The organism is Flagellimonas hadalis (assembly GCF_007785775.2).
GTDB classification, from domain to species: domain Bacteria; phylum Bacteroidota; class Bacteroidia; order Flavobacteriales; family Flavobacteriaceae; genus Flagellimonas; species Flagellimonas hadalis.
Genome location: NZ_VNIK02000004.1, coordinates 1 through 115,343 on the forward strand (window position 1 = coordinate 1; position 115,343 = coordinate 115,343).

General features: G+C 45.8%; 94 protein-coding genes, 1 tRNA gene and 1 pseudogene (1 of these 96 running past the window's edge). 39 read left to right on the top strand and 57 right to left on the bottom strand.

Annotated features, from left to right (window positions below):
• Together FOT42_RS07830 and FOT42_RS07835 are read right to left on the bottom strand one after the other, a co-directional pair.
• Positions 1-438, bottom strand: a pseudogene (locus FOT42_RS07830) (hypothetical protein); the annotation flags it as partial.
• Positions 439-493: 55 nt separating this feature from the next.
• The gene (locus tag FOT42_RS07835; protein ID WP_151890021.1) at positions 494-3,343 is read right to left on the bottom strand and encodes a TonB-dependent receptor; all 2,850 of its coding nucleotides are present in this window, start codon (positions 3,341-3,343) and stop codon (positions 494-496) included.
• Positions 3,344-3,521: 178 nt separating this feature from the next.
• Between FOT42_RS07835 and FOT42_RS07840 the strand changes: the two genes are divergently transcribed.
• Complete coding sequence (locus FOT42_RS07840) at positions 3,522-4,208, top strand: response regulator transcription factor (protein ID WP_151890022.1); 687 nt, start codon at positions 3,522-3,524, stop codon at positions 4,206-4,208.
• Positions 4,208-5,266, top strand: a complete 1,059-nt coding sequence (locus FOT42_RS07845) for a sensor histidine kinase (protein WP_151890023.1) — start codon at positions 4,208-4,210, stop codon at positions 5,264-5,266. Before FOT42_RS07840 ends, FOT42_RS07845 begins: the two co-directional genes overlap by 1 nt.
• Here the strand turns inward: FOT42_RS07845 and FOT42_RS07850 are convergent.
• Positions 5,191-6,303 (bottom strand): glycosyltransferase, encoded by a 1,113-nt coding sequence (locus FOT42_RS07850; RefSeq protein WP_151890024.1) that lies wholly within the window; start codon positions 6,301-6,303, stop codon positions 5,191-5,193. The two genes, FOT42_RS07845 and FOT42_RS07850, sit on opposite strands and share 76 nt — an antisense overlap.
• Positions 6,304-6,388: 85 nt before the next feature.
• On the opposite strand from FOT42_RS07850, the gene trmB reads away from it, so the two are divergent.
• From trmB to FOT42_RS07865, 3 genes are read left to right on the top strand one after another with little or no spacing between them, the layout of a single operon-like run.
• A complete protein-coding gene (gene trmB, locus FOT42_RS07855; protein ID WP_151890025.1) occupies positions 6,389-7,069 on the top strand; it encodes a tRNA (guanosine(46)-N7)-methyltransferase TrmB in 681 nt (226 codons plus the stop codon).
• On the top strand, positions 7,066-7,695 hold the full coding sequence (locus tag FOT42_RS07860; protein ID WP_151890026.1) for a LysE family transporter: 630 nt from the start codon (positions 7,066-7,068) through the stop codon (positions 7,693-7,695). Before trmB ends, FOT42_RS07860 begins: the two co-directional genes overlap by 4 nt.
• 1 nt (position 7,696) lies before the next feature.
• Positions 7,697-8,020: an MGMT family protein gene (locus FOT42_RS07865; protein ID WP_151890027.1), complete on the top strand. Its 324-nt coding sequence runs from the start codon at positions 7,697-7,699 to the stop codon at positions 8,018-8,020.
• Here the strand turns inward: FOT42_RS07865 and FOT42_RS07870 are convergent.
• Positions 8,017-9,675: an amidase gene (locus FOT42_RS07870; RefSeq protein ID WP_151890028.1), complete on the bottom strand. Its 1,659-nt coding sequence runs from the start codon at positions 9,673-9,675 to the stop codon at positions 8,017-8,019. The genes FOT42_RS07865 and FOT42_RS07870 overlap by 4 nt on opposite strands.
• A 279-nt stretch (positions 9,676-9,954) precedes the next feature.
• Between FOT42_RS07870 and FOT42_RS07875 the strand changes: the two genes are divergently transcribed.
• From FOT42_RS07875 to FOT42_RS07900, 6 genes are all read left to right on the top strand, one after another.
• A complete protein-coding gene (locus FOT42_RS07875) occupies positions 9,955-11,094 on the top strand; it encodes an Mrp/NBP35 family ATP-binding protein (RefSeq protein WP_108422613.1) in 1,140 nt (379 codons plus the stop codon).
• A gap of 2 nt (positions 11,095-11,096) precedes the next feature.
• Positions 11,097-11,336, top strand: a complete 240-nt coding sequence (locus tag FOT42_RS07880) for a NifU family protein (protein WP_072876825.1) — start codon at positions 11,097-11,099, stop codon at positions 11,334-11,336.
• Between the two features lie 65 nt (positions 11,337-11,401).
• Positions 11,402-12,460 (top strand): NAD(P)/FAD-dependent oxidoreductase, encoded by a 1,059-nt coding sequence (locus FOT42_RS07885; RefSeq protein WP_151890029.1) that lies wholly within the window; start codon positions 11,402-11,404, stop codon positions 12,458-12,460.
• 31 nt (positions 12,461-12,491) lie between these two features.
• Positions 12,492-12,824: a 2Fe-2S iron-sulfur cluster-binding family protein gene (locus FOT42_RS07890; protein ID WP_151890030.1), complete on the top strand. Its 333-nt coding sequence runs from the start codon at positions 12,492-12,494 to the stop codon at positions 12,822-12,824.
• Between the two features lie 80 nt (positions 12,825-12,904).
• Positions 12,905-13,942: a TPM domain-containing protein gene (locus FOT42_RS07895; RefSeq protein WP_151890031.1), complete on the top strand. Its 1,038-nt coding sequence runs from the start codon at positions 12,905-12,907 to the stop codon at positions 13,940-13,942.
• Positions 13,943-13,993: 51 nt separating this feature from the next.
• Positions 13,994-16,156 (top strand): acylase, encoded by a 2,163-nt coding sequence (locus FOT42_RS07900; protein WP_151890032.1) that lies wholly within the window; start codon positions 13,994-13,996, stop codon positions 16,154-16,156.
• On the opposite strand, the gene FOT42_RS07905 is transcribed toward FOT42_RS07900, so the two are convergent.
• From FOT42_RS07905 to FOT42_RS07920, 4 genes are all read right to left on the bottom strand, one after another.
• A complete protein-coding gene (locus tag FOT42_RS07905; protein ID WP_151890033.1) occupies positions 16,157-16,798 on the bottom strand; it encodes a hypothetical protein in 642 nt (213 codons plus the stop codon). It lies immediately after the preceding gene.
• Positions 16,799-16,874: 76 nt separating this feature from the next.
• Positions 16,875-18,017 (bottom strand): acyltransferase family protein, encoded by a 1,143-nt coding sequence (locus FOT42_RS07910; RefSeq protein ID WP_192938344.1) that lies wholly within the window; start codon positions 18,015-18,017, stop codon positions 16,875-16,877.
• Between the two features lie 92 nt (positions 18,018-18,109).
• On the bottom strand, positions 18,110-19,285 hold the full coding sequence (locus FOT42_RS07915; RefSeq protein ID WP_151890034.1) for a helix-turn-helix domain-containing protein: 1,176 nt from the start codon (positions 19,283-19,285) through the stop codon (positions 18,110-18,112).
• A 1-nt stretch (position 19,286) separates the two neighbouring features.
• Positions 19,287-20,183: a metallophosphoesterase family protein gene (locus FOT42_RS07920; RefSeq protein ID WP_151890035.1), complete on the bottom strand. Its 897-nt coding sequence runs from the start codon at positions 20,181-20,183 to the stop codon at positions 19,287-19,289.
• A gap of 117 nt (positions 20,184-20,300) precedes the next feature.
• Here FOT42_RS07920 and FOT42_RS07925 point away from each other — a divergent pair, with 117 nt between their 5' ends.
• On the top strand, positions 20,301-22,676 hold the full coding sequence (locus FOT42_RS07925; protein ID WP_151890036.1) for a GAF domain-containing protein: 2,376 nt from the start codon (positions 20,301-20,303) through the stop codon (positions 22,674-22,676).
• Positions 22,677-22,679: 3 nt separating this feature from the next.
• On the opposite strand, the gene FOT42_RS07930 is transcribed toward FOT42_RS07925, so the two are convergent.
• Positions 22,680-23,873, bottom strand: a complete 1,194-nt coding sequence (locus FOT42_RS07930) for a Pycsar system effector family protein (RefSeq protein WP_151890037.1) — start codon at positions 23,871-23,873, stop codon at positions 22,680-22,682.
• Positions 23,874-23,929: 56 nt separating this feature from the next.
• On the opposite strand from FOT42_RS07930, the gene FOT42_RS07935 reads away from it, so the two are divergent.
• Positions 23,930-27,643 (top strand): metallophosphoesterase, encoded by a 3,714-nt coding sequence (locus FOT42_RS07935; RefSeq protein ID WP_151890038.1) that lies wholly within the window; start codon positions 23,930-23,932, stop codon positions 27,641-27,643.
• Here FOT42_RS07935 and FOT42_RS07940 read toward each other — a convergent pair.
• The 8 genes from FOT42_RS07940 to FOT42_RS07975 all read right to left on the bottom strand — a co-directional run bounded on the left by FOT42_RS07940 (position 27,640) and on the right by FOT42_RS07975 (position 45,451).
• Positions 27,640-28,497, bottom strand: coding sequence for an NHL repeat-containing protein (locus FOT42_RS07940; RefSeq protein WP_151890039.1), 858 nt, complete (start codon positions 28,495-28,497; stop codon positions 27,640-27,642). The two genes, FOT42_RS07935 and FOT42_RS07940, sit on opposite strands and share 4 nt — an antisense overlap.
• Positions 28,494-29,390 carry a GyrI-like domain-containing protein gene (locus FOT42_RS07945; protein WP_151890040.1) on the bottom strand — a complete coding sequence of 299 codons (897 nt, stop codon included), beginning with the start codon at positions 29,388-29,390 and terminating at the stop codon, positions 28,494-28,496. The genes FOT42_RS07940 and FOT42_RS07945 overlap by 4 nt, the downstream gene beginning before the upstream one ends.
• Positions 29,391-29,413: 23 nt before the next feature.
• Complete coding sequence (locus tag FOT42_RS07950; RefSeq protein WP_151890041.1) at positions 29,414-30,745, bottom strand: vanadium-dependent haloperoxidase; 1,332 nt, start codon at positions 30,743-30,745, stop codon at positions 29,414-29,416.
• 10 nt (positions 30,746-30,755) lie between these two features.
• Positions 30,756-33,995: a VCBS repeat-containing protein gene (locus FOT42_RS07955; protein WP_151890042.1), complete on the bottom strand. Its 3,240-nt coding sequence runs from the start codon at positions 33,993-33,995 to the stop codon at positions 30,756-30,758.
• The gene (locus FOT42_RS07960) at positions 33,988-37,335 is read right to left on the bottom strand and encodes a CRTAC1 family protein (RefSeq protein WP_151890043.1); all 3,348 of its coding nucleotides are present in this window, start codon (positions 37,333-37,335) and stop codon (positions 33,988-33,990) included. Before FOT42_RS07960 ends, FOT42_RS07955 begins: the two co-directional genes overlap by 8 nt.
• A complete protein-coding gene (locus tag FOT42_RS07965) occupies positions 37,332-40,640 on the bottom strand; it encodes a VCBS repeat-containing protein (RefSeq protein WP_151890044.1) in 3,309 nt (1,102 codons plus the stop codon). Before FOT42_RS07965 ends, FOT42_RS07960 begins: the two co-directional genes overlap by 4 nt.
• A gap of 194 nt (positions 40,641-40,834) precedes the next feature.
• The gene (locus FOT42_RS07970) at positions 40,835-42,355 is read right to left on the bottom strand and encodes a RagB/SusD family nutrient uptake outer membrane protein (protein WP_151890045.1); all 1,521 of its coding nucleotides are present in this window, start codon (positions 42,353-42,355) and stop codon (positions 40,835-40,837) included.
• Positions 42,356-42,364: 9 nt separating this feature from the next.
• Positions 42,365-45,451 carry a SusC/RagA family TonB-linked outer membrane protein gene (locus tag FOT42_RS07975; RefSeq protein WP_151890046.1) on the bottom strand — a complete coding sequence of 1,029 codons (3,087 nt, stop codon included), beginning with the start codon at positions 45,449-45,451 and terminating at the stop codon, positions 42,365-42,367.
• A gap of 371 nt (positions 45,452-45,822) precedes the next feature.
• Here FOT42_RS07975 and FOT42_RS07980 point away from each other — a divergent pair, with 371 nt between their 5' ends.
• From FOT42_RS07980 to FOT42_RS07990, 3 genes are read left to right on the top strand one after another with little or no spacing between them, the layout of a single operon-like run.
• Positions 45,823-46,842, top strand: a complete 1,020-nt coding sequence (locus FOT42_RS07980) for a LacI family DNA-binding transcriptional regulator (RefSeq protein WP_151890047.1) — start codon at positions 45,823-45,825, stop codon at positions 46,840-46,842.
• A 53-nt stretch (positions 46,843-46,895) separates the two neighbouring features.
• Positions 46,896-49,202: a glycoside hydrolase family 65 protein gene (locus FOT42_RS07985; protein ID WP_151890048.1), complete on the top strand. Its 2,307-nt coding sequence runs from the start codon at positions 46,896-46,898 to the stop codon at positions 49,200-49,202.
• Complete coding sequence (locus tag FOT42_RS07990; RefSeq protein WP_151890049.1) at positions 49,199-51,070, top strand: alpha-amylase family protein; 1,872 nt, start codon at positions 49,199-49,201, stop codon at positions 51,068-51,070. Before FOT42_RS07985 ends, FOT42_RS07990 begins: the two co-directional genes overlap by 4 nt.
• A gap of 175 nt (positions 51,071-51,245) precedes the next feature.
• Here the strand turns inward: FOT42_RS07990 and FOT42_RS07995 are convergent, their stop codons facing one another.
• On the bottom strand, positions 51,246-51,665 hold the full coding sequence (locus FOT42_RS07995; RefSeq protein WP_151890050.1) for a hypothetical protein: 420 nt from the start codon (positions 51,663-51,665) through the stop codon (positions 51,246-51,248).
• A 242-nt stretch (positions 51,666-51,907) separates the two neighbouring features.
• Between FOT42_RS07995 and FOT42_RS08000 the strand changes: the two genes are divergently transcribed.
• Positions 51,908-52,603, top strand: a complete 696-nt coding sequence (locus tag FOT42_RS08000) for a glycerophosphodiester phosphodiesterase (RefSeq protein ID WP_151890051.1) — start codon at positions 51,908-51,910, stop codon at positions 52,601-52,603.
• The gene (locus tag FOT42_RS08005) at positions 52,603-53,874 is read left to right on the top strand and encodes a BaiN/RdsA family NAD(P)/FAD-dependent oxidoreductase (RefSeq protein ID WP_151890052.1); all 1,272 of its coding nucleotides are present in this window, start codon (positions 52,603-52,605) and stop codon (positions 53,872-53,874) included. Before FOT42_RS08000 ends, FOT42_RS08005 begins: the two co-directional genes overlap by 1 nt.
• A gap of 1 nt (position 53,875) precedes the next feature.
• Here the strand turns inward: FOT42_RS08005 and FOT42_RS08010 are convergent, their stop codons facing one another.
• From FOT42_RS08010 to FOT42_RS08020, 3 genes are all read right to left on the bottom strand, one after another.
• Positions 53,876-54,604, bottom strand: a complete 729-nt coding sequence (locus tag FOT42_RS08010; RefSeq protein ID WP_151890053.1) for an MIP/aquaporin family protein — start codon at positions 54,602-54,604, stop codon at positions 53,876-53,878.
• 30 nt (positions 54,605-54,634) lie between these two features.
• A complete protein-coding gene (gene glpK / locus FOT42_RS08015; RefSeq protein WP_151890054.1) occupies positions 54,635-56,128 on the bottom strand; it encodes a glycerol kinase GlpK in 1,494 nt (497 codons plus the stop codon).
• 117 nt (positions 56,129-56,245) lie between these two features.
• On the bottom strand, positions 56,246-56,722 hold the full coding sequence (locus FOT42_RS08020; protein ID WP_151890055.1) for a TspO/MBR family protein: 477 nt from the start codon (positions 56,720-56,722) through the stop codon (positions 56,246-56,248).
• A gap of 92 nt (positions 56,723-56,814) precedes the next feature.
• Between FOT42_RS08020 and FOT42_RS08025 the strand changes: the two genes are divergently transcribed.
• From FOT42_RS08025 to FOT42_RS08045, 5 genes are all read left to right on the top strand, one after another.
• Entirely contained in the window at positions 56,815-57,900 is a 1,086-nt protein-coding gene (locus tag FOT42_RS08025) for a diphosphomevalonate decarboxylase (protein WP_151890056.1), read from the top strand.
• 137 nt (positions 57,901-58,037) lie between these two features.
• Positions 58,038-58,967 carry a mevalonate kinase family protein gene (locus FOT42_RS08030; RefSeq protein WP_151890057.1) on the top strand — a complete coding sequence of 310 codons (930 nt, stop codon included), beginning with the start codon at positions 58,038-58,040 and terminating at the stop codon, positions 58,965-58,967.
• Positions 58,968-58,977: 10 nt separating this feature from the next.
• On the top strand, positions 58,978-59,883 hold the full coding sequence (locus FOT42_RS08035; protein WP_151890058.1) for a geranylgeranylglycerol-phosphate geranylgeranyltransferase: 906 nt from the start codon (positions 58,978-58,980) through the stop codon (positions 59,881-59,883).
• A 62-nt stretch (positions 59,884-59,945) separates the two neighbouring features.
• Positions 59,946-60,794 carry a pseudouridine synthase gene (locus tag FOT42_RS08040; protein WP_151890059.1) on the top strand — a complete coding sequence of 283 codons (849 nt, stop codon included), beginning with the start codon at positions 59,946-59,948 and terminating at the stop codon, positions 60,792-60,794.
• A gap of 37 nt (positions 60,795-60,831) precedes the next feature.
• Entirely contained in the window at positions 60,832-61,242 is a 411-nt protein-coding gene (locus tag FOT42_RS08045; RefSeq protein WP_151890060.1) for an LTA synthase family protein, read from the top strand.
• Positions 61,243-61,305: 63 nt separating this feature from the next.
• Here the strand turns inward: FOT42_RS08045 and FOT42_RS08050 are convergent, their stop codons facing one another.
• The 18 genes from FOT42_RS08050 to FOT42_RS08135 form a co-directional block, all read right to left on the bottom strand.
• Positions 61,306-63,495 carry a DUF5916 domain-containing protein gene (locus tag FOT42_RS08050; RefSeq protein WP_151890061.1) on the bottom strand — a complete coding sequence of 730 codons (2,190 nt, stop codon included), beginning with the start codon at positions 63,493-63,495 and terminating at the stop codon, positions 61,306-61,308.
• A 125-nt stretch (positions 63,496-63,620) separates the two neighbouring features.
• Entirely contained in the window at positions 63,621-65,216 is a 1,596-nt protein-coding gene (locus tag FOT42_RS08055) for a M1 family metallopeptidase (protein ID WP_151890062.1), read from the bottom strand.
• A gap of 101 nt (positions 65,217-65,317) precedes the next feature.
• A complete protein-coding gene (locus FOT42_RS08060) occupies positions 65,318-65,842 on the bottom strand; it encodes a class I SAM-dependent methyltransferase (protein ID WP_192938345.1) in 525 nt (174 codons plus the stop codon).
• A 634-nt stretch (positions 65,843-66,476) separates the two neighbouring features.
• The gene (locus FOT42_RS08065; protein ID WP_151890064.1) at positions 66,477-67,229 is read right to left on the bottom strand and encodes a hypothetical protein; all 753 of its coding nucleotides are present in this window, start codon (positions 67,227-67,229) and stop codon (positions 66,477-66,479) included.
• A gap of 86 nt (positions 67,230-67,315) precedes the next feature.
• Positions 67,316-68,602, bottom strand: coding sequence for an argininosuccinate lyase (gene argH / locus FOT42_RS08070; RefSeq protein WP_151890065.1), 1,287 nt, complete (start codon positions 68,600-68,602; stop codon positions 67,316-67,318).
• Positions 68,603-68,672: 70 nt separating this feature from the next.
• Positions 68,673-69,746, bottom strand: coding sequence for a M20 family metallo-hydrolase (locus FOT42_RS08075; protein WP_151890066.1), 1,074 nt, complete (start codon positions 69,744-69,746; stop codon positions 68,673-68,675).
• Entirely contained in the window at positions 69,743-70,522 is a 780-nt protein-coding gene (gene argB / locus FOT42_RS08080) for an acetylglutamate kinase (RefSeq protein WP_151890067.1), read from the bottom strand. The genes FOT42_RS08075 and argB overlap by 4 nt, the downstream gene beginning before the upstream one ends.
• A 100-nt stretch (positions 70,523-70,622) precedes the next feature.
• Positions 70,623-71,561 carry a Rossmann-fold NAD(P)-binding domain-containing protein gene (locus tag FOT42_RS08085; protein ID WP_151890068.1) on the bottom strand — a complete coding sequence of 313 codons (939 nt, stop codon included), beginning with the start codon at positions 71,559-71,561 and terminating at the stop codon, positions 70,623-70,625.
• Entirely contained in the window at positions 71,558-72,685 is a 1,128-nt protein-coding gene (locus FOT42_RS08090; RefSeq protein ID WP_151890216.1) for an aspartate aminotransferase family protein, read from the bottom strand. The genes FOT42_RS08085 and FOT42_RS08090 overlap by 4 nt, the downstream gene beginning before the upstream one ends.
• A gap of 39 nt (positions 72,686-72,724) precedes the next feature.
• Entirely contained in the window at positions 72,725-73,519 is a 795-nt protein-coding gene (gene proC, locus FOT42_RS08095) for a pyrroline-5-carboxylate reductase (protein WP_151890069.1), read from the bottom strand.
• A 106-nt stretch (positions 73,520-73,625) separates the two neighbouring features.
• Positions 73,626-74,600 (bottom strand): N-acetyl-gamma-glutamyl-phosphate reductase, encoded by a 975-nt coding sequence (gene argC / locus FOT42_RS08100; RefSeq protein WP_151890070.1) that lies wholly within the window; start codon positions 74,598-74,600, stop codon positions 73,626-73,628.
• Complete coding sequence (locus FOT42_RS08105; RefSeq protein WP_151890071.1) at positions 74,593-75,783, bottom strand: argininosuccinate synthase; 1,191 nt, start codon at positions 75,781-75,783, stop codon at positions 74,593-74,595. Before FOT42_RS08105 ends, argC begins: the two co-directional genes overlap by 8 nt.
• A 79-nt stretch (positions 75,784-75,862) precedes the next feature.
• Complete coding sequence (locus tag FOT42_RS08110) at positions 75,863-76,480, bottom strand: GNAT family N-acetyltransferase (RefSeq protein WP_151890072.1); 618 nt, start codon at positions 76,478-76,480, stop codon at positions 75,863-75,865.
• Between the two features lie 219 nt (positions 76,481-76,699).
• A complete protein-coding gene (locus FOT42_RS08115; RefSeq protein WP_151890073.1) occupies positions 76,700-78,052 on the bottom strand; it encodes an MptA/MptB family glycosyltransferase in 1,353 nt (450 codons plus the stop codon).
• Between the two features lie 3 nt (positions 78,053-78,055).
• On the bottom strand, positions 78,056-79,540 hold the full coding sequence (locus FOT42_RS08120; protein ID WP_151890074.1) for a cellulose synthase family protein: 1,485 nt from the start codon (positions 79,538-79,540) through the stop codon (positions 78,056-78,058).
• 1 nt (position 79,541) lies between these two features.
• Complete coding sequence (locus FOT42_RS08125; protein ID WP_151890075.1) at positions 79,542-80,231, bottom strand: glycosyltransferase family 2 protein; 690 nt, start codon at positions 80,229-80,231, stop codon at positions 79,542-79,544.
• Positions 80,232-80,331: 100 nt separating this feature from the next.
• Positions 80,332-81,942: a 4Fe-4S binding protein gene (locus tag FOT42_RS08130; protein ID WP_151890076.1), complete on the bottom strand. Its 1,611-nt coding sequence runs from the start codon at positions 81,940-81,942 to the stop codon at positions 80,332-80,334.
• Positions 81,943-81,954: 12 nt separating this feature from the next.
• Positions 81,955-83,346, bottom strand: a complete 1,392-nt coding sequence (locus tag FOT42_RS08135) for an NAD(P)/FAD-dependent oxidoreductase (protein ID WP_151890077.1) — start codon at positions 83,344-83,346, stop codon at positions 81,955-81,957.
• Between the two features lie 304 nt (positions 83,347-83,650).
• Here FOT42_RS08135 and FOT42_RS08140 point away from each other — a divergent pair, with 304 nt between their 5' ends.
• The 4 genes from FOT42_RS08140 to FOT42_RS08155 all read left to right on the top strand — a co-directional run bounded on the left by FOT42_RS08140 (position 83,651) and on the right by FOT42_RS08155 (position 88,013).
• Entirely contained in the window at positions 83,651-84,778 is a 1,128-nt protein-coding gene (locus FOT42_RS08140; RefSeq protein ID WP_151890078.1) for a putative phage abortive infection protein, read from the top strand.
• A gap of 173 nt (positions 84,779-84,951) precedes the next feature.
• Positions 84,952-85,965 (top strand): glycoside hydrolase family 113, encoded by a 1,014-nt coding sequence (locus FOT42_RS08145; protein WP_151890079.1) that lies wholly within the window; start codon positions 84,952-84,954, stop codon positions 85,963-85,965.
• A 98-nt stretch (positions 85,966-86,063) separates the two neighbouring features.
• Complete coding sequence (locus tag FOT42_RS08150) at positions 86,064-86,996, top strand: N-acetylmuramoyl-L-alanine amidase (protein WP_151890080.1); 933 nt, start codon at positions 86,064-86,066, stop codon at positions 86,994-86,996.
• Positions 86,997-88,013 carry an N-acetylmuramoyl-L-alanine amidase family protein gene (locus FOT42_RS08155; RefSeq protein ID WP_151890081.1) on the top strand — a complete coding sequence of 339 codons (1,017 nt, stop codon included), beginning with the start codon at positions 86,997-86,999 and terminating at the stop codon, positions 88,011-88,013. It abuts the gene before it with no gap.
• A 10-nt stretch (positions 88,014-88,023) separates the two neighbouring features.
• Here the strand turns inward: FOT42_RS08155 and arsM are convergent, their stop codons facing one another.
• The 8 genes from arsM to FOT42_RS08195 all read right to left on the bottom strand — a co-directional run bounded on the left by arsM (position 88,024) and on the right by FOT42_RS08195 (position 94,300).
• Complete coding sequence (arsM, locus tag FOT42_RS08160; protein WP_151890082.1) at positions 88,024-88,989, bottom strand: arsenosugar biosynthesis arsenite methyltransferase ArsM; 966 nt, start codon at positions 88,987-88,989, stop codon at positions 88,024-88,026.
• Positions 88,986-89,801: a purine-nucleoside phosphorylase gene (locus FOT42_RS08165; protein ID WP_151890083.1), complete on the bottom strand. Its 816-nt coding sequence runs from the start codon at positions 89,799-89,801 to the stop codon at positions 88,986-88,988. Before FOT42_RS08165 ends, arsM begins: the two co-directional genes overlap by 4 nt.
• Positions 89,798-90,412, bottom strand: a complete 615-nt coding sequence (locus tag FOT42_RS08170) for a TIGR04282 family arsenosugar biosynthesis glycosyltransferase (RefSeq protein WP_151890084.1) — start codon at positions 90,410-90,412, stop codon at positions 89,798-89,800. Before FOT42_RS08170 ends, FOT42_RS08165 begins: the two co-directional genes overlap by 4 nt.
• Positions 90,413-90,985: 573 nt before the next feature.
• A complete protein-coding gene (locus FOT42_RS08175) occupies positions 90,986-91,213 on the bottom strand; it encodes a hypothetical protein (RefSeq protein WP_151890085.1) in 228 nt (75 codons plus the stop codon).
• A gap of 201 nt (positions 91,214-91,414) precedes the next feature.
• Positions 91,415-92,872, bottom strand: a complete 1,458-nt coding sequence (gene cls / locus FOT42_RS08180) for a cardiolipin synthase (RefSeq protein ID WP_226789827.1) — start codon at positions 92,870-92,872, stop codon at positions 91,415-91,417.
• A gap of 128 nt (positions 92,873-93,000) precedes the next feature.
• On the bottom strand, positions 93,001-93,207 hold the full coding sequence (locus tag FOT42_RS08185) for a YtxH domain-containing protein (RefSeq protein ID WP_151890087.1): 207 nt from the start codon (positions 93,205-93,207) through the stop codon (positions 93,001-93,003).
• A gap of 59 nt (positions 93,208-93,266) precedes the next feature.
• Complete coding sequence (locus FOT42_RS08190) at positions 93,267-93,428, bottom strand: DUF1328 family protein (protein WP_151890088.1); 162 nt, start codon at positions 93,426-93,428, stop codon at positions 93,267-93,269.
• Between the two features lie 182 nt (positions 93,429-93,610).
• Positions 93,611-94,300, bottom strand: coding sequence for an SOS response-associated peptidase family protein (locus FOT42_RS08195; RefSeq protein ID WP_151890089.1), 690 nt, complete (start codon positions 94,298-94,300; stop codon positions 93,611-93,613).
• 193 nt (positions 94,301-94,493) lie between these two features.
• On the opposite strand from FOT42_RS08195, the gene FOT42_RS08200 reads away from it, so the two are divergent.
• A complete protein-coding gene (locus tag FOT42_RS08200; protein WP_151890090.1) occupies positions 94,494-95,531 on the top strand; it encodes a helix-turn-helix domain-containing protein in 1,038 nt (345 codons plus the stop codon).
• Between the two features lie 12 nt (positions 95,532-95,543).
• Here FOT42_RS08200 and FOT42_RS08205 read toward each other — a convergent pair whose 3' ends face one another.
• Complete coding sequence (locus FOT42_RS08205) at positions 95,544-95,987, bottom strand: hypothetical protein (RefSeq protein WP_151890091.1); 444 nt, start codon at positions 95,985-95,987, stop codon at positions 95,544-95,546.
• A gap of 110 nt (positions 95,988-96,097) precedes the next feature.
• On the opposite strand from FOT42_RS08205, the gene FOT42_RS08210 reads away from it, so the two are divergent.
• Positions 96,098-96,340: a helix-turn-helix domain-containing protein gene (locus FOT42_RS08210; RefSeq protein WP_151890092.1), complete on the top strand. Its 243-nt coding sequence runs from the start codon at positions 96,098-96,100 to the stop codon at positions 96,338-96,340.
• 47 nt (positions 96,341-96,387) lie between these two features.
• On the opposite strand, the gene FOT42_RS08215 is transcribed toward FOT42_RS08210, so the two are convergent.
• Positions 96,388-97,140: a hypothetical protein gene (locus tag FOT42_RS08215; protein ID WP_151890093.1), complete on the bottom strand. Its 753-nt coding sequence runs from the start codon at positions 97,138-97,140 to the stop codon at positions 96,388-96,390.
• A 288-nt stretch (positions 97,141-97,428) separates the two neighbouring features.
• On the opposite strand from FOT42_RS08215, the gene FOT42_RS08220 reads away from it, so the two are divergent.
• The gene (locus tag FOT42_RS08220; protein WP_151890094.1) at positions 97,429-98,364 is read left to right on the top strand and encodes a hypothetical protein; all 936 of its coding nucleotides are present in this window, start codon (positions 97,429-97,431) and stop codon (positions 98,362-98,364) included.
• Between the two features lie 168 nt (positions 98,365-98,532).
• On the opposite strand, the gene FOT42_RS08225 is transcribed toward FOT42_RS08220, so the two are convergent.
• The 4 genes from FOT42_RS08225 to FOT42_RS08240 all read right to left on the bottom strand — a co-directional run bounded on the left by FOT42_RS08225 (position 98,533) and on the right by FOT42_RS08240 (position 100,931).
• On the bottom strand, positions 98,533-99,399 hold the full coding sequence (locus tag FOT42_RS08225) for a sigma-70 family RNA polymerase sigma factor (protein WP_151890095.1): 867 nt from the start codon (positions 99,397-99,399) through the stop codon (positions 98,533-98,535).
• An 11-nt stretch (positions 99,400-99,410) separates the two neighbouring features.
• Positions 99,411-100,145 carry an NYN domain-containing protein gene (locus FOT42_RS08230; protein ID WP_151890096.1) on the bottom strand — a complete coding sequence of 245 codons (735 nt, stop codon included), beginning with the start codon at positions 100,143-100,145 and terminating at the stop codon, positions 99,411-99,413.
• 3 nt (positions 100,146-100,148) lie between these two features.
• On the bottom strand, positions 100,149-100,343 hold the full coding sequence (locus FOT42_RS08235) for a small ribosomal subunit protein bS21 (protein WP_151890097.1): 195 nt from the start codon (positions 100,341-100,343) through the stop codon (positions 100,149-100,151).
• Between the two features lie 515 nt (positions 100,344-100,858).
• A tRNA-Phe gene (locus FOT42_RS08240) sits at positions 100,859-100,931 on the bottom strand.
• Positions 100,932-101,031: 100 nt separating this feature from the next.
• Between FOT42_RS08240 and FOT42_RS08245 the strand changes: the two genes are divergently transcribed.
• The 7 genes from FOT42_RS08245 (at position 101,032) to FOT42_RS08275 (ending at position 108,822) form a co-directional block, all read left to right on the top strand.
• Positions 101,032-101,760, top strand: a complete 729-nt coding sequence (locus FOT42_RS08245) for a type III pantothenate kinase (RefSeq protein ID WP_151890098.1) — start codon at positions 101,032-101,034, stop codon at positions 101,758-101,760.
• Positions 101,761-103,041, top strand: a complete 1,281-nt coding sequence (locus FOT42_RS08250) for a BamG family beta-barrel-assembly machinery protein (protein ID WP_151890099.1) — start codon at positions 101,761-101,763, stop codon at positions 103,039-103,041. It begins immediately after the preceding gene.
• Positions 103,042-103,144: 103 nt separating this feature from the next.
• On the top strand, positions 103,145-104,515 hold the full coding sequence (locus FOT42_RS08255; RefSeq protein WP_151890100.1) for a tetratricopeptide repeat protein: 1,371 nt from the start codon (positions 103,145-103,147) through the stop codon (positions 104,513-104,515).
• Between the two features lies 1 nt (position 104,516).
• Positions 104,517-105,122: an LPS export ABC transporter periplasmic protein LptC gene (lptC, locus tag FOT42_RS08260; RefSeq protein ID WP_151890101.1), complete on the top strand. Its 606-nt coding sequence runs from the start codon at positions 104,517-104,519 to the stop codon at positions 105,120-105,122.
• Positions 105,119-105,322 (top strand): hypothetical protein, encoded by a 204-nt coding sequence (locus FOT42_RS08265; RefSeq protein ID WP_119619894.1) that lies wholly within the window; start codon positions 105,119-105,121, stop codon positions 105,320-105,322. The genes lptC and FOT42_RS08265 overlap by 4 nt, the downstream gene beginning before the upstream one ends.
• 2 nt (positions 105,323-105,324) lie before the next feature.
• Positions 105,325-106,614 carry a hemolysin family protein gene (locus FOT42_RS08270; protein ID WP_151890102.1) on the top strand — a complete coding sequence of 430 codons (1,290 nt, stop codon included), beginning with the start codon at positions 105,325-105,327 and terminating at the stop codon, positions 106,612-106,614.
• An 84-nt stretch (positions 106,615-106,698) separates the two neighbouring features.
• Positions 106,699-108,822 (top strand): peptidylprolyl isomerase, encoded by a 2,124-nt coding sequence (locus FOT42_RS08275; protein ID WP_151890103.1) that lies wholly within the window; start codon positions 106,699-106,701, stop codon positions 108,820-108,822.
• Positions 108,823-108,888: 66 nt separating this feature from the next.
• On the opposite strand, the gene FOT42_RS08280 is transcribed toward FOT42_RS08275, so the two are convergent.
• The 4 genes from FOT42_RS08280 to FOT42_RS08295 form a co-directional block, all read right to left on the bottom strand.
• Positions 108,889-109,470 carry a hypothetical protein gene (locus tag FOT42_RS08280; RefSeq protein WP_151890104.1) on the bottom strand — a complete coding sequence of 194 codons (582 nt, stop codon included), beginning with the start codon at positions 109,468-109,470 and terminating at the stop codon, positions 108,889-108,891.
• Between the two features lie 125 nt (positions 109,471-109,595).
• Positions 109,596-110,324: a subclass B1 metallo-beta-lactamase gene (gene bla / locus FOT42_RS08285; protein ID WP_151890105.1), complete on the bottom strand. Its 729-nt coding sequence runs from the start codon at positions 110,322-110,324 to the stop codon at positions 109,596-109,598.
• Positions 110,321-111,232, bottom strand: a complete 912-nt coding sequence (locus FOT42_RS08290; RefSeq protein WP_151890106.1) for a GYDIA family GHMP kinase — start codon at positions 111,230-111,232, stop codon at positions 110,321-110,323. Before FOT42_RS08290 ends, bla begins: the two co-directional genes overlap by 4 nt.
• On the bottom strand, positions 111,229-112,548 hold the full coding sequence (locus tag FOT42_RS08295) for a hydroxymethylglutaryl-CoA reductase, degradative (RefSeq protein ID WP_151890107.1): 1,320 nt from the start codon (positions 112,546-112,548) through the stop codon (positions 111,229-111,231). The genes FOT42_RS08290 and FOT42_RS08295 overlap by 4 nt, the downstream gene beginning before the upstream one ends.
• Positions 112,549-112,738: 190 nt before the next feature.
• Between FOT42_RS08295 and FOT42_RS08300 the strand changes: the two genes are divergently transcribed.
• Together FOT42_RS08300 and FOT42_RS08305 are read left to right on the top strand one after the other, a co-directional pair.
• Positions 112,739-114,898, top strand: a complete 2,160-nt coding sequence (locus FOT42_RS08300) for a S9 family peptidase (protein ID WP_151890108.1) — start codon at positions 112,739-112,741, stop codon at positions 114,896-114,898.
• 19 nt (positions 114,899-114,917) lie between these two features.
• Positions 114,918-115,343: the beginning of a peptide MFS transporter gene (locus tag FOT42_RS08305; RefSeq protein ID WP_151890109.1), read on the top strand. 1,077 nt of this gene lie beyond the right edge of the window; the window shows 426 of its 1,503 coding nt (coding positions 1-426); its start codon is at positions 114,918-114,920; its stop codon lies beyond the right edge, outside the window.

Consider the following 115,343-nt stretch of genomic DNA (forward strand, 5'->3'; position numbering starts at 1 on the left):
GATGACCAATCCACCCCAATCGCCTGGAGCAGGAGTCTCGCTGGAAGAAGTCATGACAACGGGAGCTTCAGCAGTACCATTGATAAAGATCTGGGCACCTCTTTCAACACCGATGAAAGCGGCAGTACCCCCAGAGGCCTTGATCACGGTCCCGGCAGGAATGGTCAATGATGCACCAGCTTTCACAATATAAGCTGCGGTAAGACTATATTCTTTTGAAGCATCCAAGTCAGTATCTTCAGTAACATCGCCAGAAAGTTCCACGACCGCATCGGCACAGGGGGTACATGAGCCTCCACAATCAACTCCGGTCTCATCGCCATTCTGGATACCATCCGAACAGGTGCTGCCACCGCCGCCATTGTCGTCACCGCTACACGATACCACAAAGGCCGTTACAGCGAAACTTAACATAATTTTGAAAAATGATTTTTTCATAAGTATAGTTTTAGATTAAAGAAATTCAGATTAAACATTTATTGTTTGACAGTTTTTAAAACTTATAGGTTAGGGAGAGGCTCAAATCAACCCCTTTTTTATAGGATAATGCGGTCACAGGTCCATCTTCCAAGAAACCGGGGATTGCCGGGTTGGTGGTGTCCAAATCACCTTCTGCATTTTCGTTGACACGTTCCACCAACGGATTGAGCAGGTTCCTGACGTTCAGCCCTAGACCAAAATGGTCGCCAAGTTGGGCTGCCGTAATAAAATCAAGGGAGACAAAGCCTTTGTCCACCAAATGTCCCCTACCGGTACTGCCCAAGGCAAAAATGCGGTCGGAAAAATAGTTCCCGGCAAGTGTGGTCCTCAGGTTTTTGTTGTTGGCAAACTCGGTATAGTAACTGATGTCGGCATTGAAAATGAAGTCCGAGGCTCCTTGCAGGGGTGCTTCCGTATTGGTAAAAGCAGCTGCAAAATTGGTTTCTTCGGATACTTTTAGATAATCCAGCTCCTGATTGGTGTTCAGGTAAGAAATATTCCCTCCAACGGACAAGCGTTCAACCAACATGCTTTCTGCACTTTCTTTTTCATTTTCAAGTACATCCACTTTTACCTCAAGTTCGGCCCCAAAGGCAGTGGCGCTATCACCTGTGTTGGCATAACTTAAGTTGTTGGCCGCGGATACGATCAAGAAGGTGTTTATCGGGTTTTCGATATATTTCCCAAATACAGCAAGGGAAACCAGTTCACTTGATGATGGGAAAAGCTCCCATCTCAAATCAAAGTTGTAGTTCGTTGAATTTTCCAATGCCGGATTGCCCTGTGTATCCTGATTGATCTCTTCTTGGAACAGGAAGGGGGCACGCTCCTTGAATTGGGGCAATGTGTAGGTCTTGCTGGCAGCAAACCTTAGGTTTTGCTTTTCATTGAGCTCATATTTAAGGGCCAGGGACGGTAGGAATTCAAAGGTTTCCAACTCGTTGTTGCCTATACCTTGGATCACTGTGCTCCAATCGATCCGTTGAACTATTTGTTCCCCCCTTACACCTGCAAACAGGGTGAACTTTGGGGTAAACTTGTATTCCAAGGTCAAGAATCCCGCATTGATCTGTTGTTCGCCGCCATAGGTCTGTGGATCCAATGAACCTGCGGTAGAGGCGGTTCCCCTAAAGGTTCGGATCTGCCAATATCCAGTGCCAGGACCATATTCATCGAAATAGGCATCGATATTGTATGGGTCCACGTTGGGTTGGTTGGCAATATTCAATATTTGATAATTAAATTGGGTTGCTTCAAAGGAAACGTCCTTGAACCTGCCATTGTACCCAAGGGTCAATTTGCCATCAAAAGCATCGTCATCATTTTTCTTGAACTTGAAGGAAGTGGAAATGTTGGCGGCAAGCTCATCTTCTGTGAGCTCTTGAAAAAATCTGTGGTTGGCTGATGCATCCGATACCAATCGGAAAGATTTTGGACCTTGTGGATCATTGTTGGTATAGGGCAACAGTGTGTTCTGTCTTCTATCTGGGACTAGATTCTGCACATTGTTGTACCCTACACCCCAGTTCAATTCAAGATTTTCGTTCAAATCGTGGTTTCCCAACAATTGATTGATCATCAGTGTGGTTCTCTCAAAAGTGTTCCTTTGGATGAAACCCCCTCCGTTGGGAGCATCGTCTTCCCTGTCCAGGATACCATCAAATTCCTCATGCTTTTGCTCCGAATTGTTGAGCATCACGAAGTTGTACTTGATATCATTGGCCGAGCCCAATCGAAGTCCAACGTTCCCCATAAGGGTAGTAGCGGTTTCGTAGCTATACCTTTGATAGTCAAAATCAGAGTTTGGCAGTCCCGTTCCCAAGTTGGGAGCACCCCTGTTGACCCCTTCCCGGTATGAATTTTTATTGCTAAAGGACCCAACGGCAAAAAAGTTCAATGTGGAATTTTCACCGATATTGAATGAATCCCCGCCTTTAAGGGAAAGGCTTGAATTGATGGGAGTACTTCTTGTTTCGCGGTCCCAACTGGTATCAAAGGTATTGTTGAAAGGATTGTCGGGGATTTCCTTATTATAAAATCCAGAAAAGTCAGGTCCTTCATAAAGGTAGAAATCCTCAACACCAATGGCCTCAGAGTTGGCTCCTGAACTTACACCTAGCTCCAAAAAGCCAGCCCCCGTATAGTTGCGCGAAACTATATTGATGTTGGCTCCGGCAAAGTCGCCATAGTTTTTGGCATTGTACGTCTTGTCAATTCCGATGGATTCAATAATAGATGTACCGAAAAGACCCAAATCGATGTTCTTCTTCGCGGTATTGTTCGAAGGTAGAGGAAGTCCGTTCAAGGTTGTAATGTTGTAACGGTCCCCCAGACCACGCACATACACGTTCCCCGTACCTTCTTCCCTAGCGATTCCGGTCACTTTGGTCACTGCGGTGGCGGCATCACTGGCCCCTTTTCTGGCCAGTTCCTGTGCGCCAATGGAGGTTTCCAGCGTAATGGTTCTTTTTTGGTCCAATAGCAAGGCAACTTCAGAATCTTTTCTGGCAACCGTGGTGACAACGACCTCGTCCAGAGCAACACCTTGCGAAGCGCTCATAGGTACGTCAATACTGGTCACTTTGCCTGCAACCACTTCAATATTGGGAATTTCGACAGTTTCGTAACCCAAGAAACTAAATGATAAAGTGTAGGTTCCGGGCTCCACATTGGGAATTTCGTAGAGACCATCAAAATCTGATGTCGTACCCAAAGTGGTCCCTTTAATAAGGATGTTGGCAAATGCTAGAGGCTCATCGTTCTGCTCTCTGTCCGTGAGTTTACCAACGATGCCCCCGGTGGTTTGCTGTGCATAAGTATAGGTTGCAAAGGCAAACACAAAAATCAATAAAAAGTATTTCATTCTCAGCTAAGTATTTGGCGCAAAGAACGCCACATGCTGTAAAAGCGATGTTAGCTCGCTGTTAAGTGTTCTTTTGCTTATCGTTACAATAAGGTTACCAGATTAAATCAACGTTAAGCATTTATGCCGTTATAGTATTATCTTTACATTTGGGCGTTTAACATAGAAATACCATCCCATGAAAACGAAGGACATTAAGATTCTACTTGTTGACGATGAACCTGATATTCTGGAAATTGTAAGCTACAACCTGGCCTCTGAAGGTTATGAAGTCTTTACCGCCAAAAATGGTGTGGAAGGTGTGGCCAAGGCCAAGAAAAAGGCTCCCCATTTGATCATCATGGACGTGATGATGCCCGAAATGGACGGTATCGAAGCCTGTGAGGTGATACGCAATACGCCCGGGCTTGAAAATACCATCATAACTTTCCTTACAGCACGTGGTGAGGACTATTCCCAAGTGGCCGGTTTTGACGCCGGGGCCGATGACTACATTACCAAGCCTATAAAACCAAAGGTTTTGGTGAGCAAGGTGAAGGCACTGCTCAGGAGGTTGAAAGAGGACAAGAAGGAAGTGGAGGACATTGTAAAGGTAGGCGACATTGTCATCAACAGGGAAGAATACAAAATTATCAACAATGGGGAGGAAATCGTTCTGCCCAGAAAAGAATTTGAACTATTGTCCCTATTGACCTCCAAACCCAACAAGGTTTTCAAGCGTGAAGTGATCCTGGACAAGGTCTGGGGCAACGAGGTCGTGGTTGGCGGGCGCACCATCGATGTGCACATCAGAAAACTTCGGGAGAAAATAGGTGATGACCACTTCAAAACCGTCAAAGGGGTAGGGTATAAGTTTGTTCTTTAATGGCCATCAAGCTAAAGAAGTCATATAAATTTGCTTTAAGGTCGTCCCTACTGGTAACCATTTTTGTTTCTGCTCTTTTTGTGGCCTTCCTTTTGCAAATAGGCCGATTCGACGACTGGCCGTATGCCATTTTGTTTGCCATCATCTGTTTCCTCGTCTGCTTTGTCGTCATCCAGATCAGGGTGGAGCGTTTCATCTACAGGCGCATCAAAAAAATATATGACGATGTGTCCCTCCTCGAATCCACATCATTTTCTTCAAAACCCGTCACCACGGATATGAAGACCCTTACCGAAGAGATCGAAAAGTTTGCCGAAGGCAAGAAGATAGAGATCGACACCTTGAAGATACGCGAGGAGTACCGAAGGGATTTTTTGGGGAACGTGTCCCATGAGCTCAAGACTCCACTCTTCACCGTACAGGGCTACATACTCACGTTGCTGGATGGTGCCATGAACGACAAAAAACTACGCCAAAAATATCTGCAAAGGGCCAGTAAAGGGGTGGAGCGTCTTATCTATATTGTCAAGGATTTGGACCTCATCACCAAATTGGAAGTTGGTGATCTGAAATTGACACGGGAGGATTTTGATGTCATCGAACTCATACAGAACACGTTTGACCTGCTAGAGATGAAGGCGGCCCAAAAACAGATAGCCCTCGTTTTTGATATGGAATACCCAAACCCTGTATATGTGAATGCGGATCGGGAGAAAGTCCAACAGGTGATCAGTAACCTTTTGGTCAACTCCATCAAATACGGCCATGCGAACGGAACCACTGAGGTCAGTGTGGAAAACCTGATCAAGAACAAGGTCATTATCAGAGTGACGGACAATGGTTCTGGGATTCCCAAGCAGCACATTCCGCGGCTTTTTGAACGCTTTTATCGTGTGGACCAGAGCGGTAGCCGGAGTGAGGGAGGGTCTGGCCTGGGCCTTTCCATCGTGAAGCACATCATTGAGGCCCACGGCGAAAAAATCTATGTGGAAAGCGAAGTGGGCGTAGGTTCCGAGTTTTCGTTCACCTTGGAAAAGACCGCAAAAAGGGCCGAATAATCTATATCGGACTCAAATTGGGCAAGCCCCTTGAAATCCTCCATCCGTGACAGTTCCGAAAGTTTGAATGCATCTTGCTCACAGTAGGGCACCAATTCCTGTTTTTCCAATCGCTTGGCCAAATATTCCTGTTCGTACTGCCCCGGAGTAGGGATGAAAAATGCCTTTTTTTCCAGTTTGGCCAGATCCATGACCGTGGTGTAGCCCGATCGGCACAACACTTTGGCGCTTTGGTTCAATGCTTCTTGGAGGGCATCGGATTTCATGAAATTGTATAGGTGGAGGCTTCCCTTGGCCAATTTTTGCTCCTCGAAGGTCTGTTCCTCTTCAATTTTTCCACGCACAAAAACGATGTTTCCCTCAAATCCTTGGAGTTCCTTCAACAATTTTTCCTCCAAAAAGGTGCGCTGGGGCTCCGGGCCGGAAAGCAACACCATAAGGTCATGGGTAATAGGGACATCCAATTTTTCAAAACGGCTCAGCGGCCCCAAGTAGGCAATCTTCAACTTGGATTTCTTCAAGTGTCCCAATTTGCCTGTCAGGTTGGGTTTTCCCTCAACATCGGGTACCCAGCAGGCACCGAATTTCTGTATAATTTTCTGGTGCGCCTTGGAACTCATCCAAGTGGTATTTCCCGAGAGTACGTTCAACTGGTGGGTGATGAACACACAGGGCACTTTTTTATAAAATGCCCCCAAACGGTTATCAGAAATGATCCCGTCCAGCCCATGTTCCTTCACCAATCGCTTCACTTCCTTTTTTTCCTTGGCCATGGCCTTTATCACCTTCGGGGAGTCCCAGATCATCTTGATCTTGAAGTTTTTTCCCTTTTCGGCATAGGTGATCTTGTATGAGGGCAGTTCAAAAGAGGGCAGTTCCGGAAATTCCTTCTGCAGCAATGACAGGGCGACCCCGTCCGAAGCAAGGTATGGCTGGTGGCCGTGCTCCAGCAAAGCCCGAACTATGGGGATGCACCTTGTGGCATGCCCAAGGCCCCAATTCAACGGGGCGACCAAAATCCGCTTGGAATTGAACATGAGCGCAAAAAAACAAAATGTAAATTGCTTGTGGATTTCCTTAGTTTTGCGAAATCATTAAATTTTTGGTCAATTCAGGACAGAAGTGGGAAGCAAGAACAAACTTAAGCGGTTCAGGGAGAACGAGACATTTTCAAACGTGGTACAGCCTACGAGGGATGAGGTCCTGCAAGGATTCAAGTTTAAGGGCGATTGGGCCTCGTTTTTTGGGAACACCAATCCCATTGTCCTGGAACTTGGCTGCGGCAAGGGCGAATACACCATTGGTCTGGCCGAAAGGAACCCGGACAAGAACTATATCGGTGTGGACATCAAGGGAGCACGGTTTTGGCGTGGGGCCAAGGTCGCTGTGGAGAAGCAATTGTCCAACGTGGCATTCCTTCGCACCCAAATCGAATTGGTGGACCACCTTTTTACTGAAAATGAAGTGGAAGAGATCTGGATCACTTTCCCAGACCCGCAGATCAAGTACAAGCGGACCAAACACAGGCTCACCAACCCCGTTTTTTTGGAAAAATACAGACATATTCTGAAAAAGGGGGGCACAGTGAACCTAAAGACGGACAGCGAGTTCATGCACGGCTATACGCTTGGCCTATTGCAGGGGCTGGGACATGAAATTTTATACGCCAACCACGATGTCTATAAAAACAGTGGAAGCCCCGCAGAAGTTTTGGAAATCCAGACTTTCTATGAAAATCAGTATCTTGAGAAAGGAAAACCGATTACATATATCCAGTTTAAGTTAGGATCCACTGACCAATGACCCATATCCTCATCCTTTTTTTTGCCACATTTTCGGCAGCCTTCATGGCCACTGTGCCGCCGGGATTGCTCAACATGAATGCGGCCAAGATCAGTGTGGAAAAGGGAAAGGTCAACGGAGTCATCTTCAGTCTTGGGGTGTCTTCCATGATCATGGTGCAGGCCTATATCGCAGTCTTCATCTCCAAATTTTTATATCGAAACCCTGAGGTCATCGACATCCTCCTCAAAATTGCCATTGCCATATTTGCCTTTTTTGCGTTGTATTTTTTTATAGCGGCAAAGCGGAAGAAAACACAAAAAATCAAAAAGGTGAACCTGAGCAAGAAGAACAGTTTTTTCAAGGGGATACTTTTGGCGGCCGTCAACCTGCTCACCATTCCCTATTACAGTGGACTCAATGCCATGTGGAACGAAGCCGGATGGATCAAGTTTGAGGCCAAGGACATTACCACCTTTGTGGTGGCGGCCGGTGCCGGAACGTTCTCCGTGCTCTACCTCTACACCTTCTATTTTGATAAATTGGAGACCAAGACCAACCGCTTCTCCAAAAATTCCAATTATATCCTGAGCGCGCTCATGCTTTTGCTGTTGGTGATCACCCTTATTCGGATTTTTTACCGTTGATATGGAAGAGGAAAATTTCTTTGACAAAGTATATGCGGTGGCAAGGGAAATCCCCTATGGGAAGGTCACTTCGTATGGAGCCATTGCCAAATACCTCGGTGCCGCCCGCAGCGCCCGAATGGTGGGTTGGGCGATGAACAATTCGTCTGCGAAGGATGTACCCGCACACAGGGTGGTGAACCGCGTTGGGGTACTTACAGGGAAACACCATTTTGGGGGCACCAATCTGATGCAACAACTCTTGGAAAATGAGGGCATCAAGGTGAAGGACAACCAGATTGTGGATTTCCCAAAACATTTTTGGGACCCAGGAAAAGAGCTTTAAAGCCCAGGAGGATGCATTTCATCAAACTCCGTTTTCTCTTGAAAGGCCTTGGCCAACAGTAAAATACTGGCTTCGTCGTACAAGTTTCCCACAAAGGTCATGCTGGTGGGATGGGTTTTCTTGTCCAGGCCAGTGGGAATGGCGATTACGGGATGTCCCGTCAAGTTGGTGGCCAGCAATTGGTCGTTCCCGAACGAAGGCGATATCAGCACGTCATAGTCCTTCATCAATGTGTTCATTTCTTGCATCAACACCTGACGTTGGCGATTGGCCTGTAGGTATTCCACAGCAGGGATGAATCGGCTTTGCCTCAAGGAATTGGCCCTGGAACGCTTGTCCTGTTCCACCATCACATCCACTTTTCCCGAACGCACAAGTTCATCAAAAAAGGCCCCGGCCTCGGCCCTGAGGATAATGTCAAATCCTCTATAGGGAATGGCTTCGGGCAATTCCACGGCCGTAGGCTCTATTCCCATTTCCCTTAGAGTTTCAAGGGCCCTCCGCAAGTTGTCGCCGCTTTCCGTGGTATCTTTTTCGATATTCGCTTTGAGATAGGCCACCTTCAAGCTGGTAATATCTTTTTTCCAATCGACACCAAAGGGGAGGTCGATCGTGGTCAGGTCTTTTTCGTCCTTCCCTTGAATGGCCGCAAAAACAATGGCGCAATCCTCCGCATTCCGCCCCAATGGCCCCACCTTGTCCATGGACCAGCTCAGGCTCATCACCCCGTGTCGGCTCACCCTTCCATAGGTAGGGCGCAGCCCGGTGACCCCATTTCTGGTGCTCGGCGATGTGATGGAACCCAAGGTTTCGGTCCCAAGGGCAAAAGGCACCAGTCCCGCCGAAGTGGCCGATCCCGATCCAGCCGATGATCCACTGGCACCTTGAGTGGTGTCCCACGGATTTTTGGTCTTGCCGCCAAACCACACATCGCCCCGGGCCAAGGCCCCCGAAACGAGTTTCGCGACCAGAATGGCCCCTGCTTCTTCAAGGCGTTCGATCACGGTGGCAGTTTCATCGATTTCTTGGTCTTTGTAGGGAGCGGCTCCCCAAGTGGTCGGGTATCCGGCAACAGACATCAGATCTTTGGCGCCATAGGGGATGCCGTGCAAAATGCCTCGGTATTTGCTATTTTTTATCTCATCGTCGGCACGTTTGGCCTGTGCCAAGGCCAGACTATCGGTAATGGTGATGCTGCATTGCAGCATGGGTTGGTATTTTTTCAAACGGGCCAAAAAGAACTGGGTAAGCTCGGTGGAGGTGATTTTTTGATGTTTGATGAGGGATGCCAATTGCGGTATGGTATAGAAAGCCAACAGGTCATAAGGTTCTGGAATTTCTACATGGTCGGGAATTTCCCAAGTCTGATTTGCCAATTGTTCTGGCATCTCAAAGCCAAATGGAATGGGATCAAAACGAACTGCAGGAAAAACAGCATTGTCCAATGGATATTTTCGGAGCGAGTCGAACCCTTCCCGGTTCCTAAGCAAATAAGGATACAAAGTATCGCGTGCCTCTTTCGAAAAATGGATGCCGATCAAACGTTCGGACCTCTTGACATCCCTTTTGGTGAATTCTTGTTTTGAGGCACAGGAAATCACGAATATCAAGCTCAATAAGCAAAGGAAGGGAGAAATTCTGAGGTGGGTTGGCATGTGCGGTCGGTTATGGAGGTATTCAATGACCTAAGCTACATTTTTTTCAAAAATAAGCGATGGATTGCAGCGTATTTCTATCGATAGAGAAGTATTATTTTCAGGTTTGGAGCCACGGAAAATGCCCAAAAGCACACTAAAACGGGACGAATCCTCACAATATAGAGGCAAGTTGTTCTACCATATTGAAATTCAATGGGCCAACTTCTAAATCTAAGTACAACACCGTATCTTTGTAATTTAGAATCAGTACAAACGACTGCATATAAAATTCGGACAATGAAGTTGAAAAAAGCAGATATTCTCAAGGCATTGGAAAAAATTTCTGCGCCTGGAGATGGTCAAAATATAGTGGAGAGCGGAGCCATCACGAACATTCAAGTGTTCGGGGATGAAGTGGAGGTGGATGTTACCATAAAAAATCCAAGTCTTCAGGCCAAGAAGAAGACCGAGGTGGAAATTTTGAAATGCATCCACAGAGAAGTCTATGAAAAGGCCAAGATCAAGGTCAACCTAAAGGTTGATGCGCCCGCCACACCCAAGGTCAACCAGATCAAGGGGAATCCCATTCCGGGCATACAGAACATCGTGGCCGTGGCTTCGGGCAAAGGAGGTGTGGGTAAATCGACCATTACCGCCAATTTGGCCGTCACCTTGGCGAAGATGGGGTTTAAGGTGGGGCTGTTGGATACGGATATCTACGGACCTTCCATGCCCATTATGTTCGATGTGGCCAATGAGAAACCCTTGTCCATCAATGTGGATGGGAAGGCAAAGATGAAACCCATTGAAAATTATGGGGTAAAACTGTTGTCCATCGGATTTTTCACCCAGCCCAACCAGGCCGTGATCTGGCGTGGGCCCATGGCTGCCAAGGCCCTCAACCAAATGATCTTTGATGCCCATTGGGGCGAATTGGACTTTTTGTTGCTGGACCTGCCCCCAGGGACAGGGGACATCCATTTGAGCATTATGCAGTCCTTGCCCGTAACAGGTGCCGTTGTGGTGAGCACACCCCAGGAAATTGCCTTGGCCGACGCCCGAAAAGGCGTTGCCATGTTCCAGCAGGAAGCCATAAGCGTGCCGGTTTTGGGTATCGTGGAAAATATGGCCTACTTTACCCCGGCCGAACTTCCTGACCATAAATACCATATCTTTGGACAAAACGGTGCCAAAAATCTGGCGGAAGACCTCGATGTACCCTTTTTGGGAGAGATTCCGTTGGTGCAGGGCATCAGGGAAGCAGGTGATGTGGGAAGACCGGCGGCATTGCAGACGGCCACCCCGACCGAGGAAGCTTTTGAGGAACTGACAAGAAACGTGGTGCAGGAATTGGTGCGACGAAACACCGACCTCCCTCCCACCGAAGCAATAAAGATTACAACAATGGCCGGTTGTGCCGCCGTTAAAAAGAAATGAGCATGACATCAGAAGAAATAAAAAGCAATGTTGAAAAGGCCTTGGAGGAAATACGACCCTTCCTACAGAGTGATGGGGGCGATATTACCTTGGTCTCGATAGACAATGACAACTCCGTAAAAGTTAGACTGGAGGGCAATTGCATAGGCTGTAGCGTCAACCAGATGACCCTGAAGAGCGGTGTGGAGATGACCATTAAGAAATATGCGCCCCAAATTGAGGAAGTCATCAATTTGAGCTAACTGATAAAAGTCATTCGTCTTTCCTTTGGTACGCAGTAAGTTGCATGCCATAAAATCCATTGCACATGATCAAGACCGACATATTGATAATCGGAGCGGGACCTACGGGTCTTTTTGCCGTTTTTGAAGCAGGCCTGCTCCAATTGAAATGCCATTTGATAGACGCATTGCCCCAAGCCGGCGGACAATGTTCCGAGATCTATCCCAAAAAACCCATTTACGATATTCCTGGATTCCCCGAAGTATTGGCGGGGGAGCTGGTGGACAATCTTATGGAGCAGATAAGACCCTTTCAGCCCGGTTTTACCTTGGGGGAGCGGGCGGAGACCATTGAAAAATTGGACGATGGCACTTTTGTGGTCACCACCAACAAGGGGACCAAGCACCATGCACCCGTAGTTGCCATCGCTGGCGGTCTGGGCAGTTTTGAACCCAGAAAACCTTTGTTGGACAACCTTGCCCAATATGAGGACAACGGTGTGGCCTATATGATCAAGGAACCTGAGGTGTATCGCGACAAAAAAGTGCTGATTGCCGGTGGAGGAGATTCGGCCTTGGACTGGTCCATTTTCTTGACCGATGTGGCCCAAGAGGTTACACTGGTCCACCGAAGGAATGAATTCAGGGGAGCTTTGGACTCTGTGGAAAAAGTTCAGCACCTCAAGAATCAAGGAAAAATCAAACTGATGACCCCTGCTGAGGTAGTGTCCCTGCATGGGGATGGTAAATTGGAGAAGGTCATGGTGAGGAACACCGATACGGATGAAGATACGGAGGTCGCGGTGGACCATTTTATCCCCTTGTTCGGCCTTTCGCCCAAGCTGGGGCCTATCGGCAATTGGGGATTGGAAATCGAAAAAAACGCCATCAAGGTGGACAATACATTGGATTACCAGACCAATATTCCCGGCATCTATGCCATTGGGGACGTGAATACCTATCCCGGAAAGTTGAAACTGATCCTTTGTGGATTCCACGAAGCAACATTGATGTGCCAAAGTGCATATCAGCGCATCCATCCCGATAAAAAGTATGTGATGAAATATACCACGGTCGGGGGCGTTACAGGTTTTGATGGCAGTAAAAAAGAAGCGCCGAAGGCAGTGGTCAAGGCAATAGATTAAATATTACGTAAAAGTGTCCCCTAGACGGATTATGAGCGACATAAGATTAAAAATAATCGACCGTGATGGCGTTCTGCACGAGGTAGATGCCCCAACAGATATGAACATGAACCTCATGGAAGTGGTTCGATCCTACGAACTGGCCCCAGAGGGCACCATAGGAATCTGTGGGGGAATGGCCATGTGCGCCTCTTGCCAATGCTATGTGCTTTCGGACCATCAGCTCCCTGAAAAATCAGACGATGAGGACGCCATGTTGGCCGAAGCCTTTTTTGTAAAGGACAACAGCCGACTGGGCTGCCAACTGCACATTACCGAAGACCTCGACGGTCTGGAAGTGGAGCTGGCCCCTGCCGAGGATTGATTCAAAGAGGGCATTGGTCAAATCCAAGAGCGGACAAAGCAACAAAATCCTATCTTTAGTCTTTCTTGCTGAACAAGTTTATGGGGAGGACATTGTTTTTCTATGTTTTGCTGTGGTTCTCGGGATTCTGTTGGGGACAGGACCAGTACCCACAATTGACCGAGATTGTCACGGACAATGCCAATATTTTCACTCCGCAAGAACTACAAGGTCTTAGGTCAAAATTGACCCAATTTGAGACTGAAAGCACCAATCAATTGGTGGTATTGACCATTGATGATTTGGGCTATGAGACCATTGAGCAATATGCCAACGGGGTCTTTAACCAGAATAAGCTGGGACAGGCTGGCAAGGACAACGGCATTCTTATCCTTTTTTCAAAGAATGATAGGGAAGTGCGCATTGAGGTCGGCTACGGACTGGAATCTTACATCACGGATGCCGTGGCCTCACGCATCATCCGCAATACCATGATTCCCAATTTTAAGGAAGAAGCCTATTTTGCCGGAATAGATGGTGCCACGGACCAGATCATCGAGTTTCTCAACAATCCCGAAGCCTTGGCGGAATTCAACAGGGAAATTGAGGCGGAAGGCGAAATGCCTTGGTGGGGCTACCTGTTGTTCACTCTTTTCCTATCCATTTTTATTGCTGCCGGGGTATTCGTTTTCTACAAGGGTTATTCGGGTCTGGTGGAAATGTTTCGGGGGATCATGGTCGGGAAATTGGGCCTAGTTCCCGGTTTGTTCATGATTTTCTCCGCACTGTTCATGGTCGGGTTTGGGTTGGTCTTTATTTTGATGCCACTGTTCTTTCTGAGCATGATCTACGGTTTCAATTTGGATTTTGAAGCCTTGGTCGAGGACATTGGTTGGGTTTATTATGTTTTTGGCGGATTCTTTTTGCTGACAATCGTTTTGGCCGTGGTGAAGATTTTGATCAAGGGCAAGGAAGATTTCAAGCTTTCTTGGTTCAAATCGGACAAAACGTATATGGGCAAGACCTTTTCATCTTCAGGGAGCCATTCGTTCGGGTCAAGCAGTTCCGGGGGAAGTTCCAGTAGTTTTTCCGGCGGTGGTGGCAGTTCTGGTGGAGGTGGTGCCAGTGGAAGTTGGTAGGCAAAGGGAATTCCCGTATTTTCATGGAGATAAAACCAAACCACACCCCACATGAGGACATTACTTCTTGCGATTCTTTTCGTCTTTCTTTCCTGTTCGGAAAAACAGCGGACCGAAGTTGAAAACTGGAAAGCCCAAGCAGCGAACATCACCATCATCCGAGACGATTTTGGAGTGCCCCACATTTATGGAAAAACCGATGCAGATGCCGTTTTTGGGTTGTTGTATGCCCAATGTGAGGATGATTTCAATCGTGTGGAGCAAAATTATATCTGGGCCACGGGCCGATTGGCGGAGGTTGAGGGAGAGGAGGCCCTGTACAGCGATCTGAGGGCCAAACTCTTCATGACAGAGGAGGAGGCCAAGGCCAATTATGAAAAAAGTCCCGAATGGCTGAAGAAACTCTGCGATGCCTTTGCTGACGGGGTCAACTATTATCTGCACACCCATCCGGATGTGAAACCCAAACTTTTTACGCGTTTTGAGCCGTGGATGCCCATGTATTTCAGTGAGGGATCTATTGGCGGTGACATTGAACGCATCTCCATCCGAAAAATCCAAAACTTTTATGAAAGTGGGATGGAAATCCCTGAGATGGAATTGCTCCAACAGAAAAAAGAAGCCGAAATGGTCGAGCCCCAAGGTTCCAATGGCATTGCCATTTCTGGGAATCTGACCCAATCCGGGAATGCCATGTTGCTCATCAACCCACATACCTCTTTCTATTTTCGGGGCGAAGTGCACGTGATCAGTGCGGAAGGATTGAATGCCTACGGTGCCGTCACCTGGGGACAGTTTTTTGTATATCAGGGATTCAATGAGAAAACGGGCTGGATGCATACATCGACCTATACTGATGTGATGGACGAGTTCAAGGAGACCATTCTAAAGAATGATGGCAAGCTTTTCTACCGATATGGAGAGGAACTGCGGCCAGTGGATTCGAGCACAGTAACATTGAAATATAGGGATGGTGAAACCCTGAAAGAGAGGACTTTTCCCGTGTACCGCACCCATCACGGCCCGATCACCCATATTGCGGACGACCAATGGACCGCTTCGGCCATGATGTGGGAGCCGGTAAAGGCATTGGAACAATCCTATATCCGTACCAAACAGGATGGGTATGATGGTTTTCGAAAAATGATGGACATCCGAACCAATTCTTCGAACAATACCGTCTATGCCGATGCAGGGGGCAACATCGCTTATTTCCATGGAAACTTCATCCCGAAGCGCGATACCATTTATGATTATACCCAGCCCGTGGACGGCAGTGATCCCAAAACCGATTGGCAGGGACTGCACACGGTGGACGAGAACATTCTGGTGTTGAACCCCGAAAATGGATGGATACAGAACTGCAATTCGACCCCGTACACCTCGGCCTTGGAATACAGTCCCAAAAAGGAGGATTATCCCAACTATATGTCCAAAGATGAAGAAAATTTTAGGGGGGTCCATGCCATTGAATTGTTGACAGGGCGTAGCGGTTATACCTTGGACAGCCTTATCCAATTGGCCCACGACCCTTATTTACCTGCTTTTGAAGCATTGATTCCTGGTCTGGTACGTGCGTATGATGCCCAACCAAGGCCAGAACTGAAAGAGGCTATAGAGGTTATGCGGAATTGGGATTTTACCACTTCAAAGGAATCTGTGGCGATGACATTGGCCCATTATTATGGAACAATGAGCTATTCCAAAGCAGTGAGGCCCGAAGGTCTTTCAGGTATGGAACTTGTGGAATATTGGGGCGCAGCTTCCCCAAATTCAGAAAAACTCGACCTGTTCCAAGAAACCTTAGATCGGTTGACCGATGATTTCGGCACTTGGAAAATGCCTTGGGGTGAAGTGAACCGCTACCAACGCTTGAACGGGGATATCCGCCAACCTTTTGACGATGCCAAGCCCAGTATTCCCATTGGTTTTGCAAGCGGCAATTGGGGGGCATTGGCGGCCTATGGCGCACGGTACGACAACGGTACCAAAAAGATGTATGGAACCCGCGGCAACAGTTTTGTGGCCGTGGTGGAATTCGGGGACAAAGTAAGGGCCAAGACGATACTTGCCGGGGGGCAGAGTGGAAATCCCGATTCACCTCATTTCAATGACCAAGCACAGCGCTATGCGGACATGGAATTCAAGGATGCGGCGTATTATAAGGAAGATGTATTGGAGCGGGCCCAACGGACATACAGGCCCGGACAGTGATCATTCATCTTCTTTGACGATGATCAAACTTGCTTTGGAACCGGTGGAAAGGTTCCATCGGTTGTTGTGGATGACCTCACCTTTGTCATCGGTCACCACCACTTGGGCCGTGTTGGGTCCGGACGAACCTTGGTTCAAGGCTTCGAACTCGACGCGGTTGAAACCTGGGACCAAATCAAGATTTATGCCCCTGAAGGTTCCCGATAGCAGAAGGTTATGCTCCACCACCTCTCCGTTCACGTAGATTTTGATGCGGTCGCCATCCACATATTCGTGGTCCCTTGCCACAATGCCCACAAACTTGGCATTGGTCTTGAAATCGCCCAGATATTGATCGCCAAAGTGTTCGTTGCTCCCTTTTTCCTTCTTTTCCCCGACCTTAGGGTCGATGACCAAATCGTGGCCTGCCTGCAACAATTCCCGATCGGGCAACATTTGGATGCCAGGTTTCTCATTTTTGGAAGTAAGGTTCTCGTCCAATACGGAAGGCATTCGGAGCGATGTACCTTGATTGCTGGCCTTGATGTCGAGGTCGTTCTTCTCGCCGATCTTTAACGGACGGGTAGTGGGCAGATCGCCCTGCGCGAACAAGGGAGCCGTAGAGAGGAACATACCCAGTAGAACAAAAAATAGCTTCTTCATGGCAAGATGGAACAATTTGGCACAAATAAAAGTAACAAATACCTTGCCATGAAGATGATAAATTGAAGTTAAATCGTTAACCTGCAATCTTTTTGCCCTTTTCTTTTTTTAACCCGAACAAGGGATGCAGCCATGGAATCCTCAGAATGACAATATCGTAGATCAACCAACTGATGCCAAAGGTGCCCACGATCAATAGAAATGCCTTTGGCAAAAGGCCCCAATCCAGATCCATGAGATAGTAAGCAATGCCCACGGTCACGGTTTGGTGCAGGATGTAGAAGGGATAAACTGCCCGGTTGGCATAGGCAAGACCTTTGCTGGGTCTGTTCAGACATTGTGCGGCGTAGGCGAACAACACCAATATCCAGGACCAAATGTTCACTACTTTCAACAGGGCTTCGGTAAAATGGATCACATAGCCGTCCTCAAAAAGCAACCAGATAATCACTTGGCCCGAAAAAGCCACTATGCCGATCACAAGCGCTTTGTGCTTCAATTGGGGCAGACTTTCCCAGAATATGTTTCCGGTCGCGATCAGGACAAATCCATAGAAAAATAGAATGATATTGAAAATGATGGTGAACCAATCATCGACCAGGGCATGGGTCACTGGAAAAAAAGGCTCCACCAAGGCTTCTACAAAGTAGAGTGGGATTACAAAAAGATAGATTCTCAGGGGTTTTTGGAGCATTCTTTTGACCCCATCGATAAACTTGGTGCCATGATTTCTCAAGTAAATGAATAGCGGCGAAAGCACCCAGGAGAACAGCAACAGATAAGGTAAGAACCAGAGGTGGTGCCAACTCAGGTTCCCTTCGGGGTACACCCCATCGAAAGCCACGGACGTGTAATATTGAAGGTATGAACCTGAATAAGTACCTTCCGCCAAACGTTCAAAATAGACTTGGGGTGGGACAATGAGCAACATCCCCGCAACCAGTGGGATGCCCAGTCGGAGGAAACGTTCCCAGGCAAATTTCCCCAAGGTCCTTTTGCCGAGGGCATAGTAAGTGCCCATTCCGGAAATGGTAAAGAGTATGGGTAGTCGCCATTGGTTCAGGAACCACATGGGCCAACGCAGCCAATCGTAGATCACATTGTTCTTCACATGCCAGCCCCAAGGGACAAAGAACATGCCCACGTGATAAAAAATAAGCAACCCAAATACAATGACCCGCAACCAGTCGAGATCATAACGTCTTATCGTTTTTTCCATTTTGATGAATTTTGGCCAAAGATGGGAAGTGTGTTTGTAAATCGCTTGATTTTAGGTCCGTGCAAATGTCCTGAATTACAATTTGGGAGAAATTAGACCGTTTTTTGCCCGTTTTTCTGCTTCACAAAGGCAGATGGCGATTGGCCCACATGTTTGCTGAAGGCACTGTAAAAGGCAGATTTGGACCTGAAGCCCACTGTTTGGCCAATGGCCTCTACCGTAAGATGGGAAAAGTCAGGGTCCACCAACCTACTTTTGGAAAGCACAATCCTTTTTTGGTTGATGTAGTCGTTAAAGTTCATCCCTGTTTGTGAATTGATCAATTTGGATACGGTATTGGCATTGGTGCCCAGTTTTTCTGCCAGATTTTTCAGGGACGCACCCTGATCTGAATAATAAGTAGTCTCGTTCAGGAACTGCTCAATGGTTTCAAATTCGATGGAACTGCCTGCGAGGGTCTCGTATTTGTCAGCAATCCATGATTTTTCGAAAAAGCGGGATTCCGAAAGAATGAAGAAAGAAGTGACAAATATGGTTAAGGTGTGGATCATGCCAATATAATGGTCCCCACCATCGTCATCAAAATTGAAAAAGATGAAAAACAGGGTCAGCGACAGGATAAAGGATATGATCACGGTATTCTGCGAAAAAAGATACTTGTCCAGTTTGATGTTCTTGGCGGACACCCAACCATTTGTTTTCGCTTTCAAGACCAGACGAAAAGTCAAGACCAAGTATAACGAGCAACTGAACAGGATCAACCACCGGAACTTATCTTTTATGATGTGATAGGAGTGGTTCACCCCATCAGGAATGTCCAAAAAACCAAGATTTTGATAATAGGCGCCCAAATAGGCATTGATTTTCACTTCGATGGGACTCACATAATAATAGATCTGTGACAGGGCATAGGCCACGGGCAGCAAAAAATGGAACCAGTGTTTTTTCAGGGTTATGGGCTTACGCTCAAGTAGGGCATAGAGGAAAAAATACAGTGTAGGAAAAATGAGTAGCACTAAGGGTTCTGTGGAATCGTTGAACCCCATCACATATTTTATGAGTCCTGTATAGCATAGGTACACATCCAGAAATACAAAACATTGTACCAGTAACATCCAACCAAAGAACAAAATGGCGGACCTTCTTTTGGCCCTGATAAAAATGACCAATGTCAGAAAAAACCCCTGGACAATTCCAAGCAGCATGATGTGGGACGCAAGGTTGTGGCGTATCGGGATCTGGTCAAGTAGGGCCTCGAGGCTGTTCATGTCAAGGAGCTATATAGTCCGATAAATTTTCGGGTCCTTCCAGCAAGACCCGTACAATTTGTAGCGTACCGTCCGCCTTGGTGGCAATGTGCCATTTGATGAGCGAAATCTGGCCGTTTTCAATCTCCAATCCTGTGATGCTCCGTGGGTGCACGCAACTCCCGTCGTTGAAAAAGGGAATCTGTCCCGGTTCGGGGAACCGGGGCCTGTGGGTATGCCCAGCAATGGTGAGCAGCATGTTTTTCCTCAAGATCCAGCGTTTGATGCGTTTTTCAATGCGGATGAGCTCTTTGTAGTTCTTTGCAGGGCTAGTGGGGTCCGCAATGCCCACTACCTGTAGCGGTTTCCAGAGTATTCTTACCAAGAACCTTCCGATGCGCCAGCACACATAGTTCCACCAATCGGCTTGGTGGCCATGGGTGCAGAATATCTCCTGTCCAGTTTCCTCGTGCTTCAAGATAAGGGCCTCATGATAGGTGATCCCTTCAAAAAGGGCCTTATCGGAACCGTCAATGGGCTCAAAATAATGGGAAAGGTGTTTTTTTACGTAATTCTCATCCCGATAGACCATGTCGTGGTTGCCCCAAAGCATGTGCAACCGTTTTTCCAAATGGAACTGGCGCAGCAATTGGTATACATTTTTATGGGCCTCGATCAAGGCCTCGAAACTGATGTTTTCCCAAAGTTCATCCCCATCGCCAAGTTCACAATAGTGGAAACCTTCCCTGTAATAATGGTTCAGGGCGTGGAAATAGATGTTCCTGTTGTTCGCAAAATCATCCGCAAAACTATTGTCCCCCCTGTGGCAATCACTGAAGAAGATAAACTTGGAAGTGTCGTCAAAAGAGATGGCCTTGGCATTCTCGTAGGCCCGGTCCAATCTTGTGGTGGATGACATGGGTTAAATTTTACCAAATATCCTCAAAAATGGCAATTAATCCATAAAGATGAGCATGGAATGAAATGCATTTTTTCTTTTTGTAACTTTACGGACTCAATCTCGACTAACGCTTGTATGAAGCAGGATAAAGGTATGGAAAGCCCTGTGGTTCAGTTGGTAAGTTTCAATAAACTCTTGGAGCATTACGATGAACAGCTTAAAAGTCCTAATAGACATTTGGCGGAGCGTGCCAAATATGTGTTGGACGCACAGGCCCCTTACCCCATACTGAGGGAAGGGTTCAGTGATCTTTCGCTTTTGGAAGAACACAAGTATGTGATCAAGATCATTCTGGAGGATACCTTTGCCCCCATGCTCACCAATAATGAGATCAAGACGGCCACCACGGCTTTTGAGGATTTGGTGTTCAACTCTTCGGAGCGTTTTCAAAAACTGTTGAAAGAAGCGGGGGAAGGTTTTCAACCGCAAATCCACAACTTGCCCATGGAGTACAACTACATCATGAAATGTAGTGTGATCCTAAAGTTCCATTACGGGTACAATCTCGATTTTAAGCGTCCCCTTTTCTATGATATTCCGGATGCCAATGGGGTAATGAACCGCTATCGCATCATGTACAATGCGGATTTTATGGAGGTGCTTCCCACCGAAAAGGCAAAGGAACTCACGAAGGACGATGTGGATGAACTCTTGGCAAGTTTTGACAACCTTGACCTGTGGAAGGAAAAAATCCCACCTAATAGTTTTATTGCCAAGGGGTTCATCATTTCCAATATGTTCGATGTGACCGCGGAGCATTCCATATCGGAGATAAAATCAACCTTGATCGGAGGCAAGAAAAAGGAGAACGAATCTTTTATGGAGAGTTTTCAGAACACGTTCCGATCGTTGTTCCGATTAAAGGATATCAATGTTGGTTTTGCGGGATATGATTCCAATGCCAACAACTTTTTCAAGATCTATGGCAAGGGAATGGAAAGCTATGTCCTGAACGGTAAGGATCTTGAATCCTGTGACGTCATGCTATGCGATCATTCACACGGGAAGTTGTTCAAGGAAGGAAAATATTTTGCCATTTCCAACGTGGAGAAATATTTCAAAAAATCGGAAGGCAATGTCCAGCCCTATAAAAACCTCATGGAACAAGGCATACAGAGTGCCATATTGGCCCCTATCTCCGTGAATGGGAATCTCTTGGGGGTATTGGAACTTGTTTCCAAAAAGGCCAATGAGCTGAACAGCGTGAATGCCAACAAACTGGACGATGTGATGCCCTATATCATCTCTGCCGTGATGCGGACCATTGAGGAAGAGGAAAACCTGATAGATGCCGTGATCCAGCATGAGTGTACCACGGTACACCCATCAGTATATTGGAAGTTCCAGGAAGAGGCCAAGCGTTTCATGGCCGATGAACTGGCCGGCAACCAGCCCATTTTTAGGGAAATTGTGTTCAAGGATGTTTATCCACTCTATGGTCAGATCGATATCAAGGATTCTTCCAAGGAAAGGAACCTGTCCATCCAAAGAGATCTGATGATCCAACTTTCGGAAATCAATGAGATACTGAAAGAAGCGGTCAAATCGTACGGACTTCCCATATATGAAGAGCTCATGTTCCGGGTCAACAGTTATCTGGAAGAAGTGCGGGAGTCCCTTTTTACCCATACCGAGCAGGCGGTGTTCGATTTTGTGAAGGAAGAGATTGACCCTGTCTTCAAACACTTCAAGAAAGAGGACAAGCACCTCAAGGCACTCATTGGGGAATATGAGAAAAAGATAGATAGTACCACGGAGTCCTATTACGACCACCGCCGCAATTACGACGAAAGCGTAATGGAAGCCAACATGCAGTTGGCCGCAATTCTGGACAAAAAACAGGAAGAAGCCCAAGCCATGTTCCCACACTATTTTGAGCGGTACAAGACCGATGGGGTAGAGCACAACATGTACATTGGCAGTTCCATTGCAAGGGACCGGGTTTTTGACAATCTGTATCTGAGCAACCTCAGGCTTTGGCAACTTCAGGTGATGTGCGAAATGGAGAACAAATACTATGCGCTCAAATCCAAATTGCCCGTAAAACTGGATGTGGCCTCCCTTATTTTGGTGTACAGCACTTCCTTGGCCATACGTTTCCGCATGGATGAAAAGCGTTTTGATGTGGACGGGACCTACAATGCCAGGTATGAGGTCATCAAAAAGCGGATAGACAAGTCGTACATCAAAGGCACCAATGAGCGATTGACCCAAAAAGGGAAACTTTCCATAGTATATTCCCAACGTAAGGACGAAAGGGAGTATATGCGTTACCTACGGTTCCTAAAAGCGAAGGGCTACTTTACCAACAACATTGAGATCGTAGAACTGGAGGGACTCCAAGGGGTGACGGGACTCAAGGCCATTCGGGCAGAAATACTCTACAAAAAGGATAAAAAATCCGAGCGTACCTATACGTACGATGACCTTATGGAGGAGTTAAGGTCGTAATCGTCAAAAAGTTATTTGGTCTGGACCAAAAAAGCGAAAGGCAACGCCAAAAGCAATCACGGAGATGATCATTCCCAACATGAAAATGGTATACGTGATTCGGAGTATCTTGTATTTACGGTTCAGCACAAGCCCCAAATAATAAAGGTCTTTCGTTAGCGAGGAATACACGTATTCCTTGTCCTTGATCAGTTCCTGAAGAGCCCATTCATATTCCTCGAGCTTCATTTTATGGAAATTCCCGAAGAACAGTAGATTGACCCTTTTTTGCTCCACATCCTCTTTAGTGAACCTTCCACTAGTGATGTTGGGCCTAGTGGCCAAAACGGACAATACCATGGAGGCAACACTGAACAGGATGAGAACAAACGTTGGGTAGATGAGATAGGCATTGGAGGGATTGTCAAGTTTGGTGAGCAAGTTGGCCAGTACCAAAGAAATGATGATGGCATTAACGGACAACAGGATGTTTGACTTGGTGTCCGCAATGTCACTGAGTTTCAGATGGTTTTTGAGGGTCACACGGTAAAGTGTCTGTATGCTCCGGTCTGGGCTTTCATTTTTGTACTTCGCCTTCAATGCCTCCTTTTTGGCTATGTTTTTTTCGGTTTTCTTTTCTTTGAGCAGTTGTTTTAAATTCCGTTCCTTGCCCTCCTCCCAATTTTCTTTGGCATAGTCGGTGTAAAAACTGTGGAGGTTTCGGAACATTTGGATGTTCTTGTCCCTCCAGTCCTTCGAGGAAAAATCGGCAATGCCGAGCAGTTTGAGTTCCTCCTTCAAATAATCCGTGGTTTCCCAGTAACTGCTTTGTGCAAAGTGGGACGTGTCGGCATCCTTGATGATTTCTTCCGATAAATTTTGTGGTTCATGCCCCATTTTCGTGGCCATGATAAGCTTACATATCTGAGTGATGCCCTTGGAATCATATCCATTTTCCCCAAGAAACGAAGTCGCCATTTTACAGCTCGCCTCTTCATGGTTTTCCCGGTCTTCAACATAACCGATATCATGGAGCCAAGCGGCCAATAGCAATTGCTCATTTTCATCATCGCCCAGACTATAGAAGTTGAGCAATTCTTTAGTACTTTTAACAACACGTTGGGTATGTCGAAGGTTGTGGTATAAAAACCTGGGATCCAGTTTTTCCGTTAGCAATTTTGATGCAAAGCATTCAGTTTTTTCAACAATTTCCGACATAATCATATGTTTCAATAATCCAAATTACAAAATTTTGGAATCAACCTCATGTGGATATGGTTAAACATTACTTACTCTTCCTTCTGATTGCCTTGGTCTGCGGTTGCGCCACCTATGAAACCAAATATGCAGCACCTTTTTCCGGCAAGGAAACGTCCGATAATAAGGAATTGGAGCACACTTTTTATTTGATCGGTGATGCCGGACAATCCCCCATGGGAGAACTTAACCCTACCTTGAAAAGGTTCAAGTCTGTTCTGGAAAGTGCCAACAAAAATAGTACCGTGATTTTCTTGGGGGACAATATTTACCCGGCAGGATTTGTGGACGAAAAAGATGATGCCGAAGGGAACGAACGATCCAAGCACTATTTGGACGCCCAGTTGAGTACGCTGGAATCGTTCAAAGGGAAGGCCATTTTCATACCGGGAAACCACGATTGGTACAGCGATGGATTGGATGGTTTGGAAAGGGAAGAGGATTACATTAAAGAAGCATTGGGCGATAAGGATGCATTCCAGCCCAAAAATGGTTGCCCTGTGGAATTCATGGATATTAGTGACAAGGTCATGGTCATTGCCATTGACACGGAATGGTACCTGACGGATTGGGACAAACATCCCACCATGAACGACAAGTGCGAGATCAAGGACAGGGGCCGGTTTTTTGAGGAACTGGAAAGCGAGATCAAGAAAAATTTGGACAAGACCGTGATCATTGCCCTGCACCACCCCATGTTCACCTATGGCTCCCATGGTGGGCAGTTTTCGTTCGAACAGCATCTCTATCCCAGTGGAGGCAAGGTACCCCTTCCCGTTTTGGGAACAGTGGCCAATTTTCTGCGGAAAACCTCCGGAGCCACAGTGGAAGATCTTTCCAATAAAAAATACAACGAGCTGAAAAAGAGGATACTGACACTTTCCCAATTTTCCGAAAAGGTCATTTTTGTGTCTGGGCATGAGCATACCCTCCAATACATAGAGGAATACGGGAAACCACAGATAGTGAGTGGTTCGGGGGCCAAGACGGGTGCCACAAGATTGTTGAACGGAAGTAAGTTTTCAACAGGGAAAAATGGGTATGCCATCCTAAAAGTCTTCAAAGATGGTTCGTCCGTTGTGGATTTTTATGGAGCGGATGATGCTTCGGAGGAATTGCTCTTCCACACCCAGGTGCTTCCCAAAGACAAGTCCACGGCAATGACCGGACTTTCCAAAGAATTTCCTCCCTATGTGGAAGCATCGGTCTATACCGAGGAAGAAGTGGACAAAAGTGGGTTCCACAAATGGCTTTGGGGTGAACGTTACAGAAAATACTATGCCACAAAGGTCAAGGCACCCACTGTGGACCTGGATACCCTTTTCGGAGGATTGAAGGTGGTGCGCAAAGGGGGGGGCAACCAGTCCAGTTCCCTTCGTTTGGAAGATGAAAAAGGAAAGCAATATGTGATGCGGGACCTCAGAAAGAGTGCAGAGCGGTACCTGCAGGCCATGGCTTTCCAAGATCAGTACATCATAGGTCAGTTTGAGGACACCTTCACCGAAGAATTGCTATTGGATCTTTATACGGGGGCCCACCCTTATGCGCCCTTCGCCATGGGCAAACTCTCCGATGCCGTCGGTCTCTATCACACCAATCCCACCTTATATTATGTGCCCAAACAATCTGTTTTGGGCGATTTCAATTCGGAATTTGGGGATGGTCTCTATATGATCGAGGAACACGTTTCCGATGAGCACGACGACCTTGAAAGTTTTGGACGGACGAAGAAAATTGAAAGCACTTACGACCTTATCGATAAATTAAGGGAAGATGAAAAATACAGCATCGACCAAAAGGAATATGCCAAGGCGCGTTTGTTCGATATCCTTATCGGGGATTGGGACCGCCATGTGGACCAATGGCGATGGGCCGAGTTCGAGACCGAAGATGGAAACAAGGTGTTCAAGCCAATTCCCAGGGACAGGGACCAAGTTTTTTCCCGATGGGGCGATGGGCTGATCATGAATTTTGGTTCAAGGGCGGTACCGGCACTCCGTATTTTTGAAGGCTTCCATAAAGAGATTAGGAGCGTGAAGGGCTTCACATCATCACCCAGGACCTTTGCCCTCGATATGGCCCTCTTGTCGGAAACATCGATGGACGTCTGGGTCGAGCAGGCCAAGTTCATCCAAGAGCATATTGACGAAGCGGTGATCGATCGGGCCTTTTTGGATTTTCCAGAGGAAGTAAGGGATGAAACCCTTGCCGAGATCAAGGATATCCTATTGGCAAGAAAAGAGAACCTCGTGGAGACCGCAAAGGAATATTTTTCCGTGCTGAACAAATACAGCGTGGTGACCGGGACGGACAAGGACGACCATTTCAAAGTGGTTTCACTGCCGGATGGAAAAGTGGAAGTATGGGGACATCGCATCAAAGGAGGCGAGATCAAGGACCCGTTTTTCCATAAAGTGTACGACCCTTCATACACCAAGGAGATTTGGCTCTACGGGTTGGATGATGATGACGTTTTTGAAGTGGCCACGGAATCTTCCAAAATAAAGGTGCGCATAATCGGCGGGCAGAACAATGATGTGTACCAGATTTCTGAAAAGTCAAAAAAAACGTTTGTGTATGATTCCAAGGCAAAGGATAACACCTATGATGAAGCGTATGGAGGGAAAATAAACCGTCTGGACGATTACGACACCAACACATACGATTTCCTAAAGATAAAGGCCAGCAACAACCAAATACTGCCGACCATTGGCTTCAATCCGGATGATGGCTTGCGTATCGGGCTGACGGATACTTACACGTTCAATGGGTTCAGGAAGAACCCGTTCACCCAGCAACATACCTTCAATGCCGCCTATTATTTCGCCACCAAGGGGTATGATCTGGGGTACAAGGGAGAATTTGCGCATGTTTTTGAAAATGTCAACATGGAATTGAACGCAAGGTTCACCAGTCCCAACTTCACGCTCAACTTTTTTGGTTTTGGAAATGAGACCGTGAACAATGATGACGACGACCCTTTGGGCCTGGATTATAACCGGGTGCGTTTGCGTACGTTGAGGTTCATGCCATCCTTGGTTTGGAGAGGATATCTGGGATCTAAGGTACGTGCCGGTATTTCTTATGAAAGTATCGAGGTGGAAGAGACGGAGAACAGGTTCATCAACGAGTTCTATGTGGAAAACGGTGAGGAGAACCACAAGAGCTTTTTGGGAGTGGAAGGCGAATACAGCTACTCCAACACGGACAATGAAGCCTTCCCGACCCTTGGAATGGCATTCACGCTGCTCGGGGGCTACAAGACCAATGTGGAAGAGCAAGGCAGGTCCTTTGGTTTCATTGTGCCCAGCCTGTCCATAGATCATAGGTTAATCCCGAGCGGAAGACTCGTCCTAGCCACCAAATTGAAAGGACATTTCAACATTGGCGATGATTTTGAATTTTACCAAGGGGCAAGCATTGGGGGCAACGATGGATTACGGGGCTACAGGTTCCAACGCTTTACGGGCAAAACCGCATTTTACCAAAGCTCGGACCTGCGGTATAGTTTTAGGTCCAGACCCACAGGAATCCTACCTATCACCCCTGGAATATACGGGGGTTTCGATTATGGTCGGATTTGGTTTCCAGGCGATACGTCCCAAAAATGGCACAATTCCTACGGAGGTGGCTTTTTCCTGAACGGCGCGGATATTTTGACTGCAAATGCAGGATTGTTCCAAAGTGCGGATGGGCTCAGGTTTGCTTTCGGGCTTGGATTCGGGTTTTAATCCAGATGGAATCGATAAAGATTCCCACCACCATTTTTGTTTCGTTCGTCAGCAATCAAGAGGGTCTTGTTGTCCAAAAAACAGATGGACTCAATCTGGGTTTGGCAGTTCAAGTCGATGGTTTGAATGGATGCCTTGGAAAAATCGGAAAGCTCAAAATCCGTCAATAGGAACACAAGGCCATAGCTGAGTAGTGCAATCGTCTTCCCATCGAGGGAAATGTCCGCTCCGGTCACCGAACATCGGTCTTGGTCTCCACATAGGAACAGGGAACCTAAAGGTTCCGCGGTATGTTCACCCTCTGTGTCCGGAACCCGATATATCAATGTTTTTCCGGAATAGGGGCGTGTCCTGTTTTTGGTAAAGATGTACAGATGGCCGTCCAAGTGAAAAAAACCTTCCGTATCAAAATAGAGACTGTCCTTTTCGGGAGGAAAGTTTTTCTGATCGGGATAGTAGAACGCAATCTTTTTAGCGTTCGGTTTTTTCTTGCCCAATTCGGATTGGGGCACCTTGTATATGGTCAGATTTTTGCGTTCATTGGCATTGTTCCCGAAATCGCCGATGTATAAATTGCCATTGTTGTCCAATGCCAAATCTTCCCAATCTTGGTTTTTGGCGTGATCGATTTTGAGGGATTGGAACAGTTTTGCCTTCCTATCGAGCTGATAAATTTCGTCTTCATTCCCGCTGTCCTGTATGACCCAAACTGTACCTGAAGATGAAACCTCGATGCCCGATACTTCCTTGAGCTTGGAAGGAAACTTGCCCAACGGCTCCAACTTTCCGTAGGGAGCTTTCTGTGCACAGGCCTGTACAATGATCAAAACGAAAAGGAATGCAATTTTCTTCACTTGGATTCTTTTAGGGGCAGATAGACCTCGGTTTTCCAATTCAGCTCGTTACCACCCATGTTTGGGTTGTTGTAAAACACTTCAATGGGTTTGTTCTCAACGGGGATATTGTTTCTTTTGGCATAATCCAGCAATGCATACCAGGCCCTGTCCGAAGTGATGTAGTTACCGTTGTAAATGGCTTTCAAAGATCTCTTGCTAAAAATGCGCTTGTATGAAATGTCGGGATGGTTGGGCAGTTTTTCGGACCGCACAATGGGATAGCAGAAATTATAGGTCAGCATATTGGCCTTGATGTCCCAATTTTCCACTTCCACAAAGGGGAGACCGTTCAGCGTAACCCCGTTGTCCACCAAAAAGGAATTGAGCAGGGAATAATTGGCCATCATGCCCCTTGCCTTATTTTCTGGGGTGGTGTTGAGGGCCACACAGGCACAAAAAGAGGAAAAAAGCTCTGCTTCGCCCACAATCGATACCTTAAAATCTTTCAAATGGTCATTCAAAAACCCATTGAAATCCAAAAGTGTCTTTCGAGACCCTTTTTCAAAATCCGTATCCGAAAAAGGAACGGAAACCTTGTTTTTTAAGGTGTTTTCAGGGTCTTTGATGTTGACCTTTACCTGGCTCAAGGAATCGTGGATAGGGGTGATGTTCCACTCATAGATGTGAACGGAATCGTTCATGACGATGGTCTGTTCAAAATGGGTAGGGCTTTCAAATCGGAGGGGGACCACACTGTCCAAACCCATATTCCAAGCCTTTACAGTTTCATAGATAGTGCCCGGGATGGCCTTTGCCTTAAAATTGACCTGATAATCTTGGGGTTTGATGAACAGATACCACAAGAGCACAACCAATAGGAGTATTGGAATGGATATAAAAACCTTCTTCATAATTCATCCGTAAAAATAGGAAATTAACCCTTGGTCATGTCGAGTTTGTCCACAATAAATTTTCCTAGGTCACGTCCCTGTTTGATACCCACTTCAATGGCAGCGCGGTAGTGTATGCCGCCGTACATCCGGCTAATAGCGGCCTCATCCGCTGCTTGGTTGAACGAGGTGAACGAACGGACAGGAAGCCCATACGGGGTCTCCGTATCGTCGTCAAAGGAGAAGCCGTCCCCAAAAATACTCGTAAGAACGGTGGATGCGGCACCTGAGACCACACTGTGCCCACTCGTATATTCAGGGAATGGGGGTGTTTGAAGAACGGGCGTCCAGCTATCGTCAATATACTCGTTGATCACGGTCTCGGGACGTATGAGGTTGCTTCGATACTTTTCGTCCCAGCAGCTGATAAACCCATCCGCAACGGCAATGGAAGTTTTGGTATAGGCAAAAACGGTCCTTGCAAAATCCGTATCGGCCTTCCTGCAGGCAATTTTGGTAATGCCGATCCAGTGCGCTCCTGGAGTGATTTTTTTGGTGGCGAACATCAAATGCCCTCGGGTCACCGAAACATAGGGGTTACAGTCCCAAAATTTGGCAATGGCCACCTCTTCCGAAGCATCGCCTTTGGCGGTCATCTCATTTCGGACTTCATAGACCTCCATCAATTCTTTGTAGAAATCAGAGTCTTTTTCCATGGAAAAAGCTGGAGGTGGAATGGGTTTGAACTGTGCTGCTGAGTCGATGGCAAAAGGCCTGATCTTCGCCCAGTGCGGTTCAAGACCGTTCATGTAGGCAGGAGGGGTGGGTTGCCACCGCGAAGGATCGTCGGAATTGACCGAGAACTTGGGCATGGTACGTGTTTCCTTGTAGTTGTCCTTGCCCATCCATGAAGCGATATAATCCGCCACTTCCATTCCGTAGTCCTTGGAAGCGTTGAACATGGTCTCGTTCTTTGCTGACCAAAGGGTATAAAGACTGTCCCTGAAATTGGAGACTCTTTCTTCGGAAAAAATAAGTCTTCGGCTCAAATCGATATGGGCAACCAACGCGGCCATCTCAAAATTGATGTTTTCCGTATCCTTGGGGGCCGGAATGTCGCCCAATTCGGTCAATTGACCCGAAAGCGATTTGTATTTGTCGTCCTTCTTCGCAATGATCTCATAAGCTGCGATGTTGGGATAGGCAAAGATCCTACTGGCCACCGGCGGGGAAAAGATATCGTGTATCATGACCTCGACCACCTTGTCCACAGATTTGTGGAAATCCTCCGAAGTGACCACAATGGGTTCTTCCTTTTTTTGGCAGGCTGATAGCGCCAAAAACACTAACGCAATTAAACTCAATCTTAATTTCATGACCTTTTGGTTATTTTTTGAATGTATAGACTTGTGCTTTATCATCGTTGAACACTGCCAACAGATATTTTTGATTGTTCAGTTCCAAGGTTTGTAAGTGTCTCAACGATTTTTTGGTGAAATCGAGACCCAGTTCGGCCCCCAAGATAACCGTTTCCCCATTTTTGATCAAGGCCCCGGAAAAGGAGTCCAAACGGCCATGGTACGGTTTCACCCCAAAGAAATTGCCTCCGCAAAGTACTTCTTGGGACCCGTCGCCATCAAAATCATCCACCAAAAATGCTGTAATGGGCGAAACTTGGAGCTCGTTTTGGAACGGGACAAAAACAAAACTGCCGCCATCGTTCCTCAAGTAACCCGATTTTAGGGTGTTCACTTCCAAAACCGTGGATTTTTTCAGGACATCCTTTCCGAAGATTTCTTCCATGGTCTTTCCGGCAAAGGATTTATAGCTGGTGTATTTTTTCCGGAGATAGACCAATTGTGCCGTGAGGCCGTCCATGGACTCCAAGGGATAATATTTGCCATTTTTTTCCATGGCGGTCACGGTCTCGGTCTGACCATTATCATCAAAATCATCAAAATAGAGCTTCATGGGAAACTCCTTGGAAGCCTTGAATTTGGAATTGGTGCCCCAATTTCCCAACAGATAGTCCAAATCCCCATCCCGATCCATATCAAAAGCAGCAATGCCCTGCCATAGGCCCTTGAGGTCCAACGCAGCTGTTTCCGTGAAGGTGCCATTTTCATTTTTCAAGAACTTGGGCGACATCCATTCCCCGACCACTATGAGGTCCGTTGAGCCATCGCCATCAAAATCGCTCCAAATGGCATCGGTGACCATTCCTTTGGAATGTTTGGCAAAACTATCGACCAATTGAAACTGGCCTTGGTTGTTTTCCAGCAGATAGGATGTAGCGGGTGCCCCAAATTGAGCCGTCAATGTATGTCCGCCCACAAAGACATCCATATCCCCGTCCCCGTCATAATCGAAAGGTCTTACAACCGAAGAATTTTGAAAGATTTCAGGTAGTTGGACGCTGGAAAATGATGAATCCGTCTGAAGGTAACAGGCGTCCAAAAGGGCATCGGACTCCCCAAAAAAATCACCGCCCCCGGAAGTGATAAAAAGGTCGTTCTTGCCATCGTTGTTGAAATCTGCAATAGTGGCAGAAACATTTTCCCTGATGGAATCTTTTTGGATGCCATCGAAACGTTGGGCCACGAATATGCTGTCCTGTTGCACATAGATTTGGGCAGGGAAAAATTTGGATCCACCAAAGAAGACATCGGTTTTGCCATCATTGTTCAGATCACCCTGTGCCAAGGCGGGCCCCCGGTCCGAAACTTGATAGGGGATGAGTTTTTCACGGTTGAAGTCGGTATAATTGTCCTCAACATGGGTATAGTCCAAGCCCAGATTGCCCTCTACAGGTGTGAATATGGATTTTGTGGGCTTGTGTAATGTCTTGTAATCGAACGGCTTGGTATTTTCCGGTTTCAGGGTCAAGGTCTGGTTCACCGAAACATCTTTCAGGATTTGATAGGTCCTATCTGGCCAAATGACCTTAAGTGAATCTACTTTCTGGGCATTTCCGTACCCAAAATGGACCATGGGTTCCGACGAAGCCTGAAAACCACGGGTGGGAAAAAGCTCCTTGAACTGAAGGTTCCCATTGTGATAGGAATATACCTTGGTGCCAATGCCAAACCTGTTTTTTGGGGCGTAGTTGAACTTGATTTTCAAATAATTGGACTTCTTGCCCACTTTATTAATGTACAGGGAGGCGGGCTGGTCTATGTTATTGGTCACAAGGTCCATATCCCCATCCCCATCCAGATCGCCCATGGCCGTTGCGCCAGAAATCAAGGTGTCCTTGGTGATCCAATCCCCGGAAGTGTCCTGGAACATGAGATTCTTGCCTCCTTTAAAGGTGTAGTTGTGCACATTTCCCGAGGGCATAAGGTCCAATGCCTTTTCATCCACCAGTTTGGTATTGTCCAATTTCTTCTGAATCTCATTGTTGGAGGCGAACTTTATAAAATCAAGGTCGTTCGGCCTTTTGGGAATACCATTGGAGATGAACACATCTTGGCGGCCGTCTTGGTCATAATCCCCAAAAAGGGCGCTCCAGCTCCAATCGGTGGCGGCAATGCCGCTCATAAGGGCCGTTTCTGTAAAATTGCCGTCCGGTTGGTTCACATAGAGCATGTTCCGGGTAAACTGATAGTGATAGCCAAAACGGTCCACCCTCATTTTTTGGGTCTGGATGTTATCGTCCCCTTCCGAAGATTTTAGGGCAACTTCATCTTCTGGCAGCATGTCCAGGGACAGGAAATCGGGTCTGCCGTCGTTGTTGATGTCGGCCACATCGTTCCCCATGGAGAACCTGCTGGTATGCCCGAAATATTTCCGGAGGCTTTCCGTAAAAGTGCCATCGCCATTGTTCAAATAATAATAATCGTCCTCATGGAAATCGTTGCCCACGTAGATGTCGGGAAAACCGTCCTGGTTGAAATCGGCTATGGCCAAGCCAAGACCGTACCCGTTCACCCCTCCATAGATACCAGCTTCCTCACTTACATCCTTGAATTTTCCATTGTCGTTGCGCAATAATTTGTCGCCGGTCTCGTACCGTCTTTCAAAACGCAGGTCGAACTTTCCAAAGGAATTTTGGGTATGTACGGCATGGTTCAGGAGGTAAAGGTCAAGGTCCCCATCGAGGTCATAATCAAAAAAAGCGGCATTGGAGCTGTAGGAGTCAAAATCCAGACCATATTGTGCAGCGCTTTCTGTAAAGGTATTGTCCCCATTGTTGATGTATAGCTCGTTGAATCCATTGAACCCATTGATGCCCACCACAGCGCATACATAAATGTCCAAAAGCCCGTCCCCGTTCACATCGGCCATGGTGACGCCTGTGTTCCACGTGCTGTTTCCTTCAATCCCGGCTGTGCCCGAAATATCTTCGAACTCTAAATTGCCCTTGTTCAGGTACAGTTTGTTCTTGACCTGGTTCCCGGTAAAGAAAATATCGGGAAGGCCATCGTTGTTGATGTCACCTATGGAAACACCGCCCCCATTGTAGAAATAGAGGTAGTCCAAGATGCTGAGTTCATCCGTTGGGGTGAGCGTATTGGTAAAATTGACCCCAGTTTCCCCCGGGGTGGGAGTTTTGAAAAGGCTCCCTTCCTTTTTGCAGGACACAAAAAGGACAACAATTACAAGTACGATGCAAAATCTATTCATTGAGGGCAAAAATCTTGGGTGTGTTGTTGTTGATGGCGGTTATGACGAAAACCTTTCCATTTTTATCCTTGAACTGTTTGATGTACTTGACTTCGTCCCGAATCTTGAAGCCACTGGTGTCGAAATCCTGCCATTCAAAGCCTGATTTGCCATCGCCCAACAAGAGGTTTCCGTAACCGGCATCCAATCTGGAAAACTGTGGCTTGAACTCGAAGTTGTTTCCGGCCATGATCAAGTCCAGATTGCCATCCTTGTTCACGTCCATGCAGGTGATGTCGCAAATACAGGAGAGCTGTACCCTCGGCGGAAGGTTTTTGATGGTGAACTTCCCATCTCCTTCATTGATGGCGATGACCGATGCAGAGGTCTCCACCTTTTTCACAATGGATTTGTCCAAAACTTCCTTTGGAAAAAGCTCGTGTATGGTCCGTCCTGCGTAATCAGATGCCTTAAGGTTCTGTTTCTTGAGTGCGGGCAGTTGTTCTGTAAGCTCCCTCTTTTGGTGGATGGGATAGTCTTTGCCATCCTTTTGTAGGGTGGTGACCTGTTCTATGGTGCCATTGTTGTCGTAATCATTGATCCACATTTTCATGGGGGTCTCGTGGGTGGGCTTGTAGTGGAGATTGAGCCCTTGGTTGCCCAAGATGAGGTCCATATCTCCGTCATTGTCCAGATCGGCGACTTCCACAGTGTTCCACCATCCGTAAAGACTGTCCAAGGAACTGGGCATTCTCACCAGTCTTCTGCCCGTGTTCTTATAAACTTTGGGCGTGTCCCATTCGGCAGTGACAATGAGGTCTTTTTTGGAATCCCCATCAACGTCCGCCCACTTGGAATCGGTGACCATCCCTGCATCCTTGAGGTCATAGCCCAATCGTTCCGTAACATTGGTGAACGTTCCATCTCCCATATTTTCAAGCAACAGGTGGTCTGGCGAGATGCCATATACGCCCACTACGCTCCGCGAACCAATGAAGAGGTCCATATCCCCATCGTTGTCAAAGTCATAGGGGGAAATGGTAGAGATATTCTTGAAAGTGGAAGGCAGTTCGCTTGGGGATTTTGAGAAGTTTCCTTTCCCATCATTGAGGTAAAGTCTTGCCCTATAACTGCGCTGCATGCCCACATTGTTGCCACCGGAGCCCACTACAAGATCTAGGTCACCGTCGCCATCGGCATCGAAAAAGGCCGCTGCCACATCTTCAAATTCCCTGTCGTTTTCAAATACTGATGATTTTTTCTGGGAGACTTTTCCATTGCCCAAGTGCAGGTATAGGATCCCTGGCTGACCTTGCGCCCCACCGATAAAGAAATCTTCATGACCATCACCATTGATATCGCCTACGGCAAGCGAAGGGCCTTCTTGCGAAAGTTTCTGGTAGATCAGACCCTCGTAGTCAAAATCATTGTAGGCATCTTCTTTGTGGTTGGCCATCATTTTGTTGTCCAACTCGCTCAAAAAGGATTTTTTCAATTCTTTTTTAGGCACTTTGTAGGTCTCCGTAGCATCGGCATGATTGAAGGTCAACACTTGGTTGGCCTTTACACTTTCCAGTTTTTGGGTGCGATCATCAGGCCAAACGATGCGGATGGAGTCCAAGGCTTCGGATTTACCCAAACCAATGGTCATACCGTATTCCATTGAGGATTGGAACCCACGTGAAGGAATCAGTTCTTGGTTGATGATGTGCCCATCAAAATAGAATTTGGCCAAGGTCCCGACAGCAAAAGGGTTTTTTTCAGATCCTTTGAACCTCAATTGGATATAGTTGTTGTCCAACTGCGCATCTGAATTGTTTCGGTATATGTAGGCCTCCGTATTCACATTGTTGATGACCAAATCCAGGTCGCCATCGTTGTCCAAATCGCCATAAGCGGCACCGTTGGAGCGGGAGGGAAGGTCAAATCCCCATTCCTTATTGGTATTTTTGAAGGTGATGTCGCCGTTGTTCCTGTATGCATAATTGGGCTGTGGCTTGATGGGCATTTTGCTGATGATGGAATCGATGGATTCCTTTTTTCCCGTGAGGGCCATTTTCTGCACGATTTCGTTGGCAAAAAAATCAACAAAATCCAGATCGGTAAGGTCATGGTTGATGCCATTGGTCACAAAAATATCTTTAAGGCCGTCATTGTCCATATCGAACATGAGGCCTGCCCAACTCCAGTCCGTGGCATCAATACCACTGTAGTAGGCGACTTCGGAAAAAGTGCCATTGCCATTGTTCAATTGCAAGGTGTTCTGGATATACTGTTGGTAAAAATCCTTACTCTGTTTAAGGTCAAAGACATTGTACCCTTCAAATTCCATGACGGATTTCACCCGTTGTTCTTCCTCGGGCAACATATCGGTGATGAAGATATCGTTGTGCCCGTCGTTGTTGATATCGGCAATGTCGATACCCATCGCTGAAAGGCTTAGGTGTGAGGTCCACTCCTTGATTTCTTCCTTGAAAGTGCCGTTTTTTTGGTTGATGTAGAGGTAATCCCTTTCGTAAAAATCATTGGAAACGTAGATGTCCGGGTACAGGTCTCCATTGAAATCGGTGACCAAGACCCCAAGTCCAAACCCGATGAGGCTACCATAAATCCCGGCCTTTTCGCTGACATCCACAAATTTTCCATTATCATTGCGCAAGAGCATGTCGCCCACGCCTTTGAAAATGTCCGGGACCCCCTCCCAATCCTGGGCGCGGACCTGACGTTGCTCGGCATAGCCTAGGCTACTTACCGGTATGTTACTGTTGTTTAGGATGTAAACGTCCAAATCTCCATCCTTGTCATAATCGAAAAAAGAGGCGTGGGTGGTGAACCCTGTTTTGGCAAGGTTGTATTCGTTTGCTTTTTCAGTGAAGGTCAAATCCCCATTGTTGATGTATAGGTCATTGTCGTGGTTATTGCCTTCCATGTTTCCAGCATTACAGACGTAGATGTCCAGCAGACCATCTTGGTTCACATCTACCATCACCACACCTGTGGACCAAGGTTTGTTACCGCCTACGCCCGCGCTTTCGGAAATATCTTCAAATTGGAAATTTCCCTTGTTCAGGTAGAGCTTGTTCGGAACCATGTTCCCCGTCAGGTAGATATCTTGAAGGCCATCATTGTTGATATCACCAATGGCCACACCGCCTCCGTTGTAGAAATTCCTGTATTTGAAAATGTTGAAGTTCTTCTGGTTTTCAACTGTATTGACAAAGGTTATGCCTGTTTCTTCGGAAGGCAGCAATGTGAAAAGGGTTTCTCCTTTTTCCTCTACCTCCATTTTGTCGGCCTCTTTGTTCTTGCATGCTGTTGCAAGTAGCAAAAGGCAGGATACAGTGATGTATTTTAGTTTCATTCGTTGTTTCGTTTTTTTGATAAAAAAATAGGGGCATCATTGTTCAAAGTAATCATAAGTTCCTCATTTCCCCCTACATTGATTCTCCCAATGGTCCTGGCAGCACCTGAAATACCAAGGCTCTGTTTCCAACTTATGGCACCTTGTTCATCATTTTCCAGTAAAAAACCATGAGAGGCATCTAATCTACCAAGTTGGGTATTTATCTCAAAATTATTGCCGACCATTAATATTTCATTAATTCTTTCTTTGCTGTTTCTTTTCAAATAAATGTCATTTACCGTTGATGACTGAACTATGTGTGGGAGTTCCTTTTTGGAGAAATTTCCTTTTCCATCGTTCTCAAAATAGGATGTTTCCAGGAGATGGACCTTCCGTTGTTCCGCCCTGTCCAATCTTTCCCTTCCAAAAAGATCTTCCAAGGAAGCTTTTGCAAAATCCTTGTAGAATAGGAATTTTTTGTTTAGAAAGGGCATTTGCTTTACAATTTCATCCTTGGAAGCAAAGGCAGTTTCTTTGTCGCCATGATAGTGGGTGAGGACGGTTTCTATGGATCCATTCCCATCAAAATCACTGATATACAGAGTCATCGGTTTTTCGACTGATGCCTGGAATTTGGTGTTCAGTCCCCAATTGCCGGCCAGGATGTCCATGTCGCCATCATTGTCCAAATCTGCGACCTCAATACAGTTCCACCAGCCGTTGGTTTGGTCAAGCCCGTTCCCTGTTTGCTTTATCAACTGTTTGCCATTGTTCATAAAAATGGTAATGGGAATCCAATGCCCGGCCACGATAAGGTCGGGAAATCCATTCTGGTCCAGATCTGACCACGTGAGGTCCTTGACATTGCCTATGTTTTCAAAATCGGGGGCAAAGGTCGTGGTGACCTCGGTAAAGTTTCCAATACCATCGTTTGCAAAGAGATATTGCTTTGTGCGTTTCCCAAATTGTGTCGATGGGGTGTTCGAGGAAATGCTGATATCCATGTCCCCATCATTGTCAAAGTCAACAGCGCTCACTTTGGAGGCATTGACCTCTATTTTTGATAAACTCTTTTCTTCCTTGACAAATTGGTTGCCCTGATTGTTATAAAATCTTGGGCGCAAAGGGGCACCTTGCGTAAATTCGTTGCCGCCACTGACTACGAGCAGGTCAAGGTCCCCATCGCTGTCGGCATCAAAAAAGACTTGGTCCACATCCTCGTTGATCTCGTCCTCTTCGAACAATTCCGGTTGGTGTTTCGAAAAAGCACCTTCAGTGTTCTGGATAAATAGTACGGATGCTTGTTTTTTTGCACCCCCGATGAAGAAATCTTCCAATCCGTCGTCGTTTATATCCACAACCGAAACCGAAGGGCCTTCATTGGAATAGGAAAAAGGGACCAATGGGTTTCTGTCAAAATCAAGGGAGGGATATTCTTTATGCTCAAAATCCAAATCCCTTGTGATAATGGAATAACTGGAATAGGGCTTTCCTGAATTTTGGGTGTAGTAATTGCCCGCGGCATTTTGGTAGGAAACCTGGATGTTCTTGTTAGTTTTTATTTTTTCAAGGGTCTGGTACTTTCCTCCAGGCCATATGATCTGAATGGAGTCCACAATGGTATCATTTCCAGTCCCAAACACCAAAGTGTTGTCTTTTGCAGAAAGGAATCCCCTTGTGGCAAAGTTTTCTTGGACCAATTTGTTGTTTTTTGTAAAAACCAACACTTTTGTCCCTATCCCAAACGTGTTCTTGGAACTTCCTTCAAAGCTGATTTGGATGGAATTACCTTGATTTAGGGTATTTTCCATGATGAAGGCTTCTTGGTTTACGTTGTTCACCACCAAGTCGAGGTCACCATCATTGTCCAAATCCGAATATGCGCAGCCATTGCTGAACGATTCCATTTTTGGAGTCCATGATGTTGTCATGTTTGTGAATGTTGTTCCTCCATCATTTCTAAAAAAATAGTTCTGGACCTTCTTGCTCGGCAGGCGTTCTATCAGTTCCATGTCTTTGTCTGATAGGCCCTTTTCTATGGTTTTTTGGATCTGTTCGTTGGAGATGTAGTTGATATAGTCCATGTCATTGGTGACGCCTTGGATTCCATTTGAAATAAAAAGGTCTTTATATCCATCATTGTCGAAGTCCGCAAACAATCCTCCCCAAGACCATTCCGTTGCATCAATGCCACTTAAGTTGGCAATTTCGCCGAAGTTTTCACCATCAAGGTTCAAATGGAGCGCATTCTGCATGTATTGTGGAGCAAATCCATTCTTAAGATATTGCTGGTAAACAGGGTAGGGATGTTCCAAGCCCGAGGTCTTATAGGTTTCCAGGTCCTCGGGGAGCATATCCAAGGATAGAATGTCGGAAAGCCCATCGTTGTTGATGTCGGCAATGTCGTTGCCCATGGAAAAATGGGTAGTATGCCCCATCTTCCTATCATCTTTGGAAATGGTTTCCCTAAAAGTCCCATCTTTTTGGTTGACATAGAGGTAATCATTCTCAAAGAAGTCATTGCCTACATAAATGTCGGGATAACCATCATTGTTGATGTCGCTTATAGCAAGCCCCAGGCCATAGCCTATACTTCCTTGAAACAGTCCTGCCTCTTTGGAAACGTTGGTGAACATTCCGTCGTCGTTCCTAAAAAGAATGTCACCGGACATCGAATCCGCTATTTCCCTTTTTATGCCCTTTCCATACGATCGGTTTGGGTTTACGGAATGGTTCAAAAGATACATGTCCAAATCACCATCGAGGTCATAATCAAAAAATGCAGCTTGGGTGGAATATCCGATAAAGTCCAGACCATATTTGCTGCCTTCCTCTATGAACGATGGAATGCCTTTGCTGTCAATACCTTGGTTTATATAGAGTAGGTTCTGTCCCCTGATCTGCCCATGGTCGCCCACTTTGCATACGTAGATATCCAAAAGGCCGTCATTGTTCACATCTGCATGGGTAACACCCGTGGTCCATCCGGTATCATTTTTAATGTTGGCTTTTGTTGTGATGTCCTCAAATTTAAAATCACCTTTGTTCAAGTACAGTTTGTCCGCTCCTTGATTTGATGTGAAATAAAGATCGGCCAATCCATCGCCATTAAAATCACCTGCTGCGACACCACCTCCATTGTAGAAGTAGAGGTAATTGAGGATATTGAGGTCTGGGGTCTGTACAAGTTGATTTTTGAAAGCTATCCCTGTTTCTGTGGGGTCCTTATGTTTGAAGAGTGTTTCCGGCCCTTTTTTGGAGCAACCAGAAACAATTAAAAACAACAATGGAATAAGCCGGTACAGTCCTTTCATTTCATTCATCAAAACTTGGATTAATATAGTTATTTCCATACGAAACCGGAAAGCACCAAAGATTAATATTGGGCTAATGACAAATTAATTATTGGCTAAATAAAAGGGGTCGGAGTTCTTTTGTCCTTTTCTGGGCAAATAAAAAAGGCCACCGATAATCGGTGGCCTTTTTGTATGTATAAAACAGCTTAAACTTGATAGAATTAGTATCCTGGATTCTGAACCAAATTTGGGTTTGAAATGATTGCAGTGGCAGGAATCGGGAAAAGGTTCTTGGTGTCATCACCAGAAACTTCCTTGTAGGACCAAGGAGCTGTGAACTGACCAAAACGAATAAGGTCGTTCCTTCTCCATTGCTCACCGTAAAGTTCCCTTCCTCTTTCATCCAAGATATCTTGTTCTGTTACACTACCGATAGGAGTGGCCCCTCTTAGGGTCCTTAGCTCATTGATCAAGGCAGTGGCATCTCCACCGCTTCTCATAAGTGCTTCGGCTTTCATCAAGTGTGCGTCAGCATATCTCAAAACAATCTTGTGGTTTGCAAACGCACCATTTGCAGGGTTGTACTTGATTACCCTTATACCTGTCCTTTCGTTATTGCCCAACAATCCTGGCAATTCTTTGGTAAAGACCAAAGGAGCTCCTGTCCTGTCAGTATAGGGATCACCATTGGCATCATATTGTTGTCCGATCAAGAATCCGTTTCCAATACCGAAGTTTGTACCGTCTGTTGGAACAAATCCCCTTCTCTCTTCTTGTCCAGAACCTGGTGTGTTGATGTTTGGATCTCCTTCAAATAGGTCATAGAACTCTGCAATAGTGGTAAACCCGTTCCATCCACCTGCTTGATCGGGAACAATTTGCTTATAGTGCAATCCGTTCCAGATGTTGTTGCCCACGCTGGACGTGGTGAAGAAAATGGTCTCACTGTCCACATCGTCGGTAAACAATTCAAAGAATCCAGCTTGTAGATCAAAACCTTCGGCTTTGATGTCGTCCACTAAACTGATCACTTGGTTCATGTCAGCTGCTGCTGCAGTTCCAGTACCAGTAAAGATGTGCTTGTTCAAATAGAACTTGGCCAAAAGTAACATACCAGCCGCTTTTGATGCTCCTACCAAATCTGCACTAGGTCCTGTGGAAGGAAGATTTGGGATTGCCTCAGTAAGATCGGTCACTGCAAAGTCAAAAGCCTCTGACCTTGTCATTACGTTCGGGTTCACATCTGGGCCTTCATCCGGGGTCCTGAATGGAACTTGTCCGAACAGGTCGATCAACCAAAACATGCTGTAAGCGCGCAAAAATTTGGCTTCGGCAGCTTGCTGAGGGGTTGGATTACTTCTTGAGTCGATAATCGTGGTTGCATTGTACACATTGGAATTCATATCGTTCCAAGTGTTCTTCACCCTTTGGTGGGTGGCACTCCAAGTATGGGAGTGCAAAGTCCTCCAGACACCATTGTCTCCCCAGTCAGTACCACGGGTGGGTACCACGAATTCGTCGGTACTTACCTCGGTAAGGGCGTAAAGGTTCTCTTGGTTCTCAATCTGGCCCCTAACAGAATTGTAGAGGGCCGATAAGCTCGGTCCAGCCTCAACTCCACTGAATTCACCACTTAAATCAGCGAATACGGAGTCTGTCTGTTCAATTTCCAAATCTGTACAACCGGCCATTATCAGTGCGATTGCCCAGATATAAACTTTGTTTAGTTTAATAGCTTTCATAGAATTTTTTTAAAAAGTTGCGCTAATACCTAATGTGACGGTTCTTGCTCTTGGGAATGCCGTATAGTCGATTCCCAATGATGGGATATTGTTCAATGATTTTGGCACGTTTACCTCTGGATCCAGTCCAGAATAATCAGTGATGACGAAAAGATTTTGGCCTATTACGGATAAGCGTAGGCTCTTTAGGCCTCCGTCACCGCTCAAAGGAACGTTGTAGCTCAAAGAGGCATTTTGAAGTCTCATGAAATCACCTTTTTCCAAGAATCTGGTTGAAACATCTGCCGCATTGGCATTGGATTCCCCATTGGTGAGTACGTCTTCAGTAATGTTTTTCCCTACACCGATGATACCTGCAGTAAAGTAGGCATTTTGGGTATTGTTATAGATGTAAAAACCATACTGGCCGGTCAAGAAGGCATTGAAATCCCAGTTTTTGTATGAAACACTGGTATTGATACCCATGGTTACCTTTGGCAATGCACTTTTTCCAACAAATTCCTGAACATCCCCATTCGGATAAACAGAAATACCATTTTCATCAAATCCTCCAAATTCCCTTAGGTAATAGGAGAAGAGAGGCTGTCCGCCGGCCAAAAGCTGGGCATAGGCGCCGGTTAGACCGTTGCCGTTTATTTCACCCGTCTGGATGAGGCCATCAAAATCCTCTACCATGTTGTCATTGTAGGCCACATTGAATCCAAGGTTCCAACTGGCGTCTGCTGCTTGGATGATGTCATAGTTCATGGCCAATTCCACCCCTTTATTGATTACTTTGGCATCCAAATTTCCAAAGTAGAATGGTTGTGGGGATGGCTGTGCTGCTTCTTGCTGTAACAAAAGGTCGTTTGTGGTTTTGTGGTAAAAATCCACACTACCGTTGAACCTATTGTTGGCAAAACCAAAATCGATACCAATGTTGGCTTGGGCGGTTTCTTCCCATTTCAGGTCGTCATTGGTGAATGATTGTATCGCAAGACCGGGAGGGTTGATGTTTTGGTTTTGGTCGATACCGATTCCGGCAAAACGTTGTCTTACGGTAAAGTTACCATATCCCAAACCTTCTTGGTTACCCACTATACCATAACCTAAGCGCAGTTTCAAGGTGGAAAAGGTGTCCCCTATAAAATCCTCTTCGTTCAATTTCCAGGCAAAAGCACCGGAAGGGAAATAACCGTACTGGTTGTTCGGTCCGAAACGAGAGGATCCGTCCACCCTTAAAGTACCTGTTACGATATATTTGTTGGCAATGGAATATTCAGCCCTTCCAAAGAACGATTGTAGTTCATCGGTATAGTCAAAATAATCTCCGGCAACTGCGCTGATGGGAACTCCTGTTGGTGAAGTCACAGATTCGTTTTGGGATACTTCAGGGAACAAGCGGTTGACGAAAGTTCCATTGTTATTGTATCCGAACTGCTGGTAAGAACCTGGTAACTGCCTCTCAATTGCAGAAGTAGCTCTCTCCAAATCAGAGATCATTTGGTTCAGATCGGTTGAGCCAAATCCGAGGGCCCTGATATTCTTACCATACCTTTGATAGCTTTGGAAGGAATAGCCCACCAATGCTGTCAAGTGGGAGTTTTCAAACTCTTTGTCATAGGTAAGGGTGACATCAAGAAGCTTTCCTGTGGTCTCCACTACGCTAAATGCACCTTGACCTTGGCCTGGAGCGTTGCCAATACCAGTGGAAAGTGCAGATTGAACTTGATATTTTTCTGAATCAGAATCGTCATATCCAACGGCAACTTTAGCTTTAAGTTCATCTGTGATACTATATTCTGCGGATACGTTTCCAAGAAATCTATTCGTATTGGTCACGTCATCATAATAGTTCAACAATTGAAGCGGGTTTATCTCACTTCCACCAGTTGTAAAGGTAGTACTGGCTGGCCAAGTTGGGTTCGCAAAATAAGCGGCACCTATCAAATCCCCTGTTGAGCCCGAATTGTTACTGATGGCCCCCCCATCATCATTTATTCTTGAAAGGGTAAGGTTGGCATCGATTTTCAGTTTATCATCAAAGAAACGTTGAGAAGCGTTTATCCTTCCTGTAATACGCTCCTGTGCATATCCTTCCACAATCCCGAATTGCTTTCCGTAACCAAATGAGGCGCGTACATTACCGCTTCCATAATTTTTGGAATAGGAAAGGTTTTGGTTTTGGGAGGCAGTGCTTCTCAAAATGATTTCTTGCCAATCGGTGTCAGAACCAAAATCCAAGGCATTTGGGTCACCACCATAGTCGGGTAGTGCGGTCAAGAACTGCTCCCTGTTCAACAAATCGAATTTTTTGGCAGGAGTGGAGTAGCTGAGATTTGAAGTGAACTCGAACAATCCTTTCCCTGTCTTTCCACTTTTGGTCGTGATAATGACCACACCATTGGCCCCACGTGAACCATAAATTGCGGTGGCAGATGCGTCCTTCAAGATACTGATGCTCTCAATATCGTTGGGGTTTAGGAAGTTCAAAGGGTTTTTTGCTGAACTGGTACCTGTACCAACGTCTGCACCACCTGCTGATATGTCCTCTCCGGAAAGTGGCATCCCATCAACAACAAATAGCGGGTTGTTGTTGGAACGAACAGAGCTTGTACCCCTGATCCTCACATTGATACCGGCTCCTGGCTCACCACTGCTTTGGGTGATTTGCACACCCGCAGTCTTACCTTGGATCAATTGCTCAGGAGATGAAATCACCCCTTGGTTGAAATCCTCTGCAGTAACCACGGCTACAGCTCCCGTTGCATCCTCAATGGTTGTTTGGCCATAACCAATGATCACCACCTCGTCCAAAGCCTGTGCATCTTCTTCCAAGGTCACGTTGATGGTAGATTGGCCATTGACCGCTCTTTCCACCGTCTTGTAGCCAATGTAGCTGAATACCAAGGTAGCCGCACCATCGATGTTGTTGAGGGTATAATTACCATCGAAATCGGTCTGGGTACCATTGGTCGTGCCTTTGACCAATACGCTAGCCCCTGGCAAAGGTCCGTTTGCATCCGAAACGGTACCTGATACTGTCTGAGCTTTTACCATGCCAAAGCATAAAAATGCCCCAAGCAACAAAAAGCTTTTTAGTAGCGTAATCTTCATAAATGATTAATTTTAAGTTTAGTTAATTTTAATTCAAGTGTTAAACATATATAAAAAAAATGTTAATCGAAATTTAACTATTTCGTAATCTGCCACGAAAACGGTTTCGTGTTGATAACTTTGGGTGGGTGCGAGGTTGGCAAAACTTAAAGAGTCGATTTGTTCATATCACAAAATAACCAAGTCTATTTAAAGAATTTCGTAATTGCAATGCTAATATAGTGTTTTTTGGCTTTGGTTCGATTAACATTCTTTTTGGGGTTTTTGTAAAGCCGTCTTGGGTTTTTGTTAAAAAGCTTGTTTTCTCCGATGGCTTGTCCCTTTATTGAGTAATTTCCAACGTCAAACCAAAAAGATTAAAATTTACTATATTGAAAACCAAGATTACCTTAAAGGATATTGCCAGGGAACTTGAAGTATCTATATCCACGGTATCAAAAGCACTCAAGAATAGCGAGGAGATCAGCAGGGATACCAAGGAAAAGGTGCAGGCCTTTGCCAAACTCTACAACTACAAGCCCAATAATATTGCCATAAGCCTCAAGAACAAGAGGACAAAGAACATTGGGGTGGTGATCCCCGACATCGTGCACCATTTCTTTACCACCGTGATCCGGGGGATCGAGAAATATGCAAATGCCAGGGGGTATAACGTAATTGTCTGTCTTTCGGAAGAATCTTTTGATAAGGAGGTCATCAATATGGAAATGCTGGCCAATGGAAGTATTGACGGCTTTATCATGTCACTTTCTTCAGAAACACAGCAAAAAGGGGACTACAATCACCTGAAAGAAGTCACTGAACAGGGAATCCCGGTCGTGTTGTTCGATAGGATCACCAATGAAATAGATTGCGACAAGGTGGTCATCGATGATGAATTGGGGGGATACATAGCCACCAAAAAGTTCATAGAACAGGGAAAGAGAAAAATAGCCATGATCACCACGGGCGATTATTTGAGTGTGAGCAAGGCCAGGACCATGGGGTACCAAAAGGCCCTTTCCGAAAGCAGCTTGGGGGTAAACGATGATCTAGTGCTGAAGATGCCATCCATGGAGATGGACGAAAACCGCATCAAGGAATTCCTAGAGACCCAAAAACCGGATGCTGTTCTCTGCGTCAACGAAATATTTGCCGTTTACAGCATGCGTTTGGTGCAAAAAAGCGGACTGAAAATCCCGGATGACATCTCCTTTATCGGTTTCACGGACGGGGTCCTTTCCAAATATGCCAACCCAAGCCTTACCGTGGTTGCGCAACATGGGGAAAAAATGGGCGAAGTCTCCGCCAAAATGCTCATCGACAAAATTGAAAGCGAGGAAGAGGAGGAAACCTATCAGACTAAAATTTTAGAGCCCACATTGGTGATCAGGGAATCCATAAATCAGTAATTTTGTGCAACTTGTCCGTTAGGCGGGCGCAGTTGTTCACCAAGTTAGTATTTATGAATCAAGACTATATCCAAGCAGACCCTTGGTCCATTATCGAGGAAGGATTTGACCGCGAACAGGTAAAATCTTCCGAAAGCCTCTTCAGTATAGGTAACGGGGCCATGGGCCAGCGTGCCAATTTTGAAGAGCAATATTCAGGGGAAACCTTTCAGGGCAGCTACATTGCCGGGGTCTATTATCCAGACAAGACCCGCGTGGGTTGGTGGAAGAACGGCTATCCCGAATACTTTGCCAAGGTCCTCAATGCGCCCAACTGGATCGGGGTGGATATCATCATAAATGATGAAGCCTTGGATCTGAACACTTGCAAAAAAGTGGAACATTTCCGTCGAGAGCTCCATATGAAGGAAGGTTGGTACAAACGCAGCTTTGTGGCCACCCTGCCCAACGATGTGGAAGTGGCCGTTGAAGTGGTCAGGTTCCTGAGCTTGGATTTGGACGAGACCGGTGCCATACAATATAATGTACAACTGCTGAACTCGGATGCCGAGGTCGTTGTGGTCCCCTATTTGGATGGGGGCATCAAAAATATGGACAGCAATTGGGCCGATAAGTTTTGGAACATCACCGATATTGCTTCGTATGGGAACCGGGCCTTTGTGGCATCACATACCATGAAGACCGATTTTGCCGTCTGCACCTTTATGCAGGGCGAACTTTATGTCGATGGGGATACATTGGACATGGAACCCGCAGTTGAAGAAACCGGCACGTCGGTGAGGCATGCCTATAAAGTTGATCTCAGCAAGGACGAAACCCTGACCTTGGTAAAATTTGGAGGTTACACGGTGGACAGGAACCACCCGAAGGATAAATTGCAGGAAGCCGCCAATAAGGTGCTGGAGAAGGCCTCTGCTTTGGGGTTCGATGATTTGCTCCAAAAACAGAAAGATGCTTGGGCAAAGATCTGGGAGATGAGCGACATCAACATTGAAGGCGATGTGAAAGCGCAACAAGGCATCCGGTTCAATATTTTCCAGCTCAACCAGACCTATTTGGGCAAAGATTCCCGATTGAACATAGGTCCAAAAGGGTTCACAGGAGAAAAATACGGCGGAAGCACCTATTGGGACACCGAAGCCTATTGTTTGCCCTTCTACATGGCCACAAAAAACCAAGAAGTCGCTTGGAACCTGCTTCAATATCGATACAACCATCTCCAGAAGGCCATTGAGAATGCCGAAAAATTGGGCTTTTCCAATGGAGCTGCACTCTATCCCATGGTCACTATGAACGGGGAGGAATGCCACAACGAATGGGAGATTACCTTTGAGGAAATCCACAGAAACGGCGCCATTGCCTTCGCCATTTATAATTACCATCGATTTACGGGCGATTACGACTATATCCCCAAAATGGGCCTTGAAGTCTTGATCGGAATAGCCCGATTCTGGCACCAGCGCGTCAATTTTTCAGAGGAAAAGCAGCAATATGTCATGCTTGGCGTAACGGGCCCCAATGAATATGAGAACAACGTGAACAACAACTGGTACACCAACTATCTGGCCAAGTGGTGTATCGATTATACCATCGAACAGATCAGTAAGGTTCGCGAATCCTATCCCAAGGACCATGAAAGGATCATGGCCAAAACAAAACTAGCTCCGGCTGAAATTGAGGATTGGGCCAAGGTTTCGGGCAATATGTACTTTCCCTATTCCGAAAAGCACCAAGTGTTCCTCCAGCAAGACGGGTTTCTGGACAAAAGAATGGTCAAGGTGCAGGATTTGGACAGGTCTGAACGACCCATCAACCAAAAGTGGAGTTGGGACCGGATCTTGCGTTCGCCCTACATCAAACAGGCTGATGTGCTCCAAGGGTTTTACTTTTTTGAGGATCATTTCAGCCAAGAAGAACTGGAAAGGCATTTCGATTTCTACGAACCCTTCACCGTGCACGAATCTTCTCTTTCGCCCTGTGTGCATAGCATTCAGGCTGCCAAATTGGGACGGATGGAGCAGGCCTATACCTTTTATTTAAGGACCTCCCGATTGGACCTGGACGATTATAACAAAGAAGTGGAAGAGGGCCTTCACATCACTTCCATGGCAGGAACATGGATGAGCATTGTGGAAGGTTTTGGCGGAATGAGGGTGCTGGACGGCACCTTGCATTTTGAACCAAGGATCCCCAAACAATGGAAATCCTATTCCTTTAAGGTCAATTTCAGGCACCAGATCATTACAGTCACTGTTTCTGCGGACGGCTGCTCTTTTGGGATTACAGGGAAAGGACCACTCACCATACAAGTGCACGGCAAATCGGTCCAATTGATTCCCGGGAAAACGGTCCAGGCATGAAAACCATTCGACTCATCACTGTTTTGATGGTGCTGGGAGCGTTATATTCATGCAAGGAAAGAACAGGGCATAGGCCCACTGAACCATCTATGAAGAAAAAAATAGTAGTTTACCAAGTGTTCACCAGACTTTTTGGGAACACCAAAACCATCAACAAGCCTTGGGGGACTTTGGAGGAAAACGGAGTGGGCAAGTTTGCCGACTTTACCGATGAAGCTCTCAAAGAGATCAAGGATTTGGGCATTACCCACATCTGGTACACCGGGGTGCCGCACCATGCGCTGATCAATGATTATACTGCCTACGGAATTTCGAATGACGACCCTGATGTGGTCAAGGGTCGAGCAGGTTCTCCCTATGCGGTCAAGGATTATTACAATGTAAATCCCGACCTCGCCACCGATCCCTCCAACCGATTGGAAGAGTTCAAGGCCCTTATCCAAAGGACCCATGACGCGGAGATGAAGGTCATCATCGATATTGTGCCCAACCATGTGGCCAGGAACTATGAAGGGAAGACCAACCCCAAAGGGGTAGGGGATTTCGGGGCAAATGATGATACCTCCAAGGAATATGACATCAACAACAATTTTTACTATATCCCCGGTGAAGCGTTCAAGGTTCCCGAATGGCAAGATGGTTACCTGCCATTGGGAGGAGATAAAAGTGTGTTGGCCGACTTCAAGTTCGAAGAGAACCCGGCAAAATGGACAGGCAATGGCTCGCGCTTGGCACAGCCCCATTTCAATGATTGGTACGAAACAGTAAAGATCAATTATGGGGTGCGTCCTGATGGGACAAAAGATTTTGAGGAACTTCCTGATGACTTTGGCGGTAAGGACCATCAGGCCCATGTTGAATTTTGGAAGGACAAGATCCTGCCCGATTCTTGGTATAAGTTCAAGGACATCGCCCTCTACTGGTTGGATTTTGGGGTAGATGGATTCCGTTTCGATATGGCCGAAATGATTCCCGTGGAATTTTGGAGCTACCTCAATTCCACGATCAAAATGAAGAACCCCGATGCCTTTTTATTGGCTGAAGTATATAACCCCGACCTATATAGGGACTACATCCACAAAGGTAAAATGGACTATCTCTACGACAAGGTCGATCTTTATGATAGCATCAAGCACATCATGAAAGGGTATGGTTGGACGGACCATATTCCCGTAGTTCAGCAAAAAGTGGCCGATATTGAACACCACATGCTCCATTTCTTGGAAAACCATGATGAGCAGCGTATCGCCAGTCCAGAATTTGTGGGGGATGCAAAATTGGCCAAACCGGCCATGGTCGTTTCGGCAACCATCAGCACCTCGCCCACCATGATCTATTTCGGGCAGGAAGTTGGCGAACCCGGTGCGGAGGATGCCGGGTTTGGAAAACCGTCCCGCACATCCATTTTTGATTATATCGGAGTGCCACATCACCAGGGATGGATGAACAATAAAAAGTTTGATGGCGGACAGCTTTCCGAAGAAGAAAAAAGCCTTCGGGATTTTTACAAGCATCTATTGAATTTCACGATACAAAGTGATGCCCTGATGGGTAAATACCAGGACATCCACTTCTACAATAAGGAACGGACCGAAGGGTATGACCACAGAGTGTTGTCCTATGTGCGTTGGTCCGAAAATGAAAAACTCATCATCGTCACCAATTTTGATGCAGGAAAAAACTATGCATTTGAGTTGAAACTGCCGGAAGATGTGATTGCCCAATGGCAATTGAAGGATGGGGGATACCTTTTGCAGGATAAACTGTTTGGGGATTTCAATACTACGCTATCAGTGGGGAACGGGCAAGGAAAAATCCAAGTGGAATTGCAACCCCTTCAATCCTATATCCTCGGTTTTGTAAAATAAAAAGCTGTCTAAAAAGTGATAGAATTGTCATTTTGAGCTGTCACCCTGAGCGTAGTCGAAGGGACAGGCGAAAAATCTTTATCGTCTTATTTTCAAATTTTTAAATCTCGAAAAGATTCTTCATTTTATTCAGAATGGCACTTTTTAGACAGCTCCATCAAGTCAAGACCAGATACTATTCCTTGACTGCCGTTTTTTGGTAAACTAAGGCAATCACTGCGCCTATGATTCCATAAAACACGATGTCCAGAACGGCTTCCACGGCATGTCCGGTCAAATCCATCCAGATCATAGTGCCATACTGCAACAGTCCCATTCCAACACCCATGAAGACCCCGATCCATGCCCCATAAGTGAAACCTTGGCTAAGGGAGTGGTGGCCCCTGGCCCATTTACTGTACAAAGTGCTTAGGGCAAAGACAGCTATTAGGTTCCCAACGGCGATCAATCCCAAATTGGGAGGATCTTTCATGGCATCCACTAACGAATGTTGGGAAAAAAAGTCAACAGTGGCAATACCCCAAACAAGGTAACCCAAAAAGAACATGACGACGGTGCCAACCAATGTGGCCAGTAAATTGGATTTTGAAAACATAATCGTTAAATTATTGGTTAGTAATATGATAAATTTATTAATAAAATTTTACCATATCATTAATTATAATTAACATTTATTGACATATTCTGTTTTTTTATTTCAGGAACAAGCCTTGTTTTAATCCTCAAGACTGCACCCGTTTCGTTTTCATATTGTATTTTTAGCATGCTAAAAAACCATGAATGAAGACCTACCTACTTTGGGCATGTATGTCCATGCTTCTTTTTAATAGTTGTGGTATGATGAGATCAGAACCTTTGGTCATTGGCCATAGAGGAGCCATGGGCCACGAAACGGAGAACACCTTGGTTTCCATACAGAAGGCCATGGACCTAGGTGTGGATATGATTGAAATTGACGTGTTCAAAATACGTAGCGGTGAAATCGTGGTATTCCATGATGATAAAGTGGACAGGTTGGCTGATGGTACCGGAGATATTGAGGAATACAATATGGTGGATCTGAAGCAACTTACTTTGGAGGGTGGCCACAAAATCCCGGAACTCCAAAACGTATTGGAAGTGATCAACAACCAAGTGGCGCTGAATATAGAACTGAAGGGAGCTGGAACAGCCGATAGGGTGAATTTCATCATCAATGATCATATCAACAACAAGGGATGGTTCTCGGAGAATTTCATCATCTCCAGTTTTAAATGGAACGAACTCAGGGCCATGCGCAACCTCAATGAGGACATTCAAATAGCCGTACTTACCGAAGAAGATCCATTGGAGGCCATCCAAGTGGCCAAAGAACTGGATGCTGTGGCCATCAACCCCAATTTCAAGACACTCACCCAAGAAAATGTGGATAAGATGCATGCCGAAGGGCTGAAAGTCTACACATGGACCGTGAACGAGTCCCAAGACATCCAGCAGATGAAAGCGTTTGGGGTGGACGGGATCATTACCAACTATCCTGAACGGGCCCATTGATGTTCGATGTCATAGTCATAGGAGGAGGAGCCGCTGGCTTCTATGCTGCAATCCATATTGCAGAGCAAGCGCCGGAGTTGAAAATTGCCATTTTTGAAAGGGGAAAGACGGTACTCTCCAAGGTAAAAGTATCTGGAGGAGGACGTTGCAATGTGACACATGGCGAATTCTCACCCAAGGAACTCGCTACCAATTACCCCAGGGGTGAAAAGGAACTCCTGGGGCCTTTCCACAAGTATGCTCCTATGGATGTCATGTCTTTTTTCGAGGAACGTGGAGTTTCTTTAAAAATAGAGGAGGACGGACGTGTGTTTCCCAAAAGTGATTCCTCACAGAGCATCATCGATTGCTTTCTCAACGAAGCAGAAAGACTGGGTGTTAAGGTATTGAGGAACAGTTCGGTAAAACGGTTTGAACGAAAGGATGAAGGTTGGCAGGTCACCACGATGAACAAACACTACCAGACCAAAAAATTGTTGTTGGCAACGGGGAGCAACCCCAAAATATGGCAACAATTGGAACAAATGGGCCATCACATCGTTCCTCCGGTCCCATCACTGTTCACTTTTAATATCACGGATGAGCGGATAAACGGAATCCAGGGAATCAGTGTCGATGCGGCCGTGGAAGTACTCCCCAAAAAGGTTTTTGCGACCGAAAGAACAGGGCTTGGCCTCAAAAGTACAAGCCATACAGAGCCCGTCCTGCAATCGGAAGGGCCCGTTTTGGTGACGCATTGGGGATTGAGCGGCCCTGCCATCCTTAAACTTTCCGCATGGGGCGCCAACCTATTGCACGATTACCATTATTCCTTCCGATTGAACGTCAACTGGACCCCGGAATACACCACGGGTTCCATGGAGGCTTTCTTAAGAAAGGTGAAGGAAGTGGAGGCCAAAAAAACAGTCTTGCGCACCTCGGCCGTCGATATCCCCAAACGACTTTGGGCAAAACTGGTACATGCGGCCCACATTCAACCCGATGAAAAATGGGCGGATGTTACCAAGGAGAAATTGCAGGAACTCTCCAAACAACTTACTGCATGTTCCTTCAGGGTGGAGGGGAAGAGCACCTTCAAGGAAGAATTTGTGACCGCTGGCGGAATCGATTTGAAAGAAATCAATTTTAAGACCTTCGAGAGCAAATTGCTTCCCGACCTTTATTTTGCTGGGGAAATCATCAATGTGGACGCCATAACCGGAGGGTTCAATTTCCAGAATGCCTGGACTGGGGCCTATTTGGCCGCTCAGGGTATTGTTGCTTCATTCTGATCTACTGCAAAAATAGGGCGATGCCTGCTGCGAGTACAGCACCCAAAATCGGTCCCACAACGGGAATCCAGGAATAGCCCCATCCATTGGAACCTTTGTTCTTGATAGGGACCAGTGCATGCACGATCCTCGGGCCCATATCCCGCGCCGGGTTGATGGCATATCCCGTGGTGCCCCCCAACGAGAGACCTATCCCCCAAACAATCAAGGCCACGGGCAACGCACCCAAAGAACCGAGACCTATGATGGCATTGTCAGTGGACAGTGTCGCATCCGTAAAATATAACACGGCAAACACCAAAACAAAAGTACCTAGAATCTCCGTCAACAAATTCAAAGGGATGTTGGGGATGGCAGGTGCATTGCAGAACACGCCTCTTTTGGTATTTCCGTCCTCGGTGGCATCAAAATGGTCCTTGTTCATGAGCCAAACGGCAAATGCGCCAAGCATGGCACCAATAAATTGGGCAAGGATGTAACTGGCAATGGATTCAACGGGAAATTCCCCTGCAACGGCCAACCCAATGGTCACCGCAGGGTTGAGGTGGGCCCCACTGTGGGGACCGGCCACCACCACCCCGGTATAAACCGCAAAGGCCCAGCCAGTGGTGATCACGATCCATCCGGAACCATTTCCGTAGGTTTTTTGGAGGGAAACATTGGCATTCACGCCACAACCCATGAGCATCAACAAAAAAGTGCCCGCAATTTCAGCAATAAAAGGAGTCATATTCGTTTGGAAGTTAGTTTTTGTACGGTATTATTTTTCGGTCCAGTGTTCCAGTGCTTTTATGGCCCTGTACCATCCCTGGATGCCTTTTTCAATGGCCTCGCGGTCCTGGGTAGGTTCAAAATGTACATCGGTCTGCCAAATATCTTGGATTTCCTCGGGATTTTTCCAATAGCCCACGGCCAATCCGGCCAAATAGGCAGCACCCATAACGGTGGTCTCCACAATCTTCGGGCGCACCGTCACCGTGTTCAGCACATCGGCCTGAAACTGCATCAGCATATCGTTCACCGTTGCACCACCATCCACGCGCAATTCCTTGATGGAAATCCCGGAATCGGCTTCCATGGCCTTTAGGATATCCATGGTCTGGTAGGCAATGGACTCCAATGCGGCACGTGCAATATGGGCATCGGTGCTGCCCCGTGTCAACCCAAAAATGGTACCTTGGGCATGTTGGTTCCAGTGGGGCGCGCCCAATCCCGCAAAGGCGGGGACAAAGAACACGCCTTCGGAACTATCGACCGAAGTTGCCAATTTTTCCACTTCTGCCGAATTTTTGATGATGCCAAGACCGTCCCTGAGCCATTGCACCACCGCTCCGGCAATAAAGATGCTTCCTTCGAGTGCATATTGTGTCTTTCCATTGATTTTCCAGGCCACGGTGGTCAGCAGGTTGTTTTGGGAAACGATGGGTTTTTCGCCAATGTTCATCAGCATGAAACAACCCGTGCCGTAAGTGTTCTTTACCATGCCCTGTTTGGTGCACATCTGCCCGAACAAGGCCGCTTGTTGGTCGCCCGCAATGCCTGCGATGGGAATTTTGGAAGCAAAAAAGTTGGGACAGGTATGCCCATACACTTCGCTGGATTGTTTCACTTCGGGCAGCATGCTCTTTGGAATGGTCAAGAGGTCCAATAGTTCATTGTCCCAATCCATCGTATTGATATTGAAGAGCATGGTGCGTGATGCGTTCGTCACATCGGTGATGTGGAGTTGGCCATCGGTCATTTTCCAGATCAGCCAAGAGTCGATGGTGCCCAGTGCCAGTTCACCCGCCTCTGCCTTTTCACGGGCACCGGCCACATGGTCCAAGATCCATTTCACCTTGGTGCCGGAGAAATAGGAATCGATCACGAGGCCCGTTTTTTTACGGATGAGGTCCGATTTTCCGGCCTTTTTCAGTTCATCGCAATAATCTGCGGTGCGTTTGTCCTGCCACACAATGGCATTATAGACGGGTCGGCCGGTTTTTTTGTCCCAAACCACCACGGTCTCCCGCTGATTGGTGATGCCGATGGCGGCCATCTGTTCCGCTTTGAGGCCTTTTTTACTGACCGCTTCGGCAGCCATACCTGCTTGGGTGGACCAAATTTCATCAGGGTCGTGCTCTACCCATCCGGGTTTGGGAAATATTTGGGTGAATTCTTTTTGTGCTACGGAGATAATTGTTCCCTTTTCATCAAAGACCACGGCACGGGAACTGGTAGTGCCTTGATCTAGGGCAAGGATATATTGGCTCATTTTAGTGATTTATGTGCGCTTGAATTTACTAAAATATTATCTGAGTGGCTACACAAAAACCGAGAAGCGGTATTTTTGTTTGGGTTTGAACTCTCCACTTGCTCTTGATTTTTCACTTTAGGGATTGAGGGCCCATATCCGATAGTTCAGCACGGCGGCAAATCCAACCCAGAGCATATAGGGTACCAATAGATAGGCAGCAGGTCTGCTTATGATCCGGAACCATTTGATGGTGAGAATGATAAGTGTCAAAAGTATCAAAATGACCACAAGACCCAAAAGTGGGTTTTTCAGACCGAAGAATACAATGCTCCACAAAGCGTTGAACAACAACTGGAACACAAAATGGTACAGGGCGGTCTTCACCCAAATGTGGTGATAACCCTTGGACCAGACCATACCGGCCGAAATGCCCATCATAATATAAAGGGCAGTCCAAACAGGGGCAAAAAGCTCGTTCGGGGGAGTGAACGAAGGTTTGTTGAGTGTTGTGTACCAATCATTTACCGAGCTCTGCGTGGCGATACTGGACAGAAATCCGATCAGCAGGCAGACAAGGACACCTATGGTGATATAGAGAATTCTTTTTTTCATGGTCGGTGCAACAGCAACTAAAATAAGAATTTATTTGCATCCAATTTCTTGCTAGGTGCTGGCAAGTGTATATTTGTCCAAATTTCCTTTCAATGACGGAGAACGATTTTCTGCCCAATGTCTATCAGGAATTTCCCTTGTCGGGCAAGGTGACTTGGAGGGCGCCCAGCAATATTGCCCTTGTGAAATATTGGGGAAAGAAACCGGTCCAGATTCCGGCCAACCCGTCCATCAGTTTTACGTTGGATACCTGCGCCACGACCACTTCGGTGACTTTTACAAAAAAAGAGGGAGATGCAGATTTTTCCTTTGACCTGTTGTTCGAAGGGAAACCCAAAGAGGAATTCAAACCCAAGATCCTGACTTTTTTCGAGAGGATAGTTTCTTACCTGCCTTTTCTGAAGGCATACCATTTTGACATAGATACTTCCAATTCCTTTCCGCACAGCAGTGGCATTGCGTCATCTGCCAGTGGAATGGCCGCCCTGTCCCTTTGCTTGATGGACATTGAAAAACAATTGGACCCGACCATGGACCGCACGACCTTCAATAGGAAGGCGTCCTATTTGGCCCGATTGGGTTCCGGAAGTGCCTGTAGGAGCATTCACGGAAGTTTGGTGGAATGGGGAATTCATGAAAACATACCCCAAAGTTCGGATTTGTACGGGACCGAGTACCCGTTTGCGATAGATTCCGTTTTCAAGACCTACCAAGATACCATTTTGCTGGTGCACAAAGGGGAAAAACAAGTGAGCAGCACGGTGGGCCACCAGCTCATGAAGGGCCACCCCTATGCCGAGAACCGCTTTCAACAGGCGGTACAGAACCTGGACAGCCTAAAACCTATTTTGGCCAGTGGCGATTTGGAAGGATTCATCCAACTGGTGGAGAGCGAAGCACTCACCCTACATGCCATGATGATGACCAGTATGCCCTATTTTATACTGATGAAGCCCGATACCCTGGAAATCATCAATAAAATCTGGAAATATCGGCAAGAGAGCAAGGTCCCCGTCTGTTTCACCTTGGATGCAGGGGCCAATGTGCACATGCTCTATCCGGAAAACGTCAAGGAGAATGTGCAGCGTTTCATTGATGATGAATTGGCCATGCACTGCGAAAACGGCCAGTACATACATGATCGGGTCGGGAAAGGTGCGGTCAAAATAAACGACTAAAAATGAATAGTTAAGCTGTTTTTTTACGTTATTTGCCCAAATTTTCGGCACGGGACAAGATTTGGTAGATCAAACAGTTTTGTTCATCGTAATTTTTTAAAAATTAAACAGTATAGTTTGTATCTTAGTACCAGCATATGAAAGGTCCACTCTTCTATTCAAAGATTTTACTGTTCGGGGAATATGGTATCATCAAAGATTCCAAAGGACTTTCCATTCCCTATAATTTTTTCAAAGGTGCGCTGAAAAGGGACAAGAACCCTTCGGAAATGGCGCGCAAGTCCAACGAAAGCCTAAAGGCTTTTGCTGCTTACTTGAAAAATCTGGACAAAAAACTCGTATCCTTTGATATGGAGACCTTGGAAACGGACATTGCCAATGGGATGTACTTTGACAGTTCCATTCCCCAAGGGTATGGCATTGGCAGTAGTGGGGCCTTGGTCGCAGCCATTTACGACCGTTATGCCATGGACAAGATCACTGTATTGGAAAACCTGACGAGGGACAAACTCTTGCAGCTCAAGAAGATTTTTGGCAAAATGGAATCCTTTTTCCACGGGAAGTCTTCAGGTCTGGATCCTTTGAACAGCTATCTCAGCCTGCCCATTTTGATCAATTCCCAAGACAATATTGAATCCACCAGCATTCCTTCCCAGAATACCAACGGCAAGGGTGCCGTCTTTTTATTGGATAGTGGAATGACGGGTGAGACTGCTCCCATGGTCCAGATTTTCATGGAGAAGATGAAGCAGGAAGGTTTCAGGAACATGGTCAAGAACCAATTCATCAAACATACCGATGCCTGTGTGGAAGATTTCCTGAACGGCAACGTGAAGTCCCTTTTTGGCAACCTGAAGCAACTTTCGCATGTGGTCTTCGATCACTTCAAACCCATGATCCCAGCCAAGTTCCACCAACTCTGGAAACAGGGCATCGAAACCAATGATTACTACCTCAAACTCTGCGGATCTGGAGGCGGAGGGTACATCTTGGGCTTTACCGAAGATCTGGAAAAGGCCAAAAAAGCACTCAAGGACTACAATCTGGAGGTAGTGTACAACTTCTAAAAGCAAACCCATGCTTAATAGAAAAAACAAACTCTTGCTTTTTAAGCTATTGAGTCTGTTTTCCGTGGTGAGGGGATATAATATTTTGGTAATCACCTTGGCGCAATATTTGGCGTCCATCTATATCTTGTCGCCGGACATTCCCCTTCGGGAAGTGGTGTTTGACCTCAATTTATTCCTCATTGTGACTGCTTCGGCCCTGGTCATTGCCAGTGGATACATCATCAACAATTTCTATGATGCGGAAAAGGATTTGATCAACAAGCCCACCAAAAGTATGTTGGACCGTTTGGTGAGCCAACGTTTTAAACTCACCACCTACTTCATCCTCAACTTTTTGGCGGTGTTCGTGGCCAGTTACATCTCCTTTAAGGCGGTGCTGTTCTTTTCGGCCTATATTTTTGGCATTTGGTTCTATTCACACAAGCTCAAACGGATTCCTTTTGTGGGCAACCTGGTTTCGTCCACCTTGGCCATTGCCCCATTTTTTGTGGTGTTCGTGTACTACCAGAATTTTAAAACAGTAATCTTTGTGCATGCACTGTTCCTGTTTTTGTTGATTTTGGCCCGTGAGATGATCAAGGATCTGGAGAACATGGCTGGCGATATGGCGCAGAATTACAGGACCATCCCCATTATGTATGGCCCCAAAGTGTCCAAATCCCTCATCACTTTTTTGATTGCCCTGACCCTTGTACCGGCCCTATTGCTCATCAAAACCTTCGATGTGGGGTACATGTACCTCTACTTCATGGCCTGCATAGGTCTTTTGGTGCTGTTCCTTGTGCTCTTGTGGATATCGGGAAGCAAAATACATTACGTGTGGCTGCACAACATATTGAAATTCATTATCGTGGCAGGGGTATTCAGTATCCTTCTGATCGATTTAGATTTGGTATTGAACCGAATTTTGTAATTCTTTGACACTGTGATTTTTTGGAGTGTAAAAAGACTACATTTGCAAAAAATTGATGACTGATGGCGAAATCAGACAATAACCGTAGCAACAGGCCTTCCGGTAACCGAAGGGACCAAGGACAAAGTCAGCGAAAGCCTTTTTCCAAGAAACCCATCAACAAGCAAAAACCTGCCCCACCACAGAAAAAATCCAATCCCGATGAAATTCGATTGAACAGGTACATTGCCAATGCGGGCATCTGTTCCCGAAGGGAAGCCGATACTTTTATCGCGGCAGGAAATGTTACGGTAAACGGGAAGCCCGTCACCGAAATGGGCTACAAGGTAAAGCGTTCCGATGATGTCCGTTTTGATGGCAAGCGCCTTAATCCGGAACAGAAAGAATACATCCTCCTGAACAAACCCAAGAACTTTATCACCACCACCAGTGACGAAAAAGGAAGACGGACCGTAATGGAATTGATTTCCAGTGCCTCAAAAGCCCGCCTGCTGCCCGTTGGTCGGTTGGACCGGAACACGACGGGGCTTCTGCTCTTTACCAACGATGGTGACCTGACCAAAAAATTGACCCACCCCAAACATGGTGTCCGAAAGATCTATCACGTACATTTGGACCAGAGCCTAAGCTTGGCAGATCTGCACAAGATCGAGGCAGGTCTGGAACTGGAGGATGGTCCCATTGAGGTGGACAGTATCAGTTTCATCCAAGGTGCCCCAAAAAAGGAAATCGGGGTGGAGATCCACAGCGGACGGAACAGGATTGTGCGCCGCATCTTTGAGCATTTGGGCTATGAGGTCACCAAACTGGATCGCGTCATTTTTGCGGGACTTACCAAAAAAGACCTTCCCCGCGGCCATTGGCGACACCTGACCGAGCAGGAAGTGATCAATCTAAAAATGATTAAATAAAGGATTGAAGGGCTTAGGTTACCATATTCGATTTTACATGTTGTCCTTGGTATTTTTTGCCTTGGCACTCTATTTCTATTTTTTTTCGGGCCAGAGCCTGATAGATCTCAACGTCGGTGACACCTATTATGTGGTGGCCTACTTCGATTTTTTCCTGCTGTTCGGTATTTGGTTTGCCCTTTGCGGTTTGGGATATTGGATAGTTGCAAAAAAAGGGGTCAAGCTCTACACATGGGCCCATTGGGTGCATGTAATCCTCAGTATTTTGCCTTTTGTGCTTTTACCCCTGATGACCTATTTTCAAGAAAGTTATGGCCCCGATCAATTTGATGGTCTGGCAGCAGCACAAGGATTGTTTGTCTTGAGCCTTGGTGGATTTGTATTGGGTCAGTTGGCCTATTTTTTGAACATTTTGGTTTCTACACTATCCCTAAAGAGAGGAGTCTAAGGGCATCAATTTAAAAGGATAATACCATTCCCCCTGGGCCTTCTATTGACGGATGTTTATGTATTATCGGTTGAACCAATACGTAAACTTGAGCGTCAACGACCACAGATTACCTTCCAGCGGGGAAAGCTGTTCATTGTTGTTGAACACCAAAAAAAGGTCGGAAGCAGGAGCATAACGCCACTGCAATCGCGAATTGATGCCAAAGTTGTTGTTCTGCTCGTTGTACTGCAGTAGGGTGGACCAGAACAATTTGTTGGTAAAGGTGATGTCCGTCTCCGTACCCACCAACCAAAAATCGGTAGTATACCAAGGGGCCGGCAAATCTAAATTGTTATAGCTCAATACAGCACCCAAACTTACATACGGCTGGAATCGATACCCCAGTTCAGCATTCAAGTTGGTACGGTACCCGCTCGCAAAATAGCGACCCAGTCGGGTGGTCAAATTGTAGGTAAACAAACTTTTCGGGCGTGAATTGTATTGCAGGTACATACCGTTCCAGTGGTGCTGCGTTCCACTGGCCAGTTGCTCCTGTCCCGTGTTGGTGGGGTCAAAGGGGGCCAACAATCTCACATATTCGTTAAATACATCCACACTCAGGGAACTGCGGTCCATAAAATCGACACCATAGCCTACAATGGATACATAATCCGTAGCATTCATGTTGGGGTTGAAATAATAGTAACCGGTGTACTTCGGGCCGTGACTCACTACTTTTTCACTAGCGGGCAGGAATTGATACCCAACGGAACCCTCAAATTTGAGATAGTTGTTCCGGGGCACAAAACCCACCTCCGAGGTGAAATCATCCGAAATATATTCCTGTTGTACCCGCCAGTTCCAGTTACGGCTGCTATATTCCAAATGGGCACCCTGGGCAATACCGCTATAGGTTTCATCGGGGCCGAACGATTTCAACATAAACACCTTTCCGTTGTATTTGTTGTCGGCAGAGGCCAGATTGTATTCCAGACCTAAGTTTCGGTTGAATTTGGTGTATTGCGTCTGTAGGCTATCGGCCAAGGCATTATAGTCCAATGATTCCTTGTTCACGAACATCAACCCGATGTTGGAACGGGAAAATACCTTTTGTTGCAAGGAGAGCACGGCAAAATTCTGACTGGGGAGCCCCGTTTCGTCCAGTTTGTCGGTTTGCATGTTCAAGGCGCCCAAACGGAGGTTGCGATTCAGGTTTCCACTGACCCTTGCCCCAGCGATGATGGGCACACCCAACCCGATCCTTCGCGAAAAGAACGGACGGATTTCATCATAACCAAAACTGGCAAAGAGGTCGGCATTTTCAAGGAAAAACTGCCGTCTTTCTGGAAAAAAGAGTTCAAAACGGGTCAAGTTGGCCACTTGACGGTCGACTTCCACTTGGGAAAAATCAGGATTGATGGTCAGGTCGAGATTCAAGGAAGAGGTCAGCCCTAATTTGATGTCACCACCCACCTTAAACTCGTTATCGTACGACAGATTTTCGATACTCGAATTGCCCACTGTGCCCAATACATAGGGAATAATGGAATAGTTGAGTCCCTGTTTGGGCGGTGGCTTGTCCCAGACCATCGTGCCCGTGTAGGCCAGCGAAGCCGTTGGAAACTGTCGTGGTATGGGCGTCCAGCTCGATTTTTCGTTGGTGCTAAGGTCCAATCGGGAAAAGTTTACGCCCCATTCGCTCACGTCCTTTTCATATCGTATTGATTTAAAGGGAATGGCCATTTCCACCACCCATTTGTCCTCATGGCTCTGCACTTCCGATACCCATTTGCTGTCCCAGTTCAGGTCGATGCTGCCACCGTTGGACATGGTGCCGTCCCATTGTGCGCCGTAGGCATTGGCGCCAAAACTGAACCCTGTGGTCTGGTTGTTGAACGGGTCCATGAACAGCAAAAAATTATCGTTGCCCCCAAAGGTGAAGTCCCTGCGGAGCGATTCCACCACATAGGTGTTTCCGGGCGTTTTGTAAAAGGTGGCCAAGAGGTAGAGCTGTCGGTCGTCGTAGGCCATTTTCACCTCGGAAGGCTGGGTGGCCTTGCGGTCGTCCATCGGCAATACCATAAAAAAGTCCTGTGCGGCCTCTGCTTTTTGCCAAGTGGCCTCGTTGCCGATACCGTCAATGGTGAAGGTTTCGTCGGTTTGGTACAGATGGATTTTGAAATCGGCATTTTTCTTTTGCGCAAAGGTCAGCGCATAAAAAAACATAGCAAACGCTATGGAAACGGGAGTGGTTAGGCGGAGGTTATTCATGGTTTGTTCAGTGCCGTAAATGTAATGATTTACTTTGTTTTTTAACAATGAACCCCCATTTCCGCTTTCAAATTATGAAATAGCTATTTTTAGAATGAAAGATGTCTGTTTTACACTGACCCAGGTTACATTTTCCCCATATCCTCGAACAAGGCCCATTGATTGGGGTCCAATACCACGGAATCGGGACGGTCTTTGGCCTTGATCTCAAAACTTTTGGAACGCTCGTCCAGTTGGATGGTTTCAATGATGGTTTGCCCATCTTTGACCAATCCGATTTCCAAAGGAAATTGGAACACATGGTGGTCCTGCATTTGCTCCAAATGCACAATGACCTTTCCTTTTTTGTATTCCCAGTTCCATTTGAGTTGTGGATGTCCTTTGATGAACAGCCACTGCTGGAAAAAGGCATCCAAGTCTTGCCCCGACACCTCTTCCATCACATGGCGGAAATCGTCGGTGAGGGCATTGCTGTTTTGGTAAGAGGCATAGTATTTTCGGATGCCTTCCCAAAAAGTGTCGTCACTCAACTTATGGCGGAGCATGTTCAACACCCATCCTCCTTTTTGGTAGGTGTTGGTGCTCAAGACCTTCATGGGGTCCTGGATGGTAAGGTCCACGATCGGGGATGGATTTTTGCGGTAATAATCAAAGATTTCTTTTTTGTCAGTGGCCAAATCCTCTTTTCTTCGCTCATCGCCATACACGCTTTCCAGATAAAGAATGCAGAAATAGGTGGCAAATCCTTCACTGAGCCATACATGGTTCCAACTTTTCTCAGTGGCGGAATTCCCGAACCATTGGTGGGCAATCTCATGGGCGATCAGGGGCTCCACGGTCTTGTTCCCTGTCACGGAATTCTCAAAATAGGCGATGGTGCCCGCATTTTCCAGTCCGCCCCACTGGGTCTTGGCCTGCATGTTGGCCAATTTGGCATACGAATAGGGCCCAATATGGTTGATAAAGTAGTCCAGCACGTTTGTGGCGACCGAATAATCGCCGAAACCTTCCAAACGGTTTTGAGGGTACACCCAGGCGGAAACCTCAATATCGTGTACTTCACCAACGACCCTGAAGGCAAATTCGGTCACCCCGATGGTCATCACCTTGGTGGCCACTGGAGCGGGTTCTTGGTAGATGGTAAGTTTGTAACCATTTTCCAGATGGCTCTCTTCCAGTTTTTTTCCTGTGGCTACCACATCGTAGTGATCGGGAGCGGTAATCCGGAACTCCACACTGGCTTTATCGTACGGATGGTCCACGGACGGAAGCCAGTGCCGCGCCAAATTGGGCCAGTTGTCCCCAAAAAAGGAACGATTTCCAAATTTGGTGCTCGAAATGACCAGACCACGCTCGGGAACGCCGTGGTATTTTATGGTATAGGCTTGGGTGTTGCCTTCGGAAGTGGTCGGAACAATGTTGATTTTGTTATCCGCATAGGAATAATTGGCGGGTGCGGTTCCTTCCAAAACCTCAGTGATTTCCATGCCAAATTCCCCCGATTTTTGAATGAGGTCCAAGGCAAAAGGAACTGCTGCGGATGTAAAGGAAACAGAGATCTCAGCCTCTCCTTTTATCTCGTTGTTTTCATCGTTCAGGCTGAGTCCGAAAACATAGTTTTGGATATCTACCTGTTCATTTTTGGGATATTGATCTTGGGCATTTCCTAAAAGAGAAACCAAGGCAAACGCCAGAAGGGAGGTCAAAATTTTTTGTTGCATCACGAAACCACTTGAGTTGATGGTTCAAGATACAATTTTGGACAAGAGCTTTGGTGATTTTTTGTGGGGTTTACGTATTTACTCCATACGCATTATTTCCCCTAAACAGTTTTTTTACAAAGGTAGATCAGCTCTGTGGTATCAAACCCAAATTTAAACTGGTCTTCTTTCGAGAACGAATCCACAAAATGATCTTCCGTTACTTCAAAACCGACCTTTTTCAATCGTTCTTTGTAATCTTTGCCATACCATCTTACATGGTCACGTCTTCCAAATGCCTTTAACCTTGCTTTTGGAGAGGTTATGGAAAAATCTTCATAAGTCGTATCACGATTGTAATCAATGGGAACTTGGAATATGCCCATACCATTTGGTTTCATTACCCGGTACAATTCCGACATGGCCAGAGCGTCTTCCGGAATATGCTCCAACACATGGTTACACAGAATAAAATCAAAATGGTCGTTGGGGAATGGAATGTTGGTGATATCGGCCTTCCTTACTTTGGTCTTACCGCCGTAGTCGTAAATGTTTGGATGAAGATCACATGGGAAGTAATCAATCCCGGGCATTTCTGAAAAAATACCATAAAAAACTTTTTCAGGAGCAAAGTGTAGCAAACGCATTGGTTTGTTGATCAATTTTCTATCCTGAATATACTCCCAAACCAATCGGTGCCTTTCCAATGAACCGCAATTATGGCATTTTGCATTCTTCCTTTTCTTTTTGCCAAAGGGCCCAAATTCCCTGTATTCGGAATTGCAAATGGTGCAGTGGACAATGTTTCCTTTAAATATTCTTTCCTTGCTTTTTTTCCGGTATTCCCTATGTTTTTGTTTAATATAAGATTTAAGTAGGTTACTCATAATTTTTCAATGCATTGGTAAGATTTGAAAAACAAAGATGTGTTAAACCGACCAATGCGGATGCCACCAATTGATGGATACCCCTTTTGAGTTTATGGATGAGACTTTTGGGGGGCTTTTCGTCAAATTCAAGGGAACGATTTACAAGTTTTGGGATATAGATCTTGGGCGTTTGCGATAAAGCAAACCACGACAAAAGCCAGAAGGGAAGTCAGGATTCTTTGTTGTATAACGAAACCACTAGAATTGATGGTTCAAGATACAATTTTGGGTAAGAGCTTTGGTGATTTTTTGTAGGGAACTGAAAGAGGAGGGGTTTGACAATGTCACTTATCGGTATCGTTGGACTTATTGTCGTTTTGGTTATAAATGTTCCGTAATTGCGGTTACATTGTTAGCTACAGGGCTTTCTTTTTCCACCCATTGCATATCCAGTTTCTTGTCTTGGCCCATATTCAATTCTTACTATTTTACAACAATTTACCTCGATAACATATTGGAAGTCTTCTAACATCGCTCCTCGATTTCCATAGCAATCTTCAAATTCAAATTCGCCTGGTAGTGCTTTTTGTAATTCCGATAATTCATCTCCAACTTTGAATTTTTGGATGGTATTTTTTAATATATCGTGTCTTACATATTGAGGAACAGTATTGTATGCAATTGAAGGTAGTAATTTTGGGAAAGCATATAAATAAAGGAATAGAAACAGAATCGGCAAAGTCAGAATTGGAATCAGATGAATTTGTTTTAATTCATTCCGTTTTCTGTTCCAAATCAGATGAAAAGTCAGACCGAAAATTAGTCCACAAATAAACGCATCTAAAAAAACGCCCAAAAAGTTGTTTGAAATCAAAAACCCCCAGCCAATCAGAATTGTAAAACCTATTACCGCATAAAGTCCAGATAATAATGTAAAGTTTAGAACTCCGATTTTTTCAGAAAGATTGATAATTCTTTTACTTGGTATTAGGATAAACAGTCCGTAATATATTAGAAGAAAAAAGGACGACCAAAATATCACAACTCCAGTATCTCCTCCAGAAGCACTTTCGTGTCGCAAATTCGACCAAACAATGTGTGTTATTATTTGTCCAATCCAACCCAAGACGAGTGCTAAAAATGATATTTTCTTAAAGTTTTTCATTGGCCTTGTAGCTAACGTTATTAGATATGAATCGTTATTAATGATTTATATCGACCGATAGCTTAGGTAAGTAAAGCTAATACTTTTTAAAAACCCAGCGCCTTCTCCATTTTCACCCGGATCTCCTCCAAGCACAGATTGCCCAAACTGCCCTCATGGGTATGCTCAATGTCCTTTTTGGGCTTGAAGTTGCCATTTTCAATGGCCTTGCCCATGGTCTTATAAGCATCCCGGAAAGGCATTCCACTTTTAACGAGTTCGTTCAAGGTGTCCACGCTAAAAAGGTAATCGTATTTCGGGTCGTCCAAAATCTTGGGATTCACCTTGATTTCCTTCAAACTAAAGGTCATCAGTTCCAAACAGGCCTGCATGTCCTGCAAGGCTGGTACGATTACTTCCTTCACCAATTGCAAATCGCGATGGTAGCCGCTGGGCAAATTGTTGGTAATCAAGGTCAGTTGGTTGGGCACGGCTTGGATCCTGTTGCACTTCGCACGGATCAACTCAAACACATCGGGATTCTTTTTGTGCGGCATGATGCTACTGCCCGTGGTGAGTTCGTTGGGAAAGGAAATAAAATCAAAGTTCTGGCTCATGTAGAGGCAGATATCCATCGCCATTTTGGATAGGGTAGCGGCCACGCTGGAAATGCCAAAAGCAGCGGCTTTTTCCACTTTTCCACGACCCATTTGGGCGGCCACCACGTTGTATTTTAAGGTTTCAAAGCCCATTTCGGCAGTGGTGAACGTTCGGTCTATTGGGAAGGAACTTCCATACCCAGCGGCACTTCCCAACGGGTTTTGGTCCGCAATCTTATGGGCGGCCTGTACAAAGTACAGATCATCGATCAAGCTTTCGGCATAGGCAGAAAACCAAAGTCCAAAAGAGGAGGGCATCGCAATCTGAAGGTGGGTGTAGCCTGGCAACAACACTTTTTGATGCTTTTCGGCCAAATCCATCAACAGGTCGAACAGGGATTTCACCTGCTCCCTGATTTCGGAAAGTTCTTCTTTCAGGTACAATTGCATGGCCACCAAAACTTGGTCGTTCCTGGATCGGGCCGAATGGATTTTTTTGCCGGTATCGCCCAATTTTTCGGTCAGGATGAATTCGATTTTGGAATGCATGTCCTCAAAATCGTTCTCAATGGTGAAATTACCCTTTTCGATATCCTTGCCGATTTCACCCAACGCCTTTACCAAATCCTTGGCTTCTTCCTCGGTGATCAACCCAACCTTGCCCAGCATTTTGGCATGTGATGTGGAGGCGATCACATCGTATTTGGCGAGTACCAAATCTAGTTCGCGGTCATTGCCCACGGTAAAATGGTCTATTTTTTTATCGGTGCTAAAACCTTTGTCCCAGAGTTTCATAGTGAATAATTCAAGTTCAATTGTCAAGTTCAAGCACAGTTTTTTTGTGTTTGAAGCTTATACTTGTGTTTTATTTTTTTAGAAAACCTTCTAATATTTTTATATATAAAGCGATTCCTTCCTCAATCTCATCCACAAAAATAAATTCGTTGGCGGAGTGGGAGCGGGTACTATCGCCAGGTCCCAGTTTTACCGATTGGCAGGTCAATGCCGCTTGATCGGACAAGGTAGGGGAACCATAGGTTTTTCTGCCCAAGGCCAGACCACTTTTTACCAAGTCGTGATTAGGGTCAATGCAGGACGAATTCAATCGCAATGATCGAGGCGTCATTTTGCAGGGCGCTTCCCGTTGCAGCATGTCTGCAATTTCTAGGTTGGTATAGCAGTCGTTCACCCGAACATCCACCACCAAATCCACTTGTGCAGGCACCACGTTATGTTGTTTTCCGCCATTGATCTGGGTCACGGTGAGTTTTACTTCGCCCAGTGCCTCTGAAACCTTCGGAAAAGAATAGTCCTTGAACCACTTCAAGACTTCGATGGTGTTGTAAATGGCATTGTTGTCGTTGGGATGTGCGGCATGCGAAGGAGTGCCTTCCACCACGGCATCAAAAACGACGAGGCCTTTTTCGGCAATGGCAAGATCCATCAAAGTGGGTTCGCCCACCACGGCCACATCAATTTTTGGGAGGATGGGCAGCAAAGCACGGATACTTTTCTCCCCGGCATCCTCTTCTTCCGCAGTGGCGGCCATGATGATATTGTGGCTCAATCCTTCCTTGTCATAAAAATGGACAAAGGTGGCGAGCAGGGAAACCAGACATCCACCTGCATCGTTGCTGCCCAAACCATACAACTTACCATCTTCAACATGCGGATGGAAAGGATCTTTGGTATAAGCAGTGTTCGGTTTTACGGTATCGTGGTGCGAGTTGAGCAAGAGTGTGGGTTTGCTTTCATCAAAATACTTGTTGAAAGCGTAGATGTTGTGGTATTGACGATGGGTCTTTACACCAAAACCTTGCAAAAATGCTTCGATGGCATCCCCTGTTTTGTCCTCTTCCCCTGAAAAGGAAGGAATGGAAATGAGCTCCTTGAGTAACGCAATGGCCTTTTCGGTCAATATTTCTTGGGTCAATTTCATAAAGTCAATGTTGTGTATTCAGGGTTTCCGACTTCGAGCATGCCACTGTTCCCCACGCACACTTTGGAAACGTTGTTCTTCAAGGCATGAAAACAATTGTGCATTTTGGGGAGCATTCCATCGGAAATGATGCCATAGGCCAAAAGTTCATCGTAGCCTTTGGAATCGATATGGGGAATCACCGAGTTTTCATCTTCCACATCCTGGAGAACACCTTTCTTTTCAAAACAATAGTAGAGGGTGGTGTCGAACTGGTCGGACATGGCAATGGCAAGTTCGGCGGCAATGGTATCGGCATTGGTGTTCAGCAATTGTCCTTGGCCATCGTGCGTGAGGGCACAAAAAATAGGGGTGAACCCTGCTTGTAGCAGTTTGAAGATGCCATAGGCATTGACGGAGTCCACATCGCCCACGAGTCCAAAATCCACTTTTAGAACAGGTCGTTTGTGGGCCCTGATGGCGTTGGCATCCGCACCGCTCATCCCGATGGCATCAGTACCCAAGGCCTGGAGTTTGGCCACGATTTTTTTGCTGACAAGCCCTCCATAGATCATGATGGCAATGTCCAAGGTATCGGCATCAGTGATTCGTCTCCCGTTGACCATTTTGGATTCAATGCCCAACTTTTCACTCATTTCGGTGGTTTTGTTGCCACCGCCATGGACCAAGATCTTGTTTCCGTGCATTTTGGAAAACAGGTCCAGGACATGTTCAAATCCCTTGGAATCCTCAATCAGGTTGCCGCCTATTTTTACTACGGATAACTTTTGTTTCATTTGTTTATTTCTATTTTATAATGTGTCCTTCCCGTCAATATTGGCCACTGGGAGTGATTCACATATAAGGTTTGGTCGGTTTGGATCAATTATAATCAATTCATAGGTTTTCCAATATCTTTTTCAGGACGACTTGTGCCGAATAAATTCGGTTTTTGGCTTGTTGGGCCACCAAGGATTGTGTTCCGTCCAATACGGCATCTTCCACGACCACATTCCGCCGTACGGGCAAGCAATGCATGAATTTGGCCTTCCCCAATTTTTGTTCGGTCATGGTCCAGTTGGGGTCCTTGCTCACGATTTTTCCATAATCCATATAACTGCTCCAGTTCTTCACATACACAAAATCTGCATTTTCCAAAGCCTTGTCCTGATCATGTTCTATCCGGCACCCTTGGGTAATCTCCGGGTTCAGTTCATATCCTTCGGGGTGGGTGATCACAAATTCCGCATCTTGGCGTTTCATCATTTCCACAAACGAATTGGCCACGGCATGGGGCAATGCCCTTGGGTGTGGTGCCCAGGACAACACGACCTTGGGCCTGGCCTTGGTCTTGTTCTCGGCCATGGTGATGGCATCTGCCAACGCTTGGAGTGGATGTCCTACGGAACTTTCCATGTTCACCACGGGAATGGATGCATATGTGGCAAATCCGTTGATGACCTCCTCTGCCTCGTCCTTTTTTCTGTCCTCCAGACCGGCAAAAGCCCTGATCGCCACAATGTCACAATATTGGGAGACCACTTGCGCGGCTTCCTTGATGTGTTCCGAAGTGCCTTGGTCCATAATGGTCCCATCTCCGTATTCCAGGGCCCAACCTTCGCTGCCAAAATTCATGACCATGACCTCCATACCGAGGTTCATGGCCGCTTTTTGGGTACTCAAACGGGTTCTAAGGCTGTTGTTGAAAAACAGCAGGCACAAGGTTTTACGTTTGCCCAAACCTTCAAATTGATATGGGTCTTTTTTGAGATTTATCGCTTCTTCCACCCAATCGGGGAGGGAATCAATATCGTTTATGGACAAGTAATGTTTCATTTCAATGCTTTTTGAAGGGCTTCAAAAAATAGGTCGATGTGTTCCTTGGTGATGTTGAGTGCAGGCAAAAACCGTAGCAGTTTTTTGTTGTTAGCGCTCCCGGTGAACATGTAATGGTCATAGATCAGTTTTTTGCGCAGGTCGGCCACTTCAAAATCAAACTCCAGTCCGATCATGAGTCCCCGGCCCTTTACTCTGATGATTTCGGGAACGGCTGCCGCCTTTGTTCTGAAATAGAGGCCAAGTGCTGCGGCGTTGTCCACTAAATTTTCATCTTCCAAAACCTCCAAAACGGCCAAACTGGCGGCACAGGCCAAATGGTTTCCACCAAAGGTGGTGCCCAAAAGGCCATAGGATGCTTGAAAAGATTCATGGATCAAAATACCGCCCACTGGAAAGCCATTCCCCATACCTTTGGCGATGGAAATGATATCGGGTTGGATGCCATGGTGCTGGAACGCAAAGAATTTTCCGCTTCGCCCATAACCGGACTGTACCTCGTCCGCGATGAGGACCACGCCATTCTCCTTGCATTTTTCGGCGATGAACTGGTAGAACTCGGTGGTGGGTTCGTCAAGACCGCCCACGCCTTGGATCGCTTCCAAGATCACCGCACAATATCCTTCCGATGAAATGGCTTTTTCAAACGCATCAAAATCGTTCAACGGCAGAAAGGTCACTTCCTGTTGCAGGTTGATGGGGGCATTGATCTTCGGATTGTCCGTGGTGGCAACGGCAGCGGACGTCCTACCATGGAAACTGTTCCTAAAGGCAATGACCTTTGCCTTTCCGGTGTGGAACGAAGCCATTTTCAAGGCATTTTCATTGGCTTCCGCCCCCGAATTGCACATGAATAGGGTATAGTTTTCGCAACCTGATGCCTTTCCCAGTTTTTCGGCCAATGCTTCTTGAACCGGATTTTGCACGGAATTGCTGTAAAAAGCGATTTTTTCCAATTGATCCTCGATGCGCTTTACGTAATGGGGATGGGTATGCCCAATGGAAATCACGGCATGGCCACCATAGAAATCCAGGTATTTTTGTCCTTTGTCGTCCCAGACTTCAATGCCCTTTGCCGATACCGGGGTCACATCATATAGGGGGTAAACGTCGAATAGTTTCATGGTCTTTTTGTTTGTCGTCTCGATCATGGTCGAAAGTTTTTATCCTTTTTTGATCTGGCTGATTTTTTCGTAGGAGGCCACGATGCCCCTGATGAGGGAAGAGCTGAGCCCTTGATGCTCCATTTCGTTCAGTCCTTCTATGGTGCAGCCCCTTGGGGTGGTCACCCTATCTATTTCCTCTTCGGGATGGCTACCCGATTCGATCAACAGGCTCGCGGCCCCGTTACAGGTGTGCATGGCGAGCTCTTGGGCTTCCTTGGCATCGAACCCCAACTGGATGGCCCCTTGGGTCGTGGCGCGGATCAGGCGCATCCAAAAGGCAATTCCACTTGCACAGATCACCGTGGCGGCCTGCATTTGCTCTTCGGGGATTTCCATGGTGTGTCCCATCCGGTTGAAAATGGCCTTGGCCAGATCTACCCGTTTTTTGCCCAGTTCGTTACTGCAGATACAGGTCATGGACTTGCCCACGGAAATGGCCGTGTTGGGCATACTGCGGATGATGAACTTATCGGCACCGATGATACTTTCGATCCTGGCGATGCCAAAACCGGTAATGGTGCTGATGATCACGTGTTTTTCGGTAAGTAGCTCCTTGCTCTGTTCCAAAATGGCGGCAAAGTGGCCCGGCTGTACGGCAAAGATGAGGATGTCGGAATTTTTTACGGCCTCCAAGTTGTCCGAGGTGACCGTGACGTTTCCATATTTCTCAAAATCCTTGATGCCCTTGGTGTTCCTTTTGGTCAGGTACATGGTGGTGGCCCCGTTGGTGTGCAAAATCCCTTTGGCAATGGCCAAGCCCAAGTTTCCTGCTCCTATGATCGCTATTTTCATGGTTTGTTTATTTTGTCATCTCGAGCGCAGTCGAGAGATGTATATTTTCATCAAATTAGGTCTCGCATCTCGACTGCGCTCGATGTGACAGTTCGATCTAAGGTTTTTAAAAAACCCCCGCTTTTAACAATAGACCTTCGGTTTCTGGAAAACCGAACATCAGGTTCATGTTCTGTACCGCTTGTCCAGAGGCACCTTTCAACAAATTGTCAATGGCAGAGGTCACCAATAAGAGGTCATCGTGCTTGTGCAAATGGATGTGACACTGGTTGGTGTTCACCACCTGTTTCAAGTGGATTTCCGCTTCGGACATATGGGTGAAGACGGCATCGGCATAAAAATCCGAGTACAGTTTTTTGGCTTCGTCCAAAGAACCTTCAAAATGGGTATAGGATGTGGCCAGAATACCCCTGGTGAAATTTCCCCGGTTCGGCAAAAACAGCAGCTTGCCCACATTGTTGCCGAAGGACTTGAGACTTTCGCCGATTTCCCCCAAATGTTGGTGGGTAAAGGGTTTGTACCACGAAACGTTGTTGTTCCTCCAGCTGAAATGGGAGGTGTCGGACAGGCCTACACCGGCTCCTGTACTTCCCGTCACGGCATTGATGTGGACTTCATTTGCCAATAGGCCAGCCTTCGCCAAGGGCAACAGACCCAGCTGGATCGTGGTGGCAAAACATCCAGGATTGGCAATGGCCTCGGCAGATGCAATGGCAGACCTGTTCAACTCGGGAAGCCCATAAATGAATCGTTTGCCGTTGAAAGTGGAGTCGGCCTGTAGCCTGAAATCGTTGCTGAGGTCAATGATCTTGGTACTTACCGAGAATGCGTGTTCGTTCAAAAATGAGGTAGAATTGCCATGGCCCAAACATAAAAAGACTACATCCACAGCCGGATTGATCTCTCCGGAAAATGTAAGGTCGGTCAGCCCCAAAAGATCTTGGTGTGCCGAAGCGATGGGTTTTCCGGCCCTCGTGGTGCTATATACAAAATCGATTTTGGCGTTAGGATGGTTGAGCAATATTCGGATCAGTTCCCCGCCCGTATATCCAGAACCTCCTATGATTCCCGCTTTAATCATGGTCTTGGTTTACATGGTTCGCAATTTTTCCCGAATTGGACAAGATCTTAATGAACCCTTTGGCATCATCTGCGGTCCATCCTTTGTTCATTTCCCCATAACTTCCAAAGGAAGCGTTCATAAGGTCATGCTCGGATGAGATTCCGTTCAGTTCAAATCGGTAGGGGTGGAGCGTAAGGTACACATCCCCGGAAACGTGCTTTTGGGTATCGGTCAAAAAGGCCTCGATGTTCCGCATCACTTCGTCCAGATAGTTGCCTTCATGGAGCAACATGCCGTAGAAATTGCCCAATTGTTCTTTTTGGAACTGTTGCCATTTGCTCAGGGTGTGCTTTTCCAATAAATGGTGCGCTTTGATGATGATCAATGGGGCCGCGGCCTCAAAACCGACCCTTCCCTTGATCCCGATGATGGTGTCGCCCACGTGGATGTCCCTTCCGATGGCGTATTTGGAAGCGATTTCCGCAAGTTTTTCAATATTGGACACAGGAGTATCCTTTTCCCCATCAACGGCCACCAATTCCCCTTTGCTGAACGTCAGCTTCAGTTCTTTGGGAAGTTCTTTCTCCAATTGGCTCGGAAATGCATTTTCCGGTAGGGACAGATTGGAGGTCAAGGTCTCGGAACCGCCCACCGAGGTACCCCAAAGCCCCCTGTTGATGGAATATTTGGCCTTTTCCCATGAATAATCGATACCGTTTTTCTGTAGGTACTCGATTTCCACTTCCCTGGCCAGTTTTTTATCGCGTATGGGGGTGATGATCTCGATGTCCGGGGCCAAGATTTGGAAAATCATATCGAACCGTACTTGGTCGTTTCCAGCACCGGTGCTGCCGTGGGCAATATATTTGGCACCCACTTTCTTGGCATGGTTCACGATCTCGATGGCCTGAACGATCCGTTCGGCACTCACGGAAAGGGGGTAGGTGTTGTTCCTCAACACATTTCCGAAGATGAGGTACTTTACCACCTTGTCATAGAAGGTGTTGATGGCGTTGATGGAGGTATAGGTGGTGGCGCCCAATGCCAGGGCCTTTTTTTCGATTTCTTCGATTTCAGCTTTGCTGAACCCACCGGTGTTCACACTCACGGCATGGACTTCAAAGCCCTCGTCCTGGGATAGGTATTTTGCACAATAGGAAGTGTCCAATCCGCCGCTATAGGCCAATACTAATTTTTTCATGTCTTTTTTGTTCAATTTATGTATCACATGGAGCGGAGTCGAAGTGTGGTGTTGTTCTCGACTGCGCTCGAACTGACACTTACTTTTGTTTCTTTTTAAGAAAAAGGGTTTCCTTGATCTGCTTCAGTCTTTGGAATGCCTTGCTGTTCAATTTTTTGGGTTCTTCCGCTTTTTTGGCGTTGGGGTCGTACAGCATTCCGGTACAGAGGCACATTTTCTGTTCCGTCCGGGTCAGGATGTCAAAGTTCTTGCAGGTCTGACAGCCCTTCCAGAATTCGGGATCGTCCGTAAGCTCGGAAAAGGTAACGGGTTTGTATCCCAGTTCGTAGTTCATTTTCATGACGGCCAAACCTGTGGTGATCCCAAAGATCTTGGCATCGGGGAATTTTTTCCGGGACAGGTCAAAAACGGCCTTTTTTATCTGCTTGGCCAGTCCTTGGTTCCTATAATCGGGGTGTACGATCAATCCGGAGTTGGCGACAAAATCCTTGTTGCCCCAGACCTCGATGTAGCAGAACCCGGCAAATTTATCACCGTCCAAGGCAATGATGGCATTCCCGTTCTGCAACCGTTTCATGATGTATTCAGGGGTGCGTTTGGCAATACCGGTCCCTCGGACCTTGGCCGATTCCGCGATGGTGTCACAGATGATCTGTGCGTATTTAAAATGTGATTCGTTGGCAATTACAATTTCCATTGCAAGCGTATAGACTGATAAAAATTATTAAAAAAAGTTGTTGGTTTTTGCGGAAATGGACTCACCTATTTCCATAAATAATTTTGCACCCTTACGGGCGGCGACGGGGAGAAAATGGACTGATGGGCGCAGGAACGCTCAGTGTAAACGATATGTACTCTTGTCCTTTCATTATGAATCAAAAGTACAAATTAATCCGAATAGACCTATAAAACAGGGTCATTTTTTGAAGAAATATAACTTTTTTGGCCCATTGGCCATCATTTCATAAAGAAAGAAGCCTATCACCAAAATGTATTCAATGGCCAATAGCCAAAGATTTTCTTTGTAATCGGGATTGGTGTAGGCATAATAGCTCAGGATGACCGCAAACGACCAGACCAAAACAAATTTATATTCCGTGAATATGGCGATTCCCAACAGGAACACCACATACCAGGGATGGACCGTGCTGGATAGAAAATAGTAGCACGCCAAGGCGAGCATCATCGAGGTGATGACCGTTTGCAATTTTTGGTTTTTCCGGAGAAGGGCAATCAACAAAACGATGGCTATCATTGCTTTGATGATCATGGAACCGTAGGCTTCGATGAGTTCCCACGGTTTCGCCTCGTAATGTTCAACAGCGATTTTTTTGACCACATTGTACACACTTGCATTGAACTCAAAATTGGAAAACCAGAGCCCGACCGTTTCCGAATAATGGTCAATGAAAAAAGAGGAATAAAAAGGGTACAGAATTAGTACGCAGGAAACACTTGCCAAACTATAGAAAGCGATACTTTTTTTGATTCCCAGATATTTGAGGAACATGGGCAGGAGCAAAAGGGGCACCAGTTTCACCATGATGGAAAGAGCATAGACGGGTGCGGCCCAGAGCATTTGGTTTTTGGAGATGAGGTAGAGCGACCACACAAAAAAGAACAGCATGATGCCTTCAAAATGCAGGTTCCCTGTCAGTTCTATGATCACCAAGGGGTTCAAAAAGTACCAAAAGGCCATGTGGTTGGCCAGGTTGAGGTTTTGCAGCAGTTTTCGGCCAAAGTAGAGTATGCCCAAGTCTGCGAGGATAATGCTCAGCCGCATTACGATGATGGAACCGAGGATGCTCCCACCTCCCAATAGTGCAGCCAGTGCAAAGAACAATTGGTTGACCGGAGGGTAGTTGCTATAATGCTTTGCATTGAGTTCGCTCATGCCGGCATAGAGCTCGTCCGCATTGGCTATGGGCACATTGCCCTGCTCCATGAGTTGGTCCGGGGTGTGCAGATAGGGGTTGATGCCATTTTTAATGAGTTCCCCATCCCATATAAAGCGAAAAAAATCTTGGGAGAGATTGGGTTCGGCCATCAGGAACACCAACCGGAACAAAATACCGATGACCAACAGGAAATTGAAGTTCCATTTTTCAAACTGCATGATCTTGTAACAAAGAAAGAACGTTGCCGCAAAGAGCATGAAAAGTTTTACGAAATCGGTACGAACAAGGTCATAGGCAAAACTGGCGTAGAACAACACGGAGCCGATAGCAAAAAGTATCGGGTATCTATGCAGTCGCCAGTAAGATAGCATGTTTTAAGCCTTGGATGTCAAGGATTTAAAGAACACAAATCCGAAGCCTAGGAACAACATCAAGTGGAAAGGGAACAATCCGTAGTCGTTCAAGGGAACCGCGCTGTACATTCCGAATAGGAAATAGACCATCAGGGCAAATTCCAAGATCATGTTGGGCGACAACTTTTTGGTCAAGTATTTGTTGCCCTTCCAAGAGTCGGTCAGGTTATTGATGTTGAACTTCGGGGTACGTACAAACTCGCTTCGCTTACCCAAGTGTCCTTCCAAAACGGCCACGGTGTTGTGCAAAGAGAAGCCCAATGCCACGGAGAAGAAGGTAAAGAAGAGTTTGATATAATCCACAAAATTGTCAAAACTACTGCCTTGGATACTCTTGTAGGTGAACCAATAGCAGATGAACAGGATAATGGTGCTGACGATGAAGAAGCTGGTCACTTCGAACACCCAACCCAAATGCCCGTAGGTATTTTTGATGTAGAGCATGGGAATGCTCAACAGAGCCACGATGAACACACAAAGGAACATGGAGCTGTTCAAAAGGTGCATCACGCCATGGAACTTGGTCTTGAACGGAATGTTCTTCGCCTTGATGACGCTCCAAACGGTCTTTCTAAAGTTTTCGGCCCCTCCTTTGTTCCAACGGAACTGTTGGGAACGGGCGGCACTGATCACAACGGGAAGCTCAGCGGGGGTCTCCACATCTTCCAGATACTTGAATTTCCAGTTTTTCAACTGTGCACGGTAGCTCAGATCCAAATCTTCCGTAAGTGTATCGCCCTCCCAGTTGCCTGCATCGAGGATACATTCCTTCCTCCAGATGCCAGCGGTACCGTTAAAGTTGATAAAATGCCCTTTGGAGTTTCTTCCCACCTGTTCCAAAGTAAAGTGGGCGTCCAATGCAAAGGCTTGGATTCGGGTCAAGGTGGAGTAGTCGCGGTTGATGTGTCCCCAACGGGTCTGCACCACACCGATCTCGCTGTCCTTGAAATAGGGCACGGTCTTTTTCAACCAATCGCTTTCGGGAAGGAAGTCGGCATCGAATATGGCGATGAATTCCCCTTTGGCAATGGCCAGCCCTTCTTTGAGTGCCCCGGCCTTATAGCCTTTTCTGTTTTCCCTACGGATATGTTGTATGTCTAGCCCTGTTTTTTGGAGTTCTTCCACCCTTCTTGCGGTCTCGATGACGGAGTCGTCGGTGGAATCGTCCAGCACCTGGATCTCCAATTTGCTTTTGGGGTATTCTATTTTGGCAATATTGTCCAACAAACGCTCCATCACATACTCTTCGTTGTAGATGGGCAATTGGATGGTGACAAAGGGAATTTCCTTTGGATCTAATAGGTTGAATTTTGGGGCTTCCTCGTTTCGTCTCTTGTAACCCAAATAGTTGACCAAAAGATTCAATTGGGCAAGACTGTAGAAGAAAATCAGGATCAAGGCTGTACTGTAAATAGCAACAATGATAAGAGCGATAGTTAGTCCCATTTTATTTTAAACTGTATTTAAAGATCCAACCCAAAATTTTTATGCCTGCAAATATAGTACCTTTTACCGTACCAGACACTTTTGAGACGCCAATTCTTTTTTTGTAACGCACTGGTACTTCGGTATATGTCATTTTTTTTCTTAAAATTTTTAACTGCATTTCCACAGTCCACCCATAAGTGGTGTCCTGCATGTCCAATTCTTTGAGTTTTTCATATTTAATTGCCCTAAATGGCCCTAAATCCGTAAATCTTGACCTAAAGAACAATTTCATCAAAAAAGTGGCCAATTGGTTGCCAAAAACCTGTTGCGGTGTCATCGAACCAGGTTCACGAAGCGATTTTTTTCGTGCACCGACCACAAAATCCACATCATTTTCCAAAATCGGGCCGACCACCTTATCCAACTCTTCGGGATAATCGGAATAATCTCCGTCGATAAATACGATGATGTCGGGTGTTTTGGATTGTTCGGAAATATAATTCAATCCTTTGAGGCAGGCAGAGCCATATCCCTTGCGGTCTTCGGTGATGACGGTGGCCCCTGCTTTCCGTGCATTTGCCACGGTATCGTCCTTGGAACCGTTGTCAACCACTACGATTTCGGATACGTGTTTGGGAAGTTCGGAAACCACTTTTCCGATGGAATCTCCTTCGTTGATCGCAGGAATAATGACCTTGATGTCCGCCACTGAAGAGCTAGTTTTTGCTTGAAATGGCCAAAACTAAACTTTTCCAAGGAACTTTTTGGACCATCCACATAAAATGAAGGTAAAGGAAATGTCTTGTCCGTTATTTTTGGTTGACCAAGGCCATAAGATCCACATCATTCCCCAAAAGCACTTGGTTGCTGTCAATCCGTCCCTTCAAAGGGCCATTTTCCAGTTTGAGCACACCCCGCGGACAGACGGAAGAGCAGATACCACAACCCACACAACTGGCACGGACAATATTCTCGCCCTTTTGGGCATAGGCCCGCACATCGATACCCATTTCGCAATAGGTGGAGCAATTGCCGCAGGAAATGCACTGACCGCCATTGGTGGTGATCCTGAAACGGGAGAACAACCGTTGCTGGAAGCCCAAAATGGCCGCCATGGGGCATCCGAACCTGCACCAGACCCGGCTCCCGAAAATGGGGTAGAACCCTGTGCCGATGACACCGGAGAAAATACTGCCTATCAAAAAGGAATAGGATTTCCGAAGGGTCTCGGACTTGAAGAGAAACACCTGCCCATCGCCACTGAAAAAATGGAACCCGATCAAGGCCATGATGATCACAAAGTAGCCGATGGCCCCATATTGGGCATCTTTTTGGAGTTGGTCCCTTTTAAAAAGCATTACCCAACCGAAAACGAGGGTAAGCAACACGGCCACCCCGATTAAAAAAGTGCTCTTGGTGAGCCAATATTTGCTGGTGTCCGTGCCCAAATAGGAATAGATGACCGCCGTGGTCATCAAGGTGACAAAGACGACCACACTGTGCACCACCCAACGTTCCACTTTCCAGGCAAAAGTGGATTTGTCACTGAGTTGCCTAAAGGAATCCCCGGCGGTTTCCGCAAGTGCACCGCAGCCACAGACCCAGGAGCAGTACCATCGTTTTCCATATTTGTAGGTCAATATCGGGGTGATCACAAAAATGGAAAGAATGCCAAAGATCAGCAGGGCAAGGCCAATATCCCCCGAACTTAAAAACCCTTTGATGCGGTAACTTTCAAAATTATAGTAGTTAAGGGGCCAGACGTTTTTAAGGTCGTAGTAGGGCAGGCTTCCCCCGTCCAGGATCTTATGGCCGTTCAGCCGGGCCATCAATTCGGGAATGGTAAAGGCAAAGGCCAATTGAAAGAACATGACACTAAAAGTGCGCAATCGTTGGTAACGGCTATGTCGGTATTTCCAAAGGAACTTTGCCCCAAAAATCAAAATGGCGACGGTATATAAAGTGCCATAGACAAACCACTGACTGGCGGGATTGCCGCTCAGCAATTTGCTCAAAGGATCAAAAAGCGCCATGACGCCCCGATTTTCCCCGCCGCTGACCAATCCGAGGTATTCGGGATAAAAATAAAGCACGATGTAAAAACCGGTGAGTGCCAAGCCGACGACCCAGGCCCAAAAACCCCGACTGGAAATGGATTTGAACCACACGCCGTCATTTTTGATGCCCGGCAATTTTTGGGAATAGGCATCCCAAGAAAACCAAAGGGTCCCGATGCTGATGGCGGAGAGCGAAACGATCAACCACAAGGTCTGGTTCGGGAAATTGACATTGAACATGGCCAACAGCAGGATTCCGAGTCCTGCCATTCCCAAAAGGGTTGCCATTTTTTGGCCGGTACTCAGGCTTTTTGGAGGTTCCCCGGTCAGGGCCATGCTTGGGTTGTGTGTTTGGCTGTTCATGGGTGTTGTTTCCTATTGAAATATTCTGATGAGACTTTTCTTTTTCAGGGTGATGGATTTTCCAAAATCGGCATTGTATTTTGAAACGATCTCAGATTCAAATCCTTTGTAGAATTCAGGGTCGAAGTTGGCATCCGCCAAATGGGCCATCACATGGTCCATGTTCCTTTTTTCAGTAAGCCAACGGTCCAGAACCTCATGTCGAATCCGGATACCAAAGGTATTGATGCCCAAAAAGGTTTCGGAATCCCTGTCGAAAGCCACGGTAATGCAGATTTTTTCCTTGGGATGTCGCCAGTGAAAATGGATTTCCGAGTCCTTTTTCTTTCGTTCGGGGAACACCCAACCATAGGTTTGGTACTCAATGTCCAGAAACTTGGCCGAATTGAACCAATGGCCCGGACGGTATTCCGTTCGATTGCCGCAAAGGGTCTGGGCCAGTACTTCGCCCATCATCCTGCCCGTGTACCAAACGGCTTCCACAGGTTTCCGGTTGCCAATGGCCTCCTGCTGTTCCGCGCAATCGCCAATGGCGTACACATCGGCTATGTTGGTTTCCAAAAAGCGGTTCACCTTCACGCCACGGCCCAGTTCAATCCCAGAACCTTTCAAAAAATCGATATTTGGCGTCACGCCTGCCGTCAATCCCACTAGATTGCATGGGATTTCCTCCCCGGTTTCTTCCAAGATTACGGATTTGACCTTTCCGTTCCCATCGGAAACAATTTCTTTCAAAGAAGCATTCAACCGAAGGTCGATGTGGTGCTCCCGAATATGCTCATTGATCATTTGGGAATCGCCATTCGGCAACACACCGTTCCAAAAACTACTTTCCCGTACCAAAAAAGTGACGGGAATGTCACGTGTCCGAAGCATTTCGGCCAGCTCGATGCCGATGAGCCCACCACCTACGATCACCGCCCTTTTGCAACGGTCATTGTTCGGGGCATTTTTTTCCAAAAGATCAAGGTCCTGTTTGGAATACAATCCTTGGACACCCTCCAAATCTTGGCCCGGCCACCCAAATTTGTTGGGTTTGGATCCCGTGGCAATGACGAGCTTGTCGTACGAGATCCATTCCCCATCCACTGTTGGGACATGGATATTTTTGTTGTAAAATTTAGTGGGACGACCTTTAACATGGATCTTCTTGTTTTGGGTATCAACGGTTTCGGCCTTCGCACGGACAAGGTTGATGTTGTTTTTTCTCCAAAATGCGTTTTCGTAGGGTTGCGTATGCTCAAACTTCATGTGGCCCATGTACACGTACATCAGGGCGGTTCGGGAGAAAAAATAATCCGTCTCGGCGGAAACGATGGTGATTTTTTTGTTGGAAAGCTTTCGGATGTGCCGGGCCGCGGTCACTCCCGCTATTCCATTTCCAATGATGACAATGTGCTCCATGAAAGAGGGATTATGGGTCTTGTGTCGTACCTAAAGATAGGAACTTAACCCCGACCCCCAATTTAGAAAGGATTTAATTTGATTTTGAAACGTTCTTTAAGGATTTAGCAGGTTGAAGAAATGTCAGTTCGAGTGATTTTTCTTTAGAAAAATTGCCTGCCTGCCGGCAAAGGCAGGTATCGAGAACATATTTATTGGGTATAGTGTTTTGATTATCATTAATTTCACCTAATCGGTCGATATAAATCATTAAAACAGATTCATATCTTAAACATTGTGCGTAAGCTGAAAATAAGAAAACTTGATGCAATATTTAATAATTAAGTTTAGAAAAGCCAAAGAAAAGTATGGATTATTCGGAATATCACTTCTAATAATATCAATATTAAGTATTGTCATTGGAATCTACATTTCCTATGTTTTCTTTAACAAAATTTCAACATCAGTTAGGTTGATAGAAAATGGAGAGAAAATAAATGAGCAATTAACTGGAGTGATTGGGGACTTTGTTGGCGGTATTGTTGGAACAATATGGTCATTTGCTGGAGTAATCTTATTTTTTCTTGCTTTAAGATTACAGAGTAGAGAATTAAGTTTACAACTAGAAGAATTAAAAGATACTAGAGAAGTATTCAAATCACAACAATTCGAAAATACCTTCTTTAATTTATTGAAAAACCAAAATGAAATTAGACTAAATACAGAAATTAAACATAAAACCTTCAATTCAAACACACAATCTAACGAAGCAACTTACACTAGAGGAAATGCAGCTTTTGAAGAAATAAAGGAATTTTTAATTAAAGAGAAAGATAATTTAGAAAGCAATTTAAAAAAGTCTGAAAAAGCAAGAGCATCAATAATTGCAACGTCTGGAGATAAATATTGGACTAGAGAAAGAGGTGAGAAATATCTCGACAAATTTAAAACACATTACACAATATCTTATGACAATATTAAAAGTAATCCTAAATTAAATTCTAAAGTAATTTTTAAATTAACGTATAACAATTTTAGTAGTCAATTAAGTCATTATTTTAGAAATATTTATCACATTTTGCTTTATATAAAAGAAAGTGAAGAGTTGGAATTAAATTCTATTTTAATAAATGAAATGCGTGGAGACAAAATTGGTATTTATAATGATAAAGAAAATTTTGAATTATCAAGAATAAAAAACAAATACAAAAAGTATTCACAATTTTTACAAGCGCAAATGAGTAGTACGGAGCTATTGTTATTATTTTATAATGCTTTATTTTTCCCAAAAGCAAAAAAACTTGTTCAGTACTATGACCTAATTGAAAATCTAGATATTGATGATTTACTTTATCCAGAAAAAGACGTCGAATATTATGCTGAATATCAAGAAAATTCTGAAATAATTCCAAAATCTAGTCTAAAAAGTAGAGATGAGATTATGGAAATATAAAAGCTGGGGCGCAACAATGGCAATAAGTAAGTGCTTTCTATCGCCTACTTCTGAAGATCAGCTAAGGTTTTCCTGAAGCAAATCATACATTAAGCGCCAAGCCCAACGTCTATTAATCCACTGTAAAGACTTTCCCCAAAAAGCACTATTTTAGAGGTACTTGATGACCCAACATGAAAAAACTGGTTTTGATATGCGGTCTGGTCCTGCTCTCCTGTACGGGGCACAAACCGGAAAAGATCAACGGAGTGAGCTTTGTGGCGTCCCGGGAAGAAGTCGCCCAATCCCATGTGGACCCCGTGCTGGACATCCACGCCAATTTTGCGGCCATCATGCCCTTTGGCTTTATGCAGGACCCCCACGCGCCCAACCTTGTTTTTGATTCGGACAGGCAATGGTTCGGGGAAACCCGAAAAGGCGCCAAGCAATACATCGAAATGCTCCATAAAAATGGGGTAAAGGTGATGCTGAAACCCCAGATCTGGATCTGGAAAGGGGAGTTTACGGGGAACATGGCCATGCAGTCCGAAGCGGATTGGAAAGCATTGGAGGACTCCTATGCCCGGTTCATTATGCACTACGCAGGATTGGCGGAGGAGACCCATGCCGATATCTATTGTATCGGGACCGAACTCGCCACTTTTGTGAAAAACCGCCCCACATTCTGGACCGAACTTGTGGGCAAGGTCAGGGAGGTGTACAAGGGAAAACTCACCTATGCGGCCAATTGGGACGAATATGCCAACACTCCTTTTTGGGGCGAGCTGGACTATATCGGGGTGAACGCCTACTTTCCCCTCTGCGAAAGACGAAACCCCACCACCGAAACCTTGCGCAAAGGATGGCAGCCTTGGAAAACGAAGATGATGGCCCTTGCCGAACAAATGGACAGACCCATACTCTTCACTGAGTTTGGGTACAGGAGCATGGACTACACGGGCAAAAAACCATGGCTGGTGGACAGGAACGAGGAAAAAGTGAACCTCCAGGCCCAGGCCGACGCCACGCAGGTCCTTTTTGATGAATTTTGGGACGAAGACTGGTTTGCCGGAGGCTTTGTCTGGAAGTGGTTCACCCATCACGACAGGGCCGGAGGACTCGCCGACAACAGGTTTACCCCACAGAACAAGCCCGCCGAATCCGTCATCAGACAACGTTACGCACCGATTAAAAAGTCAAGTCTCTAAGGCTGAGCGAAAAATGTCGGATTTTTCCCGTCATTGAAGGACTTGGTTGGCAATTTTTTCCCATCTTTGCAGTGCACCCTCCCAATTAAAATGCGATAATGAAATCAGTATCATTCCTTATGTTATGGGTATGTGCCTGTACCATGCTGTTTGCCCAAGAGGCATCCTATTACATGGTGAAGGCGGAACAGGGTGACGGGATTTTTTCCCTACTACGGAAACAGGGGCTGGACCCGGCCAGGCACTATGAAGCGTTCGTGAAGCTCAATTCCGAAAACATCAAGGACGGCAGTTTCCTGAAAGTGGGAACGGACTACAAAATTCCACAGGCAGCGGATGCCCTCAAGAAAACAGGCGTGGTGGTCCGTACGGGCGAAGGTGCCGAAGAACCCATCTTTGATGGGGAACTCGCCCAAATGTCGCTCAAGAGCGATAAGCTGAAAGATGCGGTATATTACATCATCACCGAAGACCCGCAGAATGCCGAAAACGATTACGTGAAGGATGTCGCGGAAAGCCTGGCCGCCGATCTGATGGTCCATGGGGCCAAAGTCTATATCATGGGCGATGGGGTTTCCGAACCGCCGAATGGGGAAATCGTGACGGCAAACCAAAAAATGGGAAGTTACGTTGAGGTCATCAACAAGCGCTACATACAGAACAGTGGAAAGTACCAACGGGTTTTGGTGATACGTGCCGATGGAGTATCGGGCAAGGAGGATATGGACGTTGCCGTTTACCACGACAAAAAGAGTGAAGAAGGCCAGCGATTGGCGGAAAATATCCAAAACATGTTCAAGCGGACCAGTGTTTCGAGCAGGTCATACAAGGATGTCGATATGATTTTTGAGGATAGGAACAGCCTGTACCTGGCCCGGAACATTCTTCCGGCCATCAGCTTGCTCACCTTGGAGAACGCTTCCAAAACATCGAACCAAAAAATAGCAGTGCGTCCGGACAAGAAGCAGTTTGCCAGCTTGATCAGTGACGGCATCATGAACGATTTTGTTGATTTGCAGATTGAGAATTAAATGAAGTTTTTAAGAATATCCATTTTATTTGTTTTTGTTCATTTTCAAGGAATTGGACTGGCCCAAGAGGCCAATCTGAAGGCGGTGGCCAAGGAAGGGGACGGGATCTATTCGCTCCTCCGAAGGCATGGCATCAGCCCGACAAAATTCTACAACAAGTTCGTGGCACTGAACGCTGAACATTTGGGGGAAGATGAATCCTTGCTGATGGGACGTTCCTATGTTCTGCCGGACACGTTGGACACCAAAAAGGTCGAAGAAATGGGAAAGAGTGTCGAATACCCCATTTTTGGGGAGCAATTCGCCAAGGTGGATGTGGCGAGCAATCGTTTGGACGATACGGTCTATTACCTGATCTCAGGGCATGGGGGTCCCGATCCCGGGGCAGTGGAAAAATACAATGACAAGCTTATCGCGGAAGATGAATATGCCTATGATGTCACGCTCAGGCTGGCCCGGGAATTGATTTCGCATGGGGCAGAAGTGCACATCATTGTGCAGGACGATAATGACGGCATCAGGGACCAAAGGGTGCTGGAACTGGATACGGACGAAACCGTGCTCTCCAAACCTCTTCCCTTGGGGCAGTTGGCGCGTCTGAAGCAGCGTACCGAAGCTGTGAACGGGCTCTATCGAAAAAATGTGGGCAAGCACCAGCGGTTATTGGTGATCCATGTGGACAGCAGGGGCGAAGGTACCAACATCGATGTGTTCTTCTACCATCACGAAAAAAGCAAGAACGGCAAGAAATTGGCCGAGAGCATCCACCAGACTTTTTTGAGGAAATACAAAAAATTCCAACCCAACCGATTGTACAACGGCACGTTTATGGACCGCAACCTCTACGTTGTGAAAAATACGCTTCCGGCCATGGCCTATATCGAAATAGGCAACATCAGGAGCAAAAAGGACCAACGCCGGATCTTGGACCCGGACAATAGACAGGCTCTGGCCAAATGGATATCCGAAGGAATCCTATTGGACTATGAGTCTTCCAAAACATTCATCGCCAAATAACCCAGATGATTTAGCAGCAGCCCCCGCCGTTGTAATGCCAAGTGCTCTCGCTCACATGGATTTCTTTTGATGCCCTTGCAAGCGCCGAAGCTGTTTTGTCGCAAACCGCCAACGGCTGGTTTTGGAGCAGCACATGCCCTTTGTTGTCATCAAAATAGGGTTCGTTGCCATAATAGATTGCGGTTTTCCCGGTAAACATGCAAGGGCCGTCCTCGGGCATTGGGTCTTTGATAGCGGCAATCTCGATGGATTCGATATGGATGAGCTCGTCCGTTGGGTAGTGGTTGGGGGACAATACCCTGTATGATCTTCGCCCCCTGATTTCTATGGTGCCAAATCCGGCATCCGTCAATACTTTTACATAGTCTTTTAAGGGAATGCTGCCGCTAAGGCACTGCGCCCTCAATCGGTCATCGTTGCGCAACTCCTCGTTCATGGGCTGTTCGCAAATGGGGTCGCTCATCACCAATCTGCCGTGGGGTTTCAACACGCGGTACATTTCGGCGACGGCCTTTTGCAGGTCTTCCATCTTGAAAATATTGAAGAGGCAGTTCTGTGCGGCCACATCCATGCTCTCATCGGGGATGGGGAGGTTAAGGGCATCTCCCTTGACCAGGTTCACGTACTCGCTTTTGAACCAATCGTTCTCCTGTTCGGCGAGCTTGAAATTTTTTCGCGAAGCCTCCAACATTTCATCCACGGAATCCACTCCGGTGACCCCTCCCTTTTGTCGGGAAAAATAGGAGAACTGGAGCAGTTCCATGCCCCCACCTACACCCACGTAGAGGATCTTGGGGTCGTTCACCAGATCCTGTGCGGAGACGGTGCTCCCACATCCGTAGTTCATTTCCTGCATGATCTTGGGGATGGACAGTCCGGGAAACTGCCAGATGGGTGTGGTGGTGCAGCAAAGTCCCACGTTGGGGGAAATGGCCGCTTCTTTGTAAAGGTCTTGTGTGGCGTCTAGGTAGCTCATAGTTGCTTTATCAATTCGGTGAACAATTGGATCATTTTGGGCTCTGCTTTTCCGGCGATGGCGATGATTTCCTGCACATTGACAGGTTGGAGGTTGTCCGGATCGCATTCGTCGGTCAAAACGGATACCGCTACAATGGGTAGTCGTAAATGATTGGCCACGATTACTTCGGGGACGGTGCTCATTCCCACAGCGTCCGCACCGACCATTTTCAGCATGCGGTATTCGGCCTTCGTTTCCAGTTGGGGACCCACCACGGAGGCATATACCCCTTTTCTGATGGAAATGCCCTCTTTTTGGGCAATGCCCTCGATTTTTTTGCGCATGTCCAGGTCATACGGTTCGCTCATGTCCACAAAGCGGTCCCCGAATGCGGATACATTTTTGAAGGCCAACGGCGACCCTCCCTGAAGGTTGATATGATCCTCGATGAGCATGATTTCGCCTTTCTTGAAGTCGAGGTTGATGGCCCCTGCCGCATTGGACACAAACAGTTTTTGGATCCCCAATTGGTGCATTACCCGAATGGGATAGGTGATGTCCACGAAGTCATAGCCTTCGTACAGATGGAAACGCCCCTGCATCACTGCCACCTTTTTTCCGGCAATGGTGCCATAGATCAATTTTCCTGAATGGAACTCCACGGTGGCCAAGGGAAAATGGGGGATGTGGTTGTAATGGGCCTCGATGGGGTTTTCTATGCCATCGACCAATTGCCCCAATCCCGTTCCTAGTACGATGCCAATTTCAGGGGATTCAAACCCCTTCTTTTTTAAATATTCTACAGATTCGTCAAGTTGTGTCTGTGTCATTGTTTTATATGTTTGATGAAAGGCGCGAAGGCCTTGATATCTTTGATGTCCTCGTAATAATCTATATCGTTTCTTTCGGGCAGAAGTCCCACACGGGCAGTTTTCAGATCCTGTAATGTGTCGGCCAGAACGGTGTCTGTACCCCACTCTTTGTCCCGGAACAACGCTTCGTTCAAGGATTTCATGCCCAAAAGGTAGTAGCCGCCGTCTTCCGCGGGGCCCACCACGTAGTCATGTGTCTCCAATTTTGAGAAAGCTTCTTCAAGATCGGTCTGGGCAAGATTGTACATATCACTGCCGATGACAATGATTTTTTCAAACCCTGCCTGGAATCCCTCCTTGAAGGCATTTTGCATGCGCTCCCCTAAATCCTTGCCTATCTGGAGTTTTTTTTGATAATGGGCATTGTCCCACATATCATCTTCCCAGATCTCTTCCGAATAGTACACCCATTTCTCCACCTTCAAGTGTTTTGTAAGCGAAACGGTATGCTGCAGGAGAAACTGATAGATTTCCAATGCTGCCCTGTCGCCCACCGTCGCGGCCAGACGGGTCTTGCACTTGCCGAGTTCAGGGTTTCGGGTGAGTATCAAAAGTAGGCTGTTGCTCAATTGATCTTGTTTAGTGGGAGGTCATTAATGCACTCTAAATATAGTCAGATTTAGGATAGTGGTCCGTGCCGGGACATATTTATTTAGGTGGAAATAGATTGGAAGAGGGATTGGTGAAGGGCAAAAAGGGATGCCATTGTGGGCACCCCTTTGCGAGAGACATTAGTAGTTATGGGAAGTTCTTGATTGATGATGGGTGTCCAGTATAGCTTAAAAAATGTAATGGTACAGGTTGTTGATGAGGGAAAGTATGGAAATGGCAATCACGGAATACCAAAAGAAATACCCCAACTTTACTTCTACAGTGTTCATTTTTCAAAAGTGTTTTAGTTGATTGTTCCCTCGAAATTAGTCAAAAACCTGTGCCTGCAATCCACAATTTTATTCGTTGCAGGAAAAAGGATATAACTGGTCAAAAATACTTTGTGGATGGAAAAAGTGGCGGGGAAATACTGTGTAAGGGAATAACTACAATTGACTTAATGACTGAAAATCAATGTATTATGGAAAAGGAACAGGAAGGACATTTGTGGCGAAGCATCTATTCCTTCCTGTACGATGTTATGGTATTCCCTAGACCAAGGGAGTGCCTTTAAGGCGTTTTTCGATCTTACGTTTCTTTTCGGTAAGACTTTTCATGATGTCCATCAGTTTGGAATCCTTCGTCTTTTTATAGATCTCGTTGATGGATAGGATCAACCGTTTTGCTTCCCTTGAGGCCTCTACCCTGTCGCTGGTGGACATGTGGCTCATGGGTCTGCTCTCAAACTCTTCTGCCTTTGCTAGTAACTCGTGGGTCATTTTTGTTTAAAGTTATGCTGTGTGCCTTAAATATAAGTCTTAGTTCCATACTTTATGACTATGGAACTATTTGATTTTCATATTTATGAAAACATTAAGAAGTCTTTCTTTTTTGGAAAAATCGGGGACCTTTCGTTGGCCGTGGTATGGACAAAGAACGACCGGTTTACAGCGATAAAATTTTAACTTTTCATTAAATGATCATAACAAGGGTTTGAAAAATTTGAAGAGGCCTTCAAGGAATTTTAGCCATGTGGATCTGTTCCTGAACCTTTCCAAGGTGATAGGTTCGGCCCTTTCACAAATGGCGAGGAACTCCCCGGTCATTTCGGCATTGATCTTTTCATCATAGATAAGGATATTTGCCTCGTAGTTGAGCTCAAAACTGCGCATATCGAAGTTTCCCGAACCAATGGAGACCAGGTCATCGTCCACGATCAGTATCTTGCTGTGCGAAAAGTCGTCCCGCATATAGATCTTCACCCCCACCTCTAGCAGTTCCTCAAACTGGGAGAACATGGCGAACTTTGCGGCGATGGAGTCCGATCTCTTGGGAATCAAAAGAGAGATCTCCACGCCTTCGAGGGCCACGATCTTTAAGGCCTCCAAAAGGGCCTCGCCGGGAAGAAAGTAGGGGTTGGCGATACAGATGGATTTTTTGGCCCGGTTCATCATGCCTATATATTGGTACATGATGGTGGGGTGTGCGGAATCTGGTCCCCCGGCCACTACCTGTGCGGCGACCTCCCCGGTTTTGGGCTGTTCGGTCAGGTGCTCCTCTACCTTGAAATCCCCTTGTTTGCTGGCAAAATAATAATCCTTCAGGAACACCAGGTGGATATCGTTCACAATGGGGCCTTCCAACTTCAAATGGGTGTCCTTCCATTTGCCCAGTTCACCGCCATGTTTGATGTATTTGTCGGATACGTTGACCCCGCCCGTGAATGCAATCTTGTTGTCGATCACCAAGATTTTTCGGTGGTTCCTAAAATTGAGGGAGAACAGTAGGTTGGTGAGCCGAATGGGCATTATGGGGTAGATCTTAACACCGATATCCCTGAATTTTTTCTTGGGCCTGCCCCTGAGCCGGTAACTGCCAAAGGAGTCATAGATGATCCTGACCACCACGCCCTCTGCTATCTTCCTTTGGAAGAGTTCCAACATCTTGTCCAGGAGGTCGCCCCTTTCCAGGATATAATATTGCACATGGATGGACTCTTTGGCCTCTTCCATGGCCTTGAAGAGTGCGTTGAAGGTTTCCCCTCCATCCTGTAGCACCGTGATGGAGTTGCCAGTGGCCGGACGGGTTTCGGAGCAGGTGCCCACAAGGCGGCTGAGCCTTTGTTTTCGGGTGTCCGAACCAAAGTCGGGAGCGGTGCCCTCCATTTTGGTGTCGCCCTCGTAGTGGTATCGCTTTCGCCGTTTAAACTCTTTGTTGTTGAAGAATTTGAACTTCCTGCGGTTCATGCCAAAAAGATAGTAGAACAACGCGCCCAAAAACGGAAGTGCAAGGATGGCGATCACCCAACTGATGGAACGCGAAGGGCGCCTGCCATGGTAGATGATGGCGCCGATGGCCCAAAGGGACACTAGGATGTAGGCAATGAGGATGACAGTTTTCATATGGTGGGAGGCATATAGCGTACAATCTACCTTCAAAAATTAGGATTGGCAACCATTTTATGATGCAGGGCCATTTTTTAACAGGATGTAGATAGGTCACTATAATAAAAAACTCTGACATCTATTGCCAGAGTTTTTAAAAAGGAGTTTTTCTTTTTTATCTATTAAGGATTGTCATCCGTGGCATCCTCGATTTCGTCACCGACCTCGTCAGCGGCATCTTCTACTTCGTCACCGACATCCTCGGCGGCGTCCTTTACGTCTTCCACGGCTTCTTCAGCTTTATCTTCCTTGGTTTCCCTGCAGCTGTTCATGCTCATGGTAAAGGCCATTGCAATGAACAACATAAATAGACTTATTGACTTTCTCATGATATTAATTTTTAGGGTTAATGATTGTATTTAAGGTTTATATGATGATCTGTTCAATCTTAAATCTTTTTTCTTCCCGTAATCAAGGAAATAATGAACAGTACAATGAAAATGAAGAAAAGTATCTTGGCAATACCGGCCGCACCTGCGGCAATTCCTCCAAATCCAAAAATGGCGGCCACAATGGCCAAAATTATAAAGGTGACGGTCCAACGTAACATATCTATAGTTTTTAAATTATTGTCCGCTTATCTCTTAAGTGGTACACTACAAAGTTGCGAATGTTGGGGCGGGAAGCTTGTCTTTAACGGGTTATCTTTTGACTCAAAAGCTAAAAAAATACATCATATTGTCATTTTTACTGATAAAAACACAATAAAATGGCTTTTTATTGGAAATAATTTCAATTTTTTATGTTAATAGTCCTGAGGTCGGAAGTAAAGGAAAGGTTTTTGGCAAAGACACCATTGCTGATCAGTTCGGCTTTGAGGTTGACCTTGGGCGGTCTTTCAACATATTCCTTTACCTGATCAAGGGAGGTGTCCTGGGAAAGCCATAACCCCACATCCTCTTTGCGGATCACCACCGGGACCATGTTGCTGAGGTCGTGGTAGGATGATATGGAGGTGTCTGCGCTGCTCGTGATCAATGCGCTGCAATAGAAGCCATCTTCCAATACATTATAGACGCCGGCCAGCATGAACGGTTTTTGTGAAGGCTTGTACAAATGGTAGGTGGATGTGCCCCCGTTGTGGAGCAGATGGGTATAGAAGCCCGAAACAATGATGAGGCACCTTCGCTCTTCCAGGGATTCCCTCATCCATTGGATGTTTTCCAGCTCGCGTAGGCCAACGTTGAGGGTGTTCGCATTGTTCTGGAAAATATGCCAGTCTTCCTTGAAGTTTTGTGGCATAAGCCCCCAAATGGCATAGTTGATCTCATACGGTGACTCCATGGTCACCACGCTCAGGTTAGTTTCATTAAAGCCGTTGATGATGAGGCTCGGGGAATATATGTGCGGATATTTGAAAGGTATTCCAAACTCTGTCTCTATCACTTTTCTCTCGACCGCATTGGAAAGTTTGTAGATCATAATCTTCAATTCTTCATGTTCAACATCAACACAAATGAACCCATTTTTGACCAGAGAACTTAACTCATAACATATTAATCGTGATCGGAATGGAATGTGAAAGTTTTGTGAAAGGACGTCTTTTTGTCCACCATTTACCGTAAATAATTAAACAGGTCAATTTTCTATATCAACCTTAAAAACTGCACAACCTATGATCACAATACATGTAAACACCAAGGATACGTCTGGAACCATAGAACAGATCAAGAATGTTATAGGAGGGGAAATCATTGAAAAATGGGGGCAGCACGTACTTTCCGTGGACAATGAAAAGGCCAAGGGAGAAATAAGGGTCCTCAATTTTGAATGGGGGGCCAGCCTGTTGGAATATGACATCACTTTTTTTGATGAAGTGACGCTCATCGCGGACACTTCCACATACAACCCCATCAGTTTTGTCTACTGTTTGGAAGGCTATTGTGGCCACAGGTTCGGGCACCAGGAAATGTCCGAACTGAAGATCATGGAACAGTACCAATCGGTGATCATTTCCAGCAGGGCCAATGGGTTCAACCATGGGTATCTTCCAGCCGGAATACCTTTGAAAATCAACGTGATACGCGTTCGAAGGAACCAGTTCATGAGCAGACGGATGAACAAGGGTGAAGCGCTCAATGAACAATTATGCAAAGTGTTTTTGGACACCGACCACAAAAATGTATTTTCCTATTATGGGTCCTACAATTTGAGAATGGCGGACTTGGTTTCCTCCATCAAAAAGGTCACCGCCGAGGGCATGATCCGCGTGTTGCAGATAGAGGGGCTGGTGTACCAGATTCTTTCCATGCACATAGTGCAGCACAATGATGAAATGCAGAACAAGGGCCCTGAGACTTCCTTGCTGAAAAGGGAGCTGAACACGATCAGGGAATATGCCGAAAAAATCGGGAAGAACATTGCCAAGGAGTTCACGTTGGAAGAAATATCCAACGAAACGGGGCTGACTCAGGCCAAGCTCCAGGAAGGCTTTAAACTGCTATATGGCATGACCGTGACCGAATATATCCGCAACACCCGCCTTGAGGTGGCCCGTGACTATATCGAGACCACCGAAATGAACATCTCGGAAGTGGTGTACTCCATCGGGTTTACGAGCCGAAGCTACTTTTCAAAGATCTTTAAGGAGAAATATGGGATAAGCCCCAGCGAGTTCAAGAACGGCAGAATGGATATGGCCATCGCCGGCTGATCCTGACCCGTTTTACAGTTGGTGCCCGCAAAGCGTTGGCTGCCGGTGTTCCAAGTGAAGGATGCCGCGGTACACCTGCGTGACCTGCACCCGAAGGGAAGGGTCCGGGGCATCTATCCGAAAAGAAAGCTGCAATTTTTCGTCATCCAAATACAACCTGCCCTGGTCCAAGGGGCGGGGCAGGCAGCGCATGTCCACTTCATGGAGGGTGGGGGCGCTGGGTAGCTGGAACCGGAAGGAAAAGCTAAAGACCAGATTGTCCAGCACGGTGATCTCCGCCAGCCCTTTTTGTGGGGTTTGCTGGAGGAGGATGCGGCTGTGCTTCCGTTGCACGCGGTGGCGCAATGCCCCGTTTTGATGGCTACAGATTTCCAAAGAGGCAAAGGTGATCTGCAACGGGGCAGGGGAACTTTGGTGGAGAAAGTTGGTGATGGTGGATGAAATGGATGGTGGCATGGTAGATTGTTAGATTTTGGGATTTTCTATTCAAAATTAACAAAAAAGGTTGTAAGTAACCTATTGTTTACAATTCGTTGTATAAAACTTCTTGTATGCACTTTTGATATATGTCGAAACGTGACCGAAAAAAAGAAATCCCAGCTTTTTGTGTTGAATTGGGAAAACACCTCAGGGCATTAAGGGCTGAAAATGGGTTGAGTATTGAAGAAATTGCTTTCAAAGCAGGGATTGATGCTCAGAACCTACGTAAGTATGAGTTGGGAAAGCAGGAAATGAAGGTTTCCATGCTAAAGAGAATAGCTGATGCTTTTGGAATAACTACTTCAGAGTTGCTGTCTTTTGATAACTAATTTCCAAAACCGTAAAAGATTTCAATTGATAATTAACTTTATCCAAATTAGGAAGACTTTACTTCATCATCATTGATTTTATCTGAGTTGTAACCCTTTATTTTCATAGTTTCTTCTAATTTTTTAATCTGAGACTTTAAACTTTTTACTTCGTAATCCATTTTAAGATCAATCTTACTTTGCACCTTAATATACCAATGACGAAAACCTCTAATAGCAAGTATAGTACCCAAAATCATAAGTATACAACAAACAAGGATTAGTAATTTTAAAATTTTCCCCCTCTGATTTATTTTTAATTCATAAAAATTAAGGTCTATGTTGCTTATGGAAAGCTTACGCAAGGTTTTCTCGTTCTCTTTTGTTAGTTCAGCTAATTCTTTGAAAGTTTTAAGGTTGGGAAATATATCCTCACGATACTTGTATCTGAACTCCATATAATCTCTATAATTTGGATCTTTCGAAAGATCAAGGCGTTTATGAAGCTTTTCATGAGCATTTAAGTTTATGAAATCATTATCACCATCTAAACCATCGTATTTCATGAAACTATCAAGTTCTTTTACTTGACTCTTAAGTAAATCAATTTCTTTACTGAGCCATTCTTGATCCTGTAATAAATGTCTCATTTGTAAAATTTCTATTGATTCCTTTTTTTCCAAATCATTGATATCATCCAAATATTCAACTCCCTGTAGGGATAAAAACACTACGGCAAATAAAAAGATAAACACACCTGAGATAGCTTCGAATTTATAAAGGTTATCGGTAGGAAGGTTTGGAATTGAAATTGGACTCATTTACTAAATTTTATCTTTTAAAAGTAAAAAACCTTTATGATTAAAATGTCTTAGTTGTCAAAAGATGCAGTTTTAATTACTATGGAGTTTTATTTAGCTTTTGGAAAGAGATATAGTCTACGGCCTCAAATAAAAGAAACGCCAAATTTGCCAGGTTTTTTGATACATCTATTACTTACCTTCCTTGTGTTCTAACCTCAAACTTCCCACCCCCTATCAAATCAAAGAGATTGTTTTTGATTTTTGAAAATCCACAGTTTTAAATAATTTCATTGCAAACAATGATTTTTGATGCATAAAAAACCTTCAAAAAAAAGAGATGTTAAGTATCCAGTGGCATTTGATTTACTTAATGAAGAACTGGTTGATATAGGATGCTTAAGTGAAAAGAATAAGTCTAATATAATTTGTCCTGAATGTAGTGGAAGATTTATTGCCGTGATTAACCATGCGACACCACACTTTAAACATTATGGGGATTTTGAGTGTTTGGGGACTGTCGAATCCTATATTCATAAGATTGTTAAGGAGCTACTAAAAAAGGTATCTGATTTTGAACTTCCAGAACTACTAATAGAAGACTTGCCAGAAGAGTATTTACGGAATTTTTGGCAAATGCGAAGCAAGCTTCTTGACGCAAATATACCCTTAAATCAACAAAGGGAATTTATCAATGGATTAAAGAAAAACTTGACTGAGGTTAAAAAAGTCATAATTGATAATGTTGAAATTGAAAAGACAATAAAAACCTCTAAAGGGGATATAAGAGTTGATGTTGTTGCTCATATAGGGAACAAAATCCTTTTTATTGAACCATATTACTCAAATAGGATAAATGAGGACAAGAAGGAAAAAATTAGGTTGACAAATATTCCAACCTTGTCCATAAGCCTTAAAGAATTTATTATGCTCGTAGGTTTCAACTTTCGATTGTCGGATTTGAAAAAATGGCTATTTATTGATAATAGTAAAAATTGGATTTATTTAAACGATGAACTTTATCAGAAACACATAAATAGTTATAAGGAATACCTTTGGAGTGAAATACAGAAGCAAAAGCGTAGGATAATTTTAAATGAAATTTTCCTTTTAAAAAAGGAAAATGTTGAAAAAGAGAAGTATTTAAAAGATTTGAAAACGAAATTCAAAGCCGTAAAATCAGAAATTTCAGATGCATTAAAACAAATTGATAGGCTGAGCAAGGATTTGGAAGACTTCAAGTAATGTTCAGGAATTACATTAATAAGACACCCTGCGTAGTATCCATAAAAACAAAAAACCCACAAACTATGTTTGCGGGTTTTTTTGTGGTACCTCCAGGGTATTACCTCGGCAAAAAACTATGTTTTTTGCAAAGCATGTAGCCCTCGACTATCAGTAAAATCAAAAAAACTACTCTAAATACGCCTTTAAATATTCAATTTTAGTCGAGCTCCTCAATCGGGCCAAAGCCTTTATTTTTAATTGCCTGACCCTTTCGGTGGTTAGATCAAGGTCATATGCGATCTGTTCCAGTCCCTGCGAATCTTCCTCCCCTATTCCGAAAAACCTTTTTATCACGTATGCTTCCCGGTAGGACAGGACATCCAAAACACCATTGATCTCATTTTTCAATGATCCGTGAATCAAGTTTTGCTCGGGGCTGTCAAAACTATTCGACTTCATTATATCGTGCAGGTTCTGTTCATTTTCCCCAGGCTGAAATGATTCATCCATCGAAATGGGCCAAGAAGAATGGTTCAAACAGATTTGGATTTCCTTTAGTGAAAAATCGACCATTTCAGAAACCTCTTCTGCCGTGGGTGGTCTTTCGTTCGTTTGTTCAAACTGTGATGTTGCCGTGTTGATTTTATTGATGACATTTATCTTGTTCAAGGGCAACCGCACCATTCTGGATTTTTCCGTCAATGCTTGAATGATTCCTTGACGAATCCACCAAACCGCATAGGAAATAAACTTAAAACCTCTGGTTTCATCAAACTTTGATGCAGCCTTTACCAATCCAAGATTGCCCTCATTGATCAAATCATGGAGATTGAGACCACGTGATTGGTACTGCTTGGCCACAGATATAACGAACCTCAGGTTGGCTTTTACCAATTTTTCCAATGCTAGGGTGTCACCATTTCTTATTCGGACAGCAAGGTCAACTTCTTCTTGCTCGGTAATCATGGGGATGCGACTTATATCATTTAGATATTTTGTTAAAGAGGGGCTATCTCTTTTGGTGATCTGTTTGGATATTGTGAGTGATCGCATAGGCTTGGTTTTTAGGATGTTGCCCTAATGTAGATTAGGTTTCCATTTCCCTTTGGATTTTTTCTTGAACCTATTTCGATTTGGTCCAGGGATTTGACCAAGGGGGTCAACTTCCGGAATCCGTAGTTCCTTGGATCAAAATTGGGCTGTTTCTTTTGCAACAACGTCCCTACCTCACCCAAGAAGGCCCAGCCTTCATCATCTTCCACATCTGCAATAGTGGAAAGAATAAGATTGACAACTTTTGGGGTGATTTTGTCAACACTGCTGTTTTTGTCCTTTTTGATCGCCGTTGATTCTTCTGAAGTGTTTTTGTGAAGAATTTCAAGGTATATGAATTTGTCACAGGAAACGATGAACGGGTCTGGTGTCTTTCGTTCACCAATTCCGAATACGGTCATGCCTGCTTCTCTTAACCGTATGGCCAATCTGGTAAAATCACTGTCGCTGGATACCAATGAAAAACCGTTGACCTTCCCGGAATAGAGGATGTCCATTGCATCAATGATCATGGCACTGTCCGTAGCATTCTTTCCCGTGGTGTAGCCATACTGCTGCACTGGTGTAATGGCGTTTTTAAGCAGTACATCCTTCCATTTTGCAAGACTTGGTTTTGTCCAGTCGCCATAAATTCTTTTAATGCTCGGATTTCCATACTTTGCGATCTCTTCCAACATTTCCTTTACATATTTGGAAGGAATATTGTCGCCATCTATGAGGACTGCCAGGTTTAGATCTTTTTCCATTGATTATTCCTCCATCTTTTTGAAATATTCACTTCTATAAACAGCTTTTGCCAATTGCACCCGTTTTACTATGGACTTTTTGGTGAACTCTTCATTATTGCGAATGCGTTTCAATTGTTGAGTGTTTCTCACTTTATTTCGATACCTTTTCAAGGCCCTTTCAATATTCTCACCTGGAACTATCTTCACTATAAGCATTACCGATCATTTTTAGTTATTGAGATGTTTGGACACTAAAAATGGAGTTGACAACAAAATAAAGGACCATTTGAGCAGGGCACTGTGTTCTGGATAACAACTGTAATTTCGCATGAAAGCCCAAGGGCTTTTGAAATTCGAATATTTGTACAAGCGAAAAATAATTAAGAAGTGCCCTATGGATAAAGAGGGGTAGTGATGGGCTGTCTTTTTTATTTAAGGACAGGTATAATTTTCGTCCATTAATTTAATGTGAAGTAAAGGAACGGATTTAAATTGGATTTGAAGTATTTAAAATGAAATAAATGCGCTGGTCGATTTTTAAAAGAAATAGAACAATTGAATTTCATCATAGTAAAGGTTGAAGGTTTTCTTGCCTTGCAAATATCTTTTCAATGGCCCTATTTGCCTGGGAAAGGGGATAATAATTTGCTGGCAACACTGAAAGATTGTCGACCAGAATGTAGACAACAAACAAAAACCCTCGAAAACACTGAGTTATCGAGGGTTTCATGTGGTACCTCCAGGAATCGAACCAGGGACACACGGATTTTCAGTCCGTTGCTCTACCAACTGAGCTAAGGTACCATGCCCTAAAGCGGGTGCAAATATAATTTCAAAAATAGGATATACAAACAAAAACTGGAAAAAAGGCATTGATTTTTTTCCATTTCCCGACCTTTGCCCTATGAATCTGGTCATAGACATTGGCAACACCTTGGTTAAGTATGCAGTTTTTGACAACGGCACGCTCATTTATGACGAAAGCTCGGAGTCGGGACTTTTTTTGTCCAAGGTAAAAGGGCTGTTTGGGAAATTCCCCGAAATCAACCGCTCGCTCATCTCCTCGGTGGGCCGCTTGGAAGGGAAAGAGCGAGACATTGTGGCCCTGTTCTGCAAGGTGCACGTGCTCTCCAACACCTCCAAGGTCCCTTTCAAGAACAGCTATGCCACACCACAGACGCTCGGGGTGGATCGGCTGGCCCTGGCCACGGCGGCCTTTTACCAGAACCCACGTGGAAATACTTTGGTAATCGATGCCGGTACTTGCATCACCTACGACATGGTCAACAATTCTGGGGAATACATCGGCGGGGCCATTTCCCCGGGCGTGCAGATGAGGTACAGGGCCATGCACCAGCAAACGGCAGGTTTGCCATTGCTGCAACCCGAGGACATTTTGGACTTTATCGGCAATTCTACCCAGGCGTGCATGCACAGTGGGGTGGTCAATGGAGTTGCCCAGGAAGTGGATGGCGTTATAGGCCAGTATAGTTCCCGCTTTCAAGATTTAACAGTTATTTTAACAGGGGGTGATGCCCATTTTTTTGCCAAAAGGCTAAAAAACACCATATTTGCGAACCCCAAATTTCTCTTGGTGGGTCTAAATTACTTGCTGGAATACAACAAAAGCTAGATGGTTAAAAAAATATTGATCGCTTTTTTTTGCATGGGCGCCCATGGGCTCTTTGCGCAAAATGCCACCATATCCCCATATTCATATTTTGGAATCGGTGACCTTCGGGACAATGGTTCGGTTGAAAATCAAATGATGGGGGGCGTCAGTATGTACGGCGACAGTATCCATATCAACCTGTCCAACCCCGCTGCCTATTCCAAGTTGAAGCTTACCGCTTACACGGCAGGAATTTCACGAACGGAATATAGATTGAAGGACTGGTCCACCCAGCAGAATACCTCGGTGACGAATTTGGACTATCTCGCCATTGGGTTCCCTGTGGCCAAGAACATGGGAATGGGTTTTGGAATCATGCCGCTGTCATCTGTAGGCTACAACCTTAGGGACGAGACCACCAATGAACAAGGAACGAACGTGATCAATGTCTACAATGGGGAAGGAGGGCTCAACCGGATTTTTGCATCCATTGGTTATGAGCCGATAAAAAACCTTAGTTTGGGGATCACCGCCAATTTCAATTTTGGAACATTGGAGTACCAAAGGGTCCAAAGCGTGGAGGGCGTTCAGTTTGGCACATTGGACAACAGGGAGTCCAGGGTGAACGGTTACGACTTCAATTATGCCCTGAACTACACCCCTACCATCAAGGACAAATACACCCTATATGCCTCCGTGTTGGTGAACACCCAGGGGAATCTGGTTTCTACAAACTCACAGACGCTGGGGTCGTTCTCACTGTCAACGGGGAGCAACATAGAGGTGATCGATGTTGATCTCGATGCCACCAATCTAAGGAACACGGAGCTAAAAATTCCTACTCGCACAACGGTGGGCCTCGGATTGGGCGAGGACAGAAAATGGTTTTTGGGCGGAGAGTACAGCTTTCAGCAGTTCAGTGATTTTGAGAACAGGTTCCTGGGGCTGAGCAATGTCTCTTACAACAATGCAAGTACTATGGCATTTGGAGGCTATTGGATACCCAACTACGGAGCCTTGACCGGCTATTTTAAAAGGGTCACTTATCGTGCTGGTCTGCGTTACGATAGGACCGGCCTAGAGGTGAACAATAAGGAGATAAACAACTTTGGCATAACTTTTGGTCTTGGATTACCGTTGAGCGGCGCGACGCTCGATACCTTCTTCTCCAACCTCAACCTTGGTTTTGAATTGGGAAGAAGGGGGACAACGGACGCAAACCTCATCGAGGAAAGTTATTTGAAGATCAACGTGGGCATATCCCTAAATGATAGATGGTTTAGGAAAACAAAAATAAATTGATAGGCCCTTTTTTTGAAAAAATGATAAATAACCACCCATAAAAAATCTGGTAAGCGGATTTTTTAATGAAAATTTGTACTTTAACCACTTTAAAATTAGTAAGATGAAAAAGAGACACTACTTAACAATGATAACGGTCGTTATGTTGACGGGATTAAGTATGGCCCAGGCACAGAACCCCGAGTGCATGACGAATCTTTCCATTTACGCTGAGCACGCTAAAGTGAAGAACTACGATGCGGCCTACGAACCATGGAAAATGGTGTATGAAACTTGCCCCGATATCAATAGGGCTAACTTTACCTATGGGGAAAAGATACTTGCCCACAAAATCGATAACTCTACCGGTTCGGACAAAGATGGGTACGTACAGGAATTGATGACGTTGCATGACAACAGTCTAAAATATTTCCCCACCAAGTTCACCAAAGCCGGAGTGGCCATAGACAAGGCACTTTTGTTGTACGATAACAAAATGGCCTCCGATGAGCAGATTTTTAATATGTTGGATGCGGCCTATAAAGAGGACAGGGCCAATTTCAAGAACCCTAAGGCACTTTATCTATACTTCTCAAGTTTGGTAGATCTTCATGCGGCAGGAAAAAAGGACCTTCAAGATGTCTTTGATACTTACGATGATGTTACAGAAAAAATCGAGGAAGAAAACAAAGAGTGGACCGATATCGTCACAAAATTGCTTCCTAAGGACTCTTTGGGGACATTGACATCCAAAGAAAAGAGCCAACTAAGAGTGGCCAACACCAACTCAGAGTCCTTTGGTAAAATTGCCAGCAGTATAGACTCCAAATTGGGAAGCCTTGCTGATTGTGATAACCTCATTCCCCTATACGAGAAGAGCTACGAAGCCAAAAAAGGTGACGTAAACTGGGTGAAACGTGCCGTGGGAAGAATGTTCTCCAAAGACTGTATCGATGACCCCATGTTCCAAAAACTGTTCGAGGCCCAATTGGCTTTGGACCCCTCTGCTAGCGCTTACGTTTATGGAGGAACATTGAAACAAAAGGCCGGGGACAACAAAGGAGCCATTGAGGACTTCAACAAAGCTGTGGAATTGGAAACGGATTCCTATAAAAAATCAAACATCCTGTACAAAATTGCTACCACGGTCAGGAGGAGCAGCAAGTCACAGGCAAGGAACTATGCCCTTAAGGCCATAGATGCTGACCCCGCCAACGGAAAAGCATATTTGTTGATCGCCAACCTTTATGCCAGCAGTGCCAACGATTGTGGAAACGATGCCTTTGAAAAAAGGGCCATTTACTGGAAAGCCGCCGAAATGGCCAGAAAAGCAGGAAGGGTAGACCCCGCTCTAAGTGGAACGGCCAGCCAAACAGCGGCCAGCTACGATGCCAAGGCACCTACCAAGGAAATGATCTTTAGTTCTGGCAAGGCCGGACAGACAATCACTTTCAGCTGTTGGGTGGGAGGTAGCGTTAAGGTACCAAGCCTATAGTGTGAAACGAAAATCAAAAAATAGTTTAAGGTGTTTTGCCACGGTATGTACCGTGGCAATCCTTTTTATGTCCTGTGGTGACGACTATGAAAGGGTCGGGGAGGAAGCAGTAAAACCCATTTTTCCACAGGGTGTGGCACAGAATTTCACACTTACCTATACCGAGACCGTTGAGGCCATGAACTCCCAGGATTCAGCACAATCCAGGGTAGTGGCCGTGCTCAGCAGTCCAATTTCAGAGGATTTTGACAACCAAGCCTTTAAATTCCGTACCTTTCCCGAAGGACTCAAAGTGGATTTTTTTGACGATAAAAACCAAAAAAGCGTCATTACGGCGAACTATGGCATTGTCTATTCACAGACCAATTTGATAGATTTGCAAGGAAATGTGGTGATGGAAAGCCATGATGGAAAAAAATTGGAGGCCGATCAATTGTTTTTTGACAGGAAGAACAACTGGATTTTTACAGAGGCATCTTTCCGATATACCAATCCTGAGGATGGGACCATTATGGACGGTGTTGGAATGGATTTCAACAAGGATTTCACCTTTTTAAAGGCCCACAAGACAGATGGTCTTATGATAATTAAAGAAGAAGACGAATGATCAATATTTTAAAGTACACCGAATACCTTTACTTGGCCGTGGCGGTCGTTTCCATCTACAAGATAGTCACGCTCTGGAGCATCGACCCCAAGGAAACCTATATTTTCATCTTCTTCGCAGTAGTTTCCATGGCCATGTTCATCTTTAGGAGAAGATATCGGAAACGTTTTGAACAACGACAAAAGGAAAACCAGAAATAGCCTTGGACACCTCGGTCATCATCATACTCCTTTCCCTATTGTTCTCGGCATTCTTTTCAGGAATGGAGATTGCCTTCATTTCCGCGAACAGGATCCACATCGAAATTGAAAAAAAACAGGAGGGTATCTTGGCAAAGATGCTCACTTGGCTCACGGAAAAGCCATCCAAGTTCATAGCCACCATGCTCATCGGCAACAATATTGCCCTGGTCATCTACGGGATGTTCATGGGAGAACTGCTCATGGACTGGTTCCAAAATTTGGTGCCCACGGGAATTGCTTTTCTGGATGCCCTGTTGACGGATTTCAGCCTGGTTTCCCAGACCGTGATCTCAACATTGATCATCCTGTTCACCGCAGAGTTTTTGCCCAAGGTACTTTTTCAAGTCTATTCCAATACCTTGTTGAAGATTTTGGCGATACCCGCCTATTTCTTCTATGTGCTGTTCTCCATCATATCTTGGTTCGTCATCAAGGTCTCCGATTTTATCCTGCGCGTGTTTTTCAAGACGGAAGGCGATGAGGTACAGCTTTCCTTTACCAAATTGGAACTGGGGGATTACATCACTGAGCATATGGAGACCGTGGAAGAGGAGGACGAGGTGGATTCAGAGATACAGATATTCCAGAACGCGCTCCAGTTTTCCACCGTAAAGGCACGTGAGGTGATGGTGCCAAGGACCGAGATCACCGCTGTGGAGTTGAACGATACTCCAAAAAACCTGACTAAGCTCTTCATCGAGACCGGCTATTCAAAAATTTTGGTCTATAAGGACAGCATAGACGAGATCATAGGGTATGTGCACTCCTACGAACTCTTCAAAAAACCCAAGACCATCAAGAGCATTTTGATGCCTGTGGAATTTGTGCCGGAGACCATGATGATCCAGGACATCCTCAATGTGCTCACCAAAAAGCGGAAGAGCATGGCCGTGGTTTTGGACGAATATGGAGGAACGGCCGGTATCATGACCGTGGAGGACATTATCGAGGAACTTTTCGGTGAGATAGAGGACGAGCACGACACCATTGACTTCCATGAAGAACGCGTCGATGAAAACCTCTATAAGTTCTCTGCCCGGTTGGAAGTGGACTATATCAACGAGAACTACAAACTGGAACTGCCCGAAGGAGAAGAATATGAAACCTTGGGAGGACTCATCGTGAACAAGACGGGGCATATCCCCGAACAGGACACGGAGGTCACCATAGATAATTTCACCTTTCAGATCCTAGAGGTGTCCAATACCAAAATAGACTTGGTGAGCGTGCGGGTCCATACTGAGGATTAATGGTTTCCGCATCTTTTTGCGCTTTCCTATTTGAAAAGAAAGTGGTATTTTCGCCCACTGAATTTAAAGAAAACTAGCAGTATAATGGCAATATTAGAGAATATTAGAAAACGGACCACCGTTCTGATCCTTATCATCGGTTTGGCGTTGTTCGCATTTGTAATATCAGGCGTCTTCAGTAGCAACAACGATTTTACTGGCGGCAAAGTAGGTTCCTCGATCGCCGAGGTAAATGGGGAGGGTATTTCCATTGACGAATTTAGGAACAAAGTGGAGACCGCTTCCAGGAGCTATGGCCCCAACTTCTCTTCCACGCAATTGGTGAACATGGTGTACGATCAAGAAGTGCGCAAAGCCCTTTTGAACCAACAGTTCGAAGATCTGGGCATCGATGTGGAGAGTGATCAGATCATCGAATTTGTACGAACTTCAGGATACGCTCAGATACCCGATTTTCAGGATGATAACGGGATCTTCAATGAAGCAGTTTTCAAAAGTGCCATTGCCGATTGGAGGGCCAACGATCCCCTTCGTTACGATGCTTGGTTGCAGGACGAAAAAGCCATTATAGAGGCGGCCAAGGAGCGTTTGTACTTCAACTTGATCAAAGGAGGCGTTGGCGCCACACTTTCAGAAGGAAAATTTGATTACAAATTGGCCAACGATAAGGTAGATATCCAATATGTACGTGTTCCTTATTCGTCCATAGCGGACAGTACCATAGAAGTTTCCAAGAGCGAAATCGAAAAATACATCAACGACCACAAGAAAAGGTTTGAACAGGACAAAGCGCGCGACATCCGTTTTGTGTATTTCGAGGAAAAGCCATCCGCTGAGGATGTGAACGGTGTAAAAGAGGCCATTACCGCACTTCTTGACGATACCGTGGAGTACTCAAAGGAAACCGATTCCAATGATACCATTGCCGGCTTCAGGAACACTACCGACATGATCGCGTTCTTGGACAGGCATTCAGATGCCAAGTTCGATACCATATACAAAGCAAAAAATGACCTTCCCTCCGTTGCCGCAGATACGTTGATGGCCATGGGAGTGGGAGAGATCTATGGTCCCTACAAAGACGGGGACTTCTTTAAGATATCCAAGGTGATGGACAGGAAGGCCAACGGAACCGTTAAGGCCAGCCATATCTTGATCACTTGGGAAGGTGCGGAACGTGCCAATCCCGCCATTACAAGGACCAAGGAAGAAGCGGAGACCAGGGCCAAGGAACTTTTGGCCGAGGCCAAGAAAGAGGGCACTGCGTTCACGGCTTTGGCCAGGGACAATTCAGACGGCCCTTCAGCGCCACGTGGAGGCGATTTGGGGTACTTTCAAGAAGGAATAATGGCAGATGAGTTCAACGATTTTTGCTTTGGAAACCCAACAGGTACCATAGGATTGGTGGAGACCCAATTCGGATACCACATCATCAAAGTGGATGACAAGCAGGATGTGATCCAGGTAGCGACATTGACAAGGGAAATTGAGCCTTCCGAAGAGACCATCAACACACTCTTTACCGATGCCACCAAGTTTGAGATGGCCGCTTTGGACGCAAAAGCGGAGAACTTTGGGGACATTGCAAGGGAAAGCAACTACACCGTAAGGCCAGTGAACAAGATCAAGGAAATGGACGAGAACCTTCCAGGTCTTGGTTCCCAAAGAAGTATAGTGCAGTGGACATTCAACAAAGACACCAAGGTAGGGGATATCAGACGTTTCAACGTGAACAATGGCTATGCCGTGGTGCAGTTGACCAAAAAGTACGATAAAGGCCTTATGGCCCCTGAGGATGCTTCTGCAACAGCTTTGCCAGAAATACGAAAAGAGCGCAAGGCCGAGCAGATCATGGCGGCCAATAAAGGAAAGGCCATGGATGCCATCGCGTCAAGCAACAATGTGACAACGAGCAATGCATCGGCACTTACCGTAAAGTCCCCCACCTTGCCAGGAGCAGGTAGGGAGCCCATGGTGGTCGGTACCGCATTTGCCTTGGGTGAAGGACAGACTTCCGGATTGATCAAAGGCGAGACCGGTGTCTACATGTTGAAAGTGACCAAAAAAGAACAAGCCCCCAATGTGGAGAACTACAGTACCTATGCCAACAGTTTGCGGGCCAGCACCGCAGCTAAGGTGAGCGGCTCGGTATACAATGCCCTTAAGGACAAGGCAGAGATAGAGGACAACCGCGCAACCTTCTACTAGGATTGTGACAAACAAAATAAAAAGCCCTATTTTTAATAGGGCTTTTTTATGTCGAAGAATTAGCTGTTACCTGCTCTCAGGGTCGTCCCATTTCATTTTATAGCAAATGGAAAGGACTTTTCCATCAGCATCAACAGTGACTTCAAAGCCTTGCTTGGTCCGGAAATAGGCATCCCGAAGAAAATACCACTTGCCGTTGGTAAAAAAGAATTCCCTTTTGTCCGGTTTCCAGGAAGGTAAGGGGTAGGTCAGGTCCAGCATTCCTTGAAAAAAAGGGGCCGTTTGGTCCGTTAGTTTAAAATCTTCCCGGATGTAACTTTGGAATTTTGGCAGGTCGGTGTTTCCGTTGATGCGCTCAAAGCAACTTACCTTTTCTCCATTGTCGATCACAATGAACTTATGTACATCGGATTCTTTTGTCCCATATAGGTTTTTGATTTCTTGGGTGATGTGATACACCTTGTATTTCAGGATTTGTGCAATGGAATCGGCCGGGATTTCCCTGTAGGCCATTTCACAGCTTTCATTCATAAAGGTATCAAGGCGATGGGTGGATGGCACATCCTGTTGGGCAAGGGAAACGAAGGATGATAGAAAAAGCATCCCTAAAAGGGATCTGCACACCAATGATTTATGGATTTGGGTCATATCGATCAATTGGATTGATGGAACGATCAAACATAATATCAATAATCCAGATGATCGGCTCCCAATTGACGGATGCCCCTTTTGGGTTAACGGATAGATGAAAAACGGGGGTAAATGTTAAAGGATTACTTTGTAAAAAGAGCTATGGTGTAATCCAAAAGCTCGCTGTTCCCACTTTCGCCATGTCCGGGAACAACGATTGCGGTGTTGGGGTATTTTGATTTGATATCGGAAACGGTTCGGGACCATTCCGCTACGTTGGCATCCCCCAAGAATCCTTTGCTGGCCCCAACTGATTTTACCAAACAACCCCCGAACATGACATCTTCATAGGGGAAATAGGCAATGATATTGTCCGGCGTGTGCCCTTCACCTATAAAGTCGAGGAGTACTTTTTTATTCCCCACACCAATTTCGGTAAGGCCCGTAAATCCGTTCCGTGGACGTTCCCCTTCTTTTTCGGGGAGCAATCCAATCGTCTTTTGGTGGGCATACGAAGCAATCCCCTTTTTATGAAAGCTGCGCAACCCACCAAGGCAATCCTCGTGAAAATGCGTGGCCACAACCGCTTTTACCGAAACATGCTGTGTCTCCAACCAACCCAAGAGTTCTTTGGAAACCGCATCGTCCACTGGGGTATCCAGCACAATAGCCTCCCCGTCATCCAGCACAATCATCCCATTACAAGCCACCTTTCCGAAGCTTTCGGTCTCCAGATAGGAGATGTGGACATAAGTGTGTTCCGAGAGCTGTACAATCTCCAACGTGTCTGTTTTAAGTGTTATATGCCCTTCCTTCTTGCCACAAGAAAATAGCATAAGGACAATCAATAAGGGGAGTGCCCACTTGTTCATCGAAGGATCATTTTTGAATAGGGAACAATGGTTTCATAGCCTTTTGCCCTGAAATAGTCCAAGGATTTTTCATCGCCCGTTGCCAACACAAAATCCCCGCCCCAGGCTCCAAGACTTTTGACCACGCCAAAATAATCTGGAAAAAGGAGTTGTTTCACGGGGGGGATTCCCAAAACTTCGGACAGTAGAATCTCGTGCTCCTCTAGCAATAGTTCAAAATCGCCTAAGGTGGGGGCCAAAATCATCCTTTGGGTGATGTGGGTGATTTTTTGGAGCAAAGTTTCCTTGTCAAATGCTTGTCCCCTATATGCCGCAATGGCCTTTTTACTGCTCTGTTTTTGGTTGAGGTGCACAAAGAAAAGAGAATCCTTGAAAATAGGATCAAAATCAACTTCCTTCACATCCGGAGTTCCATTTTTCAATCGGTAGGTAATGGGCGAATGGTGCTGGGCACAAGCAATGTCATACCCGCTGCCGCCAAAGGCGTTCCAAAGAAGTTGGTAGGCATCTACCCTTGCCCACTGGGCCAAATTGTTGATGAGTGTGGATGAAGTGCCCAGTCCCCAAGAACGTGGAAAACCAAGATGGGTCTCCACCGAGAAACCATCACTGTCCGTCAACAAAAGAGGGTTTTGTGCATTGGCCTCCAAAAGTAAGGTGGTCAATGTTTGGGAGGTTGCCTCATCGGAAGTGGAAAGTATGGCAAAATTATCCAGATCAAATTTTGTTGTGAACCATACCTTGCCTTGCTCATCAAAACTGGTCCATTCCAAAATTCCCGTAGCATTGGGCGTTACCTCGAGGGATTGCCCATAACTCGTGGGAATGGCCAGGCCCAGGGCACCATCCAAAATGGCATATTCTCCAGAGATCAATAGTTTTCCGTTGCTGTAAAAGGCTTTTTTCATTTTTGTGATTGGATTTTCTCCAGTGCCTCCTTGACCGAGGCATTCGTTACCGTATGGTTCTTGAAGTGTTCCACAAGTTGCTGCTTTTCATTTTCCGAAGCCCCCATTTGGTTGAGCATGTTGAGCAAGTGCATCTTCATGTGTCCTTTTTGGATGCCCGTGGTCACCAAAGAACGTACCGCTGCAAAATTCTGGGCCAGTCCCGCCACGGCCACGATCCGCATCAATTCCTTGGCCGAAGGTTTTTGAAGGATATCCAGGGCCAATTTGACCAAAGGATGCAGTGAGGTCAAACCACCGACCGTGCCAAGGGCGAGGGGTACCTCGATCCAAAACGTAAAAATCCCATCTTCGATTTTGGCATACGTCAAACTGGAATAGTGGCCCTCCTTCGCAGCATAGGCATGCACCCCGGCTTCCACGGCCCTAAAATCGTTCCCCGTTGCCAGCACCACGGCATCAATACCGTTCATGATGCCCTTGTTGTGCGTAACGGCGCGATAGGGTTCCACTTTGGCAATGTTCACGGCACGGAGGAACTTTTGTGCAAACTCTTCGGCCGGCATGTCCTTTGTTTCCAATTGGGCAATGGGGCAACTCACCTCTGCCTTTACCAAACAATGGGGCACATAATTGGAAAGGATGCTCATCACCACCTCGATGTTCTTTTCTTCTTCCGAAAAAGCCGCATGCAACTTGGCCTTTTCCTTCAGGGTTTGGGCAAATTGTTCCAAACAGGAATTGATGAAGTTGGCCCCCATGGCATCCAAGGTCTCAAAAGTGCAGTGCAGTTGATGGTATCCCTCTATTTTATCGCTGAGATCACGAAGTTCAATATGGTTGATGCCTCCGCCCCGTTTTTCCATGTTCTGGGTGATGGCGGAAACGCTTTGTAGCAGTTCTGGTTTCAGTGTTGCAAAAAAAACAGTCAGCTTTTTGGGGTCACCTTTATAGATGAAATGGACCTGTCCCACTTTTTCCGTGCCCAAGATCTCCGTTTTGAAACCACCTTTGTCCAACCAAAATTTGGCAGCTTTGCTCGCGGCGGCCACGACCGAACTTTCCTCAATGGTCATCGGAATGGCGTAAAGCTCCCCATCGATCAAAAAATTGGGGGCCACGGCAAAGGGCAGGTAGTAATTGGAAAGCGTGTTCTCTATGAATTCATCATGCAGTTTTTGCACTTGGTGATCCGTGTTCCAATAACGTTCCAACAGTTGTTTGGAGGTCTTGGGGTCTTCCGTGCAATTTTGGGCGATCCAATCTATTTTTTCCGCTTTGGAAAGTTTAGAAAATCCTTCAACGGGAGTTTTCATACGTGTTCGGTTAAAGGAACCAAATATAAGCATACAATCTTTGATTGTGCCTGATCGGATACTTGTGTTCGTTTTCCACGGTGTTTTGTGTGTTCCAAAAACAATTGCGTTGTTGCATTTGCAACAGTAAAGTTTATTATTCCGATAAATATTAGTAAACTTGGGAGTTTTTAATCAATTTTTTCACTTCATGAACAAACAGTCTCTCCTAGTCCTGCTCCTTTTGGGATGTTTGACTTTTTCCGCAGCACAAAAGAAAAAAATAACCCTCGAGGAAATTTGGGGCGGGGCCTTTAGGACCGAATACATGGACGTGCTCCGTTCCATGGACAACGGGACACAATACACCATTTTGAACACCGAACGTTCCCCACGTTCCAGCAGTCTGGACAAGTATGATTACGAGACCTTGCAGAAGGTGGAGACCATCGTGGCCTCTTCGGAAAGCGTGCCCTATTTTTCGTCCTACTCCTTCAGTGATGATGAATCCAAGGTGCTTTTGGCCACCGAGGTAGAACCCATTTTCAGAAGATCACGGCTGGGGATCTATTATGTTTATGATATTGCCACCAAAGGTTTGGTGAAGATATCGGACACCAAGATCCAAGAGCCGACCCTTTCACCCGATGGCAGTCAAGTGGCCTATGTGCTGGACAATAACCTGTACATCATGGACCTGAAGGCAAAGACCACCAAGCAGGCGACCAAAGACGGTAGCAGGGGAACCATCATCAACGGGGTAACCGATTGGGTTTATGAGGAGGAATTCGGATTTGTCCGTGCCTTTGAATGGAACAGTAATGGGACCAAAATCGCTTTCCTAAGGTTCGATGAGACCGAAGTGCCCCATTTTTCCATGGATATGTATGGAAAGGAACTTTACCCCTATCAGCATGAGTTCAAGTACCCCAAAGCGGGCGAGAACAATTCCTTGGTCACGCTGCACATGTATGATGTGGCCTCTGGTAAGATTTCCAATGTGGATTTGGACAATGCCTATTACATCCCAAGGATCAAATGGATGAACAATCCGGATCACTTGAGCGTGCAGACCTTGAACAGGCACCAAGACGATTTGAAGATGTTCGATGTCAAGGCAACCGATAATTCCGTTTCTCTTCTGTTGGAGGAAAAGGATAGTGCTTATGTGGATATTGATGACGATCTAACTTTTTTGGCCGATGATAGTTTTATCTGGACCAGCGAGACTGATGGATACAACCATCTATACCTCTATGGAAAGGATGGAAAATTGAAGAACCAGATCACGCAAGGCCCTTGGGAAGTGACCCGATACTATGGATACGATCAAAAAAACGACCGTATTTTTTACCAATCCGTGGAGAACGGTTCCATCAACAGGGATGTGTACAGTATTTCCACCAAAGGGAAGAAAAAGAAACGCCTTTCCGCGAAAGAGGGCACCAATTCCGCCGCTTTCAGTGCAGACTACACGTATTACATCAATACCTTTTCCAATGCTGCAACGCCTTACGAGTTCACCCTGCACAAGGCATCCGATGGCAAATTGGTGAAAGCCATCAAGGACAATTCAGCTTTGCTGGCCAAATTGGAGGGTTATGAAACCTCACCAAAGGAATTTTCCACCATCAACATCAATGGCAATGACCTGAACATGTGGATGATGAAGCCCGCCGATTTTGATCCCAATAAAGAATATCCCCTTTTTATGTTCCAATATAGCGGCCCAGGTTCCCAATCCGTATCCAACAGTTGGATCAACACCAACGATTATTGGCACCAACTTCTCGTTTCCGAGGGTTACATTGTGGCCTGTGTGGATGGTAGGGGCACCGGACTGAAGGGGCGTGATTTCAAGAAGGTGACCCAAAAGGAATTGGGGAAATATGAAGTGGAAGACCAGATTGCGGTCGCTAAGAAACTGAGCGAGCTTCCTTATATTGACGAGAGCAGAACCGGCATTTGGGGCTGGAGCTATGGTGGTTTTATGTCCACCAACTGCATTTTGAAGGGCAACGATGTTTTTGAGATGGCCATTGCAGTTGCTCCTGTTACTTCATGGAGATTTTACGATTCCATTTATACCGAAAGATACATGCAGACCCCACAGGAAAACCCAAGTGGGTATGATGACAATTCCCCGTTCAACTATCCAGAATTGTTGAAGGGAAAATACCTGTTGGTGCACGGTTCGGGTGACGACAACGTGCACGTCCAGAACAGCATGCGCATGATAGAGGCCCTCGTGCAGGACAACAAGCCATTTGATTGGGCCATCTATCCCGATAAAAACCACGGGATATCTGGTGGCAATACCCGATTGCACCTCTTCAACAAACTGACCAACTTCGTCAAGGAAAATCTATAATCAAACCAATTTAATAACTATGTCAGATGTTTTAAAATCTACTGGAGGCAAACCTAAGTTCAGACATCCAAGAGGATTGTATGTGCTGTTTTCCGCCGAAATGTGGGAGCGCTTTTCATACTACGGTATGCGAGCCATCCTCATTTTGTTCATGACCACTGATGCCGCTCAAGAGGGTCTTGGCCTGACCACCGAAACCGCTGGTGCCGTTTATGGACTTTACACTGCCTCGGTTTATTTGATGACTTTGCCAGGAGGCTGGTTGGCAGATAATATTTTTGGCCAGCGAAAAGCAGTTTTTTATGGAGGTGTCCTGATTATGATAGGCCATTTGATTTTGGCCATTCCTGGCTCCCCGATGATATTTTTCACTGGACTTGCTTTTGTGGCCTTAGGTACCGGGTTATTGAAAGGAAACATCAGCACCTTGGTCGGTGAACTTTAT

Bases quoted from the DNA above. Each gene is read 5' to 3' on its own strand.
- FOT42_RS07835 (WP_151890021.1), bottom strand. From the start codon at position 3,343: ATGAAATACTTTTTATTGATTTTTGTGTTTGCCTTTGCAACCTATACT.
- FOT42_RS07840 (WP_151890022.1), top strand. From the start codon at position 3,522: ATGAAAACGAAGGACATTAAGATTCTACTTGTTGACGATGAACCTGAT.
- FOT42_RS07845 (WP_151890023.1), top strand. From the start codon at position 4,208: ATGGCCATCAAGCTAAAGAAGTCATATAAATTTGCTTTAAGGTCGTCC.
- FOT42_RS07850 (WP_151890024.1), bottom strand. From the start codon at position 6,303: ATGTTCAATTCCAAGCGGATTTTGGTCGCCCCGTTGAATTGGGGCCTT.
- FOT42_RS07860 (WP_151890026.1), top strand. From the start codon at position 7,066: ATGACCCATATCCTCATCCTTTTTTTTGCCACATTTTCGGCAGCCTTC.
- FOT42_RS07865 (WP_151890027.1), top strand. From the start codon at position 7,697: ATGGAAGAGGAAAATTTCTTTGACAAAGTATATGCGGTGGCAAGGGAA.
- FOT42_RS07870 (WP_151890028.1), bottom strand. From the start codon at position 9,675: ATGCCAACCCACCTCAGAATTTCTCCCTTCCTTTGCTTATTGAGCTTG.
- FOT42_RS07875 (WP_108422613.1), top strand. From the start codon at position 9,955: ATGAAGTTGAAAAAAGCAGATATTCTCAAGGCATTGGAAAAAATTTCT.
- FOT42_RS07880 (WP_072876825.1), top strand. From the start codon at position 11,097: ATGACATCAGAAGAAATAAAAAGCAATGTTGAAAAGGCCTTGGAGGAA.
- FOT42_RS07885 (WP_151890029.1), top strand. From the start codon at position 11,402: ATGATCAAGACCGACATATTGATAATCGGAGCGGGACCTACGGGTCTT.
- FOT42_RS07890 (WP_151890030.1), top strand. From the start codon at position 12,492: ATGAGCGACATAAGATTAAAAATAATCGACCGTGATGGCGTTCTGCAC.
- FOT42_RS07895 (WP_151890031.1), top strand. From the start codon at position 12,905: ATGGGGAGGACATTGTTTTTCTATGTTTTGCTGTGGTTCTCGGGATTC.
- FOT42_RS07900 (WP_151890032.1), top strand. From the start codon at position 13,994: ATGAGGACATTACTTCTTGCGATTCTTTTCGTCTTTCTTTCCTGTTCG.
- FOT42_RS07905 (WP_151890033.1), bottom strand. From the start codon at position 16,798: ATGAAGAAGCTATTTTTTGTTCTACTGGGTATGTTCCTCTCTACGGCT.
- FOT42_RS07910 (WP_192938344.1), bottom strand. From the start codon at position 18,017: ATGGAAAAAACGATAAGACGTTATGATCTCGACTGGTTGCGGGTCATT.
- FOT42_RS07915 (WP_151890034.1), bottom strand. From the start codon at position 19,285: ATGAACAGCCTCGAGGCCCTACTTGACCAGATCCCGATACGCCACAAC.
- FOT42_RS07920 (WP_151890035.1), bottom strand. From the start codon at position 20,183: ATGTCATCCACCACAAGATTGGACCGGGCCTACGAGAATGCCAAGGCC.
- FOT42_RS07925 (WP_151890036.1), top strand. From the start codon at position 20,301: ATGAAGCAGGATAAAGGTATGGAAAGCCCTGTGGTTCAGTTGGTAAGT.
- FOT42_RS07930 (WP_151890037.1), bottom strand. From the start codon at position 23,873: ATGTCGGAAATTGTTGAAAAAACTGAATGCTTTGCATCAAAATTGCTA.
- FOT42_RS07935 (WP_151890038.1), top strand. From the start codon at position 23,930: ATGGTTAAACATTACTTACTCTTCCTTCTGATTGCCTTGGTCTGCGGT.
- FOT42_RS07945 (WP_151890040.1), bottom strand. From the start codon at position 29,390: ATGAAGAAGGTTTTTATATCCATTCCAATACTCCTATTGGTTGTGCTC.
- FOT42_RS07950 (WP_151890041.1), bottom strand. From the start codon at position 30,745: ATGAAATTAAGATTGAGTTTAATTGCGTTAGTGTTTTTGGCGCTATCA.
- FOT42_RS07955 (WP_151890042.1), bottom strand. From the start codon at position 33,995: ATGAATAGATTTTGCATCGTACTTGTAATTGTTGTCCTTTTTGTGTCC.
- FOT42_RS07960 (WP_151890043.1), bottom strand. From the start codon at position 37,335: ATGAAACTAAAATACATCACTGTATCCTGCCTTTTGCTACTTGCAACA.
- FOT42_RS07965 (WP_151890044.1), bottom strand. From the start codon at position 40,640: ATGAATGAAATGAAAGGACTGTACCGGCTTATTCCATTGTTGTTTTTA.
- FOT42_RS07970 (WP_151890045.1), bottom strand. From the start codon at position 42,355: ATGAAAGCTATTAAACTAAACAAAGTTTATATCTGGGCAATCGCACTG.
- FOT42_RS07975 (WP_151890046.1), bottom strand. From the start codon at position 45,451: ATGAAGATTACGCTACTAAAAAGCTTTTTGTTGCTTGGGGCATTTTTA.
- FOT42_RS07985 (WP_151890048.1), top strand. From the start codon at position 46,896: ATGAATCAAGACTATATCCAAGCAGACCCTTGGTCCATTATCGAGGAA.
- FOT42_RS07990 (WP_151890049.1), top strand. From the start codon at position 49,199: ATGAAAACCATTCGACTCATCACTGTTTTGATGGTGCTGGGAGCGTTA.
- FOT42_RS07995 (WP_151890050.1), bottom strand. From the start codon at position 51,665: ATGTTTTCAAAATCCAATTTACTGGCCACATTGGTTGGCACCGTCGTC.
- FOT42_RS08000 (WP_151890051.1), top strand. From the start codon at position 51,908: ATGATGAGATCAGAACCTTTGGTCATTGGCCATAGAGGAGCCATGGGC.
- FOT42_RS08005 (WP_151890052.1), top strand. From the start codon at position 52,603: ATGTTCGATGTCATAGTCATAGGAGGAGGAGCCGCTGGCTTCTATGCT.
- FOT42_RS08010 (WP_151890053.1), bottom strand. From the start codon at position 54,604: ATGACTCCTTTTATTGCTGAAATTGCGGGCACTTTTTTGTTGATGCTC.
- glpK (WP_151890054.1), bottom strand. From the start codon at position 56,128: ATGAGCCAATATATCCTTGCCCTAGATCAAGGCACTACCAGTTCCCGT.
- FOT42_RS08020 (WP_151890055.1), bottom strand. From the start codon at position 56,722: ATGAAAAAAAGAATTCTCTATATCACCATAGGTGTCCTTGTCTGCCTG.
- FOT42_RS08025 (WP_151890056.1), top strand. From the start codon at position 56,815: ATGACGGAGAACGATTTTCTGCCCAATGTCTATCAGGAATTTCCCTTG.
- FOT42_RS08030 (WP_151890057.1), top strand. From the start codon at position 58,038: ATGAAAGGTCCACTCTTCTATTCAAAGATTTTACTGTTCGGGGAATAT.
- FOT42_RS08035 (WP_151890058.1), top strand. From the start codon at position 58,978: ATGCTTAATAGAAAAAACAAACTCTTGCTTTTTAAGCTATTGAGTCTG.
- FOT42_RS08040 (WP_151890059.1), top strand. From the start codon at position 59,946: ATGGCGAAATCAGACAATAACCGTAGCAACAGGCCTTCCGGTAACCGA.
- FOT42_RS08045 (WP_151890060.1), top strand. From the start codon at position 60,832: ATGTTGTCCTTGGTATTTTTTGCCTTGGCACTCTATTTCTATTTTTTT.
- FOT42_RS08050 (WP_151890061.1), bottom strand. From the start codon at position 63,495: ATGAATAACCTCCGCCTAACCACTCCCGTTTCCATAGCGTTTGCTATG.
- FOT42_RS08055 (WP_151890062.1), bottom strand. From the start codon at position 65,216: ATGCAACAAAAAATTTTGACCTCCCTTCTGGCGTTTGCCTTGGTTTCT.
- FOT42_RS08060 (WP_192938345.1), bottom strand. From the start codon at position 65,842: ATGCGTTTGCTACACTTTGCTCCTGAAAAAGTTTTTTATGGTATTTTT.
- FOT42_RS08065 (WP_151890064.1), bottom strand. From the start codon at position 67,229: ATGAAAAACTTTAAGAAAATATCATTTTTAGCACTCGTCTTGGGTTGG.
- argH (WP_151890065.1), bottom strand. From the start codon at position 68,602: ATGAAACTCTGGGACAAAGGTTTTAGCACCGATAAAAAAATAGACCAT.
- FOT42_RS08075 (WP_151890066.1), bottom strand. From the start codon at position 69,746: ATGAAATTGACCCAAGAAATATTGACCGAAAAGGCCATTGCGTTACTC.
- argB (WP_151890067.1), bottom strand. From the start codon at position 70,522: ATGAAACAAAAGTTATCCGTAGTAAAAATAGGCGGCAACCTGATTGAG.
- FOT42_RS08085 (WP_151890068.1), bottom strand. From the start codon at position 71,561: ATGAAACATTACTTGTCCATAAACGATATTGATTCCCTCCCCGATTGG.
- FOT42_RS08090 (WP_151890216.1), bottom strand. From the start codon at position 72,685: ATGAAACTATTCGACGTTTACCCCCTATATGATGTGACCCCGGTATCG.
- proC (WP_151890069.1), bottom strand. From the start codon at position 73,519: ATGAAAATAGCGATCATAGGAGCAGGAAACTTGGGCTTGGCCATTGCC.
- argC (WP_151890070.1), bottom strand. From the start codon at position 74,600: ATGATTAAAGCGGGAATCATAGGAGGTTCTGGATATACGGGCGGGGAA.
- FOT42_RS08105 (WP_151890071.1), bottom strand. From the start codon at position 75,783: ATGAAAAAATTAGTATTGGCCTATAGCGGCGGATTGGACACTTCCTAT.
- FOT42_RS08110 (WP_151890072.1), bottom strand. From the start codon at position 76,480: ATGGAAATTGTAATTGCCAACGAATCACATTTTAAATACGCACAGATC.
- FOT42_RS08115 (WP_151890073.1), bottom strand. From the start codon at position 78,052: ATGCTATCTTACTGGCGACTGCATAGATACCCGATACTTTTTGCTATC.
- FOT42_RS08120 (WP_151890074.1), bottom strand. From the start codon at position 79,540: ATGGGACTAACTATCGCTCTTATCATTGTTGCTATTTACAGTACAGCC.
- FOT42_RS08130 (WP_151890076.1), bottom strand. From the start codon at position 81,942: ATGAACAGCCAAACACACAACCCAAGCATGGCCCTGACCGGGGAACCT.
- FOT42_RS08135 (WP_151890077.1), bottom strand. From the start codon at position 83,346: ATGGAGCACATTGTCATCATTGGAAATGGAATAGCGGGAGTGACCGCG.
- FOT42_RS08140 (WP_151890078.1), top strand. From the start codon at position 83,651: ATGCAATATTTAATAATTAAGTTTAGAAAAGCCAAAGAAAAGTATGGA.
- FOT42_RS08145 (WP_151890079.1), top strand. From the start codon at position 84,952: ATGAAAAAACTGGTTTTGATATGCGGTCTGGTCCTGCTCTCCTGTACG.
- FOT42_RS08150 (WP_151890080.1), top strand. From the start codon at position 86,064: ATGAAATCAGTATCATTCCTTATGTTATGGGTATGTGCCTGTACCATG.
- FOT42_RS08155 (WP_151890081.1), top strand. From the start codon at position 86,997: ATGAAGTTTTTAAGAATATCCATTTTATTTGTTTTTGTTCATTTTCAA.
- arsM (WP_151890082.1), bottom strand. From the start codon at position 88,989: ATGAGCTACCTAGACGCCACACAAGACCTTTACAAAGAAGCGGCCATT.
- FOT42_RS08165 (WP_151890083.1), bottom strand. From the start codon at position 89,801: ATGACACAGACACAACTTGACGAATCTGTAGAATATTTAAAAAAGAAG.
- FOT42_RS08175 (WP_151890085.1), bottom strand. From the start codon at position 91,213: ATGACCCACGAGTTACTAGCAAAGGCAGAAGAGTTTGAGAGCAGACCC.
- FOT42_RS08185 (WP_151890087.1), bottom strand. From the start codon at position 93,207: ATGAGAAAGTCAATAAGTCTATTTATGTTGTTCATTGCAATGGCCTTT.
- FOT42_RS08190 (WP_151890088.1), bottom strand. From the start codon at position 93,428: ATGTTACGTTGGACCGTCACCTTTATAATTTTGGCCATTGTGGCCGCC.
- FOT42_RS08195 (WP_151890089.1), bottom strand. From the start codon at position 94,300: ATGATCTACAAACTTTCCAATGCGGTCGAGAGAAAAGTGATAGAGACA.
- FOT42_RS08200 (WP_151890090.1), top strand. From the start codon at position 94,494: ATGATCACAATACATGTAAACACCAAGGATACGTCTGGAACCATAGAA.
- FOT42_RS08205 (WP_151890091.1), bottom strand. From the start codon at position 95,987: ATGCCACCATCCATTTCATCCACCATCACCAACTTTCTCCACCAAAGT.
- FOT42_RS08210 (WP_151890092.1), top strand. From the start codon at position 96,098: ATGTCGAAACGTGACCGAAAAAAAGAAATCCCAGCTTTTTGTGTTGAA.
- FOT42_RS08215 (WP_151890093.1), bottom strand. From the start codon at position 97,140: ATGAGTCCAATTTCAATTCCAAACCTTCCTACCGATAACCTTTATAAA.
- FOT42_RS08225 (WP_151890095.1), bottom strand. From the start codon at position 99,399: ATGCGATCACTCACAATATCCAAACAGATCACCAAAAGAGATAGCCCC.
- FOT42_RS08230 (WP_151890096.1), bottom strand. From the start codon at position 100,145: ATGGAAAAAGATCTAAACCTGGCAGTCCTCATAGATGGCGACAATATT.
- FOT42_RS08235 (WP_151890097.1), bottom strand. From the start codon at position 100,343: ATGCTTATAGTGAAGATAGTTCCAGGTGAGAATATTGAAAGGGCCTTG.
- FOT42_RS08245 (WP_151890098.1), top strand. From the start codon at position 101,032: ATGAATCTGGTCATAGACATTGGCAACACCTTGGTTAAGTATGCAGTT.
- FOT42_RS08250 (WP_151890099.1), top strand. From the start codon at position 101,761: ATGGTTAAAAAAATATTGATCGCTTTTTTTTGCATGGGCGCCCATGGG.
- FOT42_RS08255 (WP_151890100.1), top strand. From the start codon at position 103,145: ATGAAAAAGAGACACTACTTAACAATGATAACGGTCGTTATGTTGACG.
- FOT42_RS08265 (WP_119619894.1), top strand. From the start codon at position 105,119: ATGATCAATATTTTAAAGTACACCGAATACCTTTACTTGGCCGTGGCG.
- FOT42_RS08275 (WP_151890103.1), top strand. From the start codon at position 106,699: ATGGCAATATTAGAGAATATTAGAAAACGGACCACCGTTCTGATCCTT.
- FOT42_RS08280 (WP_151890104.1), bottom strand. From the start codon at position 109,470: ATGACCCAAATCCATAAATCATTGGTGTGCAGATCCCTTTTAGGGATG.
- bla (WP_151890105.1), bottom strand. From the start codon at position 110,324: ATGAACAAGTGGGCACTCCCCTTATTGATTGTCCTTATGCTATTTTCT.
- FOT42_RS08290 (WP_151890106.1), bottom strand. From the start codon at position 111,232: ATGAAAAAAGCCTTTTACAGCAACGGAAAACTATTGATCTCTGGAGAA.
- FOT42_RS08295 (WP_151890107.1), bottom strand. From the start codon at position 112,548: ATGAAAACTCCCGTTGAAGGATTTTCTAAACTTTCCAAAGCGGAAAAA.
- FOT42_RS08300 (WP_151890108.1), top strand. From the start codon at position 112,739: ATGAACAAACAGTCTCTCCTAGTCCTGCTCCTTTTGGGATGTTTGACT.